Below are 114,118 nucleotides of genomic sequence, written 5' to 3'. Positions count from 1 at the left end.
CGGGCTCGTGCCGTAGCCGCCGTTGGCGCCGCCACTACTCCCTCCGCTAATCCGGTTGCCGACTCTGACGCCGCACCCGCGAACGGACAGCTCAGCGTCCGCGGACTTTCAGTAGGGGTCGACGGCGGTCCTCGCCTGGTCACGGACGTCTCGTTCGACGTCGAACAGGGAACCGTCCTGGGGCTCGTGGGGGAATCCGGGTGCGGCAAGACCATGACCGCGCTGTCGCTGCTCGGCCTGCTGCCCTCCGGGGTGGCCGCAACGGGCGGCCAGATCCTCTGGAACGGCAAGAACCTGGCTGCCGCCACCGACCGGGAGATGGAAGCCATCCGCGGCCGTGACATCGCACTGATCTCGCAGGAACCCATGCGGGCCCTGGACCCCATGTTCACCGTGGGTTACCAGCTCACCTCCGCCATCCGGCGCCTCCGGAAAATGGGCAAGGCGGACGCCCGGAAGGAAGCCCGCACCCTGCTGGAAAAGGTGGGCATCGTGGACGCTGAACGCATCCTCAAGACCTACCCGCACCAGATCAGCGGCGGCATGGCCCAGCGCGTGGCCATCGCACTGGCCCTCTCTGGACGGCCCCGGCTGCTGGTGGCCGATGAGCCCACCACCGCGCTGGATGTCACGGTCCAGGCGGAAATCCTTTCCCTGCTCCGCTCGCTGGTGAAGGACACCGGCATGTCGGTGGTGATGGTGACGCATGACCTCGGCGTCGTGGCGGACATCTGCGACAACGTCGCCGTCATGTACGCCGGCCAGGTGGTGGAAAGCGGCCGGACCGCCAACATCCTGGACAACCCCCGGCACCCCTACACGCTGGCCCTCCTTGCCGCGGATCCGCACGCCAACTCCGCTGCTGACATGCCTGACCGGCTGGCCACCATCAGCGGCCAGGTCCCCCAGCCCAAGGACTGGCCCACCGGCTGCCGCTTTGCGGCCCGCTGCCAGTTCGCCGGATCGGCGTGCGCCGCCCCGGTGCCGCTGCTGGCCTCCGGCTCCGAGGAGGGGCTGGTCCGCTGCGTCAAGGCCGACGAACTGGCCGTGGAAGGCCTGGAATGGCTTGCCACCGAAGTGCCCACCCACCGAGTACTGAAAATCGTTGAAAGGGACCTGGCATGAGCATCAAGACGGTGGAACGGCAGGACACGGCGGCAGTTGCGCCGGAGCAGCCCATGCTGGAAGTCAAGGAGCTGGTGGTCCGCTACGGTCGCGGGCGGAAAGCTGCGGCCCTGCCGGCAGCAGTGGACGGGGTGAGTTTCAGCATCCTCCCCGGCGAGACCGTGGGCCTGGTAGGGGAGTCCGGTTCCGGAAAGTCCACCATCGGCAAGGCCATTCTCGGCCTTCAGAAGAGTGCCGGCGGCACCATCACCTTCCAGGGCAAGGACGTCACGCGCGCGGGAGCTGCAGAGCGCCGCGCCCTGGGCGGAGAACTGCGGGCGGTCTTCCAGGACCCCAATTCCTCGCTGAATCCGCGCCAGACCATCGGGGCTTCGCTGGCGGAGCCGCTCCGCCTCCGCGGAGTCACCGCGGCTGAAGCCCGGGAAAAGGCCGAGGCCATGCTGGAACGCGTGGGGCTGCCCCGCGAAGCAGTGGACCGCTATCCCAGCCAGTTCTCCGGCGGCCAGCGCCAGCGCATCGCGGTGGCGCGGGCCCTGATCTGCGACCCCCGGCTGGTGGTCTGCGACGAAGCGGTCAGCGCCCTGGACCTTTCCACCCAGGCCCAGGTGCTCAACCTGCTGGCAGACCTCCGGGACGAACTCGGCCTGAGCTACCTGTTCATCGCCCACGACATTTCGGTGGTCCAGTTCCTCGCCCAGCGGGTGGTGGTCCTCTACCGCGGCCAGGTGATGGAGAGCGGCCCTGCGGCTGCCGTGACGGAGGCTCCCAAGCACCCGTTTACGCAGGCCCTAGTGGCTGCTTCCCCCGTGCCGAGACCTGCCGAACAGGCCCACCGGCGGGCTGTCCGCGAGGCCCTTGGGGTTCGCACTGCCGCCGCGGTGTCGGCGTCGCCGGGCGGATGTCCCTTCAGCCAACGCTGCCCGCTGGCAACGGAGCTGTGCACCTCCGAACGGCCCGCGCTCCGCCGCGTCGGTGCATCCGACGTCGCCTGCCATTACGCCTGAAAGGGGCACCGTTGCCTAAACATCACGCATCCGCTCAGCCCGCCCGCCTCCGGACCGAAAATCTGAGCCAGGCCTTCGGCATCACCAACACCGCCCCGCGGTTCAGCTGGACGCCGCCGCACGGCACGGTCCGGCAGACGGCCTACCAGCTCAGCACGGGCAACGGCTGGGACACCGGGCGTGTGGACTCCACCCTGCACAGCTTCGTGCCCTACGGCGGGCCTGACCTTGGTTCCCGCGACCGCTTCGACTGGAGGGTCCGGAGCTGGAACGCGGCCGCGGACGGCACCGAGGTGCTGTCCGGCTGGTCCGAACCGGTGGCCGTGGAGCTGGGCCTGGTGAACGCCTCGGACTGGAGCGCCCGGTGGATCGGACCCGATGAATCCGAGATTCCGGCACCGGGCCGCCGCCCCGGGTATGCCCTGCACCGCGACTTCACCCTGGACGCCGCACCCGACTTTGCGCGGGCCTACGCCACCGCGCACGGCATCTATGAGCTCTTCCTCAACGGCCACCGGGTGGGGGACCAGCAGCTGACCCCCGGCTCCACGAGCTACCACACCACCCTGCAGGTCCAGACGTTCGACATTGCGCACCTGCTGCGCCCCGGTACTAACATCGTGCGGTCGGTCCTGACGGACGGCTGGTTCCGCGGGTCCTTCGGGTTCACGCGCGACGCCGACTTGTACGGAACGCAGACTGCTTTCCTGGCGCAGTTGGAGATTGAGTCCGGGGGAGGACGGACTGTCATCGGCACTGACGGGTCGTGGCTTGTTTCTGCGACGGAGATCCTCTCTGCGGACCTGATGGAAGGCCAGCGCGTGGACCTCCGGACAGCGACTGTTCAGGGTGAGGCCGCCCGGCCCGCCGTCCTGCGGGAAGGCAGCTTCAGCACTCTGACCGGCCCGGTGGCGCCGCCCACCCGCGTCGTGGAGGAGCTCGTTCCGGTCTCCATCACGCGACTGGGCGGCGGCAATCAGATCGTGGACCTGGGGCAGAACATCAACGGCTGGGTACGGCTCAGCCGGCTGGGCGCCCCGGGCACCGAGGTGACATTGGTCCACGGCGAAACCCTCGAGGCCGACGGCGAGGTCAGCCAGGACCACCTCCGCCCCATCGACTTCAAAAGACCCGGCCAGTTCCTGGATGCCGGGCAAGTGGATACCGTGGTGGCCTCGGGTACCCCCGGCGAGGTCTTCGAACCGCGGCACACCGCTCACGGCTTCCGGTACGTCTCCGTCCGCGGCCTGGCCGAAGCGCTGCAGCCGGGAGACATCGTGGGATGCATGGTGCATACCGACCTGGAACGCCTGGGCACCTTCAGCTGCAGCGACAGCCGCCTGAACAAGCTGCACGAGATCGTGGACTGGAGCTTCCGCGGCAACGCCTGCGAGGTCCCCACCGACTGCCCGCAGCGCGAAAAGGCCGGCTGGACCGGCGACTGGCAGCTCTTTGTGCCCACCGCCGCCTACCTCTACGACGTGGCGGGTTTCTCCCGCAAATGGCTGAGGGATGTCCGTGCCGACCAGTGGGACAACGGCGTGATCGCCAACATCTCGCCGTCGCCCGGACCTGACGTAACCGGCGCCGAATTCATGTCCTTCACCAACGAGTCCGCAGGGTGGGGAGACGCGATCGTCATGGTGCCCTGGGAGCTTTACCTCGCCACCGGAGACACCGGCATCCTCGAAGAGAACTGGGACGCGATGAACCGGTGGCTGGGCTTCATCCGCCGCACCGCAGAGGGGAATCGGCACCCGGCCAGGTCGGCCCTTCGCCCCACCCCCGCGGAGCATGAGCGCTACCTCTGGGACACCGGCTTCCACTTCGGCGAATGGATGGAACCGGGCGGCCCGGCGCCGGACCTTTTCGCTTCCCGGTCCATGGACAACGGCATCGTGGCCACCGCCTACTACCGGCACTCGTCCGCCCTCATGGCCAGGATTGCCGCCGTCCTGGGCCGGGACGACGAAGCCCGCGAACTCCGGGACCTCTCCGAGAAGGTCCGCGACGCGTGGCAGCAGGAATACCTGCAGCCTGACGGAAGAGTATCCGATAGAAAAGGCGACGGCGGCACCCAGGCCAATTGCGTGCGGGCGCTCGCTTTCGATCTCGTGCCGGACGCTGCCCGCCCCGCCGTCGCGGATCAGCTCGCGGGCCTGGTCAGGGCGGCGGGCACCCACCTGGGCACCGGCTTCCTGGCCACGCCGTGCCTGCTACCGGTGCTTGCCGACAACGGCCACCCCGGCCTCGCCTATGAGCTGCTGATGCAGGACTCGGAGCCCTCCTGGCTGGTGATGGTGGACCGCGGCGCCACCACCATGTGGGAGGACTGGAACGGCATCGGGACCGACGGCAGCGCCACGGGCTCGCTCAACCACTACAGCAAGGGCGCCGTGGTCTCGTTCCTGCACCGCTACACCGCCGGGCTGCGCCAAGCGCCGGGGAGTGCGGGCTGGGAACGGATCATCATCGAGCCCCGGCCGGGCGCCGGGCTGACGTCCGCCAACACCTCGCACCGGGGCCCGCAGGGCCTCATCGAAGTGGAGTGGATCATGGACGACGGCGTGCTGACGCTCACGTCCACCGTCCCCTCCGGGACCACGGCGGAGGTCCGCCTGCCCGGACAACCGGCCGCCGTCGTCGGACCTGGAACCCATACCTTTGCCGCCGCAATGCCCGCCGTCGATTCCGCAAGCGGCACTGACGCCCACCCGGACCTCGCAAGGAGCGCACAATGACCCCCCAAACCGCCACCACTGAAACCCCACGACGGATGCCTGCGCCGCCTCCCTTCCCGGCCTTCCACGCGCCGGGAACTCCTGAGCCGGCGTCGGAGGTGTCCACCGTGCACCGCGAAGTGAGCTACGCCATTGCCGTCGGCTTCCGTCGCCTGGCCATGGACATCTGGCTGCTGCGCGAAACCGCAGGACCTGTTCCCGTGGTGGTGTGGATCCACGGCGGAGCCTTCCAGCTTGGTGACCGCCGCGAGCTGCCGCCCACCTTTCCCAAGGACTCGGTCTTCCGGTTGCTGAACGAGGCCGGCATCGCCTGCGCCACAGTTGACTACCGGCATGCCCTGGAAGCGCCCTTCCCGGCGCAGCTGCATGACCTCAAGGCCGCCGTCCGGTACCTCCGGGAGCACGCCGCTGTCTTGGGCATCGACCCGGGCCGCATCGGCGCCTGGGGCGAGTCCGCGGGCGGGCACCTCGCCGCCCTGCTCGGTGTCACGGGGACGCGGGAGGACCTGGAAGGCGGGCTCGGAGTGTCGGGTCACTCCAGCGCGGTCAGTGCCGTCGTGGACTTCTACGGCGTGTCCTCGCTGCCGGACATGCCGCCGATGGATATACCTGCCGGTCTCGTGTCCGGCGCCCTCGTGGCCGCCGTACCGCCGGGGATGACCATGGAGCCGGGGCCGATGCTGGTGGGCGGCACCGCCGATCCGGACCTTCTGGCGGCGGCCAGCCCGCTGGGCCACGTCACCGCCGGCGCGGCACCGTTCCTGCTCATCCACGGCGACAGCGACGGCCTGGTCCCGCTTTCCCAAAGCGAGCTGCTGGCCGCGGCGCTGACGGCCGCCGGCGTCCGCAACGAACTCGTCACCATCGAGGGCGCCGACCACTGCTTCTTCGGTGCCGAGGGCCAGTTGGACGGAATCCTCAACACCGCAGTTGAATTTTTCGCCAGCGAGCTTTAGGGATCCGCGGGCCTTAAGGACAGGCCCGACGGCGGGCCGGTAGCATGCCGCTATGGCTATCGCACGCTTCCCAAGCTTTGTTATCGACTGCCCCGATCCGAGAGCCCTTGCGGGCTTTTACGGTGCCCTGCTCGGCTGGAACGAAAGGGTCGATGACGGCTGGGTCGAGATCCGGCCCGACGACGGCAGCAACTGCATTGCGTTCCAGCAGGTGGAGGGCTACCAGGCGCCCGAGTGGCCGGGCCAGACCCACCCGCAGCAGATGCACATGGACCTGGTGGTGGCGGATCTGGACGGCGGCGAAAAAGAGGCCATCAGGTTGGGCGCCACCAAGGCGGAGACGCAGCCCGGCACCACCTTCCGTGTCTTCCTGGACCCGGCCGGCCACCCGTTCTGCCTCTGCCTGAGCTGACACTGGTTTCAGTCAATGAAACTCCGCTAGCGGGCCCATCGGCGATTCCGGGACGCTGGGGGAAGCCCTTGAACTTCCCCCTCGTGACGAATCGAGCCGACGTTGACTCAACCATCCAGCCCCTCAGCCCTCCGCTTTGAACACCATGAGGAGCCCTTTGGTATCGGCGAGGAGCGGCCGCGGCTCTCCTGGCAGGTCACCTCCGAAACACCGGGCTGGGTCCAGTCCGCCTACGAACTCGAGCTCGGCCCTGATGAAGAGCACCTGGTCAGCTACGGTCGAACCGAATCCGCCGAGCAGCTCCTCCAGCCGTGGCCGGCACCGCCGCTGCGGAGCCGCCAGCGTGTTGCCGCCCGGGTCCGTGTGTGGGGCAGCGACGACGGCGGTCCCTCCGAGTGGGGCCCAGTGGCCAATGTCGAAGCCGGGCTCCTGAACCCGGCAGACTGGCAGGCGGCCATGATCCGGCCGTCCTGGGACGAAACGAGCGAAGACACCGAACCCGCCTCCCGGCTGAGCCGCACGTTCGAAGTCACGGGCACCGTGGCCTCCGCACGCCTCTACGCCAGCGCCCGCGGTGTTTACGTGGCCTGGATCAACGGCCGGCGCGTCGGCCGCGAGCGGCTGGCGCCGGGCTGGACCAGCTACCACCACCGCCTCCGCTACCAGACCCACGACGTCACCGACTACCTGCAGCCCGGCACCAATGTCATCGGGCTCGAACTTGCCGACGGCTGGTGGCGCGGCAACCTGGGCTTCCAGGACAAGCGCAACACCTACGGTGACCGCACGTCGGCGATCACCCAACTGGAAATCGCCGACGCCGGCGGCAGGATCACTGTCATCGGAACCGACAGCTCCTGGCTGGCTGGCAGGAGCCCGGTGCTCGGCGCCGATCTCTACAACGGCGAAACGTATGACGCCCGACTGGAGGACTGCGGCTGGGCAGACTCCCAGGACGCCGTGCTCGGCCCTGTAGCCGTGGAGGACTTCGATGCGTCGGTGCTGGTGGCCCCGGACGGTCCGCCGGTGCGCGCGACGGACGAGCTTCCCGTGACCGCAGTGCTGGGCACGCCGTCCGGGAAGACCATTTTGGACTTCGGCCAGAACCTGGTGGGACACCTCCGCATCAGGGTTAGCGGAGAGGCCGGCACGGAGGTGGTCCTGCGCCACGCCGAGGTCCTGGAATACGGAGAACTCGGCACCAGGCCACTGCGGGTCGCCAAGCAGACCGACCGGTACATCCTGCGTGGCGGCCGCGAGGAAATCTGGGAACCTGAGTTCACCATCCACGGCTTCCGATATGTGGAGGTGACCGGCTGGCCCGGTGACCTGGACCCGGACGCGTTCACCGCCGTCGTCGTTCACTCAGACCTGGCGCGGACCGGTTCCTTCGAATGTTCCGACCCCATGCTGAACCAGCTCCATTCCAACGTGGTGTGGGGCATGCGCGGAAACTTCGTTGATGTGCCAACGGACTGCCCGCAGCGCAACGAGCGGCTCGGCTGGACGGGCGACTTCCAGATTTTCGCAGCAACGGCGTCCTTCCTCTACCGGATCCCAGGCTTCACAGCGTCCTGGCTGAAGGACCTGGCCGCCGAGCAAGGTACCGACGGACCTCCGCCGCTGGTTGTCCCCGAAGTAACGTTCGACAAGCCGCCGTTTCCTGTCCGCCCGGTGATGGCCGCGTGGGGTGACGCGGCCGTGCTGGTTCCCTGGGTGCTCTACCAGCGCACCGGCGACCTGGAGTTCCTGCGACGGCAACTGCCGGGAATGATCGCATGGCTGGAGGCTGCTGCCGGGGCCGCCGGACCGGAGCTGCGGTTCGAACAGGGCTTCCAGTTCGGTGACTGGCTGGATCCGGCGGCGCCCCCGAACGAACCGGGCGCTGCCCGGACGCCGTGGCAGCTGGTGGCCCAGGCCTACCTGTCGTACTCGGCCCGCGTGGCCTGCCAGGCCGCGGTGCTGCTGGGGGAGGACCCGGCCGCTCTGGACGAGCTCTCGCAGCGGGCTGCCGAAGTATTCCGAGAGCGTTATATTTCCCGCGGCGGGCTGCTGATGCCGCCGACCCAGACGGCCTACGCCGTCGCACTGAGCTTCGGACTGCTGGAGGGCCGGGAGCGGGCTGCCGCGGCCGACGGGCTGGCTCAGGCAGTGGAAGCCGACGGCTACCGGATCGCCACGGGTTTCGTGGGGACACCGCTGGTCTGCGACGCACTGACCGACCACGGCTACTCGACGGCGGCGTACCGACTCCTGCTCCAGACGGAATGCCCGTCCTGGCTCTACCCCGTGACGATGGGTGCCACCACGATCTGGGAGCGGTGGGACTCCATGCTTCCGGACGGGAGCATCAATGACGGTGAAATGACCTCCTTCAACCACTACGCCCTGGGTGCGGTGGCCGATTGGATGCACCGCAGCCTGGCGGGGCTGGCTCCGGCTGAACCGGGCTACCGGAAACTGCTGGTCCGGCCCCGGCCCGGCGGCCGGCTGGCCTGGGCACGGGCCAGGCACGAGACCCCGTACGGTGTGGCCGAGGTCAGCTGGAACCTGGCGGGCACGGACTTCACCCTGGAGGTGACGGTGCCGGCGGCTTGCACCGCAACGGTGGTGCTGCCGGATGCTGACGAGACCACCCATGAAGTTGGATCCGGAACGCATTCGTTCAGCTGTGTGGCGACGCCGGCTGACGAAGCCCTCAGGGCTCCTGAACTCGCGGCACGGCCATGAGCGTGGATCCGGAACTGGCTGCCCTCATGCACCACGTGGCCGGCGCCGGTTCCTTCGCCGAGCTCCTTGCCGATCCCTCCGGCATGGAACGGCTGGAGGCCTTCAGCGCGGGCGAGGCCCCGTATGCGGCGCCTGCCGTCGCGGTCCGGACCGTGGACGTGCCGGGCCCCAACGGCCCGGTGCCGGTGCGCATCTACGGCGGGCCGGCGTCGGACTCTTCAGCAGACTTGCCAGCCGCTGCAGGCGGTGGACTTCCGGCCCTCGTATGGGTTCACGGTGGCGGGTTCGCCGGAGGCGGCCTGGACATGCGGGAGGCGGACCAGCTGGCACGGGAAGTGGCCGCCAGGAGCGGCGGGATGGTGCTGTCCGTGGACTACCGGCTGGCCCGCGACGGTGTGCATTTTCCGGTGCCGCACGAGGATGTCCTTGCAGCCTGGCTGTGGGCCGTGGAACACGCCGCGGAGCTGGGGGCTGACCCCCGGACCCTCTGCCTGGGCGGAGCCAGCGCCGGCGGCAACCTTGCCGTCGGGGCTGCCCTGTTTCTGAAGGATGCGGGAGGCCGGCTGCCCGCGAAGCTGGTGCTTGCCTACCCCTTCCTGCATGCGGAGCTGCCGGAGCCAGGGGATCCGGGGGCCGCGGCCATGGCCGGTCTTCCGCGGATCCTCCGCTTCACGGCGGACGATTGCCGCGCCATGGTGGAGAACTATATCGGAGGTCCGATCCTGATGGCGTCCTCCTACGCAATGCCCGGCTACGCGGACCCGGCCGGCCTGCCGCCTGCAGCCGTTCTGGTGTGCGAATACGATGACCTGCGCTACTCCGGCGAGTTGTTCGTTGATGGTCTCCGGGCCGCCGGGATCGCCGTGGAGGCGCGCGTGGAACCGGGCGCCACCCACGGCTACCTCAACCACTCGGCGGGGCTGCGCATCGTGCAGCGCGGCCTGCAGTTCCTGGCCGATGAAGTGGCGTCGGCGAAGCCATTTCAATGATTGGAATTTCCCGTTTCCGCCGGGGCTTCCGTCCAGCAGGCTTAGGGAAGAAGGCGCCGGATCGTTCCTGATTCCGGCCACGGCAACGGATGGAGTCATTGATGACTGCTGGACAAGTCCTGAGGGGGATCGAGTTTTCACGTCCCGGCGGATTGCCGTTGCTGCTGGACCTCTACCTGCCGGCGGCAGGAACCTCCCGGGCCGGCTCCGGGGGTCCGGTGCCGGCCGTCGTACATTTTCACGGCGGCGGCTGGCGCATGGGGGAGCGTTCCTCCCTCGGCCCGGTGACCGACGCCTTTGCGCTGACACCCTTCGAGCGTCTGGCCGCGGCAGGGTTTGCCGTGGTGTCGGCGGACTATCGCCTGTCCTCGCAGGCCGTGTTTCCGGCACAGCTCGAGGATGCCACAGCCGCCGTCGCCTGGCTCGGGAACCACTCGGCTGAGTTCAACGTGGACCCGGGCAGGATTTTTGCCTGGGGGGATTCCGCCGGCGGTCATCTGGCCTGTCTTGTGGGCCTCGGGGCAGACGGTTCCGGCGCCGGTGCGGGGGCCCCGGCGTCCGGTGTGAAACCTGTCGCCGGCGTCGCCGCCTGGTACCCGCCCACCGACCTTGTCCGGATGGGCAGCCAGGCCCTGCCGGATGCCGTGGCAACGGCGGACGACCCCGGTTCCCGCGAAGCGCTCCTCCTCGGAGTGCAGCCCGCGGATGCCCCGGACATGGCGGCTGCTGCGAGCCCGCTGAGTTACGTGGGCAGCCAAGCACCACCGTTCTTCCTGGCCCATGGCACCGCCGACCGGTTCGTCCCGCCAGCCCAGGCCGCCACGTTCGCCGCCGCGCTGGAAGCCGCTGGCGCCGACGTCGAACTTCTCCTCATTGAAGGCGCCGACCACATGTGGTTGCTGCCGGACAAAAGCCCGGCAGCGGCGCAGAAGGTCCTGGACGCCACCATCGATTTCTTCCGCAGGCAAGCCCAGGTCACCTGACCCGGCACCTCCTGACTTTGACCCCAGCCTGACCGGCATTCCTTGTGCCCGGGCTAGACCTGAAAGGCTCCACATGCAGTACATCGGCATCAACCACCGCGGGGAATCCTGGGCAGCGGCCCTGGTGGACTCCCGCGTTTTCCCGCTGGCGCCCGTAGGCGAGTTCTGGGCGGACGCCGCCGGCTGGCAAGACAAGTCTGTCTCCCTGATTGCTGGCGCCTCAGCATCCGGTGCTTCAGCAGCCGACGACGGCGGCTGGCTTGAGCGCGTCAGCGTTACCGAAGTGCCGCTGGTGCCCGCATCGGCCCGCGTTATCTGTGTGGGCCTCAACTACAAGGCCCACGCAGCGGAAGGCAGCTACAAGGACCAGGAACTGCCTCCGTACCCCACGCTGTTCGGCCGCTGGACGGCCTCGCTGTCAGTAGGGAACGTGCCCGTGCCCGTACCCTCCGGCGAAGCGGGACTGGACTGGGAAGGCGAAGTGGCGGCGTACGTCGGCCGGCGTGTGGAATCCATGGACGAGGCCGAAGCGGCCGAGGCGGTCTTCGGCTACTCCACGTTCAACGACCTCACGGCCCGCCGGGCGCAGAAGCTCACCACGCAGTGGACCCTGGGCAAGAACGGCGACTTCACCGGACCGCTGGGTCCGCTGGTCAGCCGGGACGAGGTGGGCGACCTCCGTGACGGTCTCCAGGTCCGCACGCGGGTGAACGGCACCGAGGTCCAGAACGGCAACACGCGGGACATGATCTTCTCCGTGCCGGCCATCATCTCGCTGATCAGCCAGACCCTCACCCTCCATCCCGGCGATGTGATCGCCACCGGAACCCCGGAGGGTGTGGGGTACGCCCGCACACCGCAGTGGCTGCTGCAGCCGGGCGACACCGTTGAAGTGGAAATCGACCGCCTCGGCACGCTCACCACTCCCGTCGGCGACATCTCACTCCGTGGCCGTGCCTGATGGTCACCCTGCCAACCGCCTCTCCTGACACGCTGCCGGAGGAGGTGCAGGTCCTGATCTCCGGCGGCGGCCCCAGCGGACTCTTCCTCTCGCTGGACCTCGCATCCCGCGGTATCCCGAGCACGGTGATCGAGCCGCGGACCACCGTGGATCCGGCCCGCCCCCGGGCCAAGACCACCAACGCCCGCACCATGACGCACCTCCGCCGGCTGGGGCTGGCGGACGCACTCCGCGCCGCGGCACCGCTTCCCGTGGACTACGCCCAGGACGTCACCTTCTGCACCGGGCTGGCCGGTCCCGCGGCCCATGAAATCCGGACGTTCCGGCACGCGTTCCAGCTGGTGCCGGGCCGCTACGGGCCGCAGCCTGAATGCGGCCAGCAGGTTCCGCAGCCCGTTTTGGAGGAGGTCCTCCGCGCGGCCGTGGCGGAGGCCCCGTTGGTTACCTTGCTGACCGGGTGGCATGTGCAGGACGTCAGTGTTAATTCCGGAAGTGGTAGTTCAGGGCCGGTTCCTTCCGGAACCGCCAGTACCGGAACCGCCGTCGTGGTGGCGGACGATACCGGACGGACCCGCACCATCACCGCCGACTTTGTGGTCGGGGCCGACGGCGGTTCCTCCGCCGTGCGCCGCAGCCTGGGCATCCGCCTGGAAGGCGGTTCCGCGGAGCTGTCCAACATCAGCATCATGTTCCGCTCGAAGGACCTTGGCCCCATGATCGCGCTGCCACCTGCCGTCCAGTACTGGGTGGTGGGCGGGGAAACCGCGGGAATGGTGGGCCGGATGGACCTGGCCGATACGTGGTGGGCGATCGTGCAGGGCGTGGACGCAGAGGCTGCAGCCGCGCTGGCGGATGACGCCGCCGTCGCCATGGTCCGCGAACTGGTGGCCACAGAGGTGGACGTCGACGTGGTGGCCACCGATCCCTGGACCGCCCGCATGCTTCTTGCCCCCGGCTACGGCCGCGACGGCGTGTTCCTGGTGGGCGACGCAGCGCACCTGAATCCACCGTGGGGCGGGCACGGCTTCAACACGTGCATCGGCGATGCTGCGAACCTTGCGTGGAAGATCGCGGCCAGCCTGGGAGGGTGGGGCGGCCCGGAGCTCCTGGCCAGTTACGGGCTCGAACGCCGTCCGGTGGCGGCGCGGACCATCCGCGACGCCGCCACCAACGGCGAGGCGCTCGCCTACCATTTCGCTGATCCGGCCCTGCGCAGCGCCGGCGGCGACGGCATCCGGGCCAGGCAGGCGGCTTACGAGGCGCTCGCGGTCAAACAGAGCGAGTTCGATTCGCTGGGACTTGTGCTCGGCTACGCCTACGCGGATTCGCCCCTGGTGGTGCCTGACGGTTCGCCGGTTCCCGCTGAGGACCCCATCCGGTACGTCGCTTCGGCCAGCCCGGGGGCCCTGCTGCCGCACGCCTGGTTGGATGACTCAACCTCCCTTTACAGCCTCCTTGGCACCGGCTTCACCCTCCTGGCCGACGCCGCCGCCCTGGGCGGTGTGCCTGAGGTTCACGTTTTTGCGCCGGTCGTCCATGCTGCGGCCTGGCAGGGCATCCCGGTGACCATCACCGCCGTCGGGCCTTCCGACGACGGGACACCGATGGCGGACCTGTGGGGAGCCGACGCGGTGCTGGTCCGTCCGGACCAGCACGTTGCCTGGCGCGGTGCGTCCGCTGAGGCTGCCGCGGCAGCGCTTGCCGTGGCCGCCGGCTGGAGCGCAGCGCCCCGGCATTCGTTCGAGCACAGGCCGGAGCAGAACAGCCCGGCGCAGCACATCTCATCGCAACCCACCGAAAGGGACTCCCGTGTCAGCGCCGTCATTCCGTGAATTCCTGTTCGCTCCGGACCATCCGCGGGTGGCCGGGATCCGCGGCCTCAGCGCCCGTGACTACGCCGAGGCTGCCAAAACCGATTCGTTTGCGGGGCCCATGATCGAGGGCTGGGAGGTGCTCTACCCGGAACCCTTCAAGGGGGTAACGAACGACGGCGTCCTCCGCCCGGGGCTCTATCCGCTCGACCCGGCCAGGGCCGGGGAAGAAGCGCCCACGGCGGCGATGGTGGCAGCCGGCCGGAAGCTGCTGTCTGTTGCAACCCTCGATGAAGTCTCACGGTTGAGCTACGGCGTGGACGCCCACGAGTGGCAGAGCTGGGCGAACCCCGAGTTCATGCAGCACGACACCGGACTGCGCCTTGATGAACTGGACGCCCCGGTCCGGGATGCCGCGCTGGCCGTGGTGGAGGCTAGCCTGAGCCCTGCCGGTTTCGAACTGGCCAGGAACCTCATGCGGATCAACGGATTCCTGGGTGAACTGGTGGGGCTTCCGCTGCTGATGAATGAGTTCAGCTACAACTTCGCCCTGTTCGGTGAGCCGTCCGATGCGGAACCTTGGGGCTGGCAGCTCTTCGGCCACCACGTGGCGCTCAACTGTTTGGTCGCGGGCACGCAGCTGGTGATCTCGCCCGTGTTCCTCGGAGCGGAACCCGACGTCATCGACGCCGGCCCGCACCGGGGCGTCAAGGTCTTCAAGGAACGCATCGCGCTGGCCCGGAAACTGATGGGTGCCCTGCCGGACAGGCTCCGAAAGGAAGCAACGGTGTATGACGCGATGGTGGATCCTGCCATGCCCGAGGGTCGGATCCATCCCGGGGACGAACGCCATCTGGGCGGCTGCTTCCAGGACAACCGGGTGATTCCCTACGAGGGCATTGCGGTCGGCTCGATGCCGCCCGAGGCGCTAGCCGTGCTGGATGACGTGGTGGAGGATTTCATCGCCTACCTGCCGGACGGACCCAGGGCTGCGCGGCGCAGGGAGATCCGGGAACACTACGGCGAGAGCTGGTTCAGCTGGATCGGTGGCTGGGAGGGGCAGGAGGCCTTCTACTTCCGGCTGCAGAGCCCGGTGGTGGTGATGGAGCTGGACCACCACACGGGGGTCTTCCTCAGCAACGACGAGCCGGCGCCGTTCCACATGCACACGGTCCTGCGCACGCCCAACGGCAACGATTATGGCCGCGAACTGGTGCGCCAATTCCCATCGATTGCTCCGTAACAGCCGTTTTCCGGGGCGAAAAGGGCGCCTACGGAGCAATCGATGACCCCCTGAAACCAGAAATGGCCCGGACCTCCTTTCGGAAGTCCGGGCCATTGGCGTTCGTTGGTTCTTCTCAGATGTCCAGGGCAGCCCGACGCTGCGGCGGGGGACCGACGACGGTCAGGTCCATTTCCGCCTGGGCGCGGCCGAAGCCTTCCATGTCCATGTACGGAGTGCCGCCTTCGGTGTACATGTAGTCCTCGGTGGGCTTGTTGAAGTACTCAAAGAAGCCGTTGAAGACCGACGGCGTCAGGAAACCCACCATCTGGGTGTTGTGGGAGTCGAACGCGAAGGAGTGGACGGTTCCGGCCGGCGCGTGCACGAAGTCGCCCTTGGTCAGGAGCATCTCGCGGCCGTTGGCGTAGAGCCACATCCGGCCCTCCGTGCACAGGAAGTTCTCGGTGTGCTCCGCGTGGAAGTGCAGCGGAATGTAGGGCGATTTGGCTCCCTTGGTGTGCACTGCGAAGTAGTTTGAGCCGGTGTTCGCCGGCCTTGAGAGGTAAGTGAACATGGTCTGGTAGCTGACCAGGCGTTCGCCTTCGCCCGCGCTGAGGAAGTACGGGCTCTGGGTGGGCGGAAGGCCGGCGTCCTGCTGGAAGGTAGGTGCAACGCGCTGCACCTCCGGGAACGTGATGCCGAACTCGGCCCCCACTTCCGCCTGCTCCTGTGCGCTGCGTTTGTGGCCCGCGCGCACCGGCGGAACATGCGAATCGATGGGGGTGCCGACGCGTTCGTAGTAGGCCTCGGCGCCGCCGGGGGTCATCCAGTTCAGGAACCGTGTGTAGTGGCTGGCCATGCGGTAGGCGTGCGGGGTTCCTGGAGGAATGACTACGGAGTCGCCGGGCGTGAGGATGCGGCTTTCGCCGGGCAGCCAGACGTGCAGGATGCCGTCGAAGACGTACAGGGTCTTGTGCTCCACCTTGTGGCTGACGAAGGGAGATTCGGCTCCCATCCCGCCCGAGACGTAGGCGGCACTGAAGATGCCGCCGGTGTCCGCCGAACGGGCGATGACGGTGACAAGCTGCCCGTTGATTTCGTATCGGGCGCCCTCGCCGGAAGCCATGTAATAGGGGACAGCCTCGCCGGGCAGCGCGTTCGCCACCGGGAGTTGTGTGTTCATTTCCTCAACGCTGAGGGACATTGGTTCCTTCTTTCCAGTCCGGAGCTTCGCCGTGGCGTGGTCACCAGCATGCCCTCAAACGAAGGGTCGGGGCGTCAGGCTTTCCAATGAGTGAAATACATTTCGGCACTCCGTCAGAGCACGGCAGGGTCACTCGCGTCGGAAGTAGTTGTTTCGTCGGGGTTCTTGTCGTGGGTCGATGTGGGGTGGCGGGATGAACCAGGGGATCCCGGTTTTGACGTGGATCTGCCACTGTTCCTTGTGGATCAGGTGGTGGTGATGGCTGCAGAGCAGNGTCAATGCCCACCACACCGCCCCTTGTCGTGGGTCGATGTGGGGTGGCGGGATGAACCAGGGGATCCCGGTTTTGACGTGGATCTGCCACTGTTCCTTGTGGATCAGGTGGTGGTGATGGCTGCAGAGCAGTGCGCCGTTGTCGGTGCTGGTGGTTCCGCCGTGTGACCAGTAAGAGATGTGGTGGGCCTCGCACCAGGGTGCGGGGATGGTGCAGCCCGGGAACGCGCAGCCCTGGTCGCGGGCGGTGAGGGCTTTGCGGATGTGCGGCGGGAACACCCGGGTGGTCCGGCCGATGTCCAGGATCCGCCCCTGGCTGCCGAGGAGGACGGGGATGATGTCCGCATCGCAGGCGATCTTGCGGGCGGTGGCGGCGGTGACGGGGCCAGTGAACGTAAACGAGCCCCTGCCGGGGGTGCCGGTTTGCCGGTCACTGGTGTGGCCGAGGCGTTCGAGGAGGTCGCGGTAGTCGATGGTGACCATGACCTGGGGCCGGAGTCCGCCCGCTGCGGGGAGCGTGCCGGTGGTCAGGGCTGTTTTGCAGGCATTGACGAGGCCGTCGAGGAGCTGCTGCGGGCGGGTCCGCTGGTCCAGTTCCGGTTCCAAGTCCTGCTCTGCGCCGCTGTCGGCGCCGGCGCCTGGTTGGGTGCGGGGGTTGGTGGCCGTGTTCATCGCGGTGAGAAGGTGTTCGGTTTGCTCCGTGGTGGCCAGGATTTCCATTCGCTGGAGTCCGGGGCGGGGCTGGCGGAGGAACACGCCCTGGCGGTGCCGGAGTTCGGCTTCGGTGGGTTCGGACCCGTCCTGGTCGATCGCGTCCGTCCACTGCCGGGCGATCCGGGCGACGAAGTCGGTGTCCTGCTCCGTCGCGGTGTGGGTCAGGGCGTGTTCCATCCTGGCGGTGGTGTCTTCGGCGGCGTGGTGGCGGACCCGGTCTAACGCCNGGCGGGGCTGGCGGAGGAACACGCCCTGGCGGTGCCGGAGTTCGGCTTCGGTGGGTTCGGACCCGTCCTGGTCGATCGCGTCCGTCCACTGCCGGGCGATCCGGGCGACGAAGTCGGTGTCCTGCTCTGCCGCGGCGCGGGTCAGGGCGTGTTCCATCCTGGCCATGGTGTCCTGGTCGGCGTGGTGTCGGACCCGGTCCAACGCGAGCGTGATGATGGTCGCGGACCGGGAGCCCACGGACCCGGACGCCACAGCCACAGCGAGCTCGGGCTGGTCCGGTGGTTGGGGGTGGCCGGTGATCCCGGTCCCGGGCAGCACCGCCTCCGCCAGTGCCAGCCGGCGGCGGGCTTCGCCGGCACCGATCCGCAACCGGGCCCGGAGGAACTCGGTAGTGTTCCGGCACCCGTCATCGGCCGGGTCCGGGACCCGGGTTTCTTCAGTTGCAGTTCCCGCGGGCGCCTCTGCATCCGGACCACTTGCAGCCGGATCACTCCCTGCATCGGCAGGCTGGCTGCTCGCCCAGCCGATGGGTCCGTGCACGGCAGTCTCGTTACCCCATCCGGTGGTCCAGCCAACCGCGGCACCGAAGCCCGAGACGGCCCGCGCAGCAGCCGAGGCCTGGCGCCGGGTCCGGTCCACAGCCCCGGCCGCGACCACCTGCAGATATTCCAGGGTCCGGGCGATGTCCTCAACGTTCGCCGCGAAGTCGGCAGCCTCCCTGAAGCCCATCAGACCGGCGTCCTCGACCGCCGTCGAACTGGCACGTTTGAGCAGCTCAAGGCTCCGGGGAAGATCACCGGACCCGCCGCCGTCGGACGCCAACGCCTGAGAAGTCTGCAGACTGGCGGGGACACTGCGCAGGCCCGGACCGGAGGCAACCCGAACAGCAGAAGCGGCGGCGGGCAATGCCGCCCACCGCAACGCCCCTCCTGCTGCGAGTTCCCCCAAGACCTCCATGGGACAACTCTGCCGCGGGGGTCCGACAATTTAGCCCCGCCGCCTGGCCCGGCCCCGCCACCACCCCGACGAACAGTCCCGCCAGTCCAGCCAGTCCCGCCAGCCGCGCCGCAAACCAGTCCAGCTACTTCGCGCCGTATCCCTCGTCCGTCACGTGCTCGCCCCACGCTGTTTCCGGGCCCTCCTGGCCTTCGCCCAGGGCTTCCCACATGGCCAGGTGGCACATGAAGTGGTCAGCGGCGGCACCGTGCCAGTGCTCTTCACCAGGCGGCGTGTAGATGGTGTCGCCCGGACGGATCTCAATCACTTCGCCGCCGCGGGCCTGGACGAGGCCGCGGCCTTCGGTGACATGCAGGGTCTGGCCGTTCGCGTGCGAGTGCCACGCAGTGTGCGCGCCCGGGGCGAAGCGGACCATGTTCACGCGCAGCTGCGAGGGTGCCTCGCCCTTCGCAATGACGTCGAACCAGACGTCGCCGGTGAACATTTCCGCCGGTCCTTTGTTGCTTGGCGTTTTGGGCTGGATTTCCAACAGTTCTCCTCAATCGCTGGTTGCCCGCCCCTGTGGGGGCGGCATTCCACCGGTTCAACACTAGGAGCCTTCGAGGGCGGCAGGGAGGCCCTGCCAGTACCTGTATCAACAGAACCTTCCCCGCGCGGTTGCTAAGGGGTTTGCTGGATAGGCAGCGAAAACTTCCTAAGGAGCAGCACCATGGCAACAGAAACCCCGTCGCGGGCCCAGCAGTTGATGGGCGACATCGCGCCCAAGCTAGCCCAGCTCACCGATGATGTCCTGTTCGGCGATGTCTGGGAACGGCCCGGCCTCTCGCCCCGCGACCGCAGCCTGATCACCGTTGCTGCGCTGACGGCGCTCTACCGCACCGGCCAGCTGCCCTCCCACCTGCGGCTCGCCCTCGCGAACGGCGTCACCCCCGATGAACTGGTCGAAATGTTCACCCACCTTGCGTTCTACGCCGGCTGGCCGAACGCCATCACCGCCGTTACGGCGCTCAAGGAAGTTCTTGCAGAACAACAGCTGGCTGAACAGCCGGCGAATGAGCAGCCGACGACGGCGCACGCCGGCTAAGCAGCCCGGTCCAGCTATCCATCGACACCTTAAAAGGATTCCCATGCGCGACGACGGTGCCGTTGGTAGGGTGGGAGCTGCCCAGTACACCGATGTGCCGATGAATTTTGCCACCGTGATGCGCAATATCACCTTGACCGGCGGCGTGGCCCCGGCCCGGGCCTACATCGAAGAACTCATGCCGGACATCCTCTCGGGAACAATCCAGCCCGGCATGGTGTTTGACCACACTGTGGCCCTCGACGACGTCGCTGTCGGCTACCGGGCGATGGCCGACCGCACAGCTCTCAAAGTGCTGATCCGTCCCTGATGCTGATGTTCAGCCACGAACCGAACTTCATACCCAACGAATCCAACGAACACCCAACATTGGAGAACATATTGCTTACCGCTAACGCTTACGCCGCCCCGTCCGCTGACGGAGACCTGATCCCCATCACTATCGAACGCCGCGACGTCGGCCCCCACGATGTGTTGATCGAGATCAAGTACGCCGGTATTTGCCACTCGGACATCCACACCGTCCGCGGTGACTGGGGACCCCAGCAGTACCCGCTGGCACCGGGCCACGAAATCGCCGGAATCGTCACCGAGGTAGGCGCCGAAGTCACCAAGCACACCGTGGGCGACCGCGTCGGCGTCGGCTGCATGGTGAATTCCTGCCGCGAATGCGTCAACTGCCAGAAGGGCGAGGAGCAGTACTGCCTCAAGGGCAACACCGGCACCTACGGTGCAGTGGACCGCGACGGCACCATCACCCAGGGCGGCTACTCCACCCACGTCGTGGTGACCGAAGACTTCGTGGTCCGGATCCCGGAAGGCATCGAGCTCGACGTCGCCGCGCCGCTTCTCTGCGCCGGCATCACCACCTACTCGCCGCTGCGCCACTGGGGTGCGGGCCCGGGCAAGAAGGTGGCCGTCGTCGGACTCGGCGGACTCGGCCACATGGCCGTCAAGATCGCGCACGCCATGGGCGCCGAGGTCACCGTGCTGTCCCAGTCACTTAAGAAGCAGGAAGACGGCCTGAAACTGGGCGCCGACCACTACTACGCCACCAGCGACGAAAACACCTTCGCCGACCTGGCCGGCAGCTTCGACCTGATCATCAACACGGTCAGCGCTTCGATCGACATCAGTTCCTACCTGCAACTGCTGACACTTGACGGCACGCTGGTGAACGTCGGTGCGCCGGCGGAACCGCTCCCGGTGAACGCGTTCGCGCTCATCGGCGGCCGCCGCTCCTTCGCCGGTTCCATGATCGGCGGCATCCGCCAGACCCAGGAAATGCTCGACTTCTGCGCCGAGCACAACCTCGGTGCCGAGATCGAAGTCATCCCGGCCGAGAAGATCAATGAGGCCTACGAACGCGTCCTGGCCTCCGACGTCCGGTACCGCTTTGTGATCGACACCGCGACCCTGAGCTAACTCAGGCCGCGTCGAGCTAGCCAGGCCGCGTCAGCGACCTAAAGCAGTAACAACCGAAAGCAGTGCCGCCCTCAGGAGAGGGCGGCGCTGCTTTTGCGTTTACTGTTTCACCAGCGGAACCGCTACTCCGCAGTCATTACGTGCGTGAAGTGGTCGTAGCGGAGGGTGAGCTGGCCGCCGTCGTGCGCCAGGCTGATGTTCGCGCCATTCGGCGAGCCGCCGGCGCCGTAGCTTACATCCCACGACCGGTTCAGGGCGGCCTTGAACTCGTAGTTGCCGGCGGTCAGGTCCACAGACAGCTTCCACACCAGATCGTCCGGGTCCAGTTTCAGCTGCGCTTGATCGCAGGCGGGCATCCAGTCCTCCGGGCAGCCCAGCTCGGAGTTCATGCTCCCCGCCGCGGCCACGGCGCCGGGCTGTTGTGAGGCGTAGACCGGGCTCAGCACATGCGTGGTGTGGTCGTAGCGGAACGTCACGGACCCTCCCGGATGCTCGAGCACGATGTTCGCACCGTTCATGGCACCCCCAGCGCCGTAGTTCTCGTCCCAGCCACCATTGAGCGCGGCCTTGAACTCATACGTGCCCGCCGGCAGTTCCGGCACGGTCATGCGCCAGACCTTGTCCGCCGGGTCCAGCGTCATAAGGGCCTTTGCGCACGTAGGCTGCCAGTCGTCCGGGCAGCCCATCTCGGAGTTCAGGCTGCCCGCCACGGTCACGGAGTCCGGCTGCGGGATCTCGCCGGCCACCACGGTACGGATGTCGCTGACTACGTTCTCCGCGCCCGGAACGGACATGGTGGCCCGGTAGCGGACTTTCGTGCCGTCTGTGAGGCCCAGCGCCGAGAGGTCGTCGAAGACCGTGTAGGCGGGCGAGGAACTGTCCGATCCGATCGGAGTCCATTCGCCGCCGTCCACACTGCGTTCGAAGTTGACGGTGTAGTCAGCCTTTTCCGGGCTGGCCGTCGCACTGACTTCCACCTTGCCGTCCACACTGCTGCCCTCCGCCGGTTTCTGCATGGCCAGGACCGGGGCGGGAACGGTGCCGCTGCGTGCGGCGCTGAGCGAGGTGTTTCCGCCGTTGTCCAGGACCACCGCGCGGTATTCCACAGCGGTGCCGGGGTTCAGCCCGGTGACGTCGTGGAACACCTGGTACGGGGCGGTGTCGTCCGTCCCGATTGGCTCCCATTCTCCGCCCGCAGTCCGCGCCTGGAAGGTGACCTCGTAGAAGGAGGAACCGTCGACGTCGGCTGACACCCGGATCCTGCCGTTGTCACCTTCCGCCTTGGCCGGCTGCTGAAGGGCGACGGCGGGAGCCGCCTTGGAGTGCGGAATCCGCCCCGACGACTCGTACACCACAGCGGAAAGCGGCGGAACGGTGACGGTGAGCTTGCCGTCGTCGGCCGTCTTGGACTCGGCAGCGGTACTGCCGGTGTCGCCGTAGATCCGGCTGTAGTTGCGCTTGGCGATATAGGTGGGCACCGCGGCGGTCTGGGCGGTCCCGCTGTTGTTCACGGCAACGACGTACTCGCGCTGGTCCTCCGCGTCGGTGCGGGAGAACGCGTAGATCCCCTGGCCCTCGGCGGCATACCGGTTCTGGTGGGCGCCGTTGCGCAGCGCAGGGTGCTCAGCGGTCAGGGCAGCGAGCTCGCTGATCTTGCTGTAGAGCGGGTGGCCGGTATCGAAATTGTCCGTGGCGTGGCTGGCATCTGTGCCCAGCAGGTCGTCGTCCAGGTATTCGGGCACCTGGCTGGCGAAGAGGGTCTGGCGCGCGTCCTGGTCCCCGCCGGGGCCGGTGAAGCCCTGTTCGTCGCCGTAGTACACCACCGGGTTGCCGCGCGAGAAGTACATCAATTCGTGGGCCAGCCGGTCGCGGGCAACGCGTTCGGCGTCGTCCGCGCGGGGGTTGTCCGCGGCGATGAAGCTGCCGATCCGGCCCATGTCGTGGTTGCCCAGGAACGTGGGGAGCTCATAGACGTTGGAGTCGGCATCGGTGTACCAGTCGTCGCCGGCGAAGAACGTCTCCAGCTGGCTGGCGGACTGGCTGCGGGAGGCAAAGTTGCGGGCTGCGTCCTGGAACGGGAAGTCCAGCACGGCCTGCATCTTGTTGCGCGTGGTGAACTGCGAGGTGAAGCTCTTGGAGGTGTCAAAGACTTCTCCGAACATGAAGAACTCGTCCTTGCCCTGTTCCTTGGCGAAATCTAGAACCTTCGGCCCGAACTCCTGCCAGAACTCGTCATTGACGTGCTTCATGGTGTCGATCCGGAAGCCGTCCACGCCGAAATTCTTGATCCAGTCTTCGTAGACCTCCGTCATGCCCTTGACCACTTCCGGGTTCTCCGTGAAGAGGTCGTCCAAGCCGAAGAAATCGCCGTAGAAGGAGTCCTCGCCCTGGAAGGTGGTGTCGCCGCGGTTGTGATAGAGCGTGGGGTCGTTGAGCCAGGAAGGAACCTTGAGGTGCTCTTCGCCTTGGTCCAGGACCGGCGTGTAGGGGAACGACTCTTCCGGGTCCAGTTTCGGGAAGGTGTCCGTTCCGGCGTAGTCGCGGTCGTCGAACACCTTGCCGTCGGCCGTTTTGTATGGCGCTGTGTCCTTGGAAACGTAGGGCGTGCGGGCGCCTTCCTCATAGCCGATCACGTCCGCGGTGTGGTTGGTGATGATGTCGAAGTAGACCTTCATCCCGCGCGAATGCGCTTCGTCGATCAGTGCCTTCAGTTCGGCGTTGGTGCCAAGGTGGGGGTCGATCTGGGTGAAGTCCGTGACCCAGTACCCGTGGTACCCGGCCGACTTGTCCTCCGCCTGGACCGCCTTGTTCTTGAAGCTGGGCGTCAGCCAGATGGACGTGGTGCCCAGGCCCTGGATGTAGTCGATCTTGTCCAGCAGTCCCTTGAGGTCGCCGCCGTTGTAGAAGCCCTTTTTTGTCGAGTCGAAGCCGGAGACCATCGGGTCGCCACCCAGCCCGCCGTCGTCGTTCGCGGTGCTTCCGTTGCTGAAGCGGTCCGCCATCACGAAGTAGAAGTTCTCATCCGTCACTGGTGCGCGGAGGGAGTGGGAGGCCGCCGGCGCGCCGGGGTCTTTCAGCTCCGGCGCCGCATGGGCCGGGGCGGCCAGCGAGGCGGCGGCAACCAGCGCCGCGACCACCGCGGCGACGCCCCTGGCCGGCTGTCTGCAGAGTGGATTCTTGTGGTGTGAACTGCGGAAAAACACGATAAGGAGACCTTCCGGATAGCGGCGGTGCTGTTGTGAAGGATGATGCAGGAGTACGGCATCTGAGAGCCAAGTCACAACTGTAAGCGCTTGCACCGACTTTTTCCAGCAAATCCCAAGGTTGCTTTGCATTCCCTCCCGTTGGGTAGCATGAGACCCACCGACCCGCAGCTGAGGGAGCCTGCTCTTGCCGCCAGAACGCTCATTTCGGCCCGGTTGGGCCGGGTCGACCGGCCATCCGGAGGACGCCGTCCGCCGCCTCAGGGCCGCAGGCTGCGTGTTTGCCGAGGAGGAAGCCGGCCTGCTGACGGACGCTGCCGCCTCGGCCGCGGAGCTGGAAACAATGATCGAACGGCGCGCCGCCGGCCTGCCCCTGGAGCACATCCTAGGCTGGGCGGAATTCTGCGGACTCCGCATCGGTGTCGCCACCGGAGTGTTCGTCCCCCGCCGCCGCACCGAGTTCCTGGTCCGGCAGGCTGAGCAGCTGCTCCGCATGCACGACGGCGGGACTTCCGACGGCGGGCGGCGCGCCGCCGGGCGGGCCGTCGTCGTGGACCTGTGCTGCGGCTCCGGGGCCGTAGGTGTGGCACTGGCAGCCCGGGCTGACGGAATCGAACTGTACGCCTCGGATCTGGATCCGGCCGCAGTACTGTGCGCCACGAGCAACATCGAGCCCTTTGGCGGACACGTCCATGAGGGCGATCTCTTCGAACCGCTGCCGTCCCGGCTGAGGGGCCGAATCGCCGTCGTGGTGGCCAACGCCCCCTACGTGCCCACTGCGGCGATCGGAACCATGCCTCCGGAAGCCCGCACGCACGAACCGCGGATGTCGCTGGACGGCGGTCCGGACGGGCTGGACATCCAGCGGAGGGTCATCGCGGAGGCGCCGGCCTGGCTTGCCCCGGGCGGGCACGTGCTGATCGAAACGAGCCGGGGGCAGGCGAGGCAGACTATCGGACTGATGCGACGGGCAGGGCTTACGGCCCGGCTGGCCAGCGACCCGGACGTGGACGCCACAGTAGCGATCGGCACAGCCGCCGTTGGCAGCGCCGCTCAGACCGGCAGTGGCTCAGAACCGGCAGAGGCTCAGAATCCGGCGGCGGCCGTTTCCTCGGCAGCCCGCTGTGATCCCGTGAGCAGCTCCGAGTAGAACCGGAGGTACTCGCGGACCATCCGCTGGGAACTGAAGCGTTGCTCGGCCGCACGCCGGCAGTCGCTGCGGCGCAGCCCGGCGGCGCCCTGAAGTGCCTCCGCGAGGGCCTCGACGCTGTCCGCCAGGAACCCTGTTTCGCCGTCGTTGATGATTTCCGGAGCGGACCCCCGGCGGGTGGCCACCACCGGGGTGCCGGTGGCCAGGGCCTCGATCATCACCATCCCGAAAGGTTCCGGCCACTGGATCGGGTTCAGGAGGGCCACGGACTCGCCAAGCAGCCGGTATTTGTCCGCCGTCCCCAGCTCGCCGAGGTATTCAACGTCCGCGCCCAGGAGGGGTTCGATCACGTCGTGGAAGTAGTCCAGCTCAAACGGCTCACGCATCTTCGCGCCGATCCGCAACGGGATGCCCGCTCGGCGCGCCACCATGATGGCCTGCAGGAGGCCTTTGTTCGGATGCATCCGTCCCAGGAAGCATGCTCCGTCGTTGTGCGACGGGCTGTACCGGATGCCCCGGACGTCAATCCCGTGGTGGATCACGGCGTCCACCTTTACCCCGCAGGCCGTGGAGGCCTGATGGTGCGAGATGGCCACGAGTGCTGTCTCCCGTTGCATGGCACGGTAGATCAGCGTCAGTTCGTCGTCGAAGGGCCCGTGCAACGTGGTGACGCGGGGAACGTCGGGCCTGTCCCGCTGGCACAGCGGACCGAGCAGCGTGTGGTCGTGGATGATGTCCACGTCCGCCATGGATTCGTAGGCACGCAGGACGTGCAGGATCTCCTGCCGTCCCGAGTCCATGCTGAGTTCGGACGAGTCGGAGAGGCCCGGAACCCTCGGAACGGGACACGTGCTGTCGCTCGAGGCGGCAAGCACAACATCGTGCCCTGCCTCCGCGAGCCCCGCGGCAAGGGTGTGGACCACGGATTCCGTCCCGCCGTAGCTCGGCGGGGGAACGGGAATCCATGGTGGTGCCAGGATGCCAATATGCATAGTGCCTCCTACATCAGCCGGCCCTCCGGCCGGGGTCATGGCGGACCCGGATGAGGTCCGCCAGGGGTTCCTGCGTCCCCAGGTGCAGTTCAATTGAGGCCGGCAGCCCCGTCACGTGGGCGGCGTTACGCGAAACCTCGATGGTCAGGCGGGAACCTGCCAGCGGCACTTGTTCCTTCTTCAGGTAGCCGAATCCTTCCGGGAAGGCAGGGCTCAACCAGAGCCGGCCGGTAGGTGCAGAAGGATCAAGGCGCAGCAGGACGCGGATGAGGTGGATGGGACTGGCCGACGCCCAGGCCTGCGGAGAGCACGACGACGGATAGGACACCGGGGGCCTGCCTGATTCGCGCGGGAAACCGCAGAAAAGCTCGGGCAGCCTGCCGCCGAATGCCTCCGCGGCGTCGAAGAGGGCCATGGCCACCCGCTGCGATTCTTCGATGAAGCCGTACCTCATCAGCCCGGCAGCAATCAGGGCGTTGTCATGCGGCCACACGGAGCCGTTGTGGTAACTCACGGGATTGAACGCGCCCATGGTCGAAGCCAATGTGCGGACACCCCAGCCGGAAAACATGTCCGGTTCCATCAGGCGCTGGGCCACGAGGGGTGCCTTCTCGTCATCGACGATTCCCGACCACAGGCAATGCCCCATGTTGGAGGCGCAAGCATCCACGGGCCGTTTGTCCTTATCCAGGGCCACCGCGAAGTACCCGCGCTTCGGCAGCCAGAATCTGCGGTTGAACTCCTCCTTCAGTGCTGCGGCACGGTCACCCCAGCTGCGGGCAAGCGCGCCGTCACCGGCGTCGAGGGCAAGCAGGGCACGGGCCACGTACGCGCTATAGGTATAGCCCTGGACCTCGCACAAAGCGATGGGCGGTTCGGCGAGGGTCCCGTCCGCAAAGTTGATTCCGTCGTAGGAGTCCTTCCAACCCTGGTTGAGGAGGCCGTGCCGTGTGGCGCGCTCATATTCCACAAAACCGTCCCCGTCACGGTCCCCGTAGTTTGTGATCCAGTCCAGCGCACGGTCCGCGTTGGGGAGGAGTTCCTGCACGGCCCGCGGCTCCAGTCCCCAGCGGCTGATTTCACCCAGCAGGGTGACGAACAGCGGGGTGGCGTCCACCGTCCCGTAGTACGTCTTGGCGCCGCCCAACGACAGGGCGGCGCCTGAACCGAGGCGCACCTCGTGGAGGATCCGTCCGGGTTCCTCCTCAGTGAGCTTGTTGATCTTTTGGCCCTGGTATTCGGCAAGCGTCTGCAGCGTACCCAGGGCAATGGCGGGATCAACCGGAAGCGCCATCAGCGAGGTAAGCAGGGAGTCGCGGCCGAAGAGCGCCATGAACCACGGTGCGCCCGCCGCGACCACGGTGCGGTCCGGATGGGCGGGGTCTGCAATCCGCAGGGAGCCCAGATCCCGCTGGCTCTGGCGCAGGATCCTTTCGAGCGAGGGGTTGTCCATGCTGATCACCGGCGCAGCGGCGCCCCAGGTCCGGTGGCGGAGGGCGGGAGCCGATTCGTGTTGCGGTGTGCTGGCGGAGAACCTGCCCGCGGGTTCGCTGCCGTCGGAGCTGGGTGTCACCACTATGGTCGCGGTCCATGAACCCTTCGCGGGAACAGTCACCTTGTACATCACGCCGTGGCGGTTCACGTCTGCCCCGGGCGCGCGTACTGTCACGCCCAGCAACCTGTTGTTGTGGCGGCCGCTGATAACCAGCCGGTCGCCTTCCGGCCGGTGGGAGGGGCGCAGTTGGCGGGTTTTCCTGCCGGCCTTGACCTCGAACAGGTCCGCGAAGTCCGCCTCCACCGCCAATTTGACGCTGCAGGGCGCCGGGGAGTTGGAATAGTTGCGCACGGTCAGGGTCTCGCGGATGCCGTCGCCCACCTGCCGGTCCCGCTCAATGACCATGGGCCGGTCGGCGGCCCCGTCAGGCTGCGGCGCTCGGCCGGTGAAGACGGCCCGGTACGGTTCCGGGGTCACCGCCATGAGCCCTTCCACCACGTGGTTGTTCACCAGCAGGTTCCAGCGGGACAGGATCCTTGTGTCCTGGTAGAAAACACCATGGGCCATGCCGGGATCAAGGTCGCCGTTGCCGGCGGAAATGAAGAAAGACGATCCTTCAACGATGGTCACGGCGTTGTGGCCGATTGAACCGGCCGTGTCCAGGTTCCAGCCGTTCATGGCCGCCGCCGGGCAACAGCCCGCACCGCAGCAGCCGGGAAGGCGGGGGCCAGGCGTCGAAAGCTCATGAATTCACTCCGGACCGAGGATTCAATGGCTGACTGCTTAGCCATCCACATTCTAGAATTCCGCGCCGTCCCCCGGCAAGGTTCTTTGGACCCTTGCGGCGGACCGCTGCGGCGGACGCTTGGCTACCCGAGGACGGGCCGTTGTGAACCCGGCTGATGGAGCGCGAGCCCAGGGTGGCAAGGCCGGGCAATACTGGCAGAAACGGGCCGACCCGCCCGGAACCAAGGGTCCGGACGGGTCGGTGTGACTGCTGTCGGGTTTGTTAGGTCCGCTGAGGGTTCGTGTTGATGGCGGCGCCGGCGGGCGTGGCCCCGCCTTCGTCGGACCAGTCCTGGCCGGTTGAGTCATTGCGGGCCGGATCGCTGGTGACGTCGGGGACGTTGCCATCCGCAGTGCCCAGATTGACGGTCTCCGGATGCGTGCTGTGGGACGGCACGTAGTCGCCGGCGGGCAAGTCGCTTTCTGCCGCGGGAACTGCGGTTTTAGCCGTGTGGTCCGGAGCGCCTGCCTTGTCGCGGTGGACAGCGGAACTGATGACCGTGCCTGCACGGCGGGCTGCCTCGGTCAGCTGGTCTGACACTTCGGGGGCCTTTTCCTTGACCGCTTCGGTTGCTGCCGCGACTTTGTCCTGGACCGGTTTGCTGTCCCAGAGCGCCGCAGCCCTCGCCTTGATTTTCTCGTAGGCGGCGCGGCCGGACCTGGAGCCCAGGACGAAGCCCGCTGCTACTCCGGTACCGAAAAGAAGTTTTGCTTTCATGATGTACTCCTGCTCCGTGAGAATCCGTATTCGGGCGAATCCGTGCGCGGGTGAACCCCGTAGGGGAACGCCCGTAGATACAAGGCCGTAGATACAAGGCCGTGGATGAGGGGGCCATAAATGGAAAAACGGCCCCAGGAAAAATCCCGGGGCCGTTTCTCAGGCCGGACTCCGCTTTAGCGGGCCGTGCGCTTGGTGATCATGCCGTAAACAAGCAGGACGATGATCGCGCCGCCAATGGCCAGCAGCCAAGTGGACAGCGAGAAGAACTCGTTGATGCCAACACCGAAGAGCAGGCTGCCAATCCAGCCGCCGAGGAATGCACCTACGACGCCCAGGAGCAGGGTGATGAAAATGCCACCGCCCTGACGGCCGGGGAGGATTGCCTTAGCGATTGCTCCGGCGATAAGGCCCAGAATCAGAAATGCGAAAAAACCCATTTTATCGTTCCTTCTTCTTTCATTGAGGAGGTGCCCGGATCCCGGGCACGCTACATCCTTCTACCTAATACTAATCATGCTTAGTATTAATCTGCCAGTCGGCGGACCTGTGAATTTCTGGGAGCGCCGATTTTCAGTGGCCTTGAACGTCGGAATTAACCCCGGCCTCGTCACCTCCGTCCAGCGTTGCAATGGCGGATGTGTCGTCCGCGTCCAACGCAAAACCGAAGATGTCCAGGTTCTCTTTCATGCGCTGTGGATTGGCCGATTTGGGGATGGCGACGAGGCCCTGGTCGATATGCCAGCGGAGTACTATCTGGCCGGGGGTTTTGCCATGCTTTTCGGCGATCTTCCCTAGTACTGGGGCGTTCAGGAGGTCGCTGCCCGCACCCAGCGGGCTGTATGACTCGGTGACGATCCCATGCCGTCTGTTGTAGGCGATGTCCACTATCCGGGTGACAGCCGGGCTGACCTGGATCTGGTTGACGGCCGGCACAACATCGCACTCGGCCATGAGCCGTTCCAGGTGCGCCGGCTTGAAGTTGGAGACGCCGATTGACCGTGCTTTTCCGTCGGCCTGCAACCGTTCAAAAGTTTTCCACGTTGAGATGAATTCATCCCGCCGGGGGAGCGGCCAGTGGATCAAAAGCAGATCCACGTAGTCCAGTCCGAGGCGCTTGAGTGATCCCTCCAGTCCTGCCAGGGCCCTCTCCTGGCCTTGGAATTCACCGTCCAGTTTGGTGGTGATGAACACTTCCGACCGGTCCAGGCCGCTGGCTCGGATGCCGTTCCCCACGCCTTTTTCATTGCCGTATTTCACCGCGGTGTCGATATGCCGGTACCCGGCTTCCACGGCGTCCACGACGGCGGCAGCCACCTGCTGGTCGTCCAGCGGCCAGGTCCCCAGCCCGATCTGGGGAATCCTGTGTCCGTCATTGAGCTCAATCACTGGTGAAAGCGCCATCTCAAAAGTCTTTCCTATCGGAGCCGCTTTGGACAGATGTCAAAAGGCACGGTCTGCCAACGATTTACCAGGCGTAGTCTTCCGGGGCGGTGCGGTGGCCGGGGAAGATGTCATCGAGGCGCTTGAGCGCATCAGCGTCAAGCTTCACGTCGAGGGTCCGGATGGCGGCGTCGAGCTGTTCCTGTGTACGGGGACCGACGATCGGTGCGGTGACCGCGGGCTGGTGCAACAGCCACGCGAGTGCGACGTCGCCCGGCTCATGGCCGAGGTCGTCGGCCAGGTCCTCGTACTGGCGGATCTGGTCCTGGTGCTTCTTCAGCGTCTCGGCCGCCCGCCCTTCGGTGCGGCGGACGCCGTCGCGCTCTTTCTTCAGCACGCCGCCCAGCAAACCGCCGTGCAGCGGCGACCAGGGGATCAGCCCCAGCCCGTACTGCTGCGCGGCAGGGATGACTTCCAGCTCCAGGTTGCGGGTCAGGAGGTTGTAGATGGACTGCTCGCTGACCAGGCCGGTGAAGTTGCGGCGGGCAGCGGACTCCTGTGCCTGGGCGATGTGCCAGCCGGCGAAGTTGCTGCTGCCCGCGTAGAGGATCTTCCCCTGCTGGACGGCCACGTCCATGGCCTGCCAGATTTCGTCCCAGGGCGTGTTCCGGTCGACGTGGTGGAACTGGTAGATGTCGATGTAATCCGTCTGGAGCCGCTTGAGGCTGGCGTCCAGCGCCCGCCTGATGTTCAGGGCGGACAGCTTGGACTCGTTGGGCCGGTCCGTCATGGTGCCGTAGAGCTTGGTGGCCAGCACGGTGCGTTCGCGGCGCTCGCCGCCCTGGGCAAACCAGCGGCCAATGATTTCCTCTGTCCAGCCGCGGCGGCCGGTGCCGCCATAGACGTTGGCGGTGTCAAAGAAGTTGATGCCGGACTCCAACGCGGAGTCCATGATGGAGTGCGCGGCCGCTTCTTCGGTCTGCGGGCCGAAGTTCATCGTGCCGAGGCACAGGCGGGAGACCTGCAGGCCGGAGCGGCCAAGGTGGGTGTACTGCATGGTGACGTCCTGTCTGGTTGTGGTTCCGGTGATCGAGCCTCTCGAGATCGGTTTCGACAGGCTCAACCACCGACGGCCGGTTACATCTGGCTGAAGGCGGCGACGGCGGGATCGGCGCCCGCGCGGGCACCCGACTCCAGCGCGGTGATTTCGCTGAGTTCGGCGGCGGAAAGTTCGACGGCGACGGCACCCAGGTTTTCCCGCATGCGCTGCGAGTCGGCTGACTTGGGGATGACGATGGTGCCCTGGGCGAGGTGCCACGCCAGCACGATCTGGGCGGGAGTGGCGTCGTGTGTGCCGGCGAGGTCCTTCACGGCCGCTGCATTCAGGTCCGCGCCCTGGCCGAGCGGGCTGTAGGCCTCCACGGCGATGCCGAGTTCCCTGCACTTGGCGGCCAGTTCCTGCTGCTGGAAGGTGGGGTGGCTTTCGAACTGGTTCACTGCCGGGACCACGTCCGCGGCCGGGAGGAGCGTGTCCAGGTGTTCCGGGAGGAAGTTGGACACGCCGATGGCGCGGATCTGGCTGTTGGCGTAGAGCTTTTCCATCGCCTTCCAGGCGTCGGTGAAAAGCCCTTGGGAAGGCACCGGCCAGTGGATCAGGTAGAGGTCCACGAACTCGACGCCGAGAGCCTTGCGGCTGTTCTGGAACGCCTCGTGCGCGTTGCCCTGTTCGCCGTTGCGGAGCTTGGTGGTGATGAAGATGTCTTCGCGGGGAATGCCCGAGGCGGCGATGGCAGCGCCGACTCCTGCTTCGTTCCGGTACGCGGCAGCGGTATCAATGTGGCGGTAGCCCGCTTCTAAGGCATCTTCAACGATGCGCTGCGTTTCTTCCGGCGGAACCTGGAACACGCCGAAGCCGAGTTGCGGAATCCGGACTCCGTTGTTGAGGGTCAGTTGCGGAATGGTGTTTTGGTTCGTCTGGGACATCGTCAGTTTCTTCCGGTCGTGGGGATCGTCGAAGGGGGGTGGGAAACCGCTTTCGTACTGGCTAGGCTTCGAGCCTATGCACTTTGCCTGGCCGTGTCAGCAGGGATGCCTGTTCCTGTTTTTCCTAGGACTGGCAGTCCTACGTTCGTTGTAGAACGGAGGCTTGCGGGCCGTGCACAATGGAAGGCATGGGTCAGAGCGCCGAGTTTGGAAAATTCCTGAAGGCCATGAGGTCGCGGCTGAAGCCGGAGGACGCCGGGCTGGCCGGAACCTCCGGTGCCCGGCGGGTTCCCGGGCTGCGCCGCGAGGAGATAGCGCGGCTGGCGGATGTGAGCACGGACTACTACACGCGCCTGGAGCAGGGCCGCAACATCCACCCGTCCAGGGCAGTGCTTGATTCAGTGGCGCGTGCGCTGCGCCTCGATTCCAGCGAGCAGGCGCACATGATGGATCTCCTGGAGAACTGTGCGGCCTCGCAGGGTTCTCCCGTCCCGGTCCAGAGTGTCCGCCCGGCGCTGCGCCAGCTCCTGGACGCGGTGGGTGACGTTCCCGCGCTGGTTCTGGGCCGCCGGAGCGACGTCCTGGCCGGCAACAGGCTGGCCTTCCTGCTGTTTGCCGATTTCCCGGCCATGCCTGCGGGGGAACGCAACCTGACACGCTGGCTGATGCTCGATCCGCGCACCCGTGAGTTGTTCCGTGACTGGAAGGCAGTGGCTTCAGATGCGGTCGGCGCCCTGCGCGGGGACGTTGGCCGCCATCCCAACGATGCCCAGGCCAATCAACTGGTGGGCGAACTCGCGGTGCACAGCGAACACTTCCGGCAGTGGTGGGCCGGACACCGTGTCGCCGCTCCGTCGGCGGGCAGCGTACGTCTCCGCCATCCTGCGGTGGGAGACCTGGAACTGAACTTTGAAAACCTGGTGCTTCCGGATGATCCGGACCAGGTTCTGCGGGTGTTTTCCGCGAAGCCGGGGTCGCCGTCGGCCGATTCATTGACGCTGCTGGGCAGCTTCGGTGCCGGCATGGACAGCGTGGCCGCCGGCCCGGCCGATGCGGCTGTGCAGCTGCCACATGAACCCGTCTGATTCTGGGCAAACGCCCATTGGGGAGCGCATCGGGTTTTCCTAGCCTTGGGGTAGACCTTTTTCACTACCAAGGATGGGATTCAACGATGAAGCGCATCGCACTGCTCCGCGAACGAGTGGCCACCGCCGGGGCCACAGGAACCCACTGCCCGGCTTCCGGACTGTGGGCCCCTGTGGACGCACCGCATGATGGTCAAACCTTCTTCGAAGGACACTTTTTTCCGTCCTACAACGGCTCGCCCACCGTCTGGCGGCGGGTCACGGCAGGGGACACGTCCCGCTGAAACTCCGGGGTTAGCGCTCCAGGCGGAACCCCAATTTGATGGTCACCTGCCAGTCGGCCACTTTCCCGTCTTCCAGGTGCCCGCGGATTTCCTTGACTTCGAACCAGTCCAGGTTGCGGAGGGTCTTCGCGGCCTCGGCGATCCCGTTGCGGACGGCAGCGTCCACGCCCTCGCTTGAAGTTCCGACAATTTCAGAAATGCTGTAGGTGTGATTCGACAACTTCGCTCCTCATAATCTCCATTGACACCCGGAACTGCGGGCCGTCCCTGCAGATTAGCGGACGCGCGGCGGCGCGACTAGGGTTTCGCGGGCATCGGACCAGTGGGGAAGGGGCCTGCGCGAAGCGGCCCGTGCGCCATGCCCGGGCCGAACACGGGGCCGGGTTCCGGTCGTTTGGCTGTCAGGCCCAGGTTTGCGGGACGTTGCCGCACCCGCCGCACCACCCACGGGAACAGGTAATCCTTGGCCCAGACCAGGTCGCTGCTCCTGGCCTGGCGCCAGCTGCCGACGGGCAGCACCTTGGGTTCCAGCGGTTTCAGGGTGTGCGGGACGTTCAGTGTCTCCAGCACCATGGCCGCGATGGTGTGATGGCCCAGCGGGGAGAAATGGAGGCGGTCCGGATCCCACATGTGCGGAGCCGCCAACTGGCGCAGGCTCCAGAGGTCGGCCACCACGCCGTCATGCCGGGCCGCAATGGTGCGCATGTTTTCGTTGAAGATGGCCACCTTGCCGCGGATGCGTCCGAACACCGGCGTGCTTCCCCAGTCCGGACCGGTGAAGAGCACCACCGTTGCTCCGGTGGCGCTGAGGAGCGCTATTGCCGGCTCCAGCCTCTCCGCCAGCCTGTCCGGATCACTGCCGCGGAACACGATGTCATTGCCGCCCGCGGAGAGTGTGACCAGGTCCGGCTTGAGCTCGAGGGCCGGCCCCAGCTGGTCATCCACGATCTGCTGGAGGAGGCGGCCCCTGACGGCCAGGTTGGCGTAGGCGAAGTCCTGGTGGCCCAGGCTCAGCTCTTCTGCGACCCGGTCCGCCCAGCCGCGCACACCTCCGGGGCTCCGCGGCTCCGGATCGCCATACCCCTCGGTAAACGAATCTCCCAGTGCCACGTATCGGTTCCAGGGGTGCGGAGCCGGAGTGCTCGCCGCGGGGGGTGTCCGCGACGGTCCAGGAATGCTGAACGTACTCACGTTCCCATGGTGACCCCGTCCGGGACCCGAAAACAGGGCCGAAGGTCGCATTTCGGCAGGCGCCGCGGCGGCCGTAAGCGGATGTGATTCCTATTGCATTAGCATCAGAAAATACCAAGGGGGGTATATCATGGAGGGAGTCCTAGAGCCACGGAGGAAGCAATGGAACTCGATCCCGCCGACATGAAGCCGGTCATCAACCGCCTGCGCCGCGCCCAGGGGCAGCTTGCTGCCGTCACGCGGATGATTGAAGAGGGCCGCGACTGCAAGAGCGTGGTCACCCAGCTGGCCGCTGTATCCAGCGCCCTGGACCGGGCCGGGTTCTCCATCATCGCCACGGGCCTGCAGCAGTGCATGCAGCAGGAAGACCCCAGCCTTGACAAAGCCGAGCTTGAGAAGCTCTTCCTCTCGCTTGCCTAGGCGGTTTTAGCCTCAAGCACGTAAGACTTCAGGTCATCGAGCGTCTGCTGCATATGGGCGTCCATGGCGCTGCGGGAGCGTGCGGCGTCGCGTGACTCCAATGCCTCGGCAATGGCCTGGTGGTGCCCGATGGCATGCTCCTGGATGTCCCGGAACTTGGACGTTTCGGTCCGCCGCTTCTCCAGGACGCGGTGCAGCGGCTCAAACAGGACGGCGACAAAAACGTTCTCCGAGGCGCGGAGGATGACGTCGTGGAACGCGAGGTCGGCTTCCACGAAACCCGGCAGGTCGTCGGAGCCGTGGGCCTTGCGCATGGCCGCCACATAGCCGTGCAGAATCCCGATGTCGGCGTCGCTGATGCGGCCCGCCGCCAGTTCGCATGCGCCCGTTTCCAGCATCCGGCGGAGCTCGATCAGCTGGATGGCGGCGGAGGCATCATTCACGCCCTCTGACGCTGCGCGGAGCACTGCTTCCAGGGAGGCCCAGCGGTTGAGCGGGTTGACGAACGTGCCCCGCCCCCGCTCCACGCTCAGGATGCGCTGCGCTTCGAGCGTCTTCATGGCTTCCCGCACGGTCATACGGCTGACCTCGTGCTTCGCGCTGAGCTCCAGCTCGCCCGGGACGCTGGAGCCGGGGGGAAACTCGCCGGCAATGATCCGGTCCAGGAGCTCGTCGGCCACCACGCCGACCAGTGATTTACGTGCCAATTTTCCCCCGTTCAGCGGTGAGCGACGATTTGTCCGACAAGTCTACTTGCGCGTCCCTGTGCCTTGTGCCACACTAGCATTCAAATGTTAGATGTCTGACATCTTACAAATACCTAACCGCAGCAGAGATTTCATACACAACGGAGTGCAAAATGCCCCTTGAAGCAGATGTACTGGCAGCCTTCCCGGCCGAGGTCCAGATTCCCGCTGAGCTGGTTGCCGACGCTGTCGCGGCGTCTTCGGCAGCCTCCCCCCGCGTGCTTGTAGTGCTCGACGACGACCCCACCGGCACGCAGTCCGTTGCGGACCTGCCCGTGCTCACCCGCTGGGACGTTGCCGACTTCACCTGGGCCTTCTCCCACATTCGGGAGAACAACCTCAAGTCCGCCGTCTACGTCCTGACCAACACCCGCAGCCTGGACCCGGCCGAGGCCGCCGCACGGAACGAAGAAATCGTCCGCAACGCGCTGGCCGCAGCAGGGAACACAGCCGGCGCCGCCGAAGGACAAGCGCTACGCCTCGGTTTCGTCAGCCGCAGCGACTCCACCCTCCGCGGCCACTACCCGCTGGAACCTGATGTCATCGCCGCCACCGTAGCTGCCGAGACCGGCGAGGCCACCGACGGCGTAGTGATCGTTCCGGCATTTCCCGACGCCGGCCGCGTCACCATCGGCGGCGTGCACTACATGCGCGGCACCGGGGCAGACGCCGGCATGCTCACCCCCGTGGCCGAGACTGAATTCGCCAAGGACGCAAGCTTCGGGTTCGCCAACTCCGAGATGGCCAAGTATGTCGAGGAGAAGTCGAAGGGCCGGTTCGCTGCTGACTCCGTGATTGTCCTGGACCTCAATATCATCCGTGCCGGTGCTGCCGCCGCGGACCCTGCCATCTCCGCCAAGGCCATCGCGGACGCCATCGAATCCGCCACCGATTCCACGCCGATTGTGGCCGACATCGTCACCGAGAATGACTTCCGCGCCCTGGCCCTCGGCCTGGAAGAAGCAGAACGCCGCGGCAAGAAGCTCCTGTACCGCGTGGGGCCTCCCTTCGTCCGTGGCCGCATCGGCCAGGAAATCCGCGCCCAGCTCAGCGGTGAAGAGGCCTACGCCGGCAATACGCCGTCGGAAGCCGGCGGGCTCATCGTGGTGGGCTCCCACGTCGGTGTCACCACCCGCCAGCTCAAGGCACTCACCGAGCAGCACAGCGCGGCACGCATCGTGGAGATCGACGTCGAGAAGCTGCTTGGCGATAGCGCTGCCAGCTACCTGGACGAAACAGTGGACACGGTGGTGGAGTCGCTGCGCACCGGCGATGTCATCGTGCACACCAGCCGCCTCCTGATCAAGACCGACGACGCCGCCGAAAGCCTGCGGATTGCACGCACCGTGTCTGCCGCCGTTGTGGCCGTCGTCAACCGCACGCTCAAGACGTTCCCGCCGCGCTTTGTGATCGCGAAGGGCGGCATTACGTCCTCGGACGTCGCCGCGCACGGCCTGGAAATCCGCCACGCGATCGTCCGCGGGCCCATGCTCCCGGGCATCGTCAGCCTGTGGGAGCCGGTGGACGGCCCCGCCAAGGGCATCCCGTACATCGTCTTCGCCGGCAACGTGGGAGACGACCAGTCCCTCGCCGACGTCACGCGCAAGCTCAGCAACACCTTCTGAATCCCGACATAATTTCAATGGAGAACACCATGACCAGCAGCTACACCATCACCGTCCTGGGCCTCGGCGCCATGGGCCTGCCCATGGCCACCCGCCTGGCCAGCCAGCTCACCGTCCACGGCTTCGACATCGCCGAGCCGCGCCTGAAGCTCGCCGCGGAAGCCGGGATCCGCACGTTCGATTCCGCCCGCGAAGCCTCCGAGGGCGCCGACGCGCTCCTCCTGGCCGTGCGCAACGGCGAGCAGCTCAACGATGTCCTCTTCGGCGAGAACGGCGTGGCCTCCGTACTCAAGCCGGGCGCCGTCGTGATCCTCGGCAGCACCGTGGGCACCGAGGCCATCCCGGCCACCGTTGACCGACTGGCCGAATACGGCGTCGAGCTCGTCGATGCGCCGCTTTCCGGCGGCCCGAAGCGCGCCGGCGAAGGCGACCTCCTAATCGTGGTGGGCGCCTCGCCCGAAGCCCAGGAAAAGGCCCGCCCGGCCCTGGAACTGCTGGCCTCCACCCTCACCGTGGTGGGCGACAAGCCCGGCGACGGCCAGGCGCTCAAGACTGTCAACCAGCTGCTCTGCGGCGTCCACATCGCAGCTGCCGCCGAAGCCCTGGCCCTGGCCGACGCCCTCGGCCTGGACCAGGAAAAGACCCTCAAGGCCCTCGAAGCCGGTGCAGCGGGGTCCTTCATGCTCTCCAACCGCGGCCCGCGCATCCTCGAGGCCTACAACGAGGAAGGTGCCGAGGTGCTCAGCCGCCTGGACATCTTCGTCAAGGACATGGGCATCGTGGGCAAGGCCACCCGTGCCGCCGGCCTGGCCGCCCCCGTTGCCGCTGCAGCCGAGCAGCTCTACCTCCTGGGCCAGGCCCAGGGCCTCGCCGCGGCCGACGACTCCGCCGTCATCAGGGTTGTCGCCCCCACGAAGCGCACCGCATAATCCCCACCTAAAGCCCGACGACGGCGGTCCCCCCTCCGTCGTCGTCGAACCACCTCGCCAGGCGCTGCCGGCGACGTCAAAGGAGACAATTCCCCATGAACCCCCTGATGAACTCATTGATGGTGCGGGCCGCTGATGCCCCCGCCATCAAGCCGGCCGTGGAGCTGGGCACTCCACTGCTGCTGACCATCGCCGCTCTCGGCATCGCACTCCTGCTGGTCATGATCATCCGCTTCAAGATCCAGGCCTTCGTGGCACTGCTGACGGTCAGCATCCTGGTGGCCGTCGCGTCGCAGATTCCGTTGAAGGACGTCTTCACCGTCGTAGCCACCGGCGTCGGCGGCACCATGGGCAAAGTGGCACTGCTGATCGCCCTGGGCGCCATCCTGGGCCGGATGATCGAGGTGTCCGGCGGCGTCCAGTCGCTGGCCTCCCACTTCACCGAGAAGCTCGGTGCCAAGCGCGTGGCAGTGGCGCTCACCGCCGTCGGCTTCCTGGTGGCCATTCCGGTGTTCTTCGAGGTCGGCGTGATCGTCCTGGTGCCGATCGTCTACGCGTTCTCCAAGATCGCCAAGGTCCACCCGGTGAAGTTCGGCCTGCCCATGGCCGGCATCATGCTGTCCATCCACGTCGCCGTGCCGCCGCACCCGGGCATCGTCGCCGGGGCAGGTGTCTTCGGAGCCGACATCGGGCTCATCACGCTGATCTCCCTGCTCATCTGCATCCCGCTCGGCTTCCTGTCCTACTGGGTTGCCAGCATCATGAACCGCAAGGAATACGAACTCCTCCCCAGCGTCAAAGCACAGGTTGACGAGTTCGGTTCCGCTTCCCTGGTGCACGTGGGCCACGACGGCCCCGGAGCCCAGGCTGTTGCCCCGCCGCGCCCCGGCCTGATCATCTTCCTCATCGCCGCACCCATCGTCCAGATCCTCCTCGGCACCGTGGGCACCCTGACCATCAGCAAGGACAACTTCTGGTACGGCGTGGCCGCGTTCGTCGGCAACCCGTTCCTTGCACTGCTCGTGGCCGTTGGCCTGTCGTTCTTCCTGCTGGCGGTCCGCCGCAACTGGTCGCTGCGCGAAACCGGCGAAATCTTCGAAGGCGCACTGCCTCCCATCGCCTCCATCCTGATGGTTGTTGCCGCCGGCGGCGTGTTCGGCGAGGTGCTGCGCACCTCCGGCATCGGCGCGGCACTCTCGCAGACCCTGGACCACCTCGGCCTGCCGCTGATCGTCCTCGGCTTCATCATTTCCCTGGCGCTCCGTGCAGCGCAGGGCTCCGCAACGGTGGCCATCGTCACCACTGCCGGCCTGCTCACCTCGGCCGTGGCTGAAGGCGGCTACTCGCCCGCCCAGATCGCCGTGCTGGTCATCGCGATCGGCTTCGGCTCCCTGGGCCTGTCCCACGTGACCGACGCCGGCTTCTGGACCGTGGTGCGGTACTACGGACTCACCGTATCCGACGGCCTCCGCACGTGGACCGTCCTCACCACCATCCTGGGCCTGGCCGGCTTCGCCCTGACCTTTGTCGCCTGGATCCTGGTGGGAGGCCTGAGCGCCTGATGCGTGCCCGACTCGACCACCTGGTGGGTTCGGCCCTGCAGCAGGGCGCCGCTGTCCCGGCCTTCACCTGCTACGACTTCACCACTGCCCTGGCCGTGGTGGAGGCTGCGGAAGAGGCCGGCCGCGGAGCCATCCTGCTGGTTGCTCCCAAGACCGCCGGCACCCCCAACGGGCTGCGCCTTATCAGCGCGCTCCGCGGCCTGGCCGACTCTGCCGGCGTTCCGATTGCCGTGCAGCTGGACCACGCCTCCGATCTTCGGGTGATCGCCGACGCCGTCGCAGCGGGGGCGGACTCGGTCCTCGCCGACGGTTCGTCGTTGCCCTACGAGGACAACATTGCGCTTGTCCGCGAGGCGCGCGCCGTGCTGGCCGCGCAAGGCCACGCCGACGTCGTGATTGAAGCGGAACTGGGCGGCCTGGCCGGCGACGAGGACCGCGCCTTCGGTGCCGACGCAACCGGCCCGTTGACGGACGGCGCCGGCGACGCCACAGGAGCCGGCACCGCCGGGCTGACCGACTCTGCCCAGGTGGAGGACTTCGTAGCCCGCACCGGCGCCCAGCTGCTGGCAGTGGCCGTTGGCAATGTGCACGGCAAGTACAAGGGGGAGCCGCAACTGCGGTGGGACGTGCTGCAGGACATCGCAGTGCGCACCCACATTCCGCTGGTGCTGCACGGCGCCTCCGGCATCCCGGCCGAAGAGCTGGTCAAGGCCGCCGCCATGAACGTGGGCAAGGTGAACTTCAACACCGAACTCCGCACCGGCGTGCTGGCCACGCTGGAAGCCGAAACCGGTCCGCACCGTGCCGACGGCGAGAACCTCCAGGGACTGCTCGGAATGTGGAACGCCTCGGCCAAGGACTTCGCCGCCGGCGCCCTGTCCACCCTCACCAAGTAGCGGAACAGCAAGACTCCCAACGGGGGAGGCTAGGATCGAGCCATGATCCCGGCTTCCCTCGTTTTCGCGTTTGTTGCGGCCCTGCTGCACGTCTACATCTTCACCATGGAGTCCGTCACCTGGACCCGGCCGGCCACCTGGAAGCGCTTCGGGGTCGCGTCACAGGCCGACGCCGAGACCACCCGTCCGCTGGCCTACAACCAGGGCTTCTACAACCTGTTCCTGGCCGTCGGCGCCCTGATCGGCGCGGGCGCGGTTCTCCTCGGCCAGCCGGTGGTCGGCTGGACCCTCATCTTCGCGTCCTGCGGGTCCATGCTGCTGGCGGCCGCCGTTCTCGCCCTGACCGGCCGGAAGTACCTCCGCGCGGCCGCCATGCAAGGCACGACGCCGCTGCTCGCCGTCGTCCTCGGCCTCCTGGGGCTGCTGCTCGGCTAAGCCCGCTGACCGGGTGCCGGAGCAGGGCAGCTTCTGGTCCTTGACGGGCGCCCGGCGGACAATGGAGAGTACGCAGGGAATCGTTCCGCGTCGGTAGGGAGCGCAATGGGTGTTCCGCAGCAGCCGCAGCAGGCAGGCACAGGGCAGGTCATGCCCGCACCGGACCGCGACGCTGTGATCGACCTTGCCCGCTTCTTTTGCCTGGCCCTCGTAGTGGTGGGACACACCATGATGGTCAGCCCCGTGCTACACCCTGACGGCACGGTAACCACCGAAAACACCCTCGCGCTGCAGGACTGGTTCGAGCCGATCATCTGGATCTTCATGGTGATGCCGCTCTTCTTCGTTGCCGGCGGCATCACCGGGCTGCAGTCCTGGCGGCGGCTCAAGGCCCGCGGCGGCGGCGGACTGGAGTTCGCCCAGGCCCGGCTGCTGCGCCTCATCCGGCCCGCCGCCGCCCTGCTGGCCGTGATGTTCGCCGGGCTGTGGGCGGCACGGCTGTTCGGCGTGGAACCGCAGGTGGTGGAGCTGATCGTCACCGGCGCCGGGATGCCGCTCTGGTTCCTGGCCGCATATCTGGCCGCCCAGCTGAACATCCCCCTGCTGGCCGCGCTCCATGACCGTGCACCCTGGCTGTCACTGGCCGGCCTCGCCGCGCTGGTAGTTGCAGTCGACTGCTTCCGCGGTGCCCTGCCGCTGCTGGCGTACGCCAACATCCTCTTCCTGTGGTGCGCCGTTCAGCAGCTGGGGTTCGTGCTGGCCGATGCCCCCGGAGGGAAGCCCCGCGCCTCCACGCTGGCGGGCGTCATTATCGCCAGCAACCTCGTGCTGGGGCTGGTGACGGGCCTGGGGCTGTACCGCGGCAACATGCTGGTGAACCTGAACCCGCCCAATTTCTGCCTGCTGCTCCTTGGCACGGCTCAGGCCGCGGCGCTCCAGCTCTCCCGGCCGATGCTCACAGGTGCGGCCTCGGCCCGATGGGTGCGGGCGGTGGTGGGGCTGGCCGGACGGCGCGCCATGACCGTTTACCTGTGGCACCTGCCACTGCTGGCAGCCATGTCCGGGCTGCTCCTGCTCACCGATTTCCCCAAGCCGTTGGCGGGGACCGCGGCATGGTGGTGGTCGCGTCCGCTGGTCCTGCTGGGCATCATCGCGCTCCTGCTCCCGGTGCTGGCGGTGTTCGGGCGGCTGGAAGAACGTCCGACGGCGTCTGTCCACTCCCGCCGCCGGCCTCCCGCCGCGGTGGTGACCGCCGTCGTCGTCGTTTATATACCGGTGGCCGACGCCGCGCTCAACGGGCTGACGCTCGCCCTGCTGGGCGGGGGAGCGGCGTGCTTCGCCCTGGCAGTGCTCCTTCTCGGCCGGATTCCACTGCGTCCACCCGCGCCGGGAGGCCGCAGCGGGCCATTGCCACAAGCGCCTTTAAGTGCCAATGTCGAACCATGACGGAGAACACCGTATCCACCGAAGACACGTTCAGTCCGGACGTCACGACCATCCGGAATGATGAGCTGCACCGCTACGAACTGCGTGTCGGCGGGAAGCTGGCGGTCGAGTCGCGCTTCGTCGACAGACCCGGGCACGTGGACTTCATCCACACCGACACTGCGGCGGATTTCAAGGGACAGGGGCTGGCAAAGGTGCTGGCACATTTCGCCCTCGATGACGTGGTGTCCGCAGGGAAGCGGATCATCCCGCACTGCCCCTTCATCTATGGCTACCTGAAGAAGCACGACGCCTACGAACAGTTCATCGACTGGCCCGAGCACCCGCCCACGGACGAAGTGACCGCGTCCTAGCGCGTCCTGTTGCGGGCCCGCCCGGGGAGGGCAAGCTTAGTCGTCGAAGTGGGTGGACGGCGCCCCCGGCGCGAACGACGCCACGAGCTTATCCGCCACGTCCCGAAGCTTCAGGTTCCGGCCGCTGGAAGCCTTCGTGAGGATGGCCATCGCTTCCGCCTGCGAACACCGGTTCTGGCCCATGATGATGCCGGCGGCCAGGTCACCCGGTGGCCGGAATACGGCCACGCCATCGCCTCGCTGGGACAGTTCAGCGTACTCGGAGTACCGCTCACGCTCGACGCCGGCGCCTGTCAGTGCGGGTGTCCCGGACCAGCACCGTGGTGCCGGTCGTCATCGCATGGAGGCACGGGCCTTCGCCGAAGCTGTGCTGGATCTCATCAAAAAGGCGGGCCTCAGGGTTGCTCCAGGCCGCCGTCGTGGTCCGGTGGTGCCGGCTCAGTGTCACGGCGCAGGAAATGTCCCGGCCGAGGATGCGCGAGAGTGCGGCAGCTGAAAGCTCACAGAGCTCCGTAAGGAATCCGTTGACGTCCTCGCTGCTGATGACCAGATCCTGCAGCTGTTCGGCCACGGATGTGTCCAGCGTGATCTGGTCCATCCCCCAAGTCTGGGTCTGGTGGGAAGTGAAAGACCCGGCACGGAGGGCAGCTTGTGGCCCGGGCAACTATTTCGTATGGTTTAGGTGAGTTATGAAGCTGGCTCTTGGATGTCTCTGTGGGAGAAGCCTTGAACCATAAACTGCGTGTGCTGGTCCGTGTGGACGTTGATCCCGGACGAGTGACCCTGGAAGTCTCGGGCTGCCTGACCCAGACCAACTATCCCGTCCTGCTGCACATCATGCGCCGCGGGCGGCGCCTCTCCCCGGAGCAGGACATCACAGTGGACCTCCACAATGCTTCCCATCTGGATCCCGAGGTCCTGATGTACCTGCGCCACATCGCCGGACGCAAGGTTGAGGGCGGCGCGAATTCCGGGCACGGCGCGGCCGGCTCCGACGCGTTCCACCTCACTCTCGACGAGCCCGCGGAAGTCCCCATCTGCCTGGAACATGCCGGGCTGGCAGGAGGCGAAGAGGCCACCCTTGACAGCGAAATCAACGCCCTGCTGGATTCAGACGCCACTTCCGGTTTGGGCATCGACGAAAACCTGGCAACAGCCGGGGAACAGCGCACCATCGACTGCCTGGAGCTCGCCGAATACCTTGAGGGGAACCTGGATCCCGCATCCACGGTCCGGGCACTGTCCGACGACGCCCTCGGAAAGCTGGCCGACGCACTGTACCGGCACTTGGACACCCGGAGCCCTTCGTTCGGCGCGCACACCTGGTACGAACTGGCCGCCGAGGAACTTCACCTCCGCCACCTGACGGAGCCCGACGGCCCGTCGCAGGAGGAAGTCGCCGCAGGCTGACGGCCCGGTCCGGCGTCATCAGCCGCCTGGCACCTTAGCCCTTTTCCGGCCGGGCGGATAAGGTTGGACTGACGCAGGATAGTCCACCCTTCCACGCTCCTTTGGTCTCACTTCGGAGCCGGATCCTCACCGGGCGGCTGACTGAACGGACGAGGATCCAGGGGACAGCCGGGCCATGACACCACGGCAACTGACCATCAGGCTGATTGTTTTGGCTACCGCCATCCTGGGCCTGAACTACATCATTTGGCGTTGGATGGTTTCCATCAACTGGGAAGCCTGGTGGATCGCGATACCGCTGGTCCTGGCGGAGACCTACTCCCTGCTTGACTCCCTGCTTTTCGGCGTCACCATGTGGCGATACAAGCAACGGGACACTCCGCTACCGCCGCCGGCCGGACTCACGGTGGACGTTTTCATCACCACCTATAACGAGCCGTTTGACCTCGTCATGGGAACGGCGCGGGCAGCCAAGAACATTGCCTATCCGCACAGGACCTGGATCCTCGACGACGGCAACCGCGCCGACCTGCGGGCCATCGCCGAGGCGGAGGGCATCGGCTGGATCACCCGGTCCGACGACTGGGCCAACCGTCCCCGGCACGCCAAGGCCGGCAACCTCAACAACGCACTGCTCGCCACGGACGGCGAGTTCATGCTGATCCTTGACGCAGACCAGGTGCCGGACCCGAAGATTCTCGACAACACGCTGGGCTATTTCAACAACCGCAGGATGGCTCTGGTCCAGACCCCGCAGGTGTTTGTGAACGTCCCGCCGAACGATCCGCTGGGCAGCCAGGCGCCGCTTTTTTACGGGCCCATCCAGCAGGGCAAGGACGGCTGGAACGCGGCCTTCTTCTGCGGTTCAAACGCGATCATCCGGCGGGAAGCGCTCATGCAGCTGGGGGTGATGCGCTACGTCTCGGAAACAGAGCTGGCACTGAACAAGGCGCTCAAGACCGCGGACAAGGTGGTGGCCAAGGCGGGGCGCCAGCTTGGCCCCGGGCAGGAACGGCTGGCGTCCGCGCTCTCCACGTTGGCGACCGACCTGCAGCAGGTCCGGCGCGAGCTCAACGAGGGGCAGGCCATTGCCGACGTCACCTACCGGTTCCAGGAGCGCGTGGACGCCGTGGCCCGGAACCTGGTGGCGGAAGACTTCGCGGCGCTGCACGCTGAACTGAACTCCATTGAGGGGCTTTCCCGGACCATCGACGTGGACGGTTCCCTCGCCGTCGTCGACGACGTTGCCCTGGACAGGCTCTCCCAGCGCGACTGGTCCCCGCTGGGAGCGGTGGAAACCGTCCGTGTCCTGATCGATTCCGTCAACGCCGAGAAGGCCGGCGAGGCTCAGGCCGTGATGCCGCTGGCTACGATCTCGGTGACAGAGGACATGGCCACCTGCATGCGGCTGCATTCCCTCGGCTGGGAATCGGCCTACCACCACGAACGCCTGGCTGACGGTCTGGCCCCCGAAGACCTCGATTCGATGCTGACGCAGCGGCTCCGGTGGGCCCAGGGCACCATGCAGGTCATGTTCCGGGAAAACCCGTTTATGCAAAAGGGGCTCAGCCTGGCCCAGCGGCTGATGTACGTGGCCACCATGTGGAGCTATTTGTCCGGGTTCGCCGCGGTGGCGTACATAGCCGCTCCCGTCATCTACCTGATCCTCGGGATCCTTCCGGTCCAGTCCCTGAGCAACGAGTTCTTCCTCCGGCTCATCCCGTTCCTGGTGATCAATCAGATCCTGTTCTTGGTGGTGGGGCGCGGGGTGAAGACGTGGCGCGGCCAGCAGTACTCGCTGGCGCTTTTCCCCACCTGGATCAAATCCGTCACCTCCGCGTTCGGGAACGTGTTCCTGGGCCGGGACCTGGACTTCCGGGTCACGCCCAAGACACTGCAGGCGCGCAGCCGGCTGCCGTGGCATTTGGTCAGGCCGCAGCTGATAGCCATGGCCGTCCTGGCACTGGCGGCCGTTGTGGGCGTTATCCGGCTGCTGCTCGGCCAAGGGGATCTCCTGGGCAGCTCCGTCAACTTTGTGTGGATAGCCTTCGATCTGCTGATCTTCAGCGTAGTCATCGAAGCTGTCCGCTACCCCGGCTACGATGCCTGGCTGAACAGCAACAAGAAGAAAGAGGGAAATCCATGATCGAATTCAAGAACGAGACGCTGGCCAATGGAGTGGGCGTGATCCGTCCTGTGGGCCGGCTCAATATGGTGTCGGCCCCGCACCTCGGCGCCAACATCGATGCGCTGATCAGCGACGGCACGGTCCGCCTGGTGGTTGACCTTGCCGGCACCGACTTCATTGACTCGTCCGGCCTCGGTGCCCTGATTACCGGGCTGAAGAAGACCCGGCAGGCCGGCGGAGACCTCCGGCTGGCCAACCCCACGGCCCAGATCACGGCGGTCCTGGAAATGACCAACCTCAACAGGGTGCTGCAGCCGGTCGCCTCGGTGGACGGGGCCTATTGATGAGCAGCGAGTTCAGCCTGCGCGCCGCCGCGGTTCCCGAAAGCCTGGAGCTGATCCATAAACTGCTCGAGGACCTCTGTGCAGGTGAACCCGGCATTCAACCCATGGACCGCATCAGGTTCGAAACCGCGCTCATCGAGGTGGCGTCCAACATCATCGAGCACTCCCGCCCGGCCGGCACGGACCCCGTCCGGTTTGTCCTGGCTGTGGAATGCGAACCTGAGCGGCTCTTTGCCGAATTCACGGACAACGCCCGGCCTGCCGGCATCGACCTCACGGCCGCCGAACTGCCGGATGACATGTCCGGGAGCGGCCGCGGACTTGCCCTCGCCAAGGTGGCGTTGGACCAGTTTTCCTACGCCAAGGAGGACGGCGGGAACCGCTGGACACTGCTTTGCCGGCGCAAGTCGACGGCGGACACCGCCACGCACTGAACCGGCCACCAACACGCACTGAGCGGCGAATCTTGCCTCAATCGCCGCCCGGGCGACAGTCAATGACGCTCCATTGAGCCGGCCGGACCCCGCAAATCCGCCAAATTCATAATTAGCTCACAAAAGTTTGACTAAAAGGTTTACCTAAGTAAGGCTTACCTTGCTACGTTAGCGCGCCTCCAAACGCCTACCAAAGGAAAACCTTGTGACGCTGTTGCCCCGTGTGGACGAGAAACGCCTGGACCTGCCCGCCCCTTCCGGCGGGCACGATTTCGGCTCCCGGGTGGAGCTCGCCCTCGCCGCCACCAACCACCTTTTCAACTCCCGCAACGCGCCCCGCTACGTGGCGCAGGTGCTCCAGGGCGTCAACGCCGTGGCCACCAAGCTGGAGCGGACCACCAAGCCGTTTACCGGCGTCGGGCCCCGGGAGCTTCAGGCGCGCGTCGGCGCGGTTGACCTGGACCTGCCCCTGCCGGACACTGCCGCTGCGCTGGCGGAACTTGAAGAGGTGTACCTGCAGGACGCCGTCTACTTCCATGACGCGAAATACGCGGCGCACCTGAACTGCCCCGTGGTGATCCCGGCGCTGGTGGGGGAGAGCATCCTGTCCGCCGTGAATTCGTCGATGGACACCTGGGACCAGAGCGCGGGCGCCACCATGATCGAGCGCAGGCTCATCGACTGGACGGCGGAGCGGCTGTCCCTGGGGGACGCTGCCGACGGCGTGTTCACGTCCGGCGGCAGCCAGTCCAACTTCCAGGCGCTGCTCATTGCCCGCAACCATGCCGTGGCCGGGCTGCGGAAGCTCCCCGGCAATGAATCCCTCCGGCTTCCTGCCCTGCTGGAGAAGCTGCGGGTCTTCGCGTCCGAAGACAGCCACTTCAGCATCCGCAAATCAGCCTCCATGCTGGGACTGGGGTACGACGCCGTCGTGCCGGTGGCCTACGGGCCGGACCACCGGATGGACCCCGCCGCGCTGGCCGGCGCGCTGGCGCAAACGGCCGACGCCGGGCTGGTCCCGATCGCCGTGGTGGGCACCGCCGGGACAACCGATTTCGGCGCGGTGGACCCGCTCGTCGAGCTCGCCGCCCTCGCCCGGGCGTACGGCGCGTGGTTCCACGTGGACGCCGCCTACGGCGGCGGCCTGATGCTCTCCGGCCGCTACAGCCACCGGCTGGACGGGATCGGCCTGGCCGACTCCGTCACCGTGGATTTCCACAAGACCTTCTTCCAGCCGGTGAGCTCCAGCGCCCTGCTGGTCCGGGACCGGGCCATGCTGCGGCACGTGACCTACTACGCGGACTACCTCAACCCGGAGAGCGCCGCTCTGGCGGACATTCCCAACCAGGTGGACAAGAGCATCCAGACCACGCGCCGCTTTGACGCCCTGAAACTCTGGCTGACCCTCCGGATTATGGGCGCGGATGCCGTCGGTGCCCTGCTGGACGAGGCGATAGACCTTGCCGCACGCACCGGGCAGGCCCTGGCCGCCGACCCCGACTTCGAGCTGGCCGCCCACCCGCAGCTGAGCACGCTCGTGTTCCGCTACCGCCCGCTCCGGGCCGACGGGACGCGCCTCGATGAGGACGCCGCGGACACCCTTAACCCGGCGATCCGCGCCGCCGTATTCGCCTCCGGCGAGGCGGTGGTCGCCGGAACGAAGGTCGCCGGACGGCACTACCTGAAGTTCACCCTGCTGAACGCCGAGGCCACCCCGGAAGACATCAACGCCATCATCACCCTGCTCCGCCGCACCGGTGAAGCGCTGCTTACCGGACAGGAGGCTGCAGCATGAGCACCTCCACTCCCAGCACCGCAGGCGAGGGGCACGTGTACGACTTCGCCGGTATCGGCGTCGGGCCTTTCAACCTGGGGCTCGCCGCGCTCACCGAGCCCATCGACGGACTGGATGCCGTCTTCCTGGAGCGCCGCGACTCGTTCGACTGGCACCCCGGCATGATGCTGGAGCCGGCCCACCTGCAGGTCCCGTTCATGGCGGACCTCGTGACGCTGGCCGACCCCACGTCGCCGTATTCGTTCCTGAACTTCCTCAAGCAGACCGGCCGGCTCTACCGCTTCTACATCCGGGAAAACTTCTACCCGCTGCGTGCCGAGTACAACCAGTACTGCCAGTGGGTGGCCGGCCGGCTCGCTTCGGTGCGGTTTGGCACGGACGTCCGGGAGATCACGTACGACGGCGGCGTGTACACGCTGTCCGTCCACGGCCCCGCCGGGCCGGAGGTGCTGCGCGCGCGGCGGCTGGTGCTGGGCACCGGAACATCGCCGTACGTCCCCGCGGCCTGCGACGGAATCGTCGAAGCGGCAGCCAATGGTGGCGGGCTGGTCCTCCACAACGCCGAGTACCTGTCGAGGAAGAGTGAGCTGCAGCAGCAGCGGAGCATCACCATCGTGGGCAGCGGCCAGAGCGCGGCGGAAATCTACTATGAGCTGCTGCAGGAGATCGACGTCCACGGGTACCAGCTGAACTGGGTCACCCGGTCCGCGCGGTTCTTCCCGCTGGAGTACACCAAGCTCACCCTGGAGATGACGTCTCCGGAGTACGTGGACTACTTCCACAGCCTCCCGGAGGAACAGCGCGACGGCCTCATCAGGAGCCAGAAGAACCTGTACAAGGGCATCAACTCCGAGCTCATCGATGCCATCTACGACCTCCTGTATGCCAAGAGCCTCTCCGGGATGGTGGATACCCGGCTGCTGACGCACTCGGCCCTCACCGGGGCCTCGTGGGACCCGGCCTCCGGCACCCACACCCTGCAGCTCCGGCATGAGGAGCAGGGCGCCGGCTGTTCGCTGGACACGGAGGCCGTGGTGCTGGCCACCGGCTACGGCTACCGCGAACCCGGGTTCCTGAACGGGATACAGGACCGGATCGCCCGGGACGGCCGCGGCAGGTTCGCCGTCGAGCGCAACTACAGCATCGGCGTCGAACCCGGCGAGATCTTCGTCCAGAACGCGGAACTCCACACCCACGGATTCGTCACCCCGGATCTCGGCATGGCCGCCTACCGCAACTCCTGCATCCTGCGCGAGATAACCGGCCGCGAGGTCTATCCTGTGGAACAGAGCATCGCGTTCCAGCAGTTCGGAGTGCCCGTGACGGCTAACGTCGCGGAGCGGAAGCCGGTGAACGCATGAGTTTCACGTTCCGCTGCTTCGACCCCGACGCCGACGCACAACTCCTCCACAGCTGGGTAACCCGGCCATATGCCGCCTTCTGGGGGATGCAGTGCGCGTCCGTCCAGGACGTTGTGCAGGAATACTCGAAGATCCAGTCCAGCGGTCACCACCACGCGCTGCTGGGGCTCGACGCCGGCGTTCCAGCCTTCCTGATGGAGGAGTACCTTCCGGCCTTCTCCGCACTGGCAGGCCAATACGCCGTGCAGCCGGGGGACATCGGGATGCACCTCCTGGTCGCGCCGCCGGCCGGTCCGCCGCGCCCGGGCTATACCGCCGCCGTGATGGAAACAGTCCTGGACCGGCTCTTCGCCAAGGACAAAGTGGAGCGCGTGGTGGTTGAGCCCGACGCCCGGAACCACAAGATCCACGTCCTCAATGCGCGGCTCGGATTCCAGCCCGCCGGGGAGATCGCGCTGCCGGACAAGCAGGCCCTCCTCAGTTTTTGCACGCGGGAGGCCTTCCATGCCGCCCGCGCCGCCCTTCATTCATCCCCGATCCACCTTTCCGCAAATTGCCAGGGAGCATCACTTTGACCACCGCAGAACTTGAATCCGTCCTCACCGCAGGAAACGTCGCAACCCACCTCACGCCGGAACGCTGGGCCGCCGCCAACCGGCACCTGGTCCGCAAGGCGCTCGCCGAGTTCTCGCACGAACGCATCCTCAGCCCGGAACGGATCAGCGCAGGGGACAGTGCCGTGGGCAGTGCCGGGGGCAGCGCCGCGCCTGGTGCCGAGGACCGGTCCGGTGCCGGAGCCCAGTCCCACGACTACCGGGTGCTCAGCGATGACGCCACGGTTGAATACCGGTTCTCCGCCAGGATCCTGCACCTTGAGCACTGGTCCGTCGACGCCGCTTCGATCACCTGCAACCGGGACGGGCAGGACGCACCCCTGGATGCGCTCCGGTTCATCACCGAATTCCGCGACGCCCTGGGGATCCGGCCCGAGATGCTCCCGGTCTACCTCGAGGAGATCAGCAGCACTCTTTCCAGCCACGCCTACAAGCAGTGGATCGGCCAGCCGTCCTCCGCGGAACTGGCGGCAGGCGTGACCGGCGGAGCGGACGCCGCCACGGACTTCCAGGCCATTGAGCGCAGCATGACGGAGGGTCACCCCTGTTTCGTGGCCAACAACGGCCGGCTGGGCTTCGGCATCAGCGACTACCGCGCCTTTGCCCCGGAAACCGGCGTGCCCGTGCAGCTGGACTGGATCGCGGTGCACCGGCGCAAGGCAGTGTTCACCTCCAGCGAGGGCCTGGGCTATGCAGCCCACCTTGACGCCGAACTGGGTGCCGGCACCCTGGCCTACTTCGACGCCGAGCTCAGTGCCCTGGGCCTGGACCCGGCCGCGTATTTCCTGATGCCGGTGCACCCATGGCAGTGGGAGAACAAACTGACGGTGACCTTTGCCGCCGAGATCGCCCAGCAGCACATCGTGCACCTCGGGATCGGGGCGGACGGCTACCAGGCCCAGCAGTCCATCCGGACGTTTTTCAACACGACCGCCCCGGAAAAGGCGTACGTCAAGACCGCCATGTCCGTGCTGAACATGGGGTTCATGCGCGGGCTGTCCCCGCAGTACATGAAAGCCACACCGGCCATCAATGACTGGCTCCAGGACCTGATCGGCGGCGACGAGGCCCTGCAGGCCCGCGGACTGGCGATGATCCGGGAGGTGGCAGCGATCGGATACCACAACGGATACTACGAGGAGGCCGCACCCAAGGAGTCGCCGTACCGGAAGATGCTGTCCGCGTTGTGGCGTGAAAGCCCGCTGCCGCTTCTGGAGGAAGGACAGCAGCTGGCCACCATGGCCTCGCTGCTGCACACCGATGCCGCGGGCACACCCATGGTCTCCGCCCTGATCGAACAGTCCGGGCTGGAACCCGGCGAGTGGCTGCGCCGGTACTTCGAGGCGTACCTCGTGCCCCTGGTGCACTGCCTGTACCGCTACGAGCTGGCGTTCATGCCGCACGGCGAGAATGTGATTCTGGTGCTCCATAACGGGGTGCCCGTGCGGGCGGTCATGAAGGACATCGCAGAGGAAATCGTGGTGATGGGGAACCGGATCGAGCTGCCGGACGCCGTATCCCGGATCAAGGCGGACATTCCCGACGACGAGAAGGTCCTGGCCGTCTTCACCGACGTGTTCGACTGTATCTTCCGGTTCCTCGGCGCCCTCCTTGAGGAAGACGGCGTGCTCCGCGGCGAGGAATTCTGGCGCATCGCTGCCGGGGCTATCCGCGATTACCAGGCGGAGCACCCCGAACTCGCGGATCAGTTTGCCCGGCACGACCTGTTCGCGCCCGACTTCCAGTTCTCCTGCCTCAACAGGCTGCAGCTGCGCAACAACCAGCAGATGCTCGATCTCACGGACCCGTCCGGAGGCCTGCAGATGGCCGGCAGGCTGGTGAACCCGCTGGCGAAGTTCGCCTAGGACGTTCGCCGAGATGGCATGTCACGGCAGTCGTGGTCGCACACACTGCCGTGAGGTGCCATCCCGGCGCTGCTTAGGGGGAGGCGCCGGGCGCAGGGTGCCACTAGGCTTCTGCCATGACCGAACAAGTTCCCGGACCCACAGCCCTGATCACCGGCGCGACGGCGGGCCTTGGCGCCGAGTTTGCCCGCCAGCTCGCGGAACAGGGGCACCACCTGGTGCTGGTGGCCCGCGATGCGGAGCGCCTGCGGGCCGCCGCGCACGAACTGGAGAACAACTACAGCATCACTGCCGAGGTGCTCTCCGCTGACCTGACGGACGACGCCGGGGTGGCCACCGTCGTCGAACGCCTTTCCGACGCTTCACGGCCGGTGGAGATCCTGGTCAACAACGCCGGCATCGGGCTGCTGAAGTCCTTCGACAAGAACAGCTTGGACGAGGAACGCAGGCACCTGCGGCTCCATGTCCAGACGCCCATGGAACTGTGCCACGCTGCCCTGCAAGGCATGCTGGCGCGCGGTTCGGGCAGGATCATCAACGTGGCCAGCGTCGCCGCGTTCGCCAACCGGGGTAGTTACTCGGCGGCGAAAGCCTGGCAGGTGAGCTTCAGCCGCTGGGCCAACCTGGCATACGCCGGCAGCGGCGTGAAAGTGACGGCCGTGTGCCCGGGGTTCACCCACACCGAATTCCACGACCGGATGGGCATGGACAAAACAGTGGCCCCGCGGTGGCTGTGGCTGCACGCGGACCGCGTGGTCCGGGAAGGCCTGGCGGACAACGAACGCGGCCGTGCGGTGTCCATCCCCACCAAGCGGTACAAGGTGGTTGCCGCCGTTTCACGGATGCTGCCGGCGCGGTTTACGTCCGGGCCGCCGAAAAGGCCCGCAAAGTAGCCGCTGTGTTCAGCTGGACGGGCGCAGGCGGACTGTCCGCCGCCGGACCAGCACAATCACCAGGATGCCCACCACCGCGCCCACCACGGTTTCCACGGCACGTTCCGTGATGAGGACATAGGGGTCTGCCGGGGCGGCAAGTTGCGTCATCAGCAGGATGACGGGGGTGAAGGACACCATGGCGAGGCCGTAGTGCCTGGTCATGAAAAGTTCCGTGGTGAACTGGAAGATGATGACCAGAACCGCCAGCACGGCGGCTTCCGCCCCCGGAAAAAACGTCAGCGGCGCCCAGGGCGCCGGAAGAAGTACGACGGCGACCAGCACCAGCCCGAGGAAGGTCCCCACCATGCGGTGGAGGCCGCGGTGCACGCTGCTGGGCAGGTCTGCTCCGGCGAGGGGAACCGCGGCGGCGGCCATTGCCCAGTGCGGGTGGCCGCTGCCGCTGAGAACACCGATGGAGCCGGCTGTTCCGACTGCCAGGACATAGCGGGCCGCGTGGATCACGGCTGCCTGCCGCCTTAATCCGCCCAGCGGCGTGGCAGCCCGGACCGCTCCCGGCTGCCACTTCCGGCCGCGGACCCAGCCGCCAAAACCGACGGCTATTGAAAACGCCGCGGAGGCGGCTGCAATGACCAATGCCGCGAACCAGGGAATGGTGATGGGGACGGAGGCGCAGGCGCCCAGGGCCAGGATGCCGAAGAACGGGCCGTTGGGCTTCAGGTTCACCCTGTCGGAGAACACCGAGCCGATGCCGGCGAGGACGGCTTCGACACCCACCAGCCACCAGGAGTGCAGGTGGTTGACGGACAGGAAAATGCCGACGCCAACCCCGCTGAGCAGGACCAGCGCGGCCTGCGTCTGGTGAATGAGGCGGAGCTGGTGGGGCTCGGACCGTCCATACATCCCGGTCAGGGCGCCGAACACGGCATAGATGATCAGGTCCGGGCGGCCGAAAACCAGGAGGGCCAGCGAGGGGACGGCCACACTGACCGCCACGCGCAGGGCGGACAAATGATCATTGTTGGCCGGGCCGAGGCTATGCAGGTCGCGGAGATGCCGCAGGAGGCCGTGGGCCATGGGTACCTCCGTTCTTCCGTGCGTTCGTTCCGAGCGCACTTCCTCAAAAAGTCTGCCAGACGCGCGGAAGGCCTGCTTTGCACGCTGTCACAAAAGAACATCGTGCAAAGCAGGCCTCGTCGGGCGGGGCTGCTGGGCTACGAGGCTAGGCCCTCGCAGGAACCTTTTCGGTTTCGCGCAGCTCGTCCTCAAACGGCATGTCATCCAGGTTGATCAGCGGGTTCTCATCCTGGGTGGCCACGAGCTCGTGCGCCTCTGCCTTGGTGTCCACGCTGGGCATGGAGCCCGGCAGCGGACGGTTGGCTGATTCCTTCAGGAAGTAGATGGCCACCGCGCCGACGGCCGACGTGGCCATCAGATAGTACGCGGGCATCATGTCGTTGCCGGTGCTATTGATCAGGGCGGCGACGATGAACGGTGTGGTTCCGCCGAAGATGGCCACGGAGAAGTTGTAAGCGATGCCCATGGCGCCGTAGCGGCTGGACGTCGGGAACTGGGCCGGCAGGGCGGAGGCCAGGTTGGCCACGTAGAACGTCACCGGGAAGGCGATCAGGCCGAGGCCCAGCAACGTCGACCAGACTTCTCCGATGCCGATCAGGAGGAACGCCGGAGTTGCCAACACCACGGTGCTGAGGGCTCCGATCCAGAGCACGGGTCGGCGGCCGATCCGGTCAGACAGCTTGCCGGTGAGCGGAATGCAGAGGCTCATGACCACCAGCACGGGGATGGTCAGCAGCGTGCCGTGAACCGGATCGTAGCCCTTGGACTCCGTGAGATACGTCGGCATGTAGGACGTCAGAGCATAGCCGGCCGTGTTTGCGGCGGCCACGAGGATCATCGCGACGATGAGCGAACGCCAGTAGGCCTTCACGATGCCCACCGGGCCCTTGGATGCGGCTGCATCGCCGGCGGTGGCGTCCTTTGCGGATGCTTCCTGCGCGTCAAGGGTCGCCTGGAACTGCGGGGACTCCTCGATTTTGCTCCGGAAGTAGACGGCGATCAGGCCCAGCGGGCCGGCGACGAGGAACGGAATCCGCCAGCCCCATTGCTCCATGGAGTCCTGGCCAAGCGTGAGCTGCAGGACGGAGACCAGGGCGGCACCGATTGCGAAGCCGAGGTAGCTGCCCATGTCCAGGAAGCTGGCGAAGAAGCCACGGCGCTTGTCCGGCGCGTATTCGCTCACAAAGGTGGTGGCACCGGCGTACTCGCCGCCGGTGGAGAAGCCTTGGACGAGCTTGAACAGCACCAGCAGGACCGCGGCCCAGATACCGATCTGTGCGTAGCCGGGCAGGAGGCCGACCGCGAAGGTGCTGGCGGCCATGATCATCAGGGTGGCCGCGAGTACCTTCTGGCGGCCGATCTTGTCGCCGAGCCAGCCGAACACGACACCGCCGAGGGGGCGGGCAATGAAGGTGGCAGCGAACGTTCCCAGCAGGAACAGGGTCTGGACGGACTTGTCCGCCTCAGGCAGGAACACCGGACCCATGGTGGTGATCAGGTAGCCGAACACGCCGACGTCGTACCACTCCATCGTGTTACCCACGATGGTTCCGCCGAGTGCTTTCTTAAGCATCGGCTTGTTGACGACGTTGACATCGGAGACTTTGAGTCTGCGGCGAGGCAACAGCCTCGACTTCTTGGCGCTTTGGGGCGCAATGCCCGGGGGCACAATATTGTTGGTTCCGCGGGCGATGTTCGCGCCTGCTGAAGAGTCGGTCATGCTTCGGTCTTTGGGCATTTGGGCTTCTCCCATGGAGGTCATTTGCTTGCGACTTGTAGCTGCCCCGCTCCGGGCAGGCTTTCAATTTTACGCGATTTCCATGGTGTTTCCGAGTTCGGTGGCGTATGATCCGGGGTTTCAAGGGCCGAACGGCAGCCGGAACCCGAATTATTTTGCGCCGTTTCACCGCGCCAGCACTGGAATCCGTGCATTTTCCGCATCGTTACCAAACCTTTTTCGGCCAGCGGCCGATAACGCGCCCAAAAACGCCGGATCCGGCCCTTCAGCGCCCACCTGCCGGGCCATGCGTGCGGGGGGCCGAATCCATCTGAACCGGGGGTTCCCAACCGGCCGGAATACTGCCTAAGGTTGACCCATGGGAACACTGATCTTTGGATAGGCCCGCGGCCGGCCGCCAGCGCGTGTTCCTGTTGGTCTGTCCGCCCGCCCCATTCACCTGCACACAAGGCTCGTTGAGGCGTACTTACGCGTTGATCCGCTCGGCTGACTCCCGTCGCCGTCACTTCTCCACCGCGATCCGGGCGACAGTGACCCGGCAGCGCATGCGTCCACAACTCACCATCGCAAAACGATTCCGTAAGCCACACGTTTCCGTAATACAAGGAGTGCTTCCATGACCCACCAAGGCAACACCCAGGGCGCCGAACCGAAATCGGGCCAGAACATCGAATCGCCGGAGGCCGGAACATCGGATGCCGGCCAAGGGATCAAGTCACGGCTGACGGACGCCCAGAAGGAAATGCTGGCCAGTAAGTCCCGTGGCGGCGCGGGGTTGCAGAGCGTTTCCCACGGCCACAAACCCACGCACGCGAGCGGAAAGCAAGGCCCTGCCCAGAAAAAAGTCCGCTGGTAGGTTCTGCAGACAAGCGGTAACCGCAGACCTAATATTGGTGGACGCTTCATTTCAACGCGGAAAGGAAGAGCACAAAATGGCTGAGAAAAATCCTGGGGGACAGCTCGAACCGGAGCTTGCCAGTCACCTGGCAGAATCCATGGACGAGGCGCCCGCGCCCGAGATGCCAGCTCCCGCGGGCCCCGTCAATGGCGGCCGGCAGTGGCCCGATGGCAACGGCAAGCGGCGTCATCCGAAGGAACGCGGCACCGCCCACGGCCGGATGGGCCATGAGGCAGCAGTGACCGCAGTCCACCGGACCGGCCGGCCGCAGATGCCGCACTCCTCCTAAAGCGGAATCCCGAATAGACGGAATCCCGAATACCAACCCGGGGCCGGGCGATACCCAGAGCGGGTGTCGCCCGGCCCTTTCCGTGTTCCGGTTCCTGTTTGTCCTTGGCCAGGCTTCGCTGCGCCGCTGTGTCAGCCGGATTCCGCCACCACGTCGTCGGCGTTCTTGTCCAGGCGCCAGCCGCGCCACACCGGGTGCCGCAGCTTCCCGCCGCCGGTCCATTCCCCGAAAGTAACTTCGCCGACCAGTTCGGGAGTCACCCAGTGCGCGTCGGAGGCATCGGCGGCCGGGACGTCGGTGAAGGGCGAGGTCTTCCTCGCCAGCGTGTCCATCTGGAGCCGCAGCTCCGTCAGCTCCCGGTCGCTGAACCCGCTGCCCACGCGTCCCACGTACCGCAGCGTGCCGCCGTCGGGGATGCCCACCAGCAACGAGCCCACGGAGCTGTGCCGTAATCCCTTGCCCGGGCGCCAGCCGCCCACCACCACTTCCTGGGTGCGCTCGAACTTCAGTTTCAACCAGGACCTGGTGCGCTCGCCGCTGACGTAGCGTCCGTCAAGGCGTTTGGCCATGATCCCTTCAAGCCCCAGTTCGCGGGCGCTTTCCAGAATGTGCTCCACCTCGTCGTCCAGGACTTCGGACAGGTGCACGGGGCAGCCGGACGGCCAGTCCAACTGCTCCAGCCGCACCCTGCGCTTCCGGAGCGGCAGCCTGCGGAGGTCCTCGCCGGCGTCCGAGAGCAGGTCGAACACCATTAGCCGGACAGGCGTGGCTGCCCTGGCCCTGGCGACGTCGGGAGCTTTGGTCAGTTTCATCCGCGTCTGCAGCAACCCGAAATCGGGCCGACCGGAAGGCCCGACGGCGACGATCTCGCCGTCGGCGGTGAAGCTCTGCTCCGGCCAGCATGCGCGGTCGGTCAGTTCCGGGTAGCTCGCAGACATGTCGTTGCCGTTCCGGCTGATGAGCCGGATCCGGTCGGCGTCGCCGATGATGAGCGCCCGCACGCCGTCCCACTTCAGTTCGAACTGCCAGTCCATGCCACGAAGGTCGGCCGGGGTCCCGGCGCCCGCGAGCATGGGCCGGAAAACAGGTGAAGAAGCCGCTGCGGGCGGCGGCTCGTCCTCCTTTGCTTCTTTCGGGGTGCTTGAGCCGGCCGCAGCGCCTGACGCTGGCGGGGCACCGTGCCCCCTGCGGTCCATCAGGTGAATCAGCCACTGCGCTTGTTCCGGCTGTTGGGAGGCGTCGCTGTCCCGGGAGGTCCGGATCAGCGCAAACCTCTTGGTCCCGCCAAGGCCGCCGCCTTCAGACCCCGTGAGCGTGGCAATGACTTCCTTGCCTGCTATCCATTTGTCGCATTCGTAGTAGCCCTGGTCCCAGATACTGACGGTCCCGGCGCCGTACTGGCCCTTGGGGATGGTGCCCTCGAAATCGAGATAGTCCATCGGGTGGTCCTCGGTCTGGACCGCCAAGTGGTTCTGCGCTCCGCTTACGGGCACACCTTTCGGAAGCGCCCAGGACACCAGGACGCCGTCACGCTCCAGCCGGAAGTCAAAGTGCAGCCGGCTGGCGTGGTGCTCCTGGATCACGAACCGCTCCCGGATGGTGCCGGCGCCGGGGTCCGCCCGGAGCCGGTCCGCACTGAACGGCTCCGGCGTCCCTTCCGGATCCCGCATCGAGCGGTACTTCTCCAGCCTCGGGTCGGTGCTGCCGGCGTCGGCCGTTCCACCGCCGCTGCGCCCGCCAGCGCCGTGGCCGCCGCCGGACCCGCCGCCGTCGGGATTGTCCTGCACATGGCCGCCGCCTGCGGAAACCGACGCGAACGGGTCCTTGCCGTCCTTGACCCGCCGCATGACCTCCCGGTAGTCCAGCTGCCTCAGCGCGGGGGAGGCCAGCTCGCGCCAGGTCCGCGGTGCCGCCACCGTGGGCCTGAGCCGGCCGCGGAGTGAGTACGGCACGATGGTGGTCTTGGCAGCGTTGTTCTGGCTCCAGTCCACCAGCACTTTGCCGGTGCGGAGCGTCTTCTTCATGTCGCTGACGGCAAGGTCCGGGTGGTCAGCTTCCAGAGCGCGGGCAAGTTCGTGGGCGAATTCGGAGATCTGCTCCGAGCCTTGTGTGCCGTCGAGGCCGGCGTAAAGGTGGATGCCCTTGCTGCCGCTGGTCACCGGCACAGGGTCCAGGCCAACGTCCTTCAGGATGGCGCGGGCAAGCCGGGCCACTTCGGCGCACTCGGCCAGCCCGGCGCCCTCGCCGGGATCAAGGTCCAGCACCAGGCGGTCAGGGTTCATGGGATTCCCGTGCGGGTCCACGCGCCACTGCGGGACGTGGATTTCCAGCGAGCCCATCTGCGCCAGCCAGATCAGCGTGGCGGCATCGTTGACCAGCGGGTACTGGTTGGTGCGCTCCTTGTGCCGGATCGAGGCGCGCGGAATCCAGCCGGGCGTGGAGTCCTCCAGGTTCTTCTGGAAAAACATCTCGCCCGGCGCCTCCGCGGTGCCCACTCCGTTAACCCAGCGCTTGCGCGTGGCGGGCCGGTTCACTGCGGCGGGGATCAGGACCGGCGCAACGGCGGTGTAGTACGACAGGACGTCGGCTTTGGTGGTGCCCGTCTCCGGGTACATCACCTTGTCCAGGTTGGTGACCACCAGTTCGCGGCCCTGGATCCGGACACGTTCCCTACTGCCGGCCAAAGGTCTTCACCTCCGGGCAACTCTGATGTTCACTTGATCCATGAGAGCCATCTGGAAAGGCGCTATCGCATTTGGGCTGGTCAACGTGCCGGTCAAGGTCTATAGCGCCACGGAGGACCACGACATCGGGCTCCACCAGGTCCACGGCGCCGACGGCGGACGCATCCGGTACCAGCGCCGCTGTGAAGTCTGCGGCGAGATCGTGGATTATGCGGACATCGACAAGGCCTACGAGGAGGACGGCCGTACGGTGATCCTCACCCGTGACGAGCTCAAGTCCATCCCGGCGGAGAGCAGCCACGAGATCGAAGTGGTCCAGTTTGTTCCGTCCGAGCAGCTCGATCCCATGATGTTCGAGAAGAGCTACTACCTGGAACCGGATTCCAAGTCCCCGAAGGCGTACGTCCTCCTCCGCCGGGCACTGGAAGACACTGACCGTGTGGCCGTGGTCCAGTTCGCGCTCCGGGAGAAGACCCGGCTCGGCGCGTTGCGGATCAAGGACGACGTCCTGGTGCTGCAGTCGCTGCTGTGGGCGGACGAGGTCAGGGAGCCGGCTTTTCCCGCCCTGGAAACCACCGTCCGGATCTCCGCCCAGGAACGGGAGATGTCCGCAGCCCTGGTTGATTCCATGGCCGGGGATTTTGAGCCCGGCCAGTTCACGGACGACTACCAGGTGCAGCTCCGCAAGCTCATCGACGCGAAGATCGAGCAGGGCGAGTCCCTGGACACCGAACAGACGTTCGGCGCCGAGGCCGCCGAGACCGGGCAGGGTGAGGTCATCGACCTGATGGAAGCCCTGAAGCGAAGCCTGGAAAAGAAGCGGGGCGGCGGGGCGGCCAAGGCCGCGAGCGAGTCGGGGGCGGCGGACGGCGCCGACGCCGACACCGACGAGGCTCCCGCGAAAACCACGCGCGCCAAGGCCTCTAGGCCCCGCTCCACGACGACCGCTGCCAAGGCAACGGCTGCCAAGACAACCGCTGCCAAGACTCCGGCAAAGACGGCAAGCAAGGCCGCTGCGGCGGAAACTGCAGTCAAGGAGCCGGCGAAAAGCCGGCGAAAAGGGGCCTGATACGGCAGTGCACTGGCCGGTTCGGTAACCCATTGCTGCCGCGGTCAGGAGTTCCTGAGAGCTGAGATAAGCTCACTTTTCTTCTTGGCGGAGTAACCCTTCAGCCCTATTTCCTTCGCTTTGGCTTTGAGCTGGGCGACCGTCCAATCCTCGTAGTCGCCCGCCTTGCCGCCCTTGCGCCCCACCTCGGAGCGTCCCCTCTTGGCGGCGGCGTTGGAAATCCGGGCGGCCTTCTGCTTCGAGGCGCCGTCCTCGCGCAGCTCCTCGTACAGTTGCGGGTCCTTGAGGCTGGGGTTCTTTTTCTCAGGCACGGTCAGCTCGGATCTGATGGTTCGGCGTCGTCGATGAAGGGGTCCACCCCGGCCGGACGCTTCGGCGAAGGCGTGGGTGTATGCGGCGGCTGCGGGTGGGATTCGTGTGCCGCTGACCCGGGTGCCTCAGACACGTGTGCGTGGTGCGCCGGAGCGTTCGCCGCAAAGCCTGCCTCTTCCTCGGTTTCTTCCACTTCTCCGTGGTCCACGGCAGAACGCCAGGCGCCCGTTTCAATGCCGCGCGACTCGATGAAGTGCTTGAACCGCTTGAGGTCGGCGCTGAGCTGGTGGCTGACCGCGCCCACTGCGGAGCCGGCCTTCTCCACCAGCCCCTCCGGCTCCCATTCCAGTGCCACGGTGACCCGGGTGTGCTCCGGCCCGAGGGATTCGAAGGAGATTTCGCCGGCGTTGCGCGGTTTGTCCGTGCTGACCCAGGCGATCCGCCGGTCCGGGAGCTGCTCGGTGATCTGCGCGTTGTACTCGCGCCTGACCCCAGCGATGTCGGTCCGGAAATGCAAGGACGTCTCGTCTATTTGTTCCACGGACTCCACGCCCTTCATGAACTCCGGGAATGATTCGAACTGGGTCCATTGGTTGTAGGCCGTGGACACGGGAACTTCCACCTCGATGGTTTCCTGCAGGGTAGCCACTGTCTCATCCTCTTTCAGCCCGGCGTCGTGCCCCGAATGGGTCTGTTGAACGGCGTGTCGCCACGCTGTCCACGCTAACGGGGCCGTCAGGCAAAAACAAGGAATGTACTAAGTCGGCTTAGTTCATTGTGCCGGGAGTTAAACGCAGCGGCCGGCCCGTGCGCCGTGTGCCCCCTCAAGGGGCAGTGGCGCAGCGTGCCGGCCGCTGGCTGCCGTTCCGGAAGCGGACTGTCTTAGCCCGCCGTGCCGCTACTCGGCGTCGTGATCGGTTTCCAGGATCTGGACCAGGTGGTCCAGTGCCGTATCGGCGCCGTCGCCTTCGGCGCGGAGGACCACAACGTCGCCGTGCGAGGCGCCCAGGCTCATCAGGGACAGGATGCTGGCGGCGTCCATGGCCTCGTCAACCGGTTCGCCCTGACGGGCAATGGTGATCTCGTGCGGGTACTCGCCGGCTGCCTCGGCAAAGATGGCGGCGGGGCGGGCGTGCAGGCCCACGCGGCTGGCGATGGTGGCGGTGCGTTCGAACATGTGTGCTCCTTGGATATCAGGTCGAGACAAATGGTTGGTCAGAATACCGAACCGGGTCAGACAGTTACTGGAACCGGCTCCACGGTATCAACGGACTTGCGGACGGCCCAGCGCTTCAGCGCGATCACGGCCAGGGCGGTGACGACGGTGCCCACGAGGATCGAAACAACGAACATTACGAAGTTGTCGATCGCGAAGAAGACGAAGATTCCGCCGTGCGGGGCCTTTGATCCGACGCCCGCTGCCATCGAGATGGCACCGGTTACTGCGCCGCCCAGCATGCTGGCGGGGATGACGCGCAGCGGATCGGCTGCGGCGAACGGGATGGCACCTTCGGAAATGAAGGACGCTCCCAGCAGCCAGGCGGCCTTGCCGTTTTCACGCTCGGCCAGGCTGAAGCGCTTCTTGTCCAGGACGGTGGAAGCGAGGGCCATGGCCAGCGGCGGGACCATGCCCGAAGCCATGACGGCTGCCATGATCTGCCACGGCGCCTGGTTGTCCAGGGTGGCGGCGCCCAGGCCGGCGACGGCGAAGGAGTAGGCAACCTTGTTGACCGGGCCACCGAGGTCGAAGCACATCATGAGGCCCAGGATGACGCCCAGTGCGATGGCGCTGGCGCCGGTGAGGCCGGAAAGCCAGCCGTTCAGGCCCTTGGTGATGGCGACGATCGGAGCGCCCAGGATAAGGAACATCAGGCCGGAGGCAACCAGTGAAGCAAGCAGCGGGATGATCACCACGGGCATCAGGCCGCGCAGCCAGCGGGCCACCTGGATCTGGCCGATGGAGTGGGCGATGTAGCCGGCCAGGAGACCGCCCACGATGCCGCCCAGGAAGCCTGCACCCATGAACCCTGCCACGGCGCCGGCCACGAAGCCCGGTGCGATACCCGGACGGTCGGCGATGCCGTAGGCGATGTAACCGGCCAGTGCGGGGACCAGGAAGCCCAGCGAGAGGGCACCGATCTTGAAGAGCACGGCACCGATGTAGGCGCCGAGCGGGCCCCAGGCGTTTTCAGGGTACTCGGTGGGCAGGTTGAAAATGCTGTTGTCCACCACGATGACGTCTGCGAACTGGGTAATCAGGTAGCCGCCCATCAGGAAGCCCAGAGCGATGAGCAGACCGCCGCCGGCCACGAACGGAATCATGTAGCTGACGCCCGTGAGGAGCGCCTTCTTGAGCTTCTGTCCGATGTGCTCGCCCTTTTCGGTGGCTTCGGCTTCTGCCTGCTCCTCGGCGCCGAAGTGCGGTACGCGCCGGGCGTTGGGGTTGTCCGCCGCGGCCAGTGCCTCCTGCACCATCTTGTCCGGTTCGTCGATGCCGCGCTTGACGGGTGCGTTGATGACCGGCTTGCCGGCAAAGCGCTCCTTGCCGCGGACGTCCACGTCCACCGCGAAGATCACGGCATCGGCTGCGGCGATCACGGCGGGGTCCAGCGGCTTGGCGCCGGAGGAGCCCTGGGTTTCCACCTGCAGGTCCACACCGACTTCCTTGGCTGCGGCAACCAGTGAATCGGCGGCCATGTAGGTGTGGGCGATGCCCGTGGGGCAGGCCGTCACGGCCACGAGGCGCTTGGGGCCGGACCTGGCGCCGGTAGCGGCACCGGCAGAGGGCGCGGCTGCTGCGGCTGTTGCCATGGCAGGCTCGGCTGCGGCCGCAGGCTTGTCGGCCAGGGCGCCGTCCACCAGCTCAACGATCTCGGCCTGGGTGGTGGCTGCACGCAGGGAAGCGGTGAAGTCCTTTTTGATCAGCGAGCGGGCCAGCTTGGACAGGAGCTTCAGGTGCTCCTGGTCCGCGCCTTCGGGGGCTGCGATGAAGAAGATCAGGTCGGCCGGGCCGTCCTTGGCGCCGAAGTCCACGGGCTGCGAGAGCCGGGCCATGGCCAGGGTGGGCACCGTCACCGCCGTGGAGCGGCAGTGCGGAATGGCAATTCCGCCGGGCACGCCCGTGGCGGTCTTGGATTCGCGGGCAAAGGCGTCCGTGAAGAGGCCTTCGGCTTCGGTGGCGCGTCCGGTGGCGGCAACCCTGCCGGCCAGATGGCGGATCACGTCCTCGGGCGAATTGCCCAGGTTCTGGTCTAGCTCGACCAGATCAGTAGTAATGAGCTGAGTCACTGTCAGTCCTTCCGGAGGGCCGTGATGGTTACGGCATCAGGGGTGGTTTGGTGGACCGCCGGGACTGTGGAGCCCGGCAGGGAGGCGGCAGCGGCACCATGTGCCACGGCCTGACGGAGGCAGTCGGCCGGGGCGGCGCCCTGGCTGGAGGCGAGCAGGTAGCCGGCAAGGGAAGAATCTCCCGCGCCGACCGTGCTGACCGCCTTGACCGGCGGATGCGTGGCCAGCCACGCGCCGTCGGCCGTCACTAGTACCGCACCCTTGGAACCGAGCGTTGCCAGCACGGCACCTACACCGGAACGCACGACGGCGGCGGCGGCTGCCGCGGCAGCCTCCGGATCCGCTTCCAGTTCGTCAGCGGTGGACGCCGTGGCGAAACCGGCTGCGGCAGCCAGTTCAGCCAGTTCTTCGGCGTTGGGTTTGAGGAGGTCCGGCATGCCTGACGCGTCGCCCGAGAGGGCGGCGGCGAGGGGCGCGCCGGACGAGTCGACGGCGATGCGGGGGGCAGCACCGTCAGTGGTGGACCGAAGCCGCCGGGTAACGGTGGCGTAGAAGTCGGCCGGGACTCCGGGTGGGAGCGAGCCGGCGAGGACAACCCAGCTGGCGCCGCGGGAACGCTCCAGCAGAAGCCCGATCAGGGCTTCCTGCTGGTCTTCGCTTAGTACCGGGCCGGGTTCGTTGATTTTGGTGGTGACGCCGTCCGGCTCCGTCAGCGCCACGTTGGTGCGCAGCGGTTCGTGGATGGCGAGGGCGGCGAAGGGGACGCCGCCGTCACGAAGCCCTGCCAGCACCGGATCGGAGTCGCCGCCTGGGAGCACGGCCACTGTTTCCAGGCCGGAGGCCACCAGGGCGCGGGATACGTTGACGCCTTTCCCGCCGGACTCCTGGCGGACGGAGACGGCCCGCTGTACTTCGCCGCGCAGCAGCGGCGAGGGCAGGGCCACGGTGCGGTCGAGGCTCGGGTTCGCGGTGAGGGTGACAATCATGCGATCACCACGTCCACGCCGGCGTCAGCAAGCGCCGCCGCCAGTTCCGGGCTGGGTTCACTGTCTGTAATCAAGGTGTCCAGATCTTTCAACGAGGCGAACTGGACCAGCGTTTCGGCATCCAGCTTGGACGAATCGGCCAGCACCACAATGCGGCGTGCCGATTGGACGAAGGCCGCTTTGACGGCGGCTTCTTCAGGATCGGGGGTGCTCAGCCCGAAGGCCGAGTGGATTCCGTTGGCGCCGATGAAGGCGATGTCCGGACGGATTCGGTGTGCCGCGTCCACGGTGGACTGGCCCACGGCAGCCTGCGTGAGGCCGCGGACCCTGCCACCCAGCAGGTGGAGGGCGATGCCCGGCTCGCCGGCGAGCTTGGCGGCGATCGGGATCGCGTGGGTGATGACGACGAGTTCGTTCTCCGAGCCGGTGTCAGGGGCGGCGGAAGGGTCGGCAAGGCGCAGGGCGATCAGGTCCGCCAGCGCTTCAGTGGTTGAGCCGGCGTCCACCAGGATGCTGCCCGCCGGATTTTGCGGGATGAAAGCCAAAGCGGCCTCGGCAATGCGCAGCTTTTCCGGCTGCCGCTGCACGGTCCGTTCCAGGATGCTTTCCTCGGTGGTGCTGATCCGGTCCGGGGCGACGGCGCCGCCATGGACCCTGCGTACTGTGCCGGCGGCTTCCAGTGCAGCCAGGTCCCGCCGGACGGTTTCGGTGGTGATGTTGAAGCGCTCGGCAAGCGCAGTGACGCTGGCCCGGCCGCTTTCGGCGACTAGACCCGCGATCAGCTGTTGGCGCTCTTCGGCGAACACTTACCCTCCATTGCGTAAATACTGCTGGTACTTCAGTGAACGGCTTCAGTGACTGCCATCACACGATGTTGAATTGCTTGACTTTATCTTTGTTCTTGTGGGTTTGTCAATGAAAACAACACGAACGCAGATCACGGTGTGGGCGGGGTCCTTCCAAAGACGGCGAAAGCCGGGCCCGACCGTGTTGGTCTGGCCCGGCTTCCGGGGTACTCACATTGCGGTTCGCCTGTGTCCGTGGACAGCGGCGGCCGGAGGATCATGGCTAGAGGCTGCCGTCCCGGCTCTCATTGCGGACAATCCGCTCGCCCGTGTTTGGGTCCACCACCGACCGGGTTTCGCTTACCCGCCTGGTGCGTCCCGGCGAAGCCAGCACCAGTGAGGCGATCAGGCCGATGACGCCGACGGCCATCAGGATGTACCCGATCAGCGTCTGGTCCACATAGGGGATGAGGCCGGGGGTGATGGCCCACGCCAAGATGGCGCCGATGGCGATAAGGAAAATAGAGGAACCGATTCTCATGACTTGCTCCTAGCTGTCCGGGGGACGTGCGGGCAAAAAGACGTGCGGCAAAACTTGATCAGCATGCTGTCTAGCGACAGGCTACAGCCCCTTCCCGGCTGTTTCAATGAACCCGAAGGCGCGCGCCGGAGCTGTGTCACAGTCGTTATTTACCGGGATGTTGCCGGCGGCGGCGAAGTAACACCAGCAGCCGGAGGTGTGCCCCGCGTACTGTGGATTGCGCACGCATTCTCCCTGCCGGGCACATTCGCCCGGCCAGGCAAATCTGCCCGGCCAGCGGGGGAGGCGTCCGCGACAAACAGCGCGCAGCGTCCACGGATCCCAGGAGCAGTGTTACCCATGTCTGAACAAGTCCCCGCGGTAGTAGTCACCGGCCTGGGAGCAGTGACTCCCGTCGGCTCAACCGCCGGCGAAACATGGGACGCGCTCCTGGCCGGACGTTCCGGGATTGTGGCCCTTGACGACGGCTGGTCAGACGGGCTTCCCGTGCGCATTGCAGGACGCGTCACTGCAGACGTCCCGTCACTGCTGTCCACCTTGGAATACAAAAGGATGGACCGCTGCGGCCACCTGGCGCTTATCGCCGCGCGCGAGGCCTGGGCGCACGCCGGCCGGCCGGAGGTTGACCCGGAACGGCTGGCCGTGGTGATCGGCTCCGGCTACGGCGGCCTGGACACCACCCTTGAGCAGACCCGGACCCTGGACGGGAAGGGGCCGCGCCGGGTCTCACCGCACACGCTTACCCGGATCATGGTGAACGGCCCCTCGGCGTGGGTCTCCATTGACGTCGGAGCCCGCGGCGGGGCGCGGACTCCCGTCAGCGCCTGCGCCTCCGGGGCCGAAGCGATCTCGCAGGCGGCCGACATGATCCGCAGCGGCGCCGCCGACGTGGTGATCGCCGGCGGAGTGGACTCCTGCATCAACGGCCTGACCATCAGCGGGTTCTCGCAGATCCGCGCCCTCTCCACCCGAAACGACAGCCCGCAGGCCGCCTCCAGGCCCTTCGACCGGGACCGCGATGGCTTCGTCATGGCCGAGGGCGCCGGGATCGTGGTGCTGGAGCGCGAGGACCACGCCCGTTCCCGCGGGGCCGAGGTGCTCGGCGTCATCGCAGGCAGCGCCGTCACCTCCGACGCCGTGGACATCGTGGCGGCCGACCCCGCCATGCAGCGCCGCGTCCTGCAGAAGGCCATTGCCGCGGCCGGACTCACCGGGGCGGACATCGGCTTCGTGCACGCCCACGCCACGTCCACTCCCGTGGGGGACCGGCTCGAAGCGGAAGCCATCGGCGCCGTCGTCGGACATTCCGTTCCTGTCACGTCCACGAAAAGCCTTACCGGGCACCTGCTGGGCGGGGCCGGGGCGCTCGGCGCCATCGTCACCATCCAGGCGCTGCGCACGGGCGCCATCCCGGGCACCCTCAACCTCGACAGCCGGGACCCGGACATCCACCTCAACATCGTTTCGGAGACAACCCCTGGGCTGGCTGCGGGGGCCGGCATTGCCAACGCCTTCGGATTCGGCGGCCACAGCGCCTCGCTGGTGATCACCGCAGGCTGAGGCCTGCCGCCGGGACCGCCGGCGGAAAGTTAGGCTGTTGCGATGGAGACAGTCGTATGGTCCAGGCCGGAGAGCCAGCGCGCCGGAACGCCGCTGCTGGTGATGATGCACGGCTACGGCACAGACGAAGTGCGCATGTCGGACCTGTTCGGCCAGCTGCCGCCCGAGTTCACCTGCGCGGCCCTGCGCGCGCCCAAGGTGATCGGCGACGACTACGGCTGGTTCCTGCTGGACTATTTCCTGACCCATGACTTCGCCGACGTCATTTCCGTCAGCAACAAGGTGTTCGACTGGATCAACTCCGTCAAGGCCAAGCACAGCAGCGTGAGCCTGCTGGGCTTCTCGCAGGGCATGGCTATGGCCAGCACCCTGCTGCGGCTGCGGCCCCACGATTTCCGGGCAGTCGTGGGGTTGTCCGGATTCGTCCTGGACAACGAACTGCTGGCCATGAGCGAATCCTTCGACGCCAAGCCGCCCTTCTTTTGGGGCCGGGACAAGGCGGACCTGGTGATCAACGACGACGCCGTGGAGCACACCGAGGAATGGCTGAACCGGAATACGCAGCTGACGGCCCGGACCTATCCGGGCATGGGCCACACGATTTCCACGGCGGAGATGGTGGACGTGAGCGCCTTCCTGCGCCACTACGTCCTGCGCTGAAGGACAAGGCGCGCGGGTCGTTTCCCCGGAAACCCGAAATAATCCGCACTCGCGGGTAAAACCAGTTGCGCGCTAAATTTGTAAGCGCTTACACTCTTCTTCGGCCATGTATCGGGCCCACGACTTCCGAAGAAGAAAGGGCTGAGCCCGTGTTGCATGGCTAGAGCACCGCGCGTGACCATCCAGGACGTTGCCGCATTGTCGGGGCTGTCCATCTGTACCGTTTCCCGCGCCCTGCGCGGGCTGCCCAATGTCTCCGAAACGGCACACCTGAAGGTTGCGGATGCCGCCACTAAACTCGGTTACAAGGCATCCTCGGCGGCGGCGCGCCTTGCGGGCGGGACCACGGGGTCCGTGGCCATCATCGCGCCCACAGCCACGGCGTGGTTTTTCGCCCAGGCCGTGGAGGCAGCCGAGGAAGTCTTTGCTGACAGCGGCTTCGACACGATGCTGATCAGCCTGCGCAACACCCCCAGCGTGCACCGCAAGGTCTTCGGCGACCTGGAGGCCCTGTCGCAGCGCGTGGACGGCGTCCTGCTGCTGAACATTGCCCTCAGCAGCGACGAAATCGATGCCCTGGCCTCCTCCGGGCTGGCCGTAGCCAGCGTGGGCATGCACAACGTCCCCTGGGACAATGTGGGAATCGACAACGAGGACGCGGCCTGGAAGGCAACCAACCACCTCCTGGGCCTCGGACACTGGGACCTTGCCATTCTCTCCGGCCGCGAATCGGGGGAGCGCTCGGTGGTCACGGCCACGGACCGCCTCAACGGATTCCGCCGGGCGCTTGCCGAGCACCACCTGACCGTGGACCCGGACCTGGTGATGGACGCCGGGTCGAGCATCGAGGGCGGCCGCAGGGCCATGACCGAGCTCATCGAAAACCGCAGGATGCCCTCCGCGATTTTCGCCGGCTGCGACGAAACTGCCTTCGGCGCGCTCATGGCCCTGCGCGAGCTCGGTTTGTCAGCGCCGAAAAACGTGTCCATCATAGGTATAGACGATCATCAGATGAGTTGGTTCCTGGGACTGAGCACCATAGCGCAGCCGGTAGCCGACCAGGGCGCCTTCGCAGCCAACCTGCTGATCGAAGGACTCCAACGTCCGGGGCAGTTGAATGCCCCCGCCAGCCACGTGCTGGATACCAAACTGATTGAGCGCAAGACCACGCGACGGAAACGCTGAGCACAAACGCTGCGTCGCGCAAACACCGAGCAAGGCACCGCCGCCCTTCTGCTCGCCACGGCTCCCACCGCCCCAAAACCCGCAGCATCCATGCACGTCCCCCTGCACGCCGTCTGAAAGGACACCGAGTACCGCATGACTGAGCTTTCAAACAGCACCACCGTCCACGGCTGGACCGGCGCTTCCGCCATCCTCTTCGACCTCGACGGCGTGCTCACGCCCACGGCGATCGTCCACGAGCGTGCCTGGCAGGAGCTTTTCGACGGCTTCCTGCAGGACGTTCCGGAGGCGGACAACTACCGCGAAAGCGACTACTTCGACCATATCGACGGCAAGCCCCGGTTCGACGGTGTCCGGGACTTCCTCGCCTCGCGCAGCATCGTGCTGCCCGAGGGCCCCTCGGATGACGACCCCGCCAACAACACGGTCCATGGCCTCGGCAACCGCAAGAACAAGGTTTTCAACGACATCGTCGAGGCCGGCGGCGTGGCCCCCTACGAAGGCTCGGTGCGCTTCCTGGAAGCAGCGCAGGCGCTGGGACTCAAGGTCGCCGTCGTCTCTTCCTCCCGGAACGCACCGGCGGTGCTGCAGGCTGCGGGACTGGCGCACCACTTCCCCGTGGTGGTGGACGGCGTCGTCGCTGCTGCCGCGGGCCTGCCCGGAAAGCCCAGCCCGGCCACCTACGAATATGCGGCGCAGCTCCTGGACCTCCCCAGCGAGGAATGCGTCGTGGTTGAGGACGCCGTGTCCGGCGTCCAGGCCGGTAACGCCGGCACCTTCCACTCGGTGATCGGAGTGGACCGCGGAGCCGGCCGGCAGACGCTGCTGGACGCCGGCGCCACCCTGGTGGTCGGGGACCTGAACGAACTCCTCTAGCCCGACCAAACGCCCCTCACCTGCACAACGCCAAAAGGAACCCCAACAGCCATGGCACTCATCAACTCTGACCGTGCTCGTTTCCCCAACGACCCCTGGCAGCTCGTGGAAACCGTCCACCTTCCCGGAAACGCCGGAACCCTGGAAACGCTCTTCAGCCTGGGCAACGGCCATCTCGGCATCCGCGGCGCCCACTGGGCTTCCGCGGACGCAGACCTGCCCGGCAGCTTCATCAACGGCTTCCACGAAACCTGGGACATCAAGCACGCAGAGAATGCCTTCGGCTTCGCCCGCACCGGCCAGCGGATCCTTTACATCCCGGACGTCAACAACTTCACCGTGATCATCGACGGTGAAACGCTGACCCTGAGCGAATCGACAGTGCTGGACTACCGCCGGTCCGTTGACTTCGCCACCGGGATCTACGAATGCCGGATCACTTGGCAATGCCGCTCAGGGGCCACCGTGACCACCACGGAGCGCCGGGCGGTCGGTTACCAGTCCCGCGGCACCCTGGGCATCAGCCTCGAAGTGGCCGCGGACCGGGACGTTTACGCGGACGTGACGTCCGCGGTGGTCAACCGCCAGGACCAGCCCGTGGAGGACCACTCCACCCACGATCCGCGCCGCGCCGGTCGGCACGCCGGCCGCGTCCTGCTGCCGGTAAGGCTCGACGGCGGGGACGGCTCGCTCCGCCTGTCCTGGGAAGCCGCCGAGTCCAGGCAGCGTGTGGGCCTGGCCGTGGACCACTGGACCTCTGCCGAGGTGCAGCCGTTCGAGACCCTGGTGGACCAGGACGACAGCAGCGTCCGGTACGTCCTCGCAGTGGGGGCGGACCAGCCCTTCCGGCTCGAGAAGAGCGCCAGCTACGCCGTGGCGCGGGCCTTCCGCGAGGGAGCCGTGGACGGCGGGTCTGCGCAGGACCCTTCGGAAGCGGCAGAGAACGCGCTTCAGCCCGTCAGCGCGATCTTCGCCGAAAGCGAGGCGCACTTCCGGGAATACTGGGCCACCACGGACATTGTGGTGGGCGGCCAGCCCGAACTGCAGCAGGCCATCCGCTGGAACCTCTTCCAGCTGGCCCAGGCCACAGCCCGCGCGGACGTGGCCGGCATCCCGGCCAAGGGCGTCAGCGGCTCAGGCTACGAGGGCCACTACTTCTGGGACCAGGAGGTGTACCTGCTGCCGTACCTGACGTACACCAGCCCGGACAACGCCCGCCAGGTCCTGGAGTTCCGGCACGAGATGCTGCCGGACGCCAAGGTCCGGGCCAAGGAACTGAGCGTGGACGGAGCCCTGTTCCCGTGGCGCACCATCAACGGGCTCGAAGCAAGCGCCTACTACGCCGCCGGCACCGCGCAGTTCCACATCGCAGCCGCGATCGCCTTTGCCACCAACAGGTACATCTGGGCCAGCGGCGATGCGGACTTCAAACACGGGATGGGTTCGGAGCTGCTGATCGAGACCGCCCGGATGTGGGTTTCCCTGGGCTTCTTCGGCAAGGACGGCCTGTTCCACATCCACGGCGTTACCGGCCCGGACGAGTACACAGCCGTGGTTAATGACAACCTCTACACAAACGTCATGGCCAGGTTCAACCTGCGCACCGCGGCGGCCCTGGACCACCCGGAGATCGACGACGCCGAACGCGAACTCTGGGAGCAGGCTGCCATCCGGATGCAGCTGCCCTACGACGAAGACCTCGAGGTGTACTCGCAGGACAACGACTTCATGACGCTGGAGCCGTGGGACTGGAGCACGCCCCGGTCCAAGTACCCCCTGTTGCTGAACTTCCACCCGCTGGTGATCTACCGCCACCAGGTCCTCAAGCAGGCAGATACCGTGCTGGCGATGTTCCTGCAGTGGCAGGACTTCACACCGGAGGAAAAGCGGCGCGCGTTCGACTTCTACGATCCGATCACCACCGGCGACTCCACCCTGTCCGCCTGCGTCCAGGGCATCATGGCCGCTGAGGTGGGCTACAGCCAAGCCGCGCTGGACCACTTCACGCACGCGCTGTACATCGACCTGGACGACACCCACGGCAACACGATCGACGGCGTCCACATTGCCTCGACGGGCGGTGTGTGGAGTTCCCTTGTCAGCGGCTTCGCGGGGCTCCGCGACCAGGGCGAGGTTCCCTTCTTCGATCCGAGGCTGCCCGTCGAGTGGGAGGGCCTGACCTTCCACCTCAAGGTGCGGGGGCGCCTGCTCTTCGTGGAGCTGGGCCAGGGGTCCATCGGCCTCAGCATCCGCGAGGGCGAACCCCTGGACGTCAACGTCCGCGGCGAGCTGCTCACAGTGGGCCACGACGTTGCCCGGGTGCCGCTGGCCCCTGTCGGCGCGCCTGAGCCCACCATCTTCCCGAGCGGGCTTCCGACGGCGTCCATCCCGATCGTGCGCGCCCGCAGCTAAGCAGTAGTAGTCCCAACAGACGCGCGGGATCAACCGAACGGTTGATCCCGCCGTCGTGTTCCGGCGAAAGACTGGGGGAGTGAAAAAACTCCTCCATGCCTCATTTGCCTATGCCATCGCCGGAGTCCTCTCCGGCCTCTACTATCGGGAACTTACCAAGCTCAACGGCTTCACCGGGGACTCCCAGCTGGGCCTGGTGCACACGCACTGGCTGGTGCTGGGCTTCATCGTTTTGTTGCTGGTGCTCGTGCTGGAGAAGGCCTTCGCCATCTCCGCTGCGGCGCCGAGATTGTCGGCCTGGTTCTTCTGGATCTGGAACGCCGGCGTGGTGGTGACCGGCGGGATGATGCTGGTCAAGGGAACACTGGTCGTGGCTGGTTTGGACGCCGGTTCAAAAGCCCTGGCCGGGATTGCCGGCACCGGGCACATGCTGCTCACCGCCGGCCTGGTGCTGCTCTTCCTGGCCCTGCGGAAGGCGTTGACGGCGGCTCCGGTTGAGGTGCCGCCGTTGCCCGTAGCCGCCAAGGCGTAGCAGCCGCGGGACATAGCAGCCTACGGGCTGTCCGCGTGCTCCCGGTCCCCGGCGCTGCGGTCCAGCGGGTGGGCCAGTTCGTCGGCCGGCATCCTGGCCACCACCATTGCCACCACGGCCATGACGGGGCAGACGCCGCCGGCCACCAGGAAGATCACCCACGTGGGCAGCACGGCCGCAGCGGGTCCGGCCAGCGCCATGGAGACGGGCATCAGGGCCAGGGACACGAAGAAGTCCAGGCTGGAAACGCGGCCCAGTAAATGGGCAGGAACCCGGCGCTGCAGGAGCGTCCCCCAGATGACCATGCCGATGCCGCCTGTGGCACCGAAGATGAACAGCGCCGCAGCGACCGTCCAGAAGCTGTCCATGATCCCGACCGCCGCGAGTGGAAGGCTGCCGGCGCCCCACGAAACCATCATCACGGTGAGGTAGCGGCGCGGCAGCGCGAAGGACGCCGTGGCCAGTGATGCGGCCGCACCGCCTACGCCCATCACGGCCAGCAGGAAACCGAACATGCGCGAGTCGCCGCCCAGCTGGTCGCGGACAACGAACGGCAGCAGCACCTCGATGGGGCCGATCAGGAACAGCACCGAGATGCAGGCCCAGAGCAGCGTCCACAACAGCCAGGGTGTCCGGACCGTGTAGCTGACGCCCTCGCGGAGGTCGTGGAAGAAGGACGTTTTGGCGCGTTCGACGGCGTCCCCGCCCGTACGTTCGACGACGGCCCCGCCGGCGGTGCGGTCCGTCCCGGCGGTGCCCGTGCCCGGCGCATCAAGCGCGTGCTGGCCGAGGAAGTTGAGGATGATGAAAGCGAGGAGGTGGCATGCCGCCACGCCCGTGACTGCGTGCGAGGGGGATAACGCGGCCACCAGGATGCCGGCCACGGCGGGACCGGCCGCCTGCTGCAGGATGGGCCGCAGGGTTCCCTCCATGCCGTTGGCCGCCAGCAGGTCCTCCGGCGGCAGGATCCTGGGCAGGATGGCCGAATAGGCCGGGAAGAAGAACGCCGCTCCCACGCCGAGCACGAATGCGCCTACGGCCAGGTGCCACAACTGCAGCCACCCGGCCAGGGCAAGCCCGCTGATGGCGGCAATCACAGCGAGGTTGGTGCCTTCCACGGCGATAATCAAAAGCCGCTGCGGCACGCGGTCCGCGGCGATCCCGCCCGCCAGGACGAACGCCACCAGTCCCACGCTGCCTGCAGCGGCAACAAGGGACAGCTCAAGCGGACCGCCGCCCAAGCGGATCACCTGGTAGACCATGCCCACAGCCCACATTCCGGAGCCGAAAATGGAGACGGCCAGCGCCGCGATCAGCACCCGGTACTCCCGGTGCACAAACGGCCGGAGGGCTCTGGGGGTGGGCATAAGCCTAGTCTAGGCCTGCCCGTCCGGCCGCGCCGCGGCTGCCGCCGACCCCTGCCGGGCTAGGCTCTCCGTATGGGGAACAGTCCGGCAGGCGCGTCACGCCGCAGCATGGCATTCATCGGCAGCAACCCGGGCCTGGCGCTGCATCCCGTTAACCCCGACGGCGTCCATATCCCCGGTGAACCCGCCAGTTGCTTCGCCTCCTTCTGGATGGCCGAGTGGTCCAGATGGGGCAGCGGCAACGCCCTCCTGGTGGCCACCCGCCAGGGCTGGCGCAGCTACGGCCCCAACGGCTACTTCGCCGAAACCCTGGCCAACGAACTGACCCGCTATTTTCCGGAGGCAGCCCGGTTTCCGCTCTCGGAAATCACCCACACCCAGGACGAGTTCGACGTTGAACTGGACGTGGACCGCGGCTTCCGGGCCGTGGGGCGCAAGGCGGAGCTCGAGATCAGCGGCGTCCTGGACCGCCGCCAGTTCTCGTCGCCCGATTTCCAGCTCGGCGGAACCAGCGCCGCCCTGGCGAATGTCTACCTTCCGTGCAGCACGGGGCGGCTGTCGGAGTTCGGGGTGGAATGGCCCGGTTCGCCTACGGTGTATCCCGGGCCCCGGGGGCCGTCGTCGTCCGCGTACATTGCGATGGCCGAGTCCTGGGTCATGTAGCAAGGTGGCTTAGTGTTAAGGGTGAGCGACAGCCACAAGCTGTCCTTGCCCGGCAGCAATCACGGTTCCGAACCGCGGTTGCGACCAACAGCGGGCGGCTTGTTCCCGTTCCAGGAAAGGTGACGATGGCCATGCGGAAGAACCCGGCAATGAGAATTGCACAAAAAACCGCGCACAAGGCGGTGTTCGACTCCCAAGGCAAGCCCAAACCCGGATTGCACGGCATGCTGCTGCGGGCCGTCGAGGTCCAGCGCCCGCTGGTGCTTGCCAACCTCCGGCGGCTCCAGCGCAGGCACCCGCGCGCCACGGCGGCGCAGCTCGCGGACAAGCTGGAACGCGACTACCTGCTGGCCGTGACCGGCGGCGGCGCGCTTGTCGGTGGTTCCGCCGTCATCCCCGGCGTCGGCACCGTGGCCGCCCTGGGCCTCTCCGCCGCAGCCACCGTCGGCTTCCTCGAGGCCACCGCGCTGTACGCGACGTCCCTGGCCGAGCTGCACGGCATCCGCATGGTGGACCCGGAGAAGGCCTCCACCCTGGTCATGGCCATCATGCTGGGCGAGGAAGGGACCGCCCTCCTCGGAAGCCTGAGCGGCCAGGCCGCCGGCCGCAGCAAGGGCCCCACGGACGCCTGGGGTTCCGCGTTCGCCCGCAAGACCTCTTTCCCCGGCTTCGGCTCGGTGCGGGACCGGATCCAGCGCGCGTTCCTCCGCAACCTGCTACAGCGGCAGGGGACGGCGCTCCTGGGCCGGGCACTGCCGTTCGGCGTCGGTGCCGTGGTGGGCGGCGTAGGCAACCGCGTTATGGGACGTGCCGTCGTCGCAAGCGCCAAGGAGGCTTTCGGCCCCATGCCGGACACGATCCCCGGCGAACTGACACCCGGGGCTGCCGGCACGGGCAATACCGGCGGCAGCGTCGGATCCCCGGCCGCTATTGACGCCAGCACCAATACGCCCGGCTCCGGCACCCCCGGCGGAGACTCAACACTGAAAGGCGGATTCATTGGATCTGAACGCTGACCTGGGGGAGTCCTTCGGCACCTGGACCATGGGGGATGACGCCGCCATGTTCCCGCTCATCACCAGCGCCAGCGTGGCCTGCGGCCTGCACGCCGGGGATCCCGTCACCATGCTGGACACCTGCCGTGCGGCCTTTGAACTGGATGTCAGGGTGGGCGCGCACGTCGGGTACCCGGACCTGCCCGGTTTTGGCCTCCGGTCCATTGACATGACCTTTGACGACCTCTTCGGGGCCGTGCTGTACCAGCTCGGCGCGCTCGACGGCGTGGCGCACGCCGTCGGGGCATCCGTGGACTACGTCAAGGTCCACGGCGCGCTGTACGACCGTACGGTGCACGACGCCGAACAGGCCTCCGCCGTGATCGCGGCCATCCAGGCCTACGATCCCGGACTGCCCGTCCTTGGCCTGCAGGGGTCGGCACTCCTGTCCTTTGCCGCCGAGGCAGGCCACCCCGTGTTCCATGAAGCCTTCGCGGACCGCGCCTACCTGCCGGACGGGTCGCTGGTGCCGCGCTCAGCGGACGGCGCGTTCCTGGTCGACGCCGGGGAGATCGCCGAGCGCGCCGTCCGCCTGGCCATTCACGGCGAGGTGGAGGCGGTGGACGGCACGGTGGTCAGGCTGCAGCCGCATTCGCTGTGCCTCCACGGCGACACCCCCGGCTCCGTGGAGACGGCAGCCGCCGTCCGCAAGGCCCTGGAAGTCGCCGGTGTGGAGCTCGAACCCTTCGCCTAGTACGTAGTTCGCGGCCCTCCCTTGAAGCGCGCGGCGTCGGAGCGCGAACGGGCACTTGCGGCCCTCCCTTGAAGCGCGCGGCGGGTGCTCAAGTGTCCGTTCGCGCTGCCCAAGGGGGCGGGCTAGTGCCGTTCGGCCCTATCCGGGGGTTCACGCGGCACCCTAGCTTGAGGGCATGGCTGCCGGACCCCATGCGGGGTTAGATGGACCCGCATCAGATGCAATGTTGAAGCTGGGCCGTTTCTTCACCAAATGGGACCAGACCGACGACGGCAGGGCGGTGTTCCGGGAGGGCGGCCGCAAGGGCGACATCTTCTACCGCGACCGCTGGAGCCACGACAAGGTGGTCCGCTCCACTCACGGGGTGAACTGCACCGGCTCCTGCTCCTGGAAGGTGTACGTCAAGGACGGCATCATCACCTGGGAATCACAGCAGACCGACTACCCCTCGGTGGGCCCGGACAGCCCGGAATACGAACCCAGGGGCTGCCCTCGCGGCGCGGCCTTCTCCTGGTACACCTACTCGCCCACCCGCGTCCGCTTCCCGTACGCCCGCGGCGTCCTCGTCGAGATGTACCGCGAGGCCAAGGCCCGGCTCGGCGACCCGGTGCTGGCCTTTGCCGACATCGTGGGGGACCCGGAGCGGCGCCGCCGCTACCAGCAGGCCCGCGGCAAGGGCGGCCTGGTCCGGGTCTCCTGGCAGGAAGCGATCGAAATCGCGGCCGCCGCCCACGTGAACACGATCAAGAACTACGGGCCGGACCGCTGCGCCGGATTCTCACCGATCCCTGCGATGTCCATGGTTTCGCACGCCGTGGGAACCCGCTTCATCCAGCTGATCGGCGGGGTGATGACGTCCTTCTACGACTGGTACGCGGACCTGCCCGTGGCCAGCCCGCAGGTGTTCGGGGACCAGACCGACGTCCCGGAATCCGGCGACTGGTGGGACGCGCGCTACCTCATGATGTGGGGCTCCAACGTCCCCGTCACCCGGACCCCGGACGCGCACTGGATGGCCGAGGTGCGGTACCGCGGCACGAAGGTGGTCACCGTCAGCCCGGACTACGCGGACAACACCAAGTTCGCGGACGAATGGCTCCCCGCCCAGGCCGGAACGGACGCCGCGCTGGCCATGGCCATGGGGCACGTCATGCTCAAGGAATTCTTCGTGGACCGGGACGTCCCCTTCTTCTCCGACTATGTCCGGCAGTACACGGACCTTCCGTTCCTGGTCCGGCTGGTGAAGAACGACGACGGCGCGCTGACGCCGTCGAAATTCCTCACCGCCCGGGACCTCCCGGCCGAAGCCGGGGCTGAGGACGCTGCGTTCCGCACCGTGATGTTCGACAAGAAAACCGGGCGGACCGCAGTGCCCAACGGCTCCATGGGGTTCCGCTATTCGGGCAGCGGCGAGGGCAAATGGAACCTCGACCTCGAAGGGATCGACCCCGCATTGTCGCTCCGCGAGGTGTCCGGGGAAAGCGCCGAGATCCTGCTCCCGTGCTTCGAGGACGCCGGCGGGGAGGGGAGCGTGCTGCGCCGCGGCGTGCCCGTCCTTGAGGTGGAAGGCCAGCTGGTCACCACCGTGTTCGACCTGATGCTGGCACAGTACGGCGTGGGCCGGGACGGGCTCCCGGGGGAGTGGGCTGCCGGCTACGAGGACGCGTCCACGCCCTACACTCCGGCCTGGCAGGAGGAGATCACCAGCGTCCCCGCGCAGGCCTGCATCCGGGTGGCAAGGGAGTTCGCCCGGAACGCCGAGCAGTCCAAAGGCCGGTCCATGATCATCATGGGCGCCGGGATCTGCCAGTGGTTCCACGGCGACACCACCTATCGCGCAGTCCTGGCGCTGGTGATGCTGACTGGCTGCATGGGCCGCAACGGCGGCGGCTGGGCGCATTACGTGGGGCAGGAAAAGACCCGCCCGGCCACCGGCTGGGTGTCGCTGGCCAACGCCCTGGACTGGTCACGTCCGCCGCGGACCATGATCGGCACCGGCTACTGGTACATGCACACCGACCAGTGGCGGCAGGACGGCTACTCCGCGGATGCGCTGAAGTCCCCGCTGTCCACCGGGGCCCTGGACGGCATGCACACCGCGGACGCGCTGGCCCAGTCCGCCCGTCTGGGCTGGATGCCGTTCTACCCGCAGTTCGACCGCAACCCGCTGGACCTCGCGGACGAGGCGGAGGCCGCCGTCGCCGCCGGGACCGCGAAGGACACCCCCGGCTACATCGCGGACGCGCTCAAGAACCGCACGCTGAACCCGGCGATCGAGGACGTGGATGCCCCGGAGAACTGGCCGCGGACCCTGGTGCTGTGGCGTTCCAACCTGTTCGGCTCCTCGGCCAAGGGCAATGAGTACTTCCTGCGGAACCTGCTGGGCACCCACAACAACGTCCTGGGCCAGGACCACGCCGAGGGGCTCAAGCCAAGGGACGTGAAATGGCATGAGCAGGCGCCCGAAGGAAAACTGGACCTGCTGGTCTCCGCTGATTTCCGGATGACTTCCACCACGCTCCTCTCCGACGTCGTATTCCCGGCCGCCACCTGGTACGAGAAGCACGATCTGTCCTCCACTGACATGCACCCGTTCGTCCATGCTTTCAGCCCGGCGATTGACCCGCCGTGGGAAACCAAGACGGACTTCGACACCTTCCACCTGCTGGCTCAGGAGTTCTCCCGGCAGGCGAAGACCCACCTGGGCGTCCGCCGGGACCTGGTCAGCGTGCCGCTGCAGCACGACACCCCCGGCCAGCTGGCCCAGCCCGGCGGGATCGTGCGGGACTGGCGGGAGACGGACATCCCCGCCGTGCCGGGGCAGAACATGCCCGTCTTTTCCGTGGTGGAGCGGGACTACACGGCCATCGCGGACAAGCTGGCCGCCGTCGGGCCGCTCGCCGACAAGCTGGGCTTCACTGTCAAGAACGTCACCTACAAACTCGCCGGCCCGCTGGACCGGCTCAGCCGCTCCAACGGCGTGATGCTCGGCGGCGCCGCGGACGGCCGCCCGGCGATCGACACCGACGCGAAAATGGCGGAGGCCATCCTCGCCTTCTCCGGCACCACCAACGGCGCCCTGTCCGTCCAGGGCTTCAAGGACCTCGAGGTCCGTACCGGACGGAAACTGGCGGACCTGTCCGAGGGCTCCGAGGAAAAGTTCATCACCTTCGCCCAGACCCAGGCCGGCCCGGTCCCGGTGATCACCTCGCCGGAGTGGTCCGGCTCCGAAACGGGCGGCCGGCGCTATGCCCCCTTCACCATCAACGTGGAGCGGCTCAAGCCGTGGCACACCCTGACCGGGCGGATGCACTTCTTCCTCGACCACGACTGGATGATCGACATCGGCGAGGCCCTGCCGATCTACCGGCCGCCGCTGGACATGCACCGCCTCTTCGGTGAACCCAAACTCGGCCGGGACGGGGCCATGGAAGTGGTGGTCCGGTACCTGACCCCGCATTCCAAATGGTCCATCCACTCCGAATACCAGGACAACCTGCTGATGCTCTCGCTGTCCCGCGGCGGGCCCACGGTCTGGATGAGTCCGGCCGACGCTGAGGCCATTCAGGTCAAGGACAACGACTGGGTGGAATGCCTCAACATCAACGGCGTCCTCGTGGCCCGGGCGATCGTCAGCCACCGGATGCCCGCCGGCGTGGTCTATGTCCACCACGCGCAGGAACGCACCATCGACGTGCCGAAGTCCGAGGCCACGGGAAGGCGCGGCGGCATCCACAACTCCGTAACCCGGCTGCTGGTCAAACCTTCGCACCTGATCGGCGGCTACGCCCAGCTGGCCTACGCGTTCAACTACCTTGGCCCCACCGGAAACCAGCGCGACATGGTGGCCACCGTCCGCCGTCGTTCCCAGGAGGTGCAGTACTGATGCGTGTCATGGCTCAAATGGGCATGGTCATGAACCTGGACAAATGCATCGGCTGCCACACCTGTTCTGTGACCTGCAAGCAGGCCTGGACCAACCGTGCGGGCACCGAATACGTCTGGTTCAACAACGTGGAAACCCGGCCCGGCCAGGGGTATCCGCGCCGCTACGAGGACCAGGAAAGGTGGCACGGCGGCTGGGTGCTGAACAAGCGCGGCAAGCTGGTGCTCAAGGCCGGCGGCCGGGTGAAGAAGCTCCTGGGGATCTTCGCCAGCCCCGTCCAGCCCGAGCTCAAGGACTACTACGAACCGTGGACCTACGACTACAAGACCCTCGTGGACGCGCCGCTGGGCGACGACTTCCCCGTGGCCCGGCCCAAGTCCCTGATCACCGGCAAGGACACCAAGATCACCTGGTCCGCGAACTGGGACGACGACCTGGGTGGTTCCACCGAGAACGGCCACCTGGACCCCATCGTCGAAAAGGTCCGCCGCGAGTCCGAGGACAAGATCAAGTTCGCCTACGAGCAGACGTTCATGTTCTACCTGCCGCGGATCTGCGAGCACTGCCTGAACCCGTCCTGCATGGCGTCCTGCCCCTCCGGCGCGATCTACAAGCGGGTGGAGGACGGGATTGTGCTGGTGGACCAGGACAAGTGCCGCGGCTGGCGGCAGTGCGTCACCGGCTGCCCGTACAAGAAGATCTACTTCAACCACAAGACGGGCAAGGCGGAGAAGTGCACCTTCTGTTATCCGCGGGTGGAGGTGGGTCTGCCCACCGTCTGTTCCGAGACATGCGTGGGCAGGCTGCGGTACCTGGGGTTGTTCCTGTACGACGCCGACGCCGTCACCGCGGCGGCCGCGGTCACCGACCCGCAGGAACTCTACGATGCCCAGATGGACGTGCTGCTGGACCCGAACGACCCCGCCGTCCAGGCCGCAGCCCGGGCCCAGAACATCCCCGAGGACTGGATCGACGCCGCCCGGCGCTCGCCGGTGTACGCGCTCGCCAAGGTCTACAAGGTGGCCCTGCCGCTGCATCCGGAATACCGCACCATGCCGATGGTCTGGTACGTCCCGCCGCTCTCGCCCGTGGTGGATCTGCTGCGGGACCAGGGGCACGACGGCGAGGATCACGGCAACCTCTTCGGCGCCATTGAGGCGCTGCGCATCCCGGTGGAATACCTCGCGGAACTCTTCACCGCCGGGGACGCGGACCGCGTCACCGCGGTGCTGAAGAAGCTCGCTGCCATGCGCTCCTACATGCGCGGCATCAGCCTGGGCAACGACCCCGACGACTCCATCCCCGAAGCGGTGGGCATGGACGGCCAGACCATGTACGAGATGTACCGGCTGATGGCGATCGCGAAGTACGACGAGCGCTACGTCATCCCCAAGGCCCACGTGGAACAGGCCCATGACCTGGAGGAGATGGGCTGCTCGCTGGACTTCGAGGGCGGCCCGGGCATGCAGGATACCGCCCACTTCGGCGAGGCCAGCGGCCGGCCGGTCCCCGTGGCGGTGGAAACCTTCAACGCCCTCCGCGACCGGCAGACCTCCGACGAGCCGCCCGGTGGTACCAGCCTGCGCGGCCGGGTGAACCTGCTCAACTGGGACGGCACCGGGGCTCCCTCCGGGCTCTTCCCGGAAAAGGCGCTTTTCCCGGACAAGCAGCATACGGAGGCTGGAGCCAGCCCTGGGTCCGGCACCCCGGCGGGGGAGCAGCCGTGAGCCGGCGCCAGCAGGTGGTCTACCTCGCGGCCGCCTGGTGCCTTTCCTACCCGGACGAGGAACTGATCGGGAGGGTGCCGCTCATGCGGGCCGCGCTGGCCGAGTTCCCCGGCGCCGTCGCGGACTTCGCCGAGGTGCTGGACTTGCTGGAATCCACGCCGCCCATGGAGGTGCAGGCCCACTACGTCCGCGAATTCGACCTTGGCAAGCGCCATGCACTGCACCTGAGCTACTGGACGGACGGGGACACCCGGCGCCGCGGCGAAGTGCTGGGCAACTTCAAGAAGACGTACCGGCAAAGCGACATCCTGGTGGACACCCACGGCGAACTGCCGGACTACCTGCCGATGGTCCTGGAATACGCCGCGGTGGTGGACCTGGCGGCCGGGCGGGAATTGCTCACTAGCTTCCGGGCGAGCCTGGAGATGCTCCGGTTCGGGCTGCTGCGGGACGAGTTGCCGCACGCCCGGATCCTGCAGGCCGTCTGTGCCACCCTGCCCGGGAAGTCGCCCGCGGATGAGCAGGCCGTGATGCGGATGGCCGGCTACGGGCCGCCCACCGAAGCCGTGGGCCTTGACCCCTACGATCCGCGGCTGCTGCCCGTGAAGGGGGCCTGACCATGCTTGCATCCGAAGCCGAGCCCGGATCCGTCGTCGAAATCTCCACGATGGATATTGTGCTCTGGGGCGTCCTGCCGTACGTGATGGTGGTGGTGCTGGTGGGCGGCCTGGTGTGGCGCTATAAGTACGACCAGTTCGGCTGGACCACCAGGTCCTCCCAGTTGTACGAATCGAAACTGCTCCGCATTGCTTCTCCGCTGTTCCATTTCGGCCTGCTGGCGGTGATTGCCGGGCACTTCTTCGGCCTGGTGATTCCGATGGCGTGGACCCGCGCGGTGGGCATGAGCCAGGACTTTTACCATTTCAACGCCTTGTTCGTGGGCGGGATTGCGGGGGTGGGGACGCTCGGCGGGATCCTCCTGCTGATCTACCGCCGCCGCACCACAGGGCCGGTGTTCATGGCCACCACCACGAACGACAAGACCATGTACGTGGTCCTCACCGCCGCCATTGTGTTCGGCCTCTGGACCACCCTTGCCAGCGTTTTCGAGGGCGAGCACGGGCACAATTACCGGGAGACCGTGGCGCCCTGGTTCCGCTCGCTGTTCATTTTCCAGCCGGACATCGCGGCCATGGCTGGGGCGCCGTTCTCCTTCCACCTGCACACCCTGGTGGGCATGGCCCTGTTCGTTATCTGGCCGTTCACCCGGCTGGTCCACGCCTTCACAGCGCCGCTGCACTACCTCTTCCGCCCGTACATCGTCTACCGCTCGCGGGACCGGGACCGTCAATCCACGGGCGCAGCCACCTCAGGGACCACTGGTACGGCAGCCCGACGCGGCTGGTCCGCCGTCGGTACCCGCGACCGGGACACGAGGAACCGCTGATGGCCGGATCCGTGCCTCCGACAACGTCCGACTCCACGGGCCGGACCCGGAACCTGGTCCTGGCAACCGCGGCGTCCGTGGCAGGCTTCTGGGCGTGGAACTCCGTGGCCACCCTCGGCGCTTATTACACCCAGAACCTGCAGCTCAACCCGGCCACCACCGGGGTCCTGGTGGCCATGCCGGTGTTCGTCGGCTCACTGGGGCGGATCGTCGTCGGAACCCTGACGGACAGGTACGGCGGCCGGGCGATGTTCACCTTCGTGCTGCTTGCCGCCATCGTGCCGATCCTGCTGGTGGCCGTCGGCGGAACCTTGCGCTCGTTCGCGCTGGTGCTGGGCGCGGGCCTGCTGCTCGGTGTCGCCGGAACCGTGTTCGCCGTCGGAATCCCCTTTGTCAGCGGATGGTACGAACCGTCCCGGCGGGGCTTCGCCACGGGCGTCTTTGGCGCCGGCATGGGCGGTACGGCGCTGGCGGCCTTCCTGAACCCCCGGCTCGTGGCCGCCATCGGATACTTCCCGACGCACCTGCTGATCGCAGGGGTCCTTGCCGTCATGGCGGCCCTGGTCTGGTTCCTGATGAAGGAATCCCCGGGCTGGACCCGCAGCAACGCCCCCATGCTTCCTAAACTCCTGGACGCCGCCAAAACACCGGTCACCTGGAAGATGTGCTTCCTCTACGCCGTCGTTTTCGGCGGCTTCGTCTCCTTCGCCACTTATCTGCCCACCTACCTCCGCGACGTGTACAGCTTCGATCCCAGCGGCGCCGGTGCCCGCACGGCAGGGTTCGCCCTCGCGGCCGTGCTGGCACGGCCGGTGGGAGGCGTGCTCGCGGACAAGCTCGGGCCCAAACCGGTGGTGATCGTCTCGCTGACCGCCGTCGCCGTCCTCGCGTGGGTGGTGAACCTGCAGCCCGACGGTGAGGTCCCGGCCGGCCTGACGTTCGTCGCCATGGCGGCGGCCCTTGGCCTCGGTGCCGGCGGGGTGTTCGCCTGGGTGAGCGTGCTGGCGCCGCACGGGAAAGTGGGCAGCATCAGCGGAGTGGTCAGCGCGGCGGGCGGCCTCGGCGGCTACTTTCCGCCGCTCGTGATGGGGGCAACGTACGACGCCGCGACGCATAGCTATTCGATCGGCCTGCTCCTGCTGGTGGTCACCGCGCTGGTGGCACTCGTGTTCACCGTCTTCGGCATCAGGGGCCGGACCAGGACAAAGGCGCTCCCTGCGTAGCTTCGCTTCCACTGGAGCGCGAACGGACACTTGCGGCCCTTCGGAAGGGTGCTCAAGTGTCCGTTCGCGCTTGGGCGGTCAGGGCGCGGTCAGCCGAAGGCCAGGTGCGCCAGCGTGAAGATGGCCAGGCCAGCCAGGGCGCCCACCACGGTGCCGTTGATCCGGATGAACTGCAGGTCCTTGCCCACCTGCAGCTCGATCTTCCGTGAGGTCTCCTCGGCATCCCAGCGCGCCACGGTTTCCGTGATCACGCCGGCGATGTCGGAGCGGTACGTCTTCACGAGGTAGCCCGCGGCGTCCCCGATCCACGCGTTGACCTTGCCCGCCAGTTCGGGGTCCACGACCAGCCGGGTGCCGAAGTCGTGCACGGCCGCCTTGAACTTGACGGTCAGTTCGCTGTGGGGATCGTCGACGGCGCCGAGCAGCGCCGCCTTGATGGTGCCCCAGGTGCGGGATGCCAGTTCGCGGACCTCGGGGTCGCCCAGCACCTGAGCCTTGATGCCTTCAGCCCGGGCGATCATCACCGGGTCATGCTGCAGGTCCTGCGCGAGCGAGGTGAGGTAGGTGTCGATGGACTGCCGGACCTGGTGCTGCGGATCCGCCTGCACGGCCTTGGTGAACTTCAGGATCTCCACGTACACCTTGTCTCCCACGAGGCCGTCCACGAACTGCGGGACCCACTGCGGGGACCGGTCCGAAACCAGCCTGCTGACCGTCTCGTGGTTGTCCCTGACCCAGTCCACGGTCCGGTCCACCAGCAGGTCCACCAGGGTGTGATGGTGCCCGTCGGCGAAGATCCGCTCGGCGAGCCTGCCCACCGGCGGCCCCCACGGCGGAGTGAGCAGGTGCTTGCGGACCATGGATTCGATCACGGCCTGGACGTCGTCGTCGTTCAAGACCTTGAAGGCGCCGCGAATGACGGCGGCACCCTCCTTTGCCACGCGCTCGGCACCGCCGGGACCGGACAGCCACGCACCGGCCTTCCGTGCGATGTCCACCGAAGCCAGCTTTTCCTGGACCACTTGTTCGGAGAGGAAGTTGGTCTCAACGAATTCACCCAGCGAGGCGCCGATCTGGTCCTTGCGGCGCGGAATGATGGCCGTGTGCGGGATCTTGATCCCCATGGGGTACTTGAACAGGGCGGTCACCGCGAACCAGTCCGCAAGCGCGCCCACCATGCCGCCCTCGGCGGCGGCGCGAACGTATTCCAGCCACGGGTACTGTTTCTGCAGGGCGAAGGCAAAGACGAAAATCACCGCCATGACAATCAGCAGGCTCAGGGCCAGCAGCTTCATCTTGCGCAGGGCGGCCGCCTTTTCGGCGTCACCGCCCAGGCCCCGTTCGACGGCGCCACCGGAACCGGCACCGGGTGCGCCGGCATCCGGGGGTCGGGTTGCAGCGGGACGGGTGGTTTGTTCACTGTTCACCTGCATGTGCCCAGCCTAGCCCCGCATCCGCCGCGGGCGTCCGCTAACGTGTCACCATGACTACCGACGAGTCCGCCCTCACCCGGCCGCTGGTCTACGCCCACCGGGGATCCAGCGCCGCCTTCGCCGAGCACACCCGGGCCGCTTATCTCCAGGCCATTGCGGACGGCGCCGACGGCGTGGAATGCGACGTCCACCTCAGCCGGGACCAGCACGTCGTCCTGCTGCACGACGCGAACCTGGACCGCACCTCGGACGGCACCGGCCCCGTGGCTGACCGGACCCTCGATGAACTGCGGCTGCTCGATTTTTCCTCATGGAAGGGCGCCCGGACTCCCCTCGAATACGGCGGAAAGTTCGACCAGCTGCTGACGCTGCCGGAACTGATGGACATCCTCCGGGCGGCCGGCCGGGAAATCGGGCTCGCCATTGAGCTCAAGCATCCCAGCCCGTACCTGCTGGCGCTGGAGGACAGGGTGCTGGAGGTGCTGGAATCGGAAGGCTGGGATCCCCGCACTTCACGGGTGGACAACATTTCCGTGTCCTTCATGAGCTTCAGCCCGGACGCTATCAAGCACCTGCTCAAGACTGTTCCGGCCGAGTTCATCTGCCAGTTGGTGGACGACATCAAAGTGGACGAAGTCCGTGAAGAACTGGGGCTGGGAGCCATCACGGGCGGGGCCGTGGCGAACGTCATGCGGGCCGCCCAGGTGGAAGGCGAACGGATCCTGAACGACTGCGAAGTGCGCCTGGCGGGACCGGGCATTGACTACGTGCGCCAGCACGCCCGCGCGGTGAAGCGCTGGATGGATTCCGGCCGCAGGTTCAGGGTGTGGACCGTGGACTCGGACGAGGACGTGGCGCTGTGCCAGGACCTGGGAATCCACGAAATCACCACCAACCGGCCAGCGGAGGTGCTGGCCCAGCTCGGCGAAAGCAGTCATCCCGTCAGCTGAACAGCCGCCCGGATTCAGGCCGCAAGGTCCCGGCGGCGCCAGCCGGCGTAGCCCAGCGCGCCGAGCAGCGCGGCGGCAATAGTGAGGGCCGCCAGCGCCGGAATTCCTTCCGCGTCCACCGGAAGCAGCGGGGTGTGCCGGAACGGCGAAAGATCCATCAGCCATTCCGGAGCGTTCCAGAGCACCCCGAATTCACCGAGGGCGATGAGTCCGAGCAGGAGCACCCAGACGGCCCCGGTCAGCCGCGGCATCCAACCGAACACAGCCAGTGCGGCGCTGGTCAGCACCCAGGCAGCCGGAATCTGGGCCAAGGCGGCCACCGTGGACCGGGACACTAGTTCTGCATCGTTGACGACGGACGCGGCACCGATGCCGATCGAAAGGCCGGTCAGGAGCTGCAGCAGCGCGACGCCGGACAGTGCCACCGCGTAGTGGCTGCTGGCCCAGCGGATCCGGGTGGTGGCAGTGCCCAGCAGGGCTTCGGTGTGCCCGGCCGTTTCCTCGCTCCGCAGATGGTTGGCGGCGGAAATTCCGTAGGCGGCCGCGATGACTCCCATGATGCTGATCTCGGCGGCGAGGAACGCGTCGGTCAGGGCGCGCGGTCCTCCCAGTGCACGCATCAGGTCCTGGGCGCCGGGCGAGCTCAGGAAGTCGGCCACATTGCCGACGAGGGAGCCGATCACCACTCCGAAGAGGACAAACGCCACACACCACGCCAGCATGACCCGGTACTGCAGCCGGACGGCGAGGCCCAGCACGCCGGAGAGGTTTCCGCGCGCGGGGCCGGGCCGCTCATCACGGAGGCCGGCGCCGAGGTCGCGCTGCGCCCGCAGGAAGAACGCCACGGGAACAAGGACGGCGCAGAGCGCCAGGGGCAACGACAGCACCCACCAGTGGTCACCGGCATAGGCCCGCACCTGCTGGTTCCAGCCGATCGGCGAAAGCCAGGACCACACCGAGGGTCCCGGCTCGGCGAGGTCGCCCACCGCGCGCATGCCGTAGGTGACGGCAATGACGCCGATGCTGAGCCCGGTCGCGGCCCGGGCGCTGACCGTCAGCTGGGCAGCCAGGGCTGCCACGGCGCTGTACGCCATCCCCGTGGCAGCCCAGCCCAGCCCGAAGGCGAGTGATCCGGGGCCCGGCAACCCGCCGAGGGAAAGCGCGGCAGCCGACAGCAGCCCGGTCAGGATGCTCGTGGAGAAGCTGATGGCAAGGGCGGACACCAGGGGCGCATCACGGCCCAGCCGTCCGCCGCCCAGGAGCTCCAGCCGCCCGCTTTCCTCGTCTCCGCGGGTGTGACGGATGGTGAGGATGACCATCAACACCGCGAGGATGGCGGTCATGAAGGCGGTGTATTTGATGAGCGAAAGGGCGCCGAGCGAAGCCGGATCGTAGATCCGCCCAAAGAGCGCCACCATGGACGCCGTGGCGTTCAGTGCCGTGGCGGCCGCCACCCGGCTGGGCTCATCCGGGTACAGCTCGGCGCCGGCCGCCGCCGTCGAGTAAGCGATCAGCGCAAAGCCCAGAATCCAGAGCGGCAGCAGCCAGCGGTCCCGCCGGAGCGCGAGCCGGACCAGGACGCCGGTGCCGGCCAGCGTCCCGGTCATCGCCGTGCCGCTTCGAGCGACCCGGCCGGGCCGTAGTGGCGCAGGAAAAGATCCTCCAGCGTGGGCGGCTGGCTGGTCAGTGCGTGCAGCCCGGCGGCTGTGAGGGCCTGCAGGAACGGGGCCAGCCCCGCCGGGTCCACCTGGGCGCTGACCCGGTGGTTCGTCACCACAACGTCGTGGACGCCGGGCAGGAGGTCCAGGCCCGGGGGCATGCGTGCGACGTCGGCCGTGACCGACGTCCGGGTGAGGTGCCGCAGCTGCGCAAGCGGTCCGGACTCCACCACCCGGCCGGCCCGGATGATGCTTACACGGTCCGAGAGCGCCTCGGCCTCGCTCAGGATGTGGCTGCTCAACAGGATGGTGCGGCCCTGATCGCGGAGCTCGCGGACGCATCCGCGGAACGCGTCCTCCATCAAAGGGTCCAGCCCGCTGGTGGGCTCGTCCAGGAGGAACAGTTCGGCGTCGGTGGCCAGGGCGGCCACCAGGGCGACCTTCTGCCGGTTTCCCTTCGAATAGGTGCGCGACTTCTTGGTGGGGTCAAGGTCGAAGGTCTGCAGCAGCCGGTCACGCCGGGCGCGGTCCTGGCCGCCCTGGAGCCGCCCCAGCAGGTCGATCACCTCACCGCCCGTCAGGTTGGGCCATAGGGCCACGTCCCCGGGTACATACGCCAGCCGGCGGTGCAGCGTGGCAACGTCGTGCCAGGGGTCAAGGCCCAGCACCCTGGCCGAGCCCGAGGTAGCCCGCAGCATCCCCAGCAGCAGCCGCAACGTGGTGGACTTCCCGGCCCCGTTGGGACCCAGGAAGCCATGCACCTCGCCGGCCGCGACCTGGAAGTCGAGGCCGTCGAGGGCAGTTACGGTTCCGAAACGCTTGACGACGCCGGTCATTTCCACCACGTTGCTCATAGTCAATAAGCTACGCCGCGCGGCGCCTGTGGTTGCATGGATCCATGCCATTCACCTGGTCCGGCCGGGCCACCCAGACCCTCTCAGCGACTGCCCTGAGCGCCCTGCTGCTGGCCAGCGCCATGAAGCATTTCCGCGAACCCGCGTTCTTTTACCAAGTGGTTCCCGATTTCCTGTGTTGTGACGACTCCGGCGCCCGGCCCAACGGCCCGTATGCGGTGATGACCCGTGATGAATGGGTGGCGCTCAGCGGCCTGCTCGAGGCGGGCGCCGCCGTCGGACTCCTGATCCCGGCCACCCGCCAACCGGTCGCCTGGGGCGTTACTGCCATGTTCACGGCCTTCGTTGCCGGGCATGCCGACGCCTTGCGCCGCGCGTACGGTCCGGCCGGAACGCCGGGGCAGCGGAAGGTGCACACCGCCCGGCTTCCGCTTCAGGTGCCGCTGATCCTCTGGGCCTGGAGCCTGCGAAAGCCGTTCCGTCCTGCCGGGACGCGGTGTGTTCCCGGGGCCGGGCAGTGAAGCTGCTTCAGTCTCCGGCCGTGCGGGTGGGGCTGTCCATCAGCATCGCCACCGGCCTCTACGGGATTTCCTTCGGGGCGCTCGGCGTCACGTCCGGGCTTGATTTTTGGCAGACCATGGCGCTAAGCCTGCTTCTGTTCAGCGGCGGTTCGCAGTTCGCGTTCATCGGCGTGGTGGCCGGCGGCGGATCCGGGGTGGCGGCGATGGGCGCGGCCACGCTCCTGGGCATGCGCAACGGCATCTACGGCATGCAGCTCAACGCCCTGCTGCAACCGCGCGGGTGGCGCAAGTACGCCGCCGCCCACGTCACCATCGACGAATCAACGGCCACCAGTACCGGGCAGACGGACCCCGACGAACAGAAGCGGGGATTCTGGACGGCCGGCATCGGCATCTTCGTGCTCTGGAATATTTTCACTGCCGTCGGGGCGCTGGCGGGCAGTGCGCTGGGGGACCCCAAGCAATGGGGGCTCGACGGCGCGGCCGTGGCGGCCTTCCTCGGCCTTCTTTGGCCACGGCTCAAGGGCCGCGAACCGGTGGCCATCGCAGTGGTGTGCGCCCTGGCAACGGTGCTGGCCGTGCCGTTCGTGCCCGCGGGAGTTCCCATCTTGATAGCGGCATTTGTGGCGGCGGCGATCGGCTGGTTCAGCCACGGCCGCAGCGACGAGGGGCTGGAGCCCGATGTGGATCCCTACGCCGAGCACCATCAACACCCGCGTCAGGGTCCCGCTGCGGAAGAGGCCGGCAGATGAGCCTTTGGATGTGGCTGCTGCTTGCCTGCCTCCTTGGCTACGCTTGGAAACTCCTTGGCTATCTGGTGCCGGCAACCCTGCTGCGCAACCCGCGGATGTCCCGGATTGCGGGCACCATGACCATCGGCCTGCTGGCCTCGCTCACCATTGTGAACGCAGTGGCATCGGGCCAGTCACTGGCTCTTGACGCCCGGATGGGCGCCCTGGCCGCGGCCGGAATCGCCCTATGGCTCCGGGCCCCTTTCCTGGTGGTGGTCCTGGCCGGAGCCGGTGCTGCTGCCGGGTTGCGGCTGCTGGGTTGGAGCTGATGACGGCCGTTCGGCCCTAGTAGGTCCGCCCGTGCTGTGGCAGGATGCCACCATGAGCGAAGAACAAGCGCCCGCGGTTCCTGCTGCCGAAAGAGAATCCAAATCCAGGCCCTACGTGCCATCGCCGGGATCCGAATCCACCCGTGAAATGCGCGAGATGTCCCGCCGCCGACGCGACGCCGAGGAGAAACTCCAGCAGCATCTGCAGGAAGCGGATCAGCTGCACGAGGCGCACATGAAGGCCCACCACAAAGAGACGCCGTTGCCCCCTGGGGGCGAGGCCGCTGCCGAGGATCAAGCCCCGGACGAAGAACGGAAGGCTGGCGCCGAGCCGGCAGAATAGCGCAGCCCAGGTGTATTGACCTAGGCCGAATAGCGCAGCCTAGGCTGCGCCAAACGCATCTGAATCAGCCAAGTCGTCGGCCTGTGGGGAGGCTCCGTTGTTCCTGTTCTCCAACTCTTCCAAGGCAAGGTCGTACCAGACCTGCGCCCCAAACACCGGGTGGGACGTATCCAGGTCCCGGAAAAGGGCGTCTGTGAGGGCCTGCAGTTCCGACGTGCTCGCCGACGAAATAACCAGCAGCGGGTCGGCGTCGCCGTTCATGAGCAAGGCAAGCTGCTGGCGGGTCATGGCAGCACCGGAAGGGAAAATGAGCGTAGTCCGTAGTCCATGTCGAACTCCAAAACGAGACAAAGTGGCTGACTGCGTAACCGCCACAATTCTAATATCGTGTGACGCCCGCCACAATCTCCCGGCCTCGGGCCGTTGGGCGGCGAATTCGGGAGCCGGGGGCGGGCTGTGACCGGCGCCCGGCTGGGCCAGTACCTGGCGGAACGGCTTCAGGACCTCGTCCTCGAGAGTGCCGATGTGCAGGACTTCCTCCGGGAACTGTGTGTATTCTCGGCCGGCTTCATCGGGAAGGCAACCGGGCTTCCCGTGCTGTGCGCCGTCACCCTGACGCGTTCCCGGCGGCCTGTGACGTCCGCCGGCAGCGGACCAGGGGCGAGGCTGCTTGAGGAAATTCAGCAGGCCACCGGCCAAAGTCCTTCGCTGGCTGCCCTGGAGTCCGGTGCTACGGTATCGGTGCCCGATGCCCGGGCCGACTCCCGCTGGCCGCGCTACAACCGCGGCGTGATGAGGGCCGGACAGCTCAGCGTCCTGTCACTCCCGCTGCGGCTGGATCCGGATGCCGCGGCATCCGTGTCGTTTTTCGCCCCGGAAGCAGGGGCGTTCGACGACGAGGCAGTCGTGATTTGCGAAGCGTTCGCCGCCCGCGCCGGCAAAGCCCTGCGGTTGGCTGTGCGCATCGGTGCCTCGAAGGACCTCAATGAGGACCTTCTCGACGCCTTGAAATCACGCACCAGCATCAACCTCGCCTCGGGAATTGTGATGGGCCAGAGCCGCTGTTCGCAGGCCGAAGCGTTCGCGATCCTGAGCAAGGTTTCCAGCAACCGCAACGTCAAGCTCCGCGTTGTGGCCGAGGACCTGCTGCGAAAATTCGATACGACACCGGACGCCGCCCACTTCAACGGCTAAGGGACGCGCCTTGCGGCTATGCTTTTTAAAGTTCCAGTCAACGGGCGAAGGGCGGCAAAGCAGTGGAGTGGGTGCGGCCATGGTGGTGAAACTACCCCTCGCGGATGAACTTGCGGCAATCTTCGCCCGCGCTTCGGAGCTCCTGCTGACGGACGAGACGGTATCCAGGGCCCTTGAGCTGATCACCGCGGCCGCGGAAGCGGCCGTGCCCGGCGTCGCAGGCGCGGGCGTCACTCTGATAGACGCTGAGGGCCGGAAACATACGGCGAGTGCCTCCAACACGTTGGTGGAGCTTGCCGACTCGCGCCAGTACAATTTGGGCCAGGGCCCCTGCCTCCTCGCCTGGGCCGGCGGCGAGCCCGTGCTCGTCAGCGACGTCCGGAACGACCGGCGCTGGCCGGAATGGGCCCGCGCGGCAACCGAGCTGGGCCTGCGGTCCTCCGTCAGCGCACCGCTGCTCGCCGGAGAATCCGCCTTGGGCGCCGTCAAGCTCTACGCCCGCAATGAGAACAGCTTCAGCTCCGGCACTGTGCGCCTGTTGGAACTCTTCGCCGCGCAGGCCACCATCTTCCTGATCAATGCCCAGGCCCGCGAGAGCGCCCGGACGATTAGCGAGGACCTCCGCGACGCCCTGGCCCACCGCGAAATCATTGCCGTGGCCAAAGGAATCCTGATGGCCCGCCACGGACTTGACGAGGACACGGCCATGCAGGACCTCCTGATGGAGTCGCGGCGGGCCAAGAGGTCGCTGCGGGACATATCCGCCGAGCTGGTGTCCTCCACCCAGCTGCCCCGGTGAGCGGGGGTGCGCTTTGGCCCTGGGCAAGGACGAAGATGAGCAAAGGCTTCGCTTTGAGGAAATGCTCCGGAACGCTGACCTGCGCGTTGAGGAGCTGTGGCTGAGGTATTTCAGCATTGGCGGCATCGCAGGGCAGTTTGAAGTCGAGGCTTACATCCACGGTGCCATCGCGCTGCCGGCGTTGCAGCGGGACATCCTGGCGCATGCCCTGAACGAACGCCTTGACGAGATCAACGCCCCCGACGGCAGGGCGTCCTACAGCCGCGGGTCCGAGGACGCCGGCCGGCGACATGACGAGCGGTCGCCTGACGACATAGACCGGCCCGAGGAAGAATCAGGGCAGGACGATTGAATCGAAGGCCGTGCCCGGGAGCGGCGACTGGGGAGGCAGCGGCCGGTGGGGCCGTTCCGTGCGGATAGCGTCCTCCACCAGCGCTACGGGGCGCCGCCAGGCATCGGACCCGGGTTCCATGGTGTCCACAACACCGATCAGCATGGCCAGCAGGCGGATCACGTCAGTCATGGAAATGTCAGTGCGCAGGGTCCCCTGACCCTGGCCGCGGCCCAGCAGGACGGCCACGGACTCAAAGAGGCTGCCGGTGATTCCGGTCAGCAGGCCGCGCCGTCCGGCCACGGCCCCGAGCAGGTTGGCATCCTCGCTGGCGGCTGCCATCAGCGCATCGATCACGCGGAACAGCCCGTCGGCGGCATCAGGGCCGGCCAGGGCGTCGTCGATCACGGGGTCCACCATCAGCCGCAGCTGGCGGTTGAGCGCGGCAAGAACCAACTGTTCCTTGTCCGCGAAGTTCCGGAACAGGGTTGCGGGACCGACGCCGGCCGTGACGGCGATGGTCTGCAACGGCACTTCCGGGCCGTACTCACGGAAGCAGTTGCGGGCGGCGGTGATGATCTTGTCCACATTGCGCGCAGCATCCGCACGGAGGGGCTTGCGTTCCACTGCGAGGTTCATTTTTCAAGGTTAGCAACGCTGGGCCTGAGCGCCCGGGTTACTGATTGGTAGCCGCGAATGTGCTCCCTATATGACGAATGTATGGGGAAATTCCGCTGTGGCAGACTGGGTCCATGTTGCTCGCATTCTCAGTTGCACCCTCCGGCCAGCCTGCGCACCTCACCGCTGATTCCGGTGATGTCTCCTCCGCGGCATCCGCAGACGCTTCGGTCCACGACGCCGTCGCTGCCGCCGTCAAGATTGTCCGGGATTCCGGCCTGCCCAACCGCACGGACTCCATGTTCACCACCATCGAAGGTGAGTGGGATGAGGTGTTCGCCGTGGTGAAGGAGGCCACCGAAGCTGTCGGGCGTTTCGGCAGCCGTGTGTCACTGGTCATCAAGGCGGATATCCGCCCCGGGTATTCGGGCGAGCTCACCGCCAAAGTGGAGCGGCTGGAAAGCGCCATCGCCGACGCCGGCTAATTCCCGCCTCTGGTTTCTCCTTCCCACGCAGCAAAGGCAACTGCGAGACTGGGCCCATGATTGAGCACCGGCCCGAGCCCCAATGGGTGGCTGTGGAGAAGTACCTGACCGACGTCGTCGTCCGCCCCGGCAGCCCGCTGAAGCGGGCCGTTACTTCCGCCGTCGACGCCGGAATGCCGGCCATCGAGGTGGCGCCCAACGCCGGGAAGCTGCTCAAGCTGCTGGTGCAGCTTTCGGGCGCCCGGCGGGTCCTCGAAATCGGCACCTTGGCCGGTTTCAGCACCATCTGGATGGCCCAGGGACTGCCCGACGACGGCAAACTCGTCACGTGCGAGTACCTCCCCAAACATGCCCGCGTGGCGCGCGCCAACGTGGACGCTGCCGGAGTCGGGCACAAAGTGGACATCCGCGTGGGTGCCGCACTGGACACCCTTCCCGGGCTGCATAATGACGGGCGCGGCCCTTTCGATTTTGTGTTCATCGATGCCGACAAGGAAAACAACCCGCAGTACCTGGACTGGGCCATCAGGCTGGGCCGGCCGGGCACCGCGATTGTGATGGACAACGTGGTGTGGGAGGGCGCGCTGCTCGATCCGTCTCTGGACGAGGTCAACGCGCCGGGGATCATCACCGCACTGGAAATGATGGGGGAGGACCCCCGGCTGGACGCGACGGTCATGCAAACAGTGGGTTCGAAGGGCTGGGACGGCTTCGCGCTGGCCCTGGTCAAGTGACGTCACGCCGCCAAAATGCTAAGTATGCTTAGAATAGGCTAATGCCGGACGAACCCGTCCCGCATCGCCTGCAGTGGAGGAAGAAATGAAGGCTTCACCGACCCTTGCCAGCAATCTCCAGATGGTCCTGACGGACCTGATCGAACTTCACGTCCAGGGCAAGCAGGCGCACTGGAACATCGTGGGAACCAACTTCCGCGACCTCCACCTGCAGCTCGATGAAATCGTTACCAGCGTGCGGCTGTTCGCAGATGAAACGGCTGAGCGGATGCGCGCCCTGCATGCCCTGCCGGACGGCAGGAGCACCACGGTGTCCGCCGGCACCCGGCTGGAACAGTTCCCCGAAGGACTCACCTCCACTAAGGACGCCGTCAAACTGATCACGGCCCGGCTGGAGCGCACCGTGAAGACCATGCGTGACGTCCATGACGAGGTGGACGAGGAAGATCCCACCAGCGCCGACCTCCTCCACGCCGGCATTGCGCGACTGGAACAGCTGGCCTGGATGGTGAACGCCGAGACCATGTCGGCGGGGGCTTCAGTCACGGCACCGGACCACGGCTGACGCCGGCGCCACGGCCAGCGGAATGGATCCCGAGGCAAAGCCGCGCCCGGTGCGCATCGGTTCCGCAGCGGAACCGCCCGAAACCCTGGCCACGATGCTTGAGGCCGTGCGCGACGCGGCAGGAGACGTGCCGGCGCTTATTGCACTGGCGCGGGACACGGGACGGACGGCGCCCCGGCCCGGCGAAGGCAGCACGGCGCGGCTCTGGGAACTTCTTGCTTCCGTGACTTCCGTCGACGTCGCGGCCGGCCGCGTGCTTGAACCGCACCTCGATGCGCTGGCCATCCTGGCCCAGTCCGGTTCCCAAGCGGGTTTCCCGATCGGTGAATCATCAACTGACGGCGCCTGGGGCGTTTTTGCCGCGGAGGGGCCGGGGCTGCGGCTTGAGGCTACTCCGGACGGCGCCGGGAATTATCGCCTGAACGGATCCAAGCCCTGGTGCTCGCTCGCTGCCCACCTGGACGGCGCTGTGCTGACCGCGCATCTTGCAGACGGAGGCAGGGCCGCCTTCGCCGTCGACCTGCACACTCCCGGGGTGTCCTGCGAGACGCCGCTGTGGACCAGCCGGGGCCTGCGCGAAATCCCCAGCGGTACCGTGCACTTCGACGGCGTCAGCGCCGTTCCGGTGGGTGCATCGGGCTGGTATTTCCAGCGCCCGGGCTTCGCCTGGGGAGGCATGGGCGTTGCAGCCTGCTGGTTCGGCGGAGCCGTTGCCGTGGCCCGCGACTTCAGCTCCGCGCTGTCCGCAGCTGCGGACAAAGGGCGTGAACCGGACCAGATCGCCCTGGCCCACTTAGGCGAAGCGGACCGGATCATCGCCTCCGTGTCCGGCTACCTGGCGCGCACGGCCGAACGGATTGACGCCGGGGAACTGTCCGGCTCCGGTGCCTGGAGCGAGGCGCTGCGCGTCCGCGGAACCGTCGCCGCCGCCGTCGAACGCATCCAGGCTGTGGTGGCCCAAAACCTGGGCCCGGGCCCGCTGGCCTTCAACGAAAAGTACGGAAAACGCATGGCGGACCTGTCGCTGTACATCCGCCAACACCACGCCATGCGGGACGACGCGCAATTAGGCGCCCTGACCCTGAAGGGGGACCGCTCGTGGTGAGCTTCTCACATGCCGATACCGGCACAGCCGAGTCCGAATGGGAGGGAAGCGGCGTGGCCGTCCTCCCGGAACTCCCCCTGGACCAGGACGAACTCGCGGCCATGGCCTTCATTGTGCTGGCTGCGCATCCGGATGACGAGACCCTGGGCGCCGGAGGGTTCCTCGCACGCCTGAACGCTGCCGGCGCGGCAATCGACGTTCTGCTGTGCACGGCGGGGGAGGCATCGCACCCGGACTCCCCGACCACGACGCCGGACCAGCTGGCCGCCCTCCGGCTCGCTGAGTTCAGGGCGGCGGTGTCCGGTTTGGCCCCGGGAGCCGCCAGGGAGTTCCTGCACTTCCGGGACGGCCACCTTGATGCAGACCGGGACCGGATCGCTGCCGCCGTCAAGGAATCGATCGCGGCATCCGGGCGCCCGGCGAACCAGGTGGTTATCGTTGCGCCCTACCGCTCGGACGGCCACACGGACCACGACGTCCTGGGCGCCGTGGCCGCCGAAGTGGCGGCCCAGGGCGGCCACGGGCTGCTGGAATACCCCGTCTGGTACTGGTTGTGGGCGTCACCGGCGGACGGCGCCTGGCAGTCATGGGTCCGTGTGCCGCTGACGGCGGACGAGCAGCGGGCCAAGGCGGCAGCCCTCCTGGCGCACACCTCGCAGACCGAGCCGCTGTCCGACCAGCCCGGCGACGAGGCGCTTCTTGCCGCCGGCTTTGTCGATCATTTTTCCCGCCCGTGGGAGACGTTCGCGTGGCACCGGCCCGCCGGCGGGACCAATACTGCGGGCGACGCCGAGCGGATCTTTGACGTCGTGCACGGCGGGAACGCCGATCCGTGGAGCTATACCAGCAGCTGGTACGAAAGGCGCAAGCGGGCGCTCACCCTGGCCATCCTGCCGGACGCCGAGTACGGTTCCGGACTGGAAATCGGCTGTTCCATCGGCACCCTCAGCGTGGAGCTCGCGGCCCGCTGCCGGGAGTACGTGGCGGTTGACGCCAGCAGCGCCGCCCTGGTCCAGGCTGCTGAGCGGTTAGGGGGCCATCCCGCCGCCCGGACCCTGCACCTGACGGTTCCGCAGCGCTGGCCCGAAGGCCGCTTCGACCTGGCGGTGGTGTCCGAGACGGGGTACTACCTGACGGCGGAGGAACTGGCCGAACTGTTCGCGCGGGTGCAAGGCTCGCTGAATCCCGGGGGGACCCTGCTGCTCTGCCATTGGCGCCACCCCGTTACCGGCTGGGAACTGGACGGGGACACTGTCCACGCCATGGCCCGGCAGCAGCTCCGCTGGCCCACGGCAGGGCTATACCGGGAAAAGGACTTCGTCCTGGAAGTGTTTGTATCGCCGGGCCCGGATCGGCCCTGAGATGACTAGCGGGACGACCGAACGGGCAGGCGACTGTCCCGCGGAGGCAATCCGGTCCGGCCTGGGCATCGACCGGGTGGCTGTGGTGGTGCCCGCCCACAACGAGGACCAGCACCTCGACCGGGCGCTTTCGGCGCTCCGAACCGCCGCCGACGCGTTGCAGCGGGAACGGCCCGGGATCCAGCTGTCCATCACGGTGGTGCTGGACAGCTGCACCGACCGGTCGGCGGACATCGCCGCCGGCTATGTTGCCTCAGACCCCCGGTTCGCGGCTGTGCACGTACGGCTGGGAAGCACCGGCGCAAGCCGCGCCGCGGGCGTCCTGGCCGCCGCAGGGCTGTGGAAAGGGCTGTGGGCCGGGCATGTCTGGCTTGCCAATACCGATGCGGACTCCGCCGTTCCGGAGAACTGGCTGGTGCGCCAGGTTGAACTGGCCGATGCCGGGGCTGACGCAGTCCTGGGATCCGTTGAGCCGGATCCGGCCGGGACCGATCCTGCCATCCTGCGGCGCTGGATGGAGCGGCACCCGTTCAGGGAGGACCATCCGCACATTTACGGCGCGAATTTTGGCGTCCGGGCCTCCGCGTACCTGGCGGCCGGCGGGTTTCCCCGGATGCGCGTCCACGAGGACAGGATCCTGGTGGAGAACCTGCGCAAGCAGGCCTACAGGGTGCTTGCCACCGACACCATCCGGGTGCTGACGTCGGGCCGCACCCATGCCCGCGCACCGCAGGGGTTCGGTGCCTACCTCCGGGCGCTGGCGCTGGAGCTGCCGGCGCTGGACCGGGACAGTGGTGACCTTTGACCCTAGGAGCCTGAACTCCTAGACCGCATCCTCGACCCATGGGGTTCCTCCTGAGGGCCATGGTGTCGTGTGCTCGGCGCTGCCCGTGAATAGCGGGCTGCAGCCGTGATCCCGGGCGCCGGCTCCGGTGCATTGCCGCGGGCTGCGGGCCTCAGCTCCGAGGAGGCTGCACTCCGGCTGAAGACGGTCGGGGCCAACCGGCTGCCGCAGGTCCGCCCGGTGCCGCGCTGGCGCAAGCTGCTGGCCGAAATGACCCATTTCTTTGCCATCATGCTCTGGGTGGCGGCCGGACTTGCCTACGTGGCCGGCATGCCGCAGCTGGCCGTCGCGATCGTCGTGGTGATCCTGGTCAACGGAATCTTCGCCCACATCCAGCAGGAACGTGCACAGCGGGCTGCAGCCAGGCTCCGTGAGCTGCTCCCCGCCATCGTGTCGGTCCGCCGGGACGGCCGCATTGTCAAGGTCCACACCACCGAGCTCGTGCCGGACGACGTGGTGGTGCTGGTTGCAGGCGACAGGGTCCCCGCGGATCTCCGGCTGGTGCTGGCCGCCGGATGCTCAGTGGACGAGTCGATGCTCACCGGCGAGAGCGAAGCCGTAGCCAAGGTCCCGGGCGACGCCGTCCTCGGCGGGACGTTCCTGGTCAACGGCGAGGCAGAGGGTATCGTCACGGTCACCGGCAGCGGCACCCGTCTTGCCGAGATCGCCGCACTGACCGGCAAGGTCGAGGCGCCCCCAACCCCGCTGGCGCTGGAACTGCAGCGGATTGTCCGCATCACGGCCACGGTGGCACTGGGGATCGGCGTGCTGTTCTTCGTCCTCTCGCTGCTGGTGGGTATTTCCTGGCGCGACGCGTTCCTCTTCGCGATCGGGGTGGCGGTGGCGCTGGTGCCCGAGGGCCTGCTTCCCACGGTCACGCTTTCACTGGCCGTCGGGGCGCAGCGGATGGCGCAGCGCAACGCCCTGGTCCGGAACCTGGAAGCGGTGGAAACCCTCGGCTCCACCACCTTCATTTGCACGGACAAGACCGGCACGCTCACCCAGAACCGGATGAACGCCGTCGAGGTGTGGACCCCGGCAGGACTGCTCAGCATCATCGGGGCGGGCTACGGGCCCGAGGCCGAAGTCACCGGGAAGGGAACCGGGGAGGCCCGGCACCTCAGCACCGCTGCGCTGGCCGCCTCCGCCGGACGCGCAGTGCTCCACAACGGGCAGTGGATCGCCGAGGGGGACCCGATGGAGGCCGCCATTGATGCGCTTGCCGTCCGGCTGGCCGGCCCCGGGCAGGAACCCGATGAACCCGAGGTATCGCACCGTTTTGCCTTCGACCCGCGACGGCTGCGCGAATCCGCGATCGTCGGCACCACCCTGTACGTCAAAGGTGCCCCGGAATCCGTGATTCCGCTGTGTGGCGAAAGCAGCGCCGAACGCGCGCTGGAAATGGTTGACCAGATGGCCTCGCACGGGCTGCGGGTGCTGGCCGTGGCCGAGCGGAGCCTGCCCGGCCTGCCGGGCGCCAGCTTCAAGCTGGAGGAAGTGGAGGCCGGGCTGACGCTGCTGGGGCTGATCGGCCTCCACGATCCGCCCCGGGCCGAAGTCCGCCTGGCGCTCGAGGCGGCCCGCGAGGCGGGAATCAAGGTGGCCATGGTCACCGGCGACCACGCCTTCACCGCCGCCGCCATCGCCCGCGAAACCGGACTGATAGGTTCACCAGAGCTTGTGCTGGAGGGACACACCCTCCCGGAAGACGACGCCGTCCTCACCGCACTGTTGGACCGCGACGGCGTGGTCATCAGCCGGGTCACCCCGGAACAGAAACTCCGCGTGGCACGCCTACTCCAGCGCCGCGGCCACGTGGTGGCGATGACCGGCGACGGCGTCAACGACGGCCCCGCCCTCCAGCAGGCCGACATCGGCATTGCCATGGGACTGAGCGGCACCGACGTGGCCCGCGAAGCGGCGGACCTCGTGCTGCTGGATGACGACTTCGCCACCATCATCGCCGCAGTGGAGCAGGGCCGCGCCACGTACGCGAACATCCGGCGGTTCCTGACCTACCACCTGACGGACAACGTCGCCGAGCTCACTCCCTTCGTGATCTGGGCACTCTCCGGCGGCCGCTTCCCGCTGGCGCTGAGCGTGCTCCAGATCCTCGCCCTCGACATCGGCACCGACCTGCTCCCGGCGCTGGCCCTGGGCAGCGAGGCCCCCAGCAAGGGCACGCTGAAACGGCCGCCGGAGCGGAGGCACCTGATGGACCGCGCCCTGATGTTCCGGGTGTTCGGCCTGCTGGGTCCGGTGGAGGCCCTCTTCGAAATGACCGCGTACACCGCAGTGCTCCTCGGTGCGGGCTGGCGGCCGGGCGCCGAACTACCCGTGTCGGACGTTCTCATGGCGGCCTCCGGGGCGGCTTTCACCACGGTGGTGCTGGCGCAACTGGCTAACGCATTCGCCTGCCGCAGCGCCAGCACCCCGCCGTGGCAGCTGGGCTGGGCCACCAACAGGCTGCTGGTCTGGGCGGTGCTGGCGGAAGTCGGGCTCCTGCTGGCCTTCCTGTTCGTCGGCCCCGTCGCCACATTGCTGGGCCATGCGCCGCCGTCGCCCGGGGGCCTTGCGGTGGCGCTCGCCGCCATTCCCGCAGTCATCGTCGCGGACTGGCTGTACAAGGTGTTCCGGCACCGCAGGGCGGGCACCGCGGGCACCGCACGGGCCGTTGCGCGGCCAGCTTTACCGCCGGTCCCGCTGCGGCAGGTGAGGTCCAAAGCCTCTGACCCGCCGGGGCCCGGCAAACGAGGATCAATCCATGGACCAAGGAGCGGGAACAGCCATGACTGAAAACCACGTGGTGTGGTTTGACGAGATCGGGATGGAGCATGTGCCCCAGGTGGGCGGCAAGAACGCGTCGCTGGGGGAGATGACGCGCTCGCTCAAGTCACGGGGAGTGCGGGTGCCGGACGGATTCGCCACCACGGCGGCCGCCTACCGCACATTCATCAAAGCCAACGGCATCGACGCCGCCATGCGCGCCCGGATCGCGGAGTATCGGGCGGGCGAGATATCGCTGCGGTCCACGGGCGAGGCCATCCGGGAGCTGTTCCTGGACAGCGAATTCCCGGAAGACATCGCCGAGTCCATCCGCAGCCACTACCGCACCCTTGCCGACAGGGCGGGACTGGACCGGCTGTCCGTTGCCGTCCGCAGCAGCGCCACCGCCGAGGACCTCCCGGACGCCAGCTTCGCCGGGCAGCAGGAGACCTTCCTAAACATTTCCGGTGAACGCGAACTCCTGGACGCCTGCCGGCGCTGCTACGCATCGCTGTTCACGGACCGTGCCATCAGCTACCGGGAGGTGAAGGGTTTCGAGCACCTGGACGTGGCACTGTCCATCGGGGTGCAGCGCATGGTGAGGTCCGACGTCGGCGCCTCCGGTGTGATGTTTTCCATCGACACCGATTCGGGCTTCCCCCGCGCGGCCGTGATCAGCGCGGCCTGGGGCCTCGGTGAAACCGTGGTGCAGGGCAGCATCAACCCGGACAAATATGTGGTGTTCAAGCCGCTCCTGGCGGACAAGGGCCTGGCCCCGGTCATCGAGAAGACCCTCGGCTCCAAAGCCCGCAAGATGGTCTACAGCCGGGGCGGCCACGCGCGGACCCGGACGGTGGAAACGTCCGCGGAGGAGCGGGGCTCGTTTGTGCTGGGTGATGCCGAAATCCTGGACCTGGCGCGCTGGGCGGTGACGGTGGAGGAGCACTACGGCCGCCCCATGGACATGGAGTGGGCCCGCGACGGTGCCACCGGGGAGCTGTTTATGGTGCAGGCGCGGCCCGAAACCGTGCAGGCGCTCAAGAGCGGGACACGCTTCACCATCCACCACCTCCGAGGCACGGGCACAGTCCTGGCCTCCGGCGCAGCGATCGGGGATTCGATCGCGCAGGGCACGGCGTGCGTCATCCGGGACACGCGGGACATCGAGTCCTTCCGTGACGGCGCCATCCTGGTCACCGAGATGACGGACCCGGACTGGGTTCCCGTGATGAAACGGGCCTCGGGTATCGTCACGGACCACGGCGGGACCACCAGCCACGCGGCCATCGTGAGCCGGGAACTGGGCGTTCCCGCCGTCGTCGGAACCGGGAACGGAACCAGCGTCCTGGGCGAAGGCCAGGCCGTGACGCTGAGCTGCGCGGAAGGGGACCTGGGCCGGGTGTACGAGGGCACGGTCCCGTTCGATACCGAGGATGTGGACCTGGGTGCCCTGCCCGCCACCCGCACGGCCATGATGGTGAACATCGCCAGCCCGGGGGCCGCGTTCCAGTGGTGGCGGCTGCCCGCGGCGGGGGTGGGCCTGGCCCGGATGGAGTTCATCATCAGCAACCTGATCCGGGTCCATCCGATGGCGCTGGTTCATCCGGAACGGGTCACGGACGCGGAGGAAGCCCGGCAGATCAAGGAGCTGACCAGCGGCTACGCGGACCCCCGGGAGTACTTCGTGGAGGCGCTGGCACTGGGCATCGCCAAGATCGCCGCGCCCTACCACCCGAACCCGGTGATCGTCAGGCTCAGCGATTTCAAGACCAACGAGTACGCGCACCTGATCGGCGGCGGCTCCTTCGAACAGCCCGAAGAGAACCCCATGCTGGGCTTCCGCGGCGCGTCCCGGTACTACGACGAGCGCTACCGGGAGGGTTTTGCACTGGAGTGCGCCGCGCTCAAACGCGTGCGGGAAACCATCGGCTTCAGCAACGTCATTGTGATGATCCCGTTCTGCCGCACCCCGGACGAAGCGGACCGCGTGCTGGCCGTCATGGCCCAGAATGGCCTGGTGCGCGGCGAAAACGGCCTGCAGGTGTACATGATGTGCGAGATCCCCTCCAACGTGGTCCTGGCTGAGAAGTTCGCGCCGAAGTTCGACGGCTTCTCCATCGGATCCAACGACCTCACGCAGCTGGTCCTGGGCGTTGACCGGGATTCCGAGCAGCTGGCCGGCCTCTTCGACGAACGCGACGAGGCCGTCACGGCAATGATCAGCGAAGCCATCCGCAAGGCGCACGCAGCCGGTATCAAGATTGGAATCTGCGGCCAGGGGCCCAGCAACCATCCGGACTTCGCGGCCTTCCTGGTGGGCGAAGGAATCGACTCCATCTCGCTCAACCCGGACAGCTACCTCAAGACGGTGCGGGTGATCGCGGACGTGGAGGCCTCCGCCTGAGGCTTGGGCGGTGCCGTGTGCCGGCCCGGGCTCAGCGCGCGCAGCGCATTGAGGATGGTGGCCAGGTCCACCAATTCCTGTGACAGTGCGCCGGCGATGGCCGGCACGTAGCCCGCCGCCGCGGCCACCATGAGCCCCACGCTCAGCACGATGCCGATCCAGATGCTTTGCATCGCCACCCGGACAGTGCGCTGCCCGATCCGCACCGCATGCGCCGCCTTGGACAGGTCGTCAAGGATGATTACGACGTCGGCAGACTCGCCCGCCGCGGTGGAACCGCGCGCACCCATGGCGATTCCGACGTCGGCCACCGCCAGGACGGGGGCGTCGTTGACGCCGTCGCCCACCATCATTACGGGACGGTGCGGCAACGACCTCACCGCTTCCACCTTGTCCGGCGGAAGGCATTCGGCGCGGACGTCAGTGAGCCCCACTTCGGCCGCGATGTGCTTGGCGGTGGCCAACGCGTCGCCGGTCAGCATCACCGTTTCGGTGACCCCCAGCGCGGACAGCTCGGCCAGCGTCCGGCGTGCCTCGGCGCGCAGCGGGTCGCTCATGACCAGGGCCCCGACGTACACCCCGCCGACGCCCACATAGATGGCCAGCTGGCCGCTGACCAGCTCCGTTTCCACCACGCCGGGCGCAAATTCGGCCACGAAGGAGGGCTTGCCCACCACTACTTCCCGCCCGTCGAACACCGCGCGCACCCCATGCGTGGCATGTTCCAGCGCCTCACTGGCAGTCTCGAAGCGGAGGTCGCGTGAGGTGGCGGCCTCCATTACGGACGCGGCCAGGACGTGCGAGGAGTACTGTTCCGCGGAGCCCGCCAGCCGCAGCAGTTCGTCCTGGTCCATGGAGTCGGCCGTGACGACGGCCACCAGCGAGGGCCGGCCGTACGTGAGCGTTCCGGTCTTGTCGAAGGCGGCGGTGCGGACCTTTCCGAGCTGCTCCAGGACCCCTGCGTATTTGACAATGATGCCGGACTTGGCCGCCTGGCTCATGCCGCCCAGGAACGCCACCGGCGCCGCGATGAGCAGCGGGCAGGGAGTGGCCACCACCAGCACTTCGGCGAACCGGGCGGGGCTGCCGCTGACAATCCAGGCGACGGCGCCCAGCGCATAGGCGAACGCGGTGAACGGGATGGCGTAGCGGTCGGCCAGGCGCACCATGGGGGCGCGGCTTTCCGAGGCCTCCTTCACGAGCGCCACGATCCGGCTGTACTGGGAATCCTCCATGACGGCCGTGACGCGCATCCGGACGGCGGCCTCGCCGTTGACGGAGCCGCTCATGATGCCGTCGCCGGCCGAGCGTTCCACCGGCAGGCTTTCGCCGGTGAGGGACGATTCGTCGAACGTGCCGGCGTCGGAAAGCAGCACGCCATCCAGCGGGACCACTTCGCCGGGCTTGACCAGCAGGATGTCGCCAACGAGGACGTCCGTGGCTGCAACGTCCTCGTGGGCGCCGTTTTCGGCGCCGCCGTTGCTGGCAGTGCCGTTCGGGGCGGTGCTGTTCGCAGGGGTGTCGTTCTTTGCGTTGCCGGTCCGCTCCCGGTGGGCTGTCTGTGGAACACGCGCCAGCAGGGCGCTGAGTTCGCCCTTCGCCCGGCCCGCCGCGTAGTCCTCCAAGGCGGTGCCGCCGGCCATCATGAGCACGATGATCATGGACGCAATGAACTCACCCACCAGCACCGTGCTGACGATCGCCGTCACGGCCAGGATATCGATGCCCCAGTGCCCGCTTCGCAGCCTTCGAATCATGCCGATGGACAGGTAGGCCGCCACCGCCAGTGCATAGCCGCTCGCCGCAAGCTGCGCGATCACCGGCTGGCTGGACATCACCAGGACGGCGACAGCCATCAGGGCCAGTACCGTGCCCGCAACGAGCGGATACCGGAGCACAAGTTTCACAGGCAGACCCGCCTTCATCTGGTTAGCTGCCACGTCTGAACACACACTGACAGGACGCATCCATAGGACACCCCAATAGGACACGCACCTATGGGACACACACCTATGGGTAACACTCCATTGAACCTGCGATGCGAAACAAGGGGAATAGGGCCCTGATGCGCCGCGGGCGCTGAGCCGCCACGCGTTTGAGCCCGGCAGCGATTCAGCCCTGGCAGGCCTTTCAGCCCTGTCAGGGAAGGGGCTGCCGCTGTCATGGTTGAAGGGTGTCGAACATGGCGGGGGAACCGTCCGCTGCTCCGGGCAAACATCGCAGGCTGGTGGCGGCGGCCGTCGTGGCGGTGGTCGCGATCACGGCGGTGGTACTGGCCGTGATCCTGGCCGGTGCCCCGCGGGAATCGGACCCGGGGGCTGGCCAGCCGACGGACGGCCAGACGTCCTCGGCGCCGCAGCCTTCGGAGCCGGCCGCCTCGAGTCCGGCCGCTTCGCCGTCGTCGGGAAATCAGTCGACGGAACCACAGCCGTCTGATTCCCTGTCCCCGCCGCCAGGAACTTCGGGCGAACCGCCCGCTCCGGCCCCTGTGGCGTCCGGCCCCACGCCGCCGCCCGAAACGCTGCCGGGTCCGCAGCCCCCTCCGCCGGTTGCCCCGTTTCCCCCTGCCTTGGCCGGCCAGGACGTGGAGGTGGTTCCCGGTGCCGGCCCGGCGGTGGCACTGACATTCGACGCCGGCGCCAACTCGGCCGGCCTCCCCTCGATCCTGCAGACCCTGGCGGGCGCAGGGGTCCGCGGGACGTTCTTCCTGACGGGGTCCTGGGCTGCGGCCAATCCTGCCGGGGTGGCCGCCATCGTGGCGGGCGGCCACCGTGTGGGCAACCACTCCCAGACCCACCCGGACTTCACCGGCCTGCCGGACGCCGGTATCGGGGACCAGGTCCGCGCGGCGGAGCAGGCAATCGTGGCCGCCGGAGCAGACCCGCGGCCGCTGTTCCGGTTCCCGTTCGGGGCCCGCGATGCACGAACCATCGCCGCCGTGAACAACCTGGGGTATGTGCCGGTGCGCTGGTCCGTCGATACGCTCGGCTGGAAGGGAACCAGCGGCGGTGTCACGGCGCAGCAGGTGGCGGACCGTGCGTTGACCGCCCTGCAGCCCGGTGAAATCGTCCTGATGCACATCGGGTCCAACCCGACCGACGGCTCAACCCTGGACGCTGACGCCCTGCCGGGAATGATCGAGAGAATGCGCCAGGCTGGCTACGGCTTCGTCACGCTGGACAGCCTGGTCGCCGGTTAGCCAGCCGCAGAGCTTGCCGGGGAGCCAACCGGAAGAGGGGTCCAACGTCACTGGGCAGGCCCGGCCATCGCTGGTAGGACTGAGCCATGACTGAGTCGCCAACCGTTGCCGCCGCGCTGGCCCCGGTTGACGCCGTGGTGTTCGACCTCGACGGCGTGGTCACGGATACTGCGGAACTCCACGCGGCCGCATGGAAGGAACTCTTCGACGCAGTCCTCCAGGACCGCCGGATTCCGCAGGATGCCCGGCGCGATCCGTTTACGGACACCGATTACCTGCGCTTCGTGGACGGCCGCACCCGGGAAGACGGCGTGACGGCGTTCCTGCAGTCGCGGGGGGTCACACTGCCAGCGGGCGGGCACGCTGATGGCCCGGGGGAGTGGACCGTAGTGGGGCTGGGCGCACGCAAGAACGGCATCTTCGAAGAACTGCTGGGGCGCCGGCCTGTCCCTGTTTTCCCTGAAACGGTTGCCCTGCTGGAACGGCTCAAGGCAGGGAAGGTCCCGGTGGCGCTCGCAACTGCCAGCCGGAACGCCCGGGCCGTGCTGGCAGCCGCCGGCCTCCACGACACCTTCGACCTCGTGGTGGACGGAAACACGGCAGCGCAGCTGGGGCTGGCCGGCAAACCCGACCCCGCCTTGTTCCTCCATGCTGTCCGGGAGCTCGGGGTGGAGCCCGGACGTGCGGTGGTCATCGAGGACGCCGTGGCCGGCGTGGCAGCGGGCCACCGCGGCGGATTCGGACTGGTGGTGGGGATTGACCGGGCCGGGCACCGGGCGGAGCTGGAGGCCGCGGGAGCCGACGTCGTCCTTGAAGACGTCAGCGAACTGGACCTCGGCCTGGTCATCGCGGACCCCTGGCAACTGGTCTATGAGGGATTCGACCCCGCGCACGAAGGCCACCGGGAGGCCCTGACCACGCTGGGCAACGGGTATATGGCCACGCGGGGCGCCGCCCCTGAACACCGCCGGGACGGTGTGCACTATCCGGGAACGTACCTCGCCGGTGTCTACAACCGGCTCACCAGCGTGATCCAGGGGCAGGAGACCGAAGACGAACACATGGTCAACATGCCGGACTGGCTGCCGCTGGACCTTTCCGTGGAGGGCGGCCGGTGGTGGTCCGACGGCGGCCTGCAGCTCCGCAGCGAGCGCCGCACGCTCGATCTGACGCGCGCCCTGCTGACGCGGGAAGCGGTACTGGAAGACGACGCCGGGCGGAAACTCAATGTGGTGCAGCGCCGGCTGGTGTCCATGGCGGAACCGCACCTCGCCGCGCTCGAGATGACGGTGACCGCCGCGGGATGGAACGGCCGGGTGGCCATCCGCAGCGGCTGCGACACGGACATCACCAACTCGAACGTGCCGGTGGAAGCCCTCCTGTCCAACCGTCACCTGGCAGGCATCGCGGTCTCCGGTGCCGACGACGGGCCAGGAGTAGCTACCCAGGTGGTTTTGGCGCGGACGAGCCAGAGCAGGATCGGCATTGCACTGGCCAGCCGGACCGAAGTACCCGCCAGCCTGCATCCCGCCACGCCTGAAGAGCTCGGCGGACAGTTCGCGCACCGCTTTGATGCGGAGCTCCGGGACGGCATTCCGGTAACCGTCACCAAGACCGTGGCAGTGGTGACGTCCCGCGACCACGCCATTTCCTCACCCCGGACCGCCGCCCTGGACGTCCTGAACCGCGCCAGGGGCGGTTTCGAGGAGCTGCTGGCCAGTCACGAGGCGGCGTGGAGGGGACTGCTCACGCCCTTCATCATCGAGTTCGACGCATCCAACCAGGCCCAGCTGATCCTGAACCTGCATGTCTTCCACCTGCTCCAGACCATATCCGCGCATACCGCGGAGCTGGACGCCGGTGTTCCCGCCCGCGGCCTGCACGGCGAAGGCTACCGGGGGCACATTTTCTGGGATGAACTCTTTGTCCTGCCCCTCCTGACATCCCGGCTTCCCGCCGTGACGCGGGCGCTCCTTGATTACCGGTGGCGCCGGCTGGGGACCGCCCGGGACGCCGCCAGGGCGGCAGGGTTCAAGGGTGCCCTGATTCCTTGGCAGAGCGGCAGCGACGGCCGGGAGGAAACACCCAAACTGCTGTTCAACGCCCGTTCCGGCCACTGGGTACCGGACTACTCCCACATGCAGCGCCACTCGGGCCTCACGGTGGCGTACAACGCCTGGCAGTACTTTGAAGCCACCCAGGACCGGGCCTGGCTGATGCACCACGGTGCGGAAATCATTGTGGAAGTGGCCCGGCTGTTCGCGTCGATGGCCGAACACGACCCCGCCGACGACAGATTCCATATCCGGGCTGTGGTGGGCCCGGACGAGTACCACACCGGCTACCCCGACAACCCCGGGGGAGGCCTGGACGACAACGCCTATACCAACGTCATGGCGGCCTGGGTGTGCGATCTGGCGGTGTGGATCATGAGTTCCCTGCACGGCTTCGACATGGACGATTTCCGCAATCGGCTGCGCGTCACTGAAGGCGAAATCGAGGCCTGGGCGAAGCTTGGCCGGAGGGTATTCGTGCCGTTTCACGCCGACGGCATCATCAGCCAGTTCGCCGGCTACGAAAATCTCCAGGAGCTGGACTGGGAGCACTACCGCCGCACCTACCGGAACATCCAGCGCCTGGACCTCATCCTCGAAGCCGAGGGCACCAGCACCAACCATTACCAGCTGGCCAAACAGGCGGACGTCCTCATGTTGCTTTACGTCCTCGGTGAAGACCAGCTCACCACCTTCCTCGACCGGCTCGGGTATGCCGTGACGTCCGGGCAGATCGCACGGACCGTTGACTTCTACCTCGCCCGGACCGCCCACGGATCCACCCTGAGCCGCGTGGCGCACGCTTCGGTGCTGGCGCAGCTTGATCCGGAGAGGGCGTGGGACACCTTCCGGGAGGCGCTCGACGCGGACCTGGACGACACCCAGGGCGGCACCACCAGGGCGGGAATCCACCTGGGCGCCATGGCCGGATCCATCGACGTGGTTCAGCGGAGCTTCGCCGGGCTGCGTATCACGAGGGACGCCCTGGATTTCGCACCCCGCCTTCCGAAGGAACTCCGCAGGGTCACGTTCAACGTGCGGTACCGGGACCAGCTCCTGGCAGTGCACCTGGAGAAGGACCGGCTCCGGGTTAGCGCGGCCCCGGGAGACGCCTCCCCGGTGCAGGTCCGGCTCGGCACCCAGCAGGTCCTGCTACACGCCGGGCAGGAACACGAATTCCGGCTGGGCTAATTCCGGCTGGGCTAATTCCGGCTGGGACCCGGAACCTGAGGCGGGTTTGCGGCTAGGACATATGCAGGACGGCGGCCCCGGTAATACGGTCCGCGGCAAGGTCCTGAAGGGCCTGGCCAGCTGCCTCCATCCGGTAGGGCACGGTGGTGGGGCGCAGCGGAATGTCCGCCGCGATGCGGAGGAACTCCTCGCCGTCGGCCCTGGTATTTGCGGTGACGCTGCGAAGCTGCCGTTCCTGGAAAAGCTCGGATCCGTAATGGATCGGCGGGATGTCGCTCAGGTGGATGCCGGCCACTGCAAGCGTGCCCCCTCGGTCCAGGGCGCGCAGCGCCTGCGGCACCAGCCAGCCC

At 67.1% G+C, this 114,118-nt stretch carries 103 protein-coding genes and 1 pseudogene (2 of these 104 only partly in view); 69 read left to right on the top strand and 35 right to left on the bottom strand.

The features are described 5' to 3' along the window. The 11 genes from ASF98_RS11510 to ASF98_RS11460 form a co-directional block, all read left to right on the top strand. A protein-coding gene (locus ASF98_RS11510) for a dipeptide/oligopeptide/nickel ABC transporter permease/ATP-binding protein (RefSeq protein WP_055801685.1) crosses the window boundary here: on the top strand, positions 1-1,125 show its 3' portion. 903 nt of this gene lie to the left of the window's left edge; the window shows 1,125 of its 2,028 coding nt (coding positions 904-2,028); the start codon falls outside the window, past its left edge; its stop codon occupies positions 1,123-1,125. After that, on the top strand, positions 1,122-2,129 hold the full coding sequence (locus tag ASF98_RS11505) for an oligopeptide/dipeptide ABC transporter ATP-binding protein (RefSeq protein WP_055801683.1): 1,008 nt from the start codon (positions 1,122-1,124) through the stop codon (positions 2,127-2,129). The genes ASF98_RS11510 and ASF98_RS11505 overlap by 4 nt, the downstream gene beginning before the upstream one ends. Positions 2,130-2,140: 11 nt before the next feature. Next, positions 2,141-4,870, top strand: a complete 2,730-nt coding sequence (locus ASF98_RS11500) for an alpha-L-rhamnosidase (protein ID WP_055801681.1) — start codon at positions 2,141-2,143, stop codon at positions 4,868-4,870. Continuing rightward, positions 4,867-5,826: an alpha/beta hydrolase gene (locus tag ASF98_RS11495; protein ID WP_055801678.1), complete on the top strand. Its 960-nt coding sequence runs from the start codon at positions 4,867-4,869 to the stop codon at positions 5,824-5,826. Before ASF98_RS11500 ends, ASF98_RS11495 begins: the two co-directional genes overlap by 4 nt. Before the next feature lie 52 nt (positions 5,827-5,878). Beyond that, positions 5,879-6,238 (top strand): VOC family protein, encoded by a 360-nt coding sequence (locus tag ASF98_RS11490; protein ID WP_055801675.1) that lies wholly within the window; start codon positions 5,879-5,881, stop codon positions 6,236-6,238. A 102-nt stretch (positions 6,239-6,340) separates the two neighbouring features. Continuing rightward, positions 6,341-8,968 carry a glycoside hydrolase family 78 protein gene (locus ASF98_RS11485; RefSeq protein WP_156372371.1) on the top strand — a complete coding sequence of 876 codons (2,628 nt, stop codon included), beginning with the start codon at positions 6,341-6,343 and terminating at the stop codon, positions 8,966-8,968. Further along, positions 8,965-9,957: an alpha/beta hydrolase fold domain-containing protein gene (locus tag ASF98_RS11480; RefSeq protein WP_055801668.1), complete on the top strand. Its 993-nt coding sequence runs from the start codon at positions 8,965-8,967 to the stop codon at positions 9,955-9,957. The genes ASF98_RS11485 and ASF98_RS11480 overlap by 4 nt, the downstream gene beginning before the upstream one ends. A 101-nt stretch (positions 9,958-10,058) precedes the next feature. Continuing rightward, entirely contained in the window at positions 10,059-10,940 is an 882-nt protein-coding gene (locus tag ASF98_RS11475; protein ID WP_055801666.1) for an alpha/beta hydrolase, read from the top strand. A 73-nt stretch (positions 10,941-11,013) separates the two neighbouring features. Continuing rightward, entirely contained in the window at positions 11,014-11,901 is an 888-nt protein-coding gene (locus ASF98_RS11470; RefSeq protein WP_055801663.1) for a fumarylacetoacetate hydrolase family protein, read from the top strand. Further along, complete coding sequence (locus ASF98_RS11465) at positions 11,901-13,733, top strand: FAD-dependent monooxygenase (protein ID WP_055801661.1); 1,833 nt, start codon at positions 11,901-11,903, stop codon at positions 13,731-13,733. Before ASF98_RS11470 ends, ASF98_RS11465 begins: the two co-directional genes overlap by 1 nt. Further along, positions 13,711-14,955 carry a DUF3500 domain-containing protein gene (locus tag ASF98_RS11460; protein WP_055801658.1) on the top strand — a complete coding sequence of 415 codons (1,245 nt, stop codon included), beginning with the start codon at positions 13,711-13,713 and terminating at the stop codon, positions 14,953-14,955. The genes ASF98_RS11465 and ASF98_RS11460 overlap by 23 nt, the downstream gene beginning before the upstream one ends. A 115-nt stretch (positions 14,956-15,070) precedes the next feature. Here the strand turns inward: ASF98_RS11460 and ASF98_RS11455 are convergent, their stop codons facing one another. The 4 genes and pseudogenes from ASF98_RS11455 to ASF98_RS11445 all read right to left on the bottom strand — a co-directional run bounded on the left by ASF98_RS11455 (position 15,071) and on the right by ASF98_RS11445 (position 18,839). Further along, positions 15,071-16,138, bottom strand: a complete 1,068-nt coding sequence (locus ASF98_RS11455; RefSeq protein WP_055801655.1) for a quercetin 2,3-dioxygenase — start codon at positions 16,136-16,138, stop codon at positions 15,071-15,073. Positions 16,139-16,412: 274 nt separating this feature from the next. Continuing rightward, a pseudogene (locus ASF98_RS24795) lies at positions 16,413-17,351 on the bottom strand (DUF222 domain-containing protein); the annotation flags it as partial. Between the two features lies 1 nt (position 17,352). After that, positions 17,353-18,082, bottom strand: a 730-nt coding sequence (locus ASF98_RS24790; protein WP_235505872.1) for a DUF222 domain-containing protein, incomplete at its 3' end; no start/stop codon positions are given. Positions 18,083-18,434: 352 nt separating this feature from the next. Beyond that, a complete protein-coding gene (locus ASF98_RS11445) occupies positions 18,435-18,839 on the bottom strand; it encodes a (R)-mandelonitrile lyase (RefSeq protein WP_055801653.1) in 405 nt (134 codons plus the stop codon). Positions 18,840-19,019: 180 nt separating this feature from the next. Between ASF98_RS11445 and ASF98_RS11440 the strand changes: the two genes are divergently transcribed. From ASF98_RS11440 to ASF98_RS11430, 3 genes are all read left to right on the top strand, one after another. Continuing rightward, on the top strand, positions 19,020-19,394 hold the full coding sequence (locus ASF98_RS11440) for a carboxymuconolactone decarboxylase family protein (protein WP_055801650.1): 375 nt from the start codon (positions 19,020-19,022) through the stop codon (positions 19,392-19,394). Between the two features lie 43 nt (positions 19,395-19,437). Then, complete coding sequence (locus ASF98_RS11435) at positions 19,438-19,704, top strand: hypothetical protein (RefSeq protein WP_055801647.1); 267 nt, start codon at positions 19,438-19,440, stop codon at positions 19,702-19,704. A gap of 71 nt (positions 19,705-19,775) precedes the next feature. After that, complete coding sequence (locus ASF98_RS11430) at positions 19,776-20,819, top strand: NAD(P)-dependent alcohol dehydrogenase (RefSeq protein ID WP_055802439.1); 1,044 nt, start codon at positions 19,776-19,778, stop codon at positions 20,817-20,819. A gap of 122 nt (positions 20,820-20,941) precedes the next feature. On the opposite strand, the gene ASF98_RS11425 is transcribed toward ASF98_RS11430, so the two are convergent. After that, the gene (locus tag ASF98_RS11425) at positions 20,942-23,956 is read right to left on the bottom strand and encodes an alpha-amylase family glycosyl hydrolase (RefSeq protein ID WP_055801644.1); all 3,015 of its coding nucleotides are present in this window, start codon (positions 23,954-23,956) and stop codon (positions 20,942-20,944) included. Between the two features lie 343 nt (positions 23,957-24,299). Between ASF98_RS11425 and ASF98_RS11420 the strand changes: the two genes are divergently transcribed. Continuing rightward, entirely contained in the window at positions 24,300-25,172 is an 873-nt protein-coding gene (locus ASF98_RS11420) for a putative protein N(5)-glutamine methyltransferase (RefSeq protein WP_235505827.1), read from the top strand. Here ASF98_RS11420 and ASF98_RS11415 read toward each other — a convergent pair. From ASF98_RS11415 to ASF98_RS11385, 7 genes are all read right to left on the bottom strand, one after another. Continuing rightward, positions 25,109-26,164 (bottom strand): glycosyltransferase family 4 protein, encoded by a 1,056-nt coding sequence (locus ASF98_RS11415; protein ID WP_055802438.1) that lies wholly within the window; start codon positions 26,162-26,164, stop codon positions 25,109-25,111. The two genes, ASF98_RS11420 and ASF98_RS11415, sit on opposite strands and share 64 nt — an antisense overlap. A 13-nt stretch (positions 26,165-26,177) precedes the next feature. Further along, a complete protein-coding gene (locus ASF98_RS11410) occupies positions 26,178-28,337 on the bottom strand; it encodes an amylo-alpha-1,6-glucosidase (RefSeq protein WP_055801643.1) in 2,160 nt (719 codons plus the stop codon). Between the two features lie 331 nt (positions 28,338-28,668). Further along, positions 28,669-29,163, bottom strand: a complete 495-nt coding sequence (locus ASF98_RS11405) for a YtxH domain-containing protein (RefSeq protein ID WP_055801640.1) — start codon at positions 29,161-29,163, stop codon at positions 28,669-28,671. Between the two features lie 176 nt (positions 29,164-29,339). Next, positions 29,340-29,603, bottom strand: coding sequence for a GlsB/YeaQ/YmgE family stress response membrane protein (locus tag ASF98_RS11400; RefSeq protein ID WP_011690132.1), 264 nt, complete (start codon positions 29,601-29,603; stop codon positions 29,340-29,342). 133 nt (positions 29,604-29,736) lie between these two features. Next, positions 29,737-30,567: an aldo/keto reductase gene (locus ASF98_RS11395; protein WP_055801637.1), complete on the bottom strand. Its 831-nt coding sequence runs from the start codon at positions 30,565-30,567 to the stop codon at positions 29,737-29,739. 64 nt (positions 30,568-30,631) lie between these two features. Next, a complete protein-coding gene (locus ASF98_RS11390; protein ID WP_055801634.1) occupies positions 30,632-31,603 on the bottom strand; it encodes an aldo/keto reductase in 972 nt (323 codons plus the stop codon). Between the two features lie 80 nt (positions 31,604-31,683). Beyond that, complete coding sequence (locus tag ASF98_RS11385) at positions 31,684-32,529, bottom strand: aldo/keto reductase (RefSeq protein WP_200939341.1); 846 nt, start codon at positions 32,527-32,529, stop codon at positions 31,684-31,686. Between the two features lie 188 nt (positions 32,530-32,717). On the opposite strand from ASF98_RS11385, the gene ASF98_RS11380 reads away from it, so the two are divergent. After that, positions 32,718-33,614: a helix-turn-helix transcriptional regulator gene (locus ASF98_RS11380; RefSeq protein WP_055802434.1), complete on the top strand. Its 897-nt coding sequence runs from the start codon at positions 32,718-32,720 to the stop codon at positions 33,612-33,614. Between the two features lie 86 nt (positions 33,615-33,700). Beyond that, positions 33,701-33,898 (top strand): hypothetical protein, encoded by a 198-nt coding sequence (locus tag ASF98_RS11375; RefSeq protein WP_055801631.1) that lies wholly within the window; start codon positions 33,701-33,703, stop codon positions 33,896-33,898. Between the two features lie 10 nt (positions 33,899-33,908). On the opposite strand, the gene ASF98_RS11370 is transcribed toward ASF98_RS11375, so the two are convergent. Next, entirely contained in the window at positions 33,909-34,118 is a 210-nt protein-coding gene (locus tag ASF98_RS11370; protein ID WP_028270601.1) for a dodecin, read from the bottom strand. A 77-nt stretch (positions 34,119-34,195) separates the two neighbouring features. Next, positions 34,196-35,140, bottom strand: a complete 945-nt coding sequence (locus ASF98_RS11365; protein WP_235505824.1) for an SGNH/GDSL hydrolase family protein — start codon at positions 35,138-35,140, stop codon at positions 34,196-34,198. 111 nt (positions 35,141-35,251) lie between these two features. Here ASF98_RS11365 and ASF98_RS11360 point away from each other — a divergent pair, with 111 nt between their 5' ends. Next, positions 35,252-35,509 carry a metal-sensitive transcriptional regulator gene (locus ASF98_RS11360; protein ID WP_055801628.1) on the top strand — a complete coding sequence of 86 codons (258 nt, stop codon included), beginning with the start codon at positions 35,252-35,254 and terminating at the stop codon, positions 35,507-35,509. Here ASF98_RS11360 and ASF98_RS11355 read toward each other — a convergent pair. Then, complete coding sequence (locus ASF98_RS11355; RefSeq protein ID WP_055801625.1) at positions 35,506-36,216, bottom strand: FadR/GntR family transcriptional regulator; 711 nt, start codon at positions 36,214-36,216, stop codon at positions 35,506-35,508. The two genes, ASF98_RS11360 and ASF98_RS11355, sit on opposite strands and share 4 nt — an antisense overlap. A gap of 152 nt (positions 36,217-36,368) precedes the next feature. Here ASF98_RS11355 and ASF98_RS11350 point away from each other — a divergent pair, with 152 nt between their 5' ends. The 7 genes from ASF98_RS11350 to ASF98_RS11320 all read left to right on the top strand — a co-directional run bounded on the left by ASF98_RS11350 (position 36,369) and on the right by ASF98_RS11320 (position 43,501). Beyond that, positions 36,369-37,880, top strand: coding sequence for a four-carbon acid sugar kinase family protein (locus ASF98_RS11350; protein ID WP_055801622.1), 1,512 nt, complete (start codon positions 36,369-36,371; stop codon positions 37,878-37,880). 29 nt (positions 37,881-37,909) lie between these two features. After that, positions 37,910-38,809, top strand: coding sequence for an NAD(P)-dependent oxidoreductase (locus tag ASF98_RS11345; protein WP_055801620.1), 900 nt, complete (start codon positions 37,910-37,912; stop codon positions 38,807-38,809). A gap of 95 nt (positions 38,810-38,904) precedes the next feature. Continuing rightward, complete coding sequence (locus tag ASF98_RS11340; protein ID WP_055801618.1) at positions 38,905-40,371, top strand: GntP family transporter; 1,467 nt, start codon at positions 38,905-38,907, stop codon at positions 40,369-40,371. Further along, positions 40,371-41,267 carry a class II fructose-bisphosphate aldolase gene (locus ASF98_RS11335; protein ID WP_055801616.1) on the top strand — a complete coding sequence of 299 codons (897 nt, stop codon included), beginning with the start codon at positions 40,371-40,373 and terminating at the stop codon, positions 41,265-41,267. The genes ASF98_RS11340 and ASF98_RS11335 overlap by 1 nt, the downstream gene beginning before the upstream one ends. A gap of 42 nt (positions 41,268-41,309) precedes the next feature. After that, positions 41,310-41,702 carry a DUF1304 domain-containing protein gene (locus tag ASF98_RS11330; protein ID WP_055801613.1) on the top strand — a complete coding sequence of 131 codons (393 nt, stop codon included), beginning with the start codon at positions 41,310-41,312 and terminating at the stop codon, positions 41,700-41,702. A gap of 105 nt (positions 41,703-41,807) precedes the next feature. After that, positions 41,808-43,148, top strand: coding sequence for an acyltransferase family protein (locus tag ASF98_RS11325; RefSeq protein ID WP_055801610.1), 1,341 nt, complete (start codon positions 41,808-41,810; stop codon positions 43,146-43,148). Then, positions 43,145-43,501, top strand: a complete 357-nt coding sequence (locus ASF98_RS11320) for a GNAT family N-acetyltransferase (protein WP_055801607.1) — start codon at positions 43,145-43,147, stop codon at positions 43,499-43,501. Before ASF98_RS11325 ends, ASF98_RS11320 begins: the two co-directional genes overlap by 4 nt. Positions 43,502-43,537: 36 nt before the next feature. Here the strand turns inward: ASF98_RS11320 and ASF98_RS24785 are convergent, their stop codons facing one another. Both ASF98_RS24785 and ASF98_RS24780 read right to left on the bottom strand, forming a co-directional pair. Further along, positions 43,538-43,729: an ANTAR domain-containing protein gene (locus ASF98_RS24785; RefSeq protein WP_055801605.1), complete on the bottom strand. Its 192-nt coding sequence runs from the start codon at positions 43,727-43,729 to the stop codon at positions 43,538-43,540. Positions 43,730-43,772: 43 nt separating this feature from the next. After that, complete coding sequence (locus ASF98_RS24780; RefSeq protein WP_055801602.1) at positions 43,773-44,099, bottom strand: GAF domain-containing protein; 327 nt, start codon at positions 44,097-44,099, stop codon at positions 43,773-43,775. A gap of 128 nt (positions 44,100-44,227) precedes the next feature. Between ASF98_RS24780 and ASF98_RS11305 the strand changes: the two genes are divergently transcribed. The 9 genes from ASF98_RS11305 (at position 44,228) to ASF98_RS11265 (ending at position 54,345) form a co-directional block, all read left to right on the top strand. Next, positions 44,228-44,911 (top strand): hypothetical protein, encoded by a 684-nt coding sequence (locus ASF98_RS11305; RefSeq protein ID WP_156372369.1) that lies wholly within the window; start codon positions 44,228-44,230, stop codon positions 44,909-44,911. A gap of 175 nt (positions 44,912-45,086) precedes the next feature. Further along, positions 45,087-47,057 carry a glycosyltransferase family 2 protein gene (locus ASF98_RS11300; RefSeq protein ID WP_055801597.1) on the top strand — a complete coding sequence of 657 codons (1,971 nt, stop codon included), beginning with the start codon at positions 45,087-45,089 and terminating at the stop codon, positions 47,055-47,057. Continuing rightward, on the top strand, positions 47,054-47,383 hold the full coding sequence (locus tag ASF98_RS11295; RefSeq protein WP_055801594.1) for an STAS domain-containing protein: 330 nt from the start codon (positions 47,054-47,056) through the stop codon (positions 47,381-47,383). Before ASF98_RS11300 ends, ASF98_RS11295 begins: the two co-directional genes overlap by 4 nt. Further along, a complete protein-coding gene (locus tag ASF98_RS11290; RefSeq protein WP_055801591.1) occupies positions 47,383-47,817 on the top strand; it encodes an ATP-binding protein in 435 nt (144 codons plus the stop codon). The genes ASF98_RS11295 and ASF98_RS11290 overlap by 1 nt, the downstream gene beginning before the upstream one ends. 205 nt (positions 47,818-48,022) lie before the next feature. Next, positions 48,023-49,612: a pyridoxal phosphate-dependent decarboxylase family protein gene (locus tag ASF98_RS11285; protein WP_055801588.1), complete on the top strand. Its 1,590-nt coding sequence runs from the start codon at positions 48,023-48,025 to the stop codon at positions 49,610-49,612. Next, positions 49,609-50,973 (top strand): lysine N(6)-hydroxylase/L-ornithine N(5)-oxygenase family protein, encoded by a 1,365-nt coding sequence (locus ASF98_RS11280; protein ID WP_055801585.1) that lies wholly within the window; start codon positions 49,609-49,611, stop codon positions 50,971-50,973. Before ASF98_RS11285 ends, ASF98_RS11280 begins: the two co-directional genes overlap by 4 nt. After that, entirely contained in the window at positions 50,970-51,548 is a 579-nt protein-coding gene (locus tag ASF98_RS11275) for a GNAT family N-acetyltransferase (RefSeq protein WP_055801583.1), read from the top strand. The genes ASF98_RS11280 and ASF98_RS11275 overlap by 4 nt, the downstream gene beginning before the upstream one ends. Continuing rightward, positions 51,545-53,452: an IucA/IucC family protein gene (locus tag ASF98_RS11270; RefSeq protein ID WP_055801580.1), complete on the top strand. Its 1,908-nt coding sequence runs from the start codon at positions 51,545-51,547 to the stop codon at positions 53,450-53,452. Before ASF98_RS11275 ends, ASF98_RS11270 begins: the two co-directional genes overlap by 4 nt. A gap of 116 nt (positions 53,453-53,568) precedes the next feature. Beyond that, entirely contained in the window at positions 53,569-54,345 is a 777-nt protein-coding gene (locus tag ASF98_RS11265; RefSeq protein ID WP_055801577.1) for an SDR family NAD(P)-dependent oxidoreductase, read from the top strand. A 9-nt stretch (positions 54,346-54,354) separates the two neighbouring features. Here the strand turns inward: ASF98_RS11265 and ASF98_RS11260 are convergent, their stop codons facing one another. Together ASF98_RS11260 and ASF98_RS11255 are read right to left on the bottom strand one after the other, a co-directional pair. Beyond that, positions 54,355-55,422 (bottom strand): FUSC family protein, encoded by a 1,068-nt coding sequence (locus ASF98_RS11260; protein WP_055801574.1) that lies wholly within the window; start codon positions 55,420-55,422, stop codon positions 54,355-54,357. A gap of 145 nt (positions 55,423-55,567) precedes the next feature. Next, a complete protein-coding gene (locus ASF98_RS11255) occupies positions 55,568-57,160 on the bottom strand; it encodes an MFS transporter (RefSeq protein WP_055802430.1) in 1,593 nt (530 codons plus the stop codon). A 616-nt stretch (positions 57,161-57,776) separates the two neighbouring features. Between ASF98_RS11255 and ASF98_RS11250 the strand changes: the two genes are divergently transcribed. Both ASF98_RS11250 and ASF98_RS11245 read left to right on the top strand, forming a co-directional pair. After that, positions 57,777-58,016 (top strand): hypothetical protein, encoded by a 240-nt coding sequence (locus ASF98_RS11250; RefSeq protein WP_055801571.1) that lies wholly within the window; start codon positions 57,777-57,779, stop codon positions 58,014-58,016. 76 nt (positions 58,017-58,092) lie between these two features. Continuing rightward, positions 58,093-58,347, top strand: a complete 255-nt coding sequence (locus ASF98_RS11245; protein ID WP_028270621.1) for a hypothetical protein — start codon at positions 58,093-58,095, stop codon at positions 58,345-58,347. A gap of 131 nt (positions 58,348-58,478) precedes the next feature. Here ASF98_RS11245 and ASF98_RS11240 read toward each other — a convergent pair whose 3' ends face one another. Further along, positions 58,479-61,031 carry an ATP-dependent DNA ligase gene (locus tag ASF98_RS11240; protein WP_055801568.1) on the bottom strand — a complete coding sequence of 851 codons (2,553 nt, stop codon included), beginning with the start codon at positions 61,029-61,031 and terminating at the stop codon, positions 58,479-58,481. Positions 61,032-61,071: 40 nt separating this feature from the next. Between ASF98_RS11240 and ku the strand changes: the two genes are divergently transcribed. Continuing rightward, positions 61,072-62,100 (top strand): non-homologous end joining protein Ku, encoded by a 1,029-nt coding sequence (gene ku / locus ASF98_RS11235; protein WP_055801566.1) that lies wholly within the window; start codon positions 61,072-61,074, stop codon positions 62,098-62,100. 44 nt (positions 62,101-62,144) lie between these two features. Here ku and ASF98_RS11230 read toward each other — a convergent pair whose 3' ends face one another. The 7 genes from ASF98_RS11230 to ASF98_RS11200 all read right to left on the bottom strand — a co-directional run bounded on the left by ASF98_RS11230 (position 62,145) and on the right by ASF98_RS11200 (position 68,012). Next, positions 62,145-62,411, bottom strand: coding sequence for a DUF7218 family protein (locus ASF98_RS11230; RefSeq protein ID WP_055801563.1), 267 nt, complete (start codon positions 62,409-62,411; stop codon positions 62,145-62,147). 2 nt (positions 62,412-62,413) lie between these two features. Further along, positions 62,414-63,061, bottom strand: coding sequence for an SRPBCC family protein (locus ASF98_RS11225; RefSeq protein WP_055801560.1), 648 nt, complete (start codon positions 63,059-63,061; stop codon positions 62,414-62,416). A gap of 249 nt (positions 63,062-63,310) precedes the next feature. After that, complete coding sequence (locus tag ASF98_RS11220) at positions 63,311-63,589, bottom strand: HPr family phosphocarrier protein (RefSeq protein WP_055801558.1); 279 nt, start codon at positions 63,587-63,589, stop codon at positions 63,311-63,313. A gap of 56 nt (positions 63,590-63,645) precedes the next feature. Further along, positions 63,646-65,700 carry a PTS fructose transporter subunit IIABC gene (locus ASF98_RS11215; RefSeq protein ID WP_055801556.1) on the bottom strand — a complete coding sequence of 685 codons (2,055 nt, stop codon included), beginning with the start codon at positions 65,698-65,700 and terminating at the stop codon, positions 63,646-63,648. 2 nt (positions 65,701-65,702) lie between these two features. Beyond that, entirely contained in the window at positions 65,703-66,686 is a 984-nt protein-coding gene (locus tag ASF98_RS11210) for a 1-phosphofructokinase family hexose kinase (RefSeq protein ID WP_055801552.1), read from the bottom strand. Continuing rightward, on the bottom strand, positions 66,683-67,492 hold the full coding sequence (locus ASF98_RS11205; protein WP_055801549.1) for a DeoR/GlpR family DNA-binding transcription regulator: 810 nt from the start codon (positions 67,490-67,492) through the stop codon (positions 66,683-66,685). Before ASF98_RS11205 ends, ASF98_RS11210 begins: the two co-directional genes overlap by 4 nt. A gap of 262 nt (positions 67,493-67,754) precedes the next feature. Continuing rightward, positions 67,755-68,012, bottom strand: coding sequence for a DUF6458 family protein (locus ASF98_RS11200; protein ID WP_028270630.1), 258 nt, complete (start codon positions 68,010-68,012; stop codon positions 67,755-67,757). A gap of 339 nt (positions 68,013-68,351) precedes the next feature. Between ASF98_RS11200 and ASF98_RS11195 the strand changes: the two genes are divergently transcribed. The 6 genes from ASF98_RS11195 to ASF98_RS11170 all read left to right on the top strand — a co-directional run bounded on the left by ASF98_RS11195 (position 68,352) and on the right by ASF98_RS11170 (position 75,237). Further along, on the top strand, positions 68,352-69,572 hold the full coding sequence (locus tag ASF98_RS11195; protein WP_055801545.1) for a beta-ketoacyl-[acyl-carrier-protein] synthase family protein: 1,221 nt from the start codon (positions 68,352-68,354) through the stop codon (positions 69,570-69,572). A 42-nt stretch (positions 69,573-69,614) separates the two neighbouring features. Then, positions 69,615-70,232: an alpha/beta hydrolase gene (locus ASF98_RS11190; RefSeq protein WP_055801541.1), complete on the top strand. Its 618-nt coding sequence runs from the start codon at positions 69,615-69,617 to the stop codon at positions 70,230-70,232. 156 nt (positions 70,233-70,388) lie between these two features. Then, positions 70,389-71,417 (top strand): LacI family DNA-binding transcriptional regulator, encoded by a 1,029-nt coding sequence (locus tag ASF98_RS11185; protein ID WP_055801538.1) that lies wholly within the window; start codon positions 70,389-70,391, stop codon positions 71,415-71,417. A gap of 135 nt (positions 71,418-71,552) precedes the next feature. Then, positions 71,553-72,293 carry an HAD family hydrolase gene (locus ASF98_RS11180; RefSeq protein ID WP_055801535.1) on the top strand — a complete coding sequence of 247 codons (741 nt, stop codon included), beginning with the start codon at positions 71,553-71,555 and terminating at the stop codon, positions 72,291-72,293. Positions 72,294-72,344: 51 nt separating this feature from the next. Then, a complete protein-coding gene (locus ASF98_RS11175) occupies positions 72,345-74,705 on the top strand; it encodes a glycoside hydrolase family 65 protein (RefSeq protein ID WP_055801532.1) in 2,361 nt (786 codons plus the stop codon). Positions 74,706-74,784: 79 nt separating this feature from the next. Next, a complete protein-coding gene (locus ASF98_RS11170; RefSeq protein ID WP_055801530.1) occupies positions 74,785-75,237 on the top strand; it encodes a DUF2871 domain-containing protein in 453 nt (150 codons plus the stop codon). A 20-nt stretch (positions 75,238-75,257) separates the two neighbouring features. Here ASF98_RS11170 and ASF98_RS11165 read toward each other — a convergent pair whose 3' ends face one another. Next, complete coding sequence (locus ASF98_RS11165) at positions 75,258-76,604, bottom strand: MFS transporter (RefSeq protein WP_055801528.1); 1,347 nt, start codon at positions 76,602-76,604, stop codon at positions 75,258-75,260. Positions 76,605-76,676: 72 nt separating this feature from the next. Between ASF98_RS11165 and ASF98_RS11160 the strand changes: the two genes are divergently transcribed. The 8 genes from ASF98_RS11160 to ASF98_RS11125 all read left to right on the top strand — a co-directional run bounded on the left by ASF98_RS11160 (position 76,677) and on the right by ASF98_RS11125 (position 87,299). After that, positions 76,677-77,267: a hypothetical protein gene (locus tag ASF98_RS11160; protein ID WP_055801524.1), complete on the top strand. Its 591-nt coding sequence runs from the start codon at positions 76,677-76,679 to the stop codon at positions 77,265-77,267. A gap of 125 nt (positions 77,268-77,392) precedes the next feature. Then, positions 77,393-78,283 (top strand): hypothetical protein, encoded by an 891-nt coding sequence (locus ASF98_RS11155; RefSeq protein ID WP_055801523.1) that lies wholly within the window; start codon positions 77,393-77,395, stop codon positions 78,281-78,283. Continuing rightward, complete coding sequence (locus tag ASF98_RS11150; RefSeq protein WP_055801520.1) at positions 78,267-79,016, top strand: LamB/YcsF family protein; 750 nt, start codon at positions 78,267-78,269, stop codon at positions 79,014-79,016. The genes ASF98_RS11155 and ASF98_RS11150 overlap by 17 nt, the downstream gene beginning before the upstream one ends. A 175-nt stretch (positions 79,017-79,191) precedes the next feature. Beyond that, positions 79,192-82,902 carry a nitrate reductase subunit alpha gene (locus ASF98_RS11145; RefSeq protein WP_055801517.1) on the top strand — a complete coding sequence of 1,237 codons (3,711 nt, stop codon included), beginning with the start codon at positions 79,192-79,194 and terminating at the stop codon, positions 82,900-82,902. Continuing rightward, positions 82,902-84,629, top strand: a complete 1,728-nt coding sequence (narH, locus tag ASF98_RS11140) for a nitrate reductase subunit beta (protein ID WP_055801514.1) — start codon at positions 82,902-82,904, stop codon at positions 84,627-84,629. Before ASF98_RS11145 ends, narH begins: the two co-directional genes overlap by 1 nt. Continuing rightward, complete coding sequence (gene narJ, locus ASF98_RS11135; RefSeq protein ID WP_055801511.1) at positions 84,626-85,246, top strand: nitrate reductase molybdenum cofactor assembly chaperone; 621 nt, start codon at positions 84,626-84,628, stop codon at positions 85,244-85,246. The genes narH and narJ overlap by 4 nt, the downstream gene beginning before the upstream one ends. Before the next feature lie 2 nt (positions 85,247-85,248). Then, positions 85,249-86,076 carry a respiratory nitrate reductase subunit gamma gene (gene narI, locus ASF98_RS11130; protein WP_055801508.1) on the top strand — a complete coding sequence of 276 codons (828 nt, stop codon included), beginning with the start codon at positions 85,249-85,251 and terminating at the stop codon, positions 86,074-86,076. Beyond that, positions 86,076-87,299 carry an MFS transporter gene (locus ASF98_RS11125; RefSeq protein ID WP_055801505.1) on the top strand — a complete coding sequence of 408 codons (1,224 nt, stop codon included), beginning with the start codon at positions 86,076-86,078 and terminating at the stop codon, positions 87,297-87,299. The genes narI and ASF98_RS11125 overlap by 1 nt, the downstream gene beginning before the upstream one ends. 89 nt (positions 87,300-87,388) lie before the next feature. On the opposite strand, the gene ASF98_RS11120 is transcribed toward ASF98_RS11125, so the two are convergent. Further along, positions 87,389-88,594: a DUF445 domain-containing protein gene (locus ASF98_RS11120; protein ID WP_442854037.1), complete on the bottom strand. Its 1,206-nt coding sequence runs from the start codon at positions 88,592-88,594 to the stop codon at positions 87,389-87,391. 188 nt (positions 88,595-88,782) lie between these two features. On the opposite strand from ASF98_RS11120, the gene ASF98_RS11115 reads away from it, so the two are divergent. Beyond that, positions 88,783-89,682 (top strand): glycerophosphodiester phosphodiesterase, encoded by a 900-nt coding sequence (locus tag ASF98_RS11115; protein ID WP_055801499.1) that lies wholly within the window; start codon positions 88,783-88,785, stop codon positions 89,680-89,682. A gap of 14 nt (positions 89,683-89,696) precedes the next feature. On the opposite strand, the gene ASF98_RS11110 is transcribed toward ASF98_RS11115, so the two are convergent. Both ASF98_RS11110 and ASF98_RS11105 read right to left on the bottom strand, forming a co-directional pair. After that, complete coding sequence (locus ASF98_RS11110) at positions 89,697-91,289, bottom strand: ABC transporter permease (RefSeq protein WP_055801496.1); 1,593 nt, start codon at positions 91,287-91,289, stop codon at positions 89,697-89,699. Continuing rightward, on the bottom strand, positions 91,286-92,194 hold the full coding sequence (locus tag ASF98_RS11105; RefSeq protein ID WP_055801494.1) for an ABC transporter ATP-binding protein: 909 nt from the start codon (positions 92,192-92,194) through the stop codon (positions 91,286-91,288). The genes ASF98_RS11110 and ASF98_RS11105 overlap by 4 nt, the downstream gene beginning before the upstream one ends. Before the next feature lie 44 nt (positions 92,195-92,238). Between ASF98_RS11105 and ASF98_RS11100 the strand changes: the two genes are divergently transcribed. From ASF98_RS11100 to ASF98_RS11085, 4 genes are read left to right on the top strand one after another with little or no spacing between them, the layout of a single operon-like run. Then, complete coding sequence (locus ASF98_RS11100) at positions 92,239-92,715, top strand: DoxX family protein (RefSeq protein ID WP_055801491.1); 477 nt, start codon at positions 92,239-92,241, stop codon at positions 92,713-92,715. Next, entirely contained in the window at positions 92,712-93,467 is a 756-nt protein-coding gene (locus ASF98_RS11095) for an AzlC family ABC transporter permease (protein WP_200939340.1), read from the top strand. Before ASF98_RS11100 ends, ASF98_RS11095 begins: the two co-directional genes overlap by 4 nt. Next, the gene (locus tag ASF98_RS11090; protein ID WP_055801484.1) at positions 93,464-93,775 is read left to right on the top strand and encodes an AzlD domain-containing protein; all 312 of its coding nucleotides are present in this window, start codon (positions 93,464-93,466) and stop codon (positions 93,773-93,775) included. The genes ASF98_RS11095 and ASF98_RS11090 overlap by 4 nt, the downstream gene beginning before the upstream one ends. A gap of 52 nt (positions 93,776-93,827) precedes the next feature. Continuing rightward, positions 93,828-94,118 (top strand): hypothetical protein, encoded by a 291-nt coding sequence (locus ASF98_RS11085; protein WP_055801483.1) that lies wholly within the window; start codon positions 93,828-93,830, stop codon positions 94,116-94,118. A gap of 39 nt (positions 94,119-94,157) precedes the next feature. Here the strand turns inward: ASF98_RS11085 and ASF98_RS11080 are convergent, their stop codons facing one another. Next, positions 94,158-94,406, bottom strand: coding sequence for a hypothetical protein (locus ASF98_RS11080; protein ID WP_055801478.1), 249 nt, complete (start codon positions 94,404-94,406; stop codon positions 94,158-94,160). Positions 94,407-94,574: 168 nt separating this feature from the next. Here ASF98_RS11080 and ASF98_RS11075 point away from each other — a divergent pair, with 168 nt between their 5' ends. The 3 genes from ASF98_RS11075 to ASF98_RS11065 all read left to right on the top strand — a co-directional run bounded on the left by ASF98_RS11075 (position 94,575) and on the right by ASF98_RS11065 (position 96,463). After that, positions 94,575-95,312 (top strand): GAF and ANTAR domain-containing protein, encoded by a 738-nt coding sequence (locus tag ASF98_RS11075; protein ID WP_055801475.1) that lies wholly within the window; start codon positions 94,575-94,577, stop codon positions 95,310-95,312. A gap of 79 nt (positions 95,313-95,391) precedes the next feature. Further along, the gene (locus ASF98_RS11070; RefSeq protein ID WP_055801472.1) at positions 95,392-96,111 is read left to right on the top strand and encodes a GAF and ANTAR domain-containing protein; all 720 of its coding nucleotides are present in this window, start codon (positions 95,392-95,394) and stop codon (positions 96,109-96,111) included. A 61-nt stretch (positions 96,112-96,172) separates the two neighbouring features. Beyond that, a complete protein-coding gene (locus ASF98_RS11065; RefSeq protein ID WP_235505823.1) occupies positions 96,173-96,463 on the top strand; it encodes a hypothetical protein in 291 nt (96 codons plus the stop codon). On the opposite strand, the gene ASF98_RS11060 is transcribed toward ASF98_RS11065, so the two are convergent. Further along, positions 96,446-97,081: a TetR/AcrR family transcriptional regulator gene (locus ASF98_RS11060; RefSeq protein WP_028270654.1), complete on the bottom strand. Its 636-nt coding sequence runs from the start codon at positions 97,079-97,081 to the stop codon at positions 96,446-96,448. The two genes, ASF98_RS11065 and ASF98_RS11060, sit on opposite strands and share 18 nt — an antisense overlap. A 113-nt stretch (positions 97,082-97,194) precedes the next feature. On the opposite strand from ASF98_RS11060, the gene ASF98_RS11055 reads away from it, so the two are divergent. From ASF98_RS11055 to ppsA, 8 genes are all read left to right on the top strand, one after another. Further along, positions 97,195-97,545, top strand: coding sequence for a thiamine-binding protein (locus ASF98_RS11055; RefSeq protein ID WP_055802428.1), 351 nt, complete (start codon positions 97,195-97,197; stop codon positions 97,543-97,545). A gap of 56 nt (positions 97,546-97,601) precedes the next feature. Beyond that, complete coding sequence (locus ASF98_RS11050; protein WP_055801465.1) at positions 97,602-98,279, top strand: O-methyltransferase; 678 nt, start codon at positions 97,602-97,604, stop codon at positions 98,277-98,279. An 85-nt stretch (positions 98,280-98,364) separates the two neighbouring features. Then, complete coding sequence (locus tag ASF98_RS11045; protein WP_055801463.1) at positions 98,365-98,844, top strand: Dps family protein; 480 nt, start codon at positions 98,365-98,367, stop codon at positions 98,842-98,844. Positions 98,845-98,866: 22 nt separating this feature from the next. Beyond that, the gene (locus tag ASF98_RS11040; RefSeq protein WP_055801460.1) at positions 98,867-99,949 is read left to right on the top strand and encodes an acyl-CoA dehydrogenase family protein; all 1,083 of its coding nucleotides are present in this window, start codon (positions 98,867-98,869) and stop codon (positions 99,947-99,949) included. Further along, positions 99,943-101,310, top strand: coding sequence for a bifunctional PIG-L family deacetylase/class I SAM-dependent methyltransferase (locus tag ASF98_RS11035; RefSeq protein ID WP_055801458.1), 1,368 nt, complete (start codon positions 99,943-99,945; stop codon positions 101,308-101,310). The genes ASF98_RS11040 and ASF98_RS11035 overlap by 7 nt, the downstream gene beginning before the upstream one ends. 1 nt (position 101,311) lies before the next feature. Continuing rightward, the gene (locus ASF98_RS11030; protein WP_082506799.1) at positions 101,312-102,115 is read left to right on the top strand and encodes a glycosyltransferase; all 804 of its coding nucleotides are present in this window, start codon (positions 101,312-101,314) and stop codon (positions 102,113-102,115) included. Positions 102,116-102,220: 105 nt separating this feature from the next. Beyond that, complete coding sequence (locus ASF98_RS11025) at positions 102,221-104,950, top strand: cation-translocating P-type ATPase (protein WP_082506798.1); 2,730 nt, start codon at positions 102,221-102,223, stop codon at positions 104,948-104,950. Next, positions 104,943-107,324: a phosphoenolpyruvate synthase gene (gene ppsA / locus ASF98_RS11020; protein ID WP_055801455.1), complete on the top strand. Its 2,382-nt coding sequence runs from the start codon at positions 104,943-104,945 to the stop codon at positions 107,322-107,324. Before ASF98_RS11025 ends, ppsA begins: the two co-directional genes overlap by 8 nt. Here ppsA and ASF98_RS11015 read toward each other — a convergent pair. Continuing rightward, complete coding sequence (locus tag ASF98_RS11015; RefSeq protein ID WP_055802424.1) at positions 107,276-109,249, bottom strand: heavy metal translocating P-type ATPase; 1,974 nt, start codon at positions 109,247-109,249, stop codon at positions 107,276-107,278. The genes ppsA and ASF98_RS11015 overlap by 49 nt on opposite strands. Before the next feature lie 257 nt (positions 109,250-109,506). On the opposite strand from ASF98_RS11015, the gene ASF98_RS25020 reads away from it, so the two are divergent. Both ASF98_RS25020 and ASF98_RS11005 read left to right on the top strand, forming a co-directional pair. Further along, a complete protein-coding gene (locus ASF98_RS25020) occupies positions 109,507-110,523 on the top strand; it encodes a polysaccharide deacetylase family protein (protein ID WP_055801452.1) in 1,017 nt (338 codons plus the stop codon). Between the two features lie 86 nt (positions 110,524-110,609). Next, on the top strand, positions 110,610-113,768 hold the full coding sequence (locus ASF98_RS11005) for a beta-phosphoglucomutase family hydrolase (protein ID WP_055801449.1): 3,159 nt from the start codon (positions 110,610-110,612) through the stop codon (positions 113,766-113,768). Between the two features lie 52 nt (positions 113,769-113,820). On the opposite strand, the gene ASF98_RS11000 is transcribed toward ASF98_RS11005, so the two are convergent. Beyond that, positions 113,821-114,118, bottom strand: partial view of a zinc-dependent alcohol dehydrogenase family protein gene (locus tag ASF98_RS11000; protein ID WP_055801446.1) — the 3' portion only. It continues 707 nt past the right edge of the window; only the last 298 of its 1,005 coding nucleotides appear in the window; its start codon lies off the right edge, out of view; the stop codon is at positions 113,821-113,823.

This window comes from Arthrobacter sp. Leaf337 (assembly GCF_001423745.1).
In the GTDB taxonomy this organism is placed as follows: domain Bacteria; phylum Actinomycetota; class Actinomycetes; order Actinomycetales; family Micrococcaceae; genus Arthrobacter.
The sequence above is the reverse complement of the archived record's forward strand: the minus strand, read 5'-3'. Positions and strand labels throughout refer to the sequence as shown.

Excerpts from the sequence above, each read along its gene's own strand:
- ASF98_RS11090 (WP_055801484.1), top strand. The coding sequence starts at position 93,464 with ATGAGCCTTTGGATGTGGCTGCTGCTTGCCTGCCTCCTTGGCTACGCT.
- ASF98_RS11475 (WP_055801666.1), top strand. The coding sequence starts at position 10,059 with ATGACTGCTGGACAAGTCCTGAGGGGGATCGAGTTTTCACGTCCCGGC.
- ASF98_RS11505 (WP_055801683.1), top strand. The coding sequence starts at position 1,122 with ATGAGCATCAAGACGGTGGAACGGCAGGACACGGCGGCAGTTGCGCCG.
- ASF98_RS11115 (WP_055801499.1), top strand. The coding sequence starts at position 88,783 with ATGACTACCGACGAGTCCGCCCTCACCCGGCCGCTGGTCTACGCCCAC.
- ASF98_RS11480 (WP_055801668.1), top strand. The coding sequence starts at position 8,965 with ATGAGCGTGGATCCGGAACTGGCTGCCCTCATGCACCACGTGGCCGGC.
- ASF98_RS11435 (WP_055801647.1), top strand. The coding sequence starts at position 19,438 with ATGCGCGACGACGGTGCCGTTGGTAGGGTGGGAGCTGCCCAGTACACC.
- ASF98_RS11345 (WP_055801620.1), top strand. The coding sequence starts at position 37,910 with ATGACCAGCAGCTACACCATCACCGTCCTGGGCCTCGGCGCCATGGGC.
- ASF98_RS11400 (WP_011690132.1), bottom strand. The coding sequence starts at position 29,603 with ATGGGTTTTTTCGCATTTCTGATTCTGGGCCTTATCGCCGGAGCAATC.
- ASF98_RS11185 (WP_055801538.1), top strand. The coding sequence starts at position 70,389 with ATGGCTAGAGCACCGCGCGTGACCATCCAGGACGTTGCCGCATTGTCG.
- ASF98_RS11330 (WP_055801613.1), top strand. The coding sequence starts at position 41,310 with ATGATCCCGGCTTCCCTCGTTTTCGCGTTTGTTGCGGCCCTGCTGCAC.
- ASF98_RS11045 (WP_055801463.1), top strand. The coding sequence starts at position 98,365 with ATGAAGGCTTCACCGACCCTTGCCAGCAATCTCCAGATGGTCCTGACG.
- ASF98_RS11030 (WP_082506799.1), top strand. The coding sequence starts at position 101,312 with ATGACTAGCGGGACGACCGAACGGGCAGGCGACTGTCCCGCGGAGGCA.
- ASF98_RS11300 (WP_055801597.1), top strand. The coding sequence starts at position 45,087 with ATGACACCACGGCAACTGACCATCAGGCTGATTGTTTTGGCTACCGCC.
- narI (WP_055801508.1), top strand. The coding sequence starts at position 85,249 with ATGCTTGCATCCGAAGCCGAGCCCGGATCCGTCGTCGAAATCTCCACG.
- ASF98_RS11200 (WP_028270630.1), bottom strand. The coding sequence starts at position 68,012 with ATGAGAATCGGTTCCTCTATTTTCCTTATCGCCATCGGCGCCATCTTG.
- ASF98_RS11015 (WP_055802424.1), bottom strand. The coding sequence starts at position 109,249 with ATGAAGGCGGGTCTGCCTGTGAAACTTGTGCTCCGGTATCCGCTCGTT.
- ASF98_RS11360 (WP_055801628.1), top strand. The coding sequence starts at position 35,252 with ATGGAACTCGATCCCGCCGACATGAAGCCGGTCATCAACCGCCTGCGC.
- ASF98_RS11160 (WP_055801524.1), top strand. The coding sequence starts at position 76,677 with ATGGGGAACAGTCCGGCAGGCGCGTCACGCCGCAGCATGGCATTCATC.
- ASF98_RS11005 (WP_055801449.1), top strand. The coding sequence starts at position 110,610 with ATGACTGAGTCGCCAACCGTTGCCGCCGCGCTGGCCCCGGTTGACGCC.
- ASF98_RS11070 (WP_055801472.1), top strand. The coding sequence starts at position 95,392 with ATGGTGGTGAAACTACCCCTCGCGGATGAACTTGCGGCAATCTTCGCC.
- ASF98_RS11365 (WP_235505824.1), bottom strand. The coding sequence starts at position 35,140 with ATGCGACCTTCGGCCCTGTTTTCGGGTCCCGGACGGGGTCACCATGGG.
- ASF98_RS11100 (WP_055801491.1), top strand. The coding sequence starts at position 92,239 with ATGCCATTCACCTGGTCCGGCCGGGCCACCCAGACCCTCTCAGCGACT.
- ASF98_RS11415 (WP_055802438.1), bottom strand. The coding sequence starts at position 26,164 with ATGCATATTGGCATCCTGGCACCACCATGGATTCCCGTTCCCCCGCCG.
- ASF98_RS25020 (WP_055801452.1), top strand. The coding sequence starts at position 109,507 with ATGGCGGGGGAACCGTCCGCTGCTCCGGGCAAACATCGCAGGCTGGTG.
- ASF98_RS11490 (WP_055801675.1), top strand. The coding sequence starts at position 5,879 with ATGGCTATCGCACGCTTCCCAAGCTTTGTTATCGACTGCCCCGATCCG.
- ASF98_RS11280 (WP_055801585.1), top strand. The coding sequence starts at position 49,609 with ATGAGCACCTCCACTCCCAGCACCGCAGGCGAGGGGCACGTGTACGAC.
- ASF98_RS11320 (WP_055801607.1), top strand. The coding sequence starts at position 43,145 with ATGACGGAGAACACCGTATCCACCGAAGACACGTTCAGTCCGGACGTC.
- ASF98_RS11265 (WP_055801577.1), top strand. The coding sequence starts at position 53,569 with ATGACCGAACAAGTTCCCGGACCCACAGCCCTGATCACCGGCGCGACG.
- ASF98_RS11410 (WP_055801643.1), bottom strand. The coding sequence starts at position 28,337 with ATGAACGGCTGGAACCTGGACACGGCCGGTTCAATCGGCCACAACGCC.
- ASF98_RS11335 (WP_055801616.1), top strand. The coding sequence starts at position 40,371 with ATGCGTGCCCGACTCGACCACCTGGTGGGTTCGGCCCTGCAGCAGGGC.
- ASF98_RS11210 (WP_055801552.1), bottom strand. The coding sequence starts at position 66,686 with ATGATTGTCACCCTCACCGCGAACCCGAGCCTCGACCGCACCGTGGCC.
- ASF98_RS11050 (WP_055801465.1), top strand. The coding sequence starts at position 97,602 with ATGATTGAGCACCGGCCCGAGCCCCAATGGGTGGCTGTGGAGAAGTAC.
- ASF98_RS11295 (WP_055801594.1), top strand. The coding sequence starts at position 47,054 with ATGATCGAATTCAAGAACGAGACGCTGGCCAATGGAGTGGGCGTGATC.
- ASF98_RS11220 (WP_055801558.1), bottom strand. The coding sequence starts at position 63,589 with ATGTTCGAACGCACCGCCACCATCGCCAGCCGCGTGGGCCTGCACGCC.
- ASF98_RS11110 (WP_055801496.1), bottom strand. The coding sequence starts at position 91,289 with ATGACCGGGACGCTGGCCGGCACCGGCGTCCTGGTCCGGCTCGCGCTC.
- ASF98_RS11290 (WP_055801591.1), top strand. The coding sequence starts at position 47,383 with ATGAGCAGCGAGTTCAGCCTGCGCGCCGCCGCGGTTCCCGAAAGCCTG.
- ASF98_RS11105 (WP_055801494.1), bottom strand. The coding sequence starts at position 92,194 with ATGAGCAACGTGGTGGAAATGACCGGCGTCGTCAAGCGTTTCGGAACC.
- ASF98_RS11405 (WP_055801640.1), bottom strand. The coding sequence starts at position 29,163 with ATGAAAGCAAAACTTCTTTTCGGTACCGGAGTAGCAGCGGGCTTCGTC.
- ASF98_RS11040 (WP_055801460.1), top strand. The coding sequence starts at position 98,867 with ATGGATCCCGAGGCAAAGCCGCGCCCGGTGCGCATCGGTTCCGCAGCG.
- ASF98_RS11080 (WP_055801478.1), bottom strand. The coding sequence starts at position 94,406 with ATGACCCGCCAGCAGCTTGCCTTGCTCATGAACGGCGACGCCGACCCG.
- ASF98_RS24780 (WP_055801602.1), bottom strand. The coding sequence starts at position 44,099 with ATGGACCAGATCACGCTGGACACATCCGTGGCCGAACAGCTGCAGGAT.
- ASF98_RS11440 (WP_055801650.1), top strand. The coding sequence starts at position 19,020 with ATGGCAACAGAAACCCCGTCGCGGGCCCAGCAGTTGATGGGCGACATC.
- ASF98_RS11390 (WP_055801634.1), bottom strand. The coding sequence starts at position 31,603 with ATGCAGTACACCCACCTTGGCCGCTCCGGCCTGCAGGTCTCCCGCCTG.
- ASF98_RS11125 (WP_055801505.1), top strand. The coding sequence starts at position 86,076 with ATGGCCGGATCCGTGCCTCCGACAACGTCCGACTCCACGGGCCGGACC.
- ASF98_RS11245 (WP_028270621.1), top strand. The coding sequence starts at position 58,093 with ATGGCTGAGAAAAATCCTGGGGGACAGCTCGAACCGGAGCTTGCCAGT.
- ASF98_RS11325 (WP_055801610.1), top strand. The coding sequence starts at position 41,808 with ATGGGTGTTCCGCAGCAGCCGCAGCAGGCAGGCACAGGGCAGGTCATG.
- ASF98_RS11465 (WP_055801661.1), top strand. The coding sequence starts at position 11,901 with ATGGTCACCCTGCCAACCGCCTCTCCTGACACGCTGCCGGAGGAGGTG.
- ASF98_RS11165 (WP_055801528.1), bottom strand. The coding sequence starts at position 76,604 with ATGCCCACCCCCAGAGCCCTCCGGCCGTTTGTGCACCGGGAGTACCGG.
- ASF98_RS11455 (WP_055801655.1), bottom strand. The coding sequence starts at position 16,138 with ATGTCCCTCAGCGTTGAGGAAATGAACACACAACTCCCGGTGGCGAAC.
- ASF98_RS11065 (WP_235505823.1), top strand. The coding sequence starts at position 96,173 with ATGCTCCGGAACGCTGACCTGCGCGTTGAGGAGCTGTGGCTGAGGTAT.
- ASF98_RS11470 (WP_055801663.1), top strand. The coding sequence starts at position 11,014 with ATGCAGTACATCGGCATCAACCACCGCGGGGAATCCTGGGCAGCGGCC.
- ASF98_RS11255 (WP_055802430.1), bottom strand. The coding sequence starts at position 57,160 with ATGCCCAAAGACCGAAGCATGACCGACTCTTCAGCAGGCGCGAACATC.
- ASF98_RS11180 (WP_055801535.1), top strand. The coding sequence starts at position 71,553 with ATGACTGAGCTTTCAAACAGCACCACCGTCCACGGCTGGACCGGCGCT.
- ASF98_RS11495 (WP_055801678.1), top strand. The coding sequence starts at position 4,867 with ATGACCCCCCAAACCGCCACCACTGAAACCCCACGACGGATGCCTGCG.
- ASF98_RS11395 (WP_055801637.1), bottom strand. The coding sequence starts at position 30,567 with ATGGCGCTTTCACCAGTGATTGAGCTCAATGACGGACACAGGATTCCC.
- ASF98_RS11275 (WP_055801583.1), top strand. The coding sequence starts at position 50,970 with ATGAGTTTCACGTTCCGCTGCTTCGACCCCGACGCCGACGCACAACTC.
- ASF98_RS11340 (WP_055801618.1), top strand. The coding sequence starts at position 38,905 with ATGAACCCCCTGATGAACTCATTGATGGTGCGGGCCGCTGATGCCCCC.
- ASF98_RS11120 (WP_442854037.1), bottom strand. The coding sequence starts at position 88,594 with ATGAAGCTGCTGGCCCTGAGCCTGCTGATTGTCATGGCGGTGATTTTC.
- ASF98_RS11250 (WP_055801571.1), top strand. The coding sequence starts at position 57,777 with ATGACCCACCAAGGCAACACCCAGGGCGCCGAACCGAAATCGGGCCAG.
- ASF98_RS11260 (WP_055801574.1), bottom strand. The coding sequence starts at position 55,422 with ATGGCCCACGGCCTCCTGCGGCATCTCCGCGACCTGCATAGCCTCGGC.
- narH (WP_055801514.1), top strand. The coding sequence starts at position 82,902 with ATGCGTGTCATGGCTCAAATGGGCATGGTCATGAACCTGGACAAATGC.
- ASF98_RS11060 (WP_028270654.1), bottom strand. The coding sequence starts at position 97,081 with ATGAACCTCGCAGTGGAACGCAAGCCCCTCCGTGCGGATGCTGCGCGC.
- ASF98_RS11375 (WP_055801631.1), top strand. The coding sequence starts at position 33,701 with ATGAAGCGCATCGCACTGCTCCGCGAACGAGTGGCCACCGCCGGGGCC.
- ASF98_RS11350 (WP_055801622.1), top strand. The coding sequence starts at position 36,369 with ATGCCCCTTGAAGCAGATGTACTGGCAGCCTTCCCGGCCGAGGTCCAG.
- ASF98_RS11055 (WP_055802428.1), top strand. The coding sequence starts at position 97,195 with ATGTTGCTCGCATTCTCAGTTGCACCCTCCGGCCAGCCTGCGCACCTC.
- ASF98_RS11145 (WP_055801517.1), top strand. The coding sequence starts at position 79,192 with ATGGCTGCCGGACCCCATGCGGGGTTAGATGGACCCGCATCAGATGCA.
- ASF98_RS11385 (WP_200939341.1), bottom strand. The coding sequence starts at position 32,529 with ATGTCCCAGACGAACCAAAACACCATTCCGCAACTGACCCTCAACAAC.
- ASF98_RS11085 (WP_055801483.1), top strand. The coding sequence starts at position 93,828 with ATGAGCGAAGAACAAGCGCCCGCGGTTCCTGCTGCCGAAAGAGAATCC.
- ppsA (WP_055801455.1), top strand. The coding sequence starts at position 104,943 with ATGACTGAAAACCACGTGGTGTGGTTTGACGAGATCGGGATGGAGCAT.
- ASF98_RS11195 (WP_055801545.1), top strand. The coding sequence starts at position 68,352 with ATGTCTGAACAAGTCCCCGCGGTAGTAGTCACCGGCCTGGGAGCAGTG.
- ASF98_RS11190 (WP_055801541.1), top strand. The coding sequence starts at position 69,615 with ATGGAGACAGTCGTATGGTCCAGGCCGGAGAGCCAGCGCGCCGGAACG.
- ASF98_RS11380 (WP_055802434.1), top strand. The coding sequence starts at position 32,718 with ATGGGTCAGAGCGCCGAGTTTGGAAAATTCCTGAAGGCCATGAGGTCG.
- ASF98_RS11175 (WP_055801532.1), top strand. The coding sequence starts at position 72,345 with ATGGCACTCATCAACTCTGACCGTGCTCGTTTCCCCAACGACCCCTGG.
- ku (WP_055801566.1), top strand. The coding sequence starts at position 61,072 with ATGAGAGCCATCTGGAAAGGCGCTATCGCATTTGGGCTGGTCAACGTG.
- ASF98_RS11155 (WP_055801523.1), top strand. The coding sequence starts at position 77,393 with ATGGCCATGCGGAAGAACCCGGCAATGAGAATTGCACAAAAAACCGCG.